This window comes from Dyadobacter crusticola DSM 16708, from assembly GCF_000701505.1.
In the GTDB taxonomy this organism is placed as follows: domain Bacteria; phylum Bacteroidota; class Bacteroidia; order Cytophagales; family Spirosomataceae; genus Dyadobacter; species Dyadobacter crusticola.
Map to the genome: position 1 here is coordinate 196,316 of NZ_JNJB01000007.1, position 115,343 is coordinate 311,658.

The following is a 115,343-nucleotide window of genomic DNA, read 5'->3' on the forward strand; positions in this document are numbered from 1 at the left end:
GCTGTTTCTGCCACAAGTCACGTATCGTCCCGATTTGTACTTCGTCCAGTCCGCCGGTAGCCTCTTTCCGATACCTGGCAATAAAAGGCAAAGTAGCGCCTTCTTCAAAGAGCTGAATGGTACTTTTAACCTGTTTTTCGGCAATGCTGGCCTGCTGGGCAATGAGTGTATAATTCATTTGGTAAAAAGACTTTGGTAACGACAAATAAAACGGGTTTTTGTAGCTTTAAAAACAAATACGCGCTAAACCAATCATTTCAATGCATATTCGTGCGACAGTTACATGGCTTCTTCAAAGTCTCTTTCTGCTTTTGTTCATCGCGAGCTCAGCTACGTTGGCACAGAAGCAAAAACCCTTCAAGACGATTGCCTTTTTCACCGGAAAAAATGACCAGGCACATATCAGTTTCGCGAGGGAAGCACATCAATTCTTTCCGGAGGCTGGCAGAAAAATGGGATTCACTCATGATTCAACAAGTAATTGGGATAATATGAATGAAGCTTTTCTGGCCAATTATGACGTAGTAATATTTCTGGATACGCGGCCGGAAAAGCCGGAACAGCGTGCGGCATTTGAAAAATATGTGAGGAATGGCGGCGGCTGGCTGGGGTTTCACTTTTCAGCATTTGCATTAACTCCCTCTGCTTACCCGCAAAACTGGGATTGGTACCACAACGAGTTTCTGGGATCGGGCCAGTATAAAAGCAATACGTGGAGGCCAACAGCAGCATTCTTGAAAGTCGAGAATACTAAAAATCCGCTCACCACAACACTGCCTGCTGTATTTAAATCGGCTCCGAATGAATGGTACAGGTGGGAAAATGAGCTGAAAAACAATCCTGATATCGAGATACTGCTCTCAATCGACCCGAGCAGCTTTCCGCTGGGAACGGGGCCGAAGCAGCACGAGATCTGGCACAGCGGGTATTATCCCGTAGCGTGGACAAACAAGAAGTACAAGATGGTTTACATGAATATGGGCCACAATGACATTGATTACGAAAACAAGACAAATAAAGATCTGTCTCTCACATTTGAGAACAAAACCCAAAGTAAATTCGTAATCAATGCATTGATGTGGCTTGGGACTAGGAAGAAATAGTGATACTAGCCTTACGGATTCTGCGATTCGGTCTCCCCAACATCTTCTTCGTCAATGTCTTGCGCAGGAATATCATCGTCCATTCTCGAACCTGTGCTAACTTCCGGGGCGTCGGCGCCGGGTGCATCAGGTGAGGGATTCAATGGACCTGGCTGCCCCGGCTCCGGGCGATCTGGCCAGGGCGGTTGTTTGTCTGGCAGTTCACTTGTAATATCCGGGGACGCATATTTTGTTAGAAAATCCATGGTCATTTTGTTTGATGATTGTGAGGAACAAGCAAAAAACCATGCCCATTAATCAGCTCTTTCGCTGCAGGAGCGCCATATAAAACCCGTCAAAGCCGTCGCGGGCAGGCGATGTTCTGCGTTCGGATATAAATTCCCATTCTTTTCCCTGCTCTTTGATAAACCTTTTCACCTGGTTTTCAGACTCAGAAGGCAGCAAACTGCAGGTAGCGTACACCATTTTTCCGCCTTTCTTAACCATCCGGCTATAAGTGCTCAGAATGTTCCATTGCACTTTTATGATGTTTTCCAGAAAATCAGGCTTCAACTTCCATTTAGAATCAGGGTTCCTTTTTAACACACCCAAACCTGAACACGGTACATCCAGCAAAAGCCGGTCAGTGGTTTCAGAAAGCTTTAATATATCCTCATCTGACTGGATCAGCATCGTTTGCAGGATACTTACGCCATTCCTGTCCGCACGTCTTTTCAGTTCGGTAAGTTTGGGCTGAAAAATGTCCATCGACAAAATGGACCCCTGGTTCTGCATCAATGCGGCCAGGTGCAAACTCTTCCCGCCAGCGCCAGCGCATGCATCTATGACCGACAAACCGGGTTTGATATCGAGATAAGGGGCGATCAGCTGCGAACCCGCGTCCTGAACTTCAACCCATCCATTCTTGAAAGCCTCGCTGCCCATAATGTTCTGGCGTTTGTTGACCAGAACAGCGTCGGGCGCTTCTGCTACACGCGTTGTATTCTCAGCCCCAAATAACGCCATTACGGCATCGGCAGTGGTTTTCAAGGTGTTTGCACGTAAAAACAAAGGTGCCGGCTGGTTCAATGCAGTCAGCTCGGATTCCCATTGTTTGCCCAGCTCTTTCATGCCGCGTTCATCGATCCAATCTGGGATAGACTGCGCTGTCTTCCTGATCTTCAATGCTTCGGTATATCTTTCAAGGATTTGTGAGGACGTGAAATACTGAAACTCCGGCCAGTCAGGAAGTTCAGCAATGTTTTCCGAATGCAAATGCACCGGCTTGATCATCAGCCAGACACCGGCAATTTTCCAGAACTCGGGAGTTTCCGTCACTTTTTCAATGTCAGCTGCATACTTAATCAACCGCCACCAGCGGACAATTTCATAGATATGCTCAGCTATAAAGGACCTGTCGCGCGCGCCCCACTTTTTATTCGATTTCAAAAGCTGTTCTACAACCTGATCAGCCTGCCTGTTTCTGAGAAAGATCTGCTGCAAGCCCTCGACAACAGCTGTAACCAGTCCACGGTGTATTTTCAATGTAAATTTCTTTAGGTAACAAAAAAATTGCGCTGCCTCCGAACTCTTGGAAGCAGCGCAATTTCGTTAAATACATTTTACGCACAGTAATCAATGCACCAATTCTTTGGTCAGGCGCCTTCAACCATTCTCAAAACCGGCGCTCAATATAGCTTTTGAGGCAGATCAACTATGAAAGAAGTGCCTTTTCCAAGCTCCGATTTGATATTCAACTCGCCTTCGAGGGAAGATACCAGGTGTTTTACGAGCGCCAATCCAAATCCATAACCCTGCTCGCCGTTGGTACCATCGGTGGAAGAAGCTTCGCCCGACAAAATAGCTTCGATATTATCCTCACTCATTCCCACGCCTTCGTCACTTACGATTACCTGTAAAGTAGGTCGGTCCAAATGTAGCAGCAAACTCAGGTCGACAGTTACTTTCCCGCCCGCCGGAGTGAATTTAATGGCATTGGAAATCAGGTTTCCTGTGATTTGCAGCAGCTTATTCTTTGAAAATGAAATGTTGGCTGTTGAATGAGAGATGTTTACGGCAAAATTGATCTGCTTATGTCGGGCCTGCGGACTGTATAGCTTTTCAAGCTTGTCTTTAAATACAGTAAGGTCAAACCTGCTGCTATCGACCACGCTATTCGCAGCTGGTACACGTTTCTCCCGATGCGTTTCCAGTATTTCGGAAGCCAAGTCCAGTATTGAATTCCCGCTTCTGTGGATCAGGTTGATAAATTCCAGCACCTCGTCCATTTGATTGCTTTCGCCCTGGTCACGGATGATCTGCGCCAGCCCGACAATCCCGCCGAGCGGCCCGCGGATATCGTGCGCAACCTTTTTCTGGGCTTGTTTCGCTTCGGTGAGCTTTGCTCTTAAACTTTCCATCAGCCGGGCAGTTCTCAATCTGCTTACGATTTCGTCAGCAATGATCTTTAAAAGCTCTATCTTCTCAGGATCCAGTGTTACCTGCTGCTGATCCATCACGCACAATGCGCCAATATTAATGCCGGCCCGCGTTTTGAGTGGCACACCGTAATAATAGCGAATGTTGGGGTCGCCAGTCACGTAGGCCCTGTCTTTGAAACGCTCGTCAACCGAAAGGTCAGGCACTTCAAAGAACTCGTCTTCCATAATGGTAAACTGGCATACCGACTCTTCCCGGAGCAATTGCTCAATATCTAACCCGTGATTAGATATCGTCCATTGCGTAAGTGAATCTATCAGGTTAACCAGCGAGATCGTGGTACCTGTTACTTTCGCCGCCAGCTTGGCAAGATCTTTGAATGTATTTTGTTGGTCACTGTAATCTATGTCCAGATCCGAGAGGCCCAGCAATCGTTCCATTTCATTTTCAGGAATGGGTGCGGGATGAGAAGTCACGATAAGAATATATTGATATTGGAGAATGTAATTGTGTTATATCAACAAATTTAGAAGTAATTCTATATAGCGCAATATATGCTTTCAACTTTCTGAAAGTACTATCTGGTGACTTAATGTACCATCTTAGAAAAATGATGTATTGTGTGATTGCGAAAGAGTTGTATATTCGATCACGATTTCAATCAGAATTGGTACTAATCAATGAAGGATGGATAACATGAAAATCACCTAACACCGTTAAATAGTAAGTTGAACGACGTTAGAATCAAAACCACTGATAGATTTTTTCCGTTTTAGTGATTTTAGGCTCTTTTTACTTGTTTACATAAATTTAATGCGCAACATACCAGAGAACTCACTTTTGAATATTTTAAAGACAATGCTTGCGATTTCAGCTATGATCATAATTGCTTTTTAAATGTCCAGGATCATTTTTACAATATTTCTTGTCTGTATTTCCCTGCTGTCAAATGCACAGATAAGCAGTGCTGATAAGATCCTCGGAGAATGGATCAGTGAAGAGAAAGACAACCGCATTGAGATCTACAAAGATGGACAGACGTACTCCGGCAAGCTTATCTGGGCGGTAGATCTTTTTGATACAGATGGGAAAACGGTTAAAAAAGATGTACAGAACAGGGATACCAGTCTGCGCAATCGTGACCTGCAAAATATAGATCTGCTGCAGGACTTCGTGTATACGGATGGTATGTGGGACGATGGTAAGATGTACGATCCTCAAAGCGGCAAAACTTACAACTGCATTCTACGCCTGAAAAAGGATTTGCTCGAAATCCGCAGCTACATCGGATTTCCATTGCTTGGCCGCTCCACCTACTGGAAGCGCAGCCCGAAAGAAGCACTATAACTCCCCTACTTTCCCGAAGTATAGTCCATTTTTCATTCAACAATGAATAGAAAGCACATTTATGCTGTTCTGACATAAACAGAACTATATAATGGGCAACATAAAACTGGGTATACTGGATCAATCGGTTGTGAGGGCCGGCTCCACGGTGCAGCAGGCGATTCAGGAAACCATTGACACGGCAAAAGTAGCCGAAGAACTGGGTTACAGTCGATTCTGGGTATCAGAACACCATAATTCCACTTTCATCGCCGGATCAACGCCTGAGGTTTTGATGGTAAAGCTGGCCGACGCAACCAGGCATATCCGGATCGGTTCAGGTGGAATCATGCTTCCCAACCACAGCGCATTGAAGGTAGCGGAGAACTTCCGTATGCTCGAAACACTCTTTCCCGGACGGATCGACCTCGGAATGGGGCGCGCACCCGGTACAGACCGGCTTACTTCTTCCATCCTGAATCCTTCCAACGATTTCAGCGAAAGCAGCTACCTCCGGCAATTGGAGCATTTACAGCATTTTTTCAGAGATACGGCCGGAACGGAGCGCGGGTTTATATACGCAACACCGCAGTCGGAAACAATACCGATGCAATGGATCCTGAGTTCAAGCGGAGGCAGCAGCAATATCGCTGCGAGGTTTGGCCTCGGGCTCGCTGTCGCGAAGTTTATCAATGGATTTGTAAGGCCGGATGTAGTGGAAACTTACAGGCGCAATTTCCGTCCGTCGGATCAATATCCCGAGCCGCACGCTTTGCTGTCCGTTTTCGTGCTTTGCGGAGAAACGGAGGAGAAAGCGGCTGAAATGCGCAAGATGATGGATTATGTGCTGGTAGAATTTGAAAAGGGTAAGTTCGGCCCGTTTCCTGATCCCGAAGTTGTGAAGAATTATCGCTTTACTGCCGGCGAAATGGAGCGCATCAGATACAACAGCGGCCGGCTTATCTCAGGTACCAAAGAAGATGTGAAAGAGCAGCTGACAAAGCTTGCAAACGAGTTTGAGGTAGACGAAATCATCATTTCAACAATGGCAGACAGCGCCGAAAACAGGTTGCGGTCATTCGAGCTGATTTCGGAGGCATTTAATTTGAGAGAAGCGGTAGTTTGATCATCTTTGCGTCTGATCTCTTCTGACCTACGCAAATGAACCGCTTTGACCGCATTACTGCCATTTTGATCCAACTTCAATCCCGCAAGATCGTCAAAGCGCAGGATCTGGCAGAACGCTTTGAGATCAGTCTGCGAACAGTTTACCGGGATATCAACTCGCTTGCGGAAGCAGGCGTACCCATTATAGGAGAGGCGGGTGTTGGCTATTCCATTATGGACGGCTATCGCCTGCCTCCTGTTATGTTCACCAAAGAAGAGGCGCGGACCTTCATCACTGCCGAAAAACTGATGGAGAAGTTCACCGATTTCTCTACCCAGTCGCAGTACCAGTCGGCGATGTTTAAGGTGAAAGCTGTGCTTCGGAGCAGTGAGAAGTCGATGGTGGAGAACCTGGAAAATCACATCGAGGTTCGCAAAAATCACCACGCCTTTCACAAAGCCGACAGCAACACTCTCGACGTGCTCCTGAAAAGCATTTCGGAAAAGAAGATCGCGAAGATCAACTACAATGCGATCAACAGTGACGATCCGCTGGAAAGGGTTGTGGAGCCGGTGGGTGTCTATCATGAAAACAGCTACTGGTACACGATCGCCTACTGCCACCTCCGGAGCGATTACCGCAATTTCCGCTCCGATCGCATTCTCAACTGCGAACTGACAGACCGCCCATTCGAACACAAACACGCACCCTTGAAGGAGTTCCTGGAAGATACCTACAATCACGCGGACCTGAGGCTGGTGCGGATCAGACTGAATAGAAGAACAGCAAGGTATATCCGCGAACAACGCGAGTATTATGGGTTCGTGTCAGAAACGATCAAGGATGATCAGGTGGAAATGACTTTCCTCACTCCTACTCTCGAAGGATTCGCCAGATGGTACCTGATGTTAGCCCCAAATGCAGAAATCTTGGAGCCGGTTTCGCTAAAAAACATGATCAGGGTCCTGGCAACGCAGATTTTAGAAAAACTGAATTAACCAAAAAAGCTGCTGACATACTGTTGTCATTTGTCCGGGTTTATTTTGTATTGAACCAAAACAACAGCGAAAATGTCACAACTCACTGCAACTCCCGCGATCGAATCCAGCCTGGCTTATCTGATGCAGAACTACGCGGATTATAACCACTGGGCTAATTGTACATTGATCAACTGGCTGAAAAGAAAACCCAGGGAACTCGTTGATAAAGAAGTACTATCAAGTTTCTCAACCATCAGGGAAACACTTATTCATATCGTGGAAACACAGCGATACTGGCTATCCGTGATCAATCCTGACGGAGATTACAGCGACCAAGAATTTGATGGAGACCTGGACGAAACTTTTTCCTTCGTTATGGCGCAATCTCAGGAGCTTGCGGAGTATGTAGAAACCCTATCAGCCGGCGGTTTGGTAGAAGAAACCCTGGTAGTCAGCCCGTGGTTTGAATGCAACTTTCCGAAATTCGAATACATACTGCATTGCATGAACCACAGCACTTACCACCGGGGACAAATTGTGACAATGGGAAGAAATCTCGGTTTCACAGATGCACCTATGACAGACTACAACTTTTACAATGTTGTGGCGAAGTAATGGATTCTGACTGGTTGATTCGTAGCCCCACATCCGTTAAATTGTGGGCATGGAACATATTAGCATTCTCGGAATTTCAGGAAGCCTTAGTACCGATTCAACAAACACCATTATCCTAAATACCTGCAAAACGTTGCTGCCTGAAAACGTGACACTCACCGTCTTTCACGGTCTGGACCAAATCCCGCATTTTAGTCCGGGGCTGAAAGACAATGAGGCCGTTACGTGGTTTAAGTCAGCTGTCGCGCAAGCTGATGCTGTCATTTTCTCCACTCCTGAATATGCATTCGGTGTGCCGGGAACATTGAAGAATGCATTAGACTGGACGGTGGCGACGGGTGAATTCAATGCCAAACCCGTTGCTGCGATCAGTGCCTCTCCATTAAATACGGGCGGTGAAAAAGCGCTCTCTTCCCTCCTGCTTACCCTCACGGCGCTTGGCACTTTGCGCAACGAGCACTCTGCCGCCGCCATACCCAATATCAAGAGTAAAATAGAACAGGGCTACGTCACTGAGCTTCAAACCTTGCAGATCCTTCGTGCTCAGATTGACAACCTGTTAAACTTGCTGAACCTGCCTGCGGTAAATTGAAGCGGAAATATCCAATTTATTATTCCGCAAACAAAAGACTACCAACTCAGTATACTTATACCGTTATTTTAATACATTTGGGTTTGATCCACATTAAACGTATTAGAATATGAAATTCGAAACCTTGCAGCTCCATGCCGGCCAGGAAGCAGATCCAGTAACCAACTCGCGTGCGGTACCTCTTTACCAAACCACATCCTACGTATTCAACAATGCAGAACATGCGGCAAACCTGTTTGCATTGAAGGAGTTTGGCAACATCTACACCCGGATCATGAATCCGACGAACGATGTTTTTGAGAAAAGAATTGCTGCATTGGAAGGCGGTGTGGCTGCATTGGCTACTGCATCGGGGCATTCAGCGCAGTTTCTCGCGATTAATAACATTACAACCGTTGGCGACAATTTCGTTACGACCTCGTTCCTGTACGGCGGTTCCTATAACCAGTTCAAGAATTCCTTCAAAAACATCGGTGTCGAAGCTAGGTTTGCCGACGGTGACGACGTGAGCAGCTTCGAAAAGCTTATCGACGACAAAACCAAGTTCATCTACCTCGAAACGATCGGTAACCCAAGTTACAGCGTTCCCGATTTCGAGGCATTCGCAGCATTGGCCAAAAAGTATGATCTTCCATTGATCGTTGATAATACTTTCGGTGCCGCAGGCGCCATTTTTCAGCCTATCAGGCATGGTGCGCACGTAGTAGTACAGTCTGCCACCAAATGGATCGGCGGACACGGGACTTCCATCGGCGGTGTGATCGTTGACGCAGGTACCTACAACTGGGGCAATGGAAAGTATCCGCAATTCACAGAACCGTCGCCCAGCTACCACGGATTGGTGCTGAACGATGTATTTGGAATCGGCGGTCCATTCGGTAACATTCAGTTCATCATCCGCGCCCGCGTAGAAGGATTGCGCGACTGGGGCCCGTCGCTTTCTCCATTCAACTCATTCCTGTTCTTGCAAGGTTTAGAAACGTTGTCACTCCGGGTAGAGCGCATTGGTGAAAATGCATTGAAGCTCGCGCAGTGGCTGGAACAGCATCCGGCTGTCGATAGCGTCAACTACATAGGATTGGAAAGCAGCAAGTACAATACGCTTGCGAAAAAGTACCTGACAAGAGGTTTTGGCGGTGTGCTGTCGTTCTCTCTGAAGGGAGAAAAGAGCCAGGCAGAAAAGTTTGTAGATAATCTCAAACTGATCAGCAACGTGGCTAACGTAGGTGATGCAAAAACGCTCATCATTCACCCGGCATCGACCACGCATTCACAGCTTTCACCCGAAGAGCAGATCTCAGCAGGTGTACACCCCACCCAGCTTCGTATCTCAGTTGGTATCGAACATATCGACGACATTATCGCGGACATAGAACAGGCAATCGGAGCCTTATAAGCACTAACCAAAAATGCCGTCAGGCATGCAACATCGGTAGATACGTAATAAGGCGGGCGTATAATGCAATACCCATGCAAATGCCGTCAGGCATGTAACAATCGTAGGCAATAACAAAATGTTACATCCCTACGGGATTTAATATCTGGGCAAAACCGGGAGAGTTTTTACCGAGATTTTGCGCGTTGATCTAGAAAAGCCAGGCTACCTCACAGGCGCCTGGCTTTTTCCATATTGGTTGAAAATTGATCTCAATTGCCGACAGCCGACAGCCAACAGCCGAAAACTCCCCACCTACTTCTCAATCCCCTCCAGCGCAAACATAAATGCGTACTGCAATGCGATTTCTTTGAGATAATCGAAGCGGCCTGATGCGCCTCCGTGACCTGCTTCCATGTTGGTTTTCAGCATCAGTACATTGTTATTCGTCTTATGCGTCCGCAGGCGCGCTACCCATTTGGCTGGTTCGAAATACTGGACCTGGCTGTCATGCAGCCCGGTCATCACGAGCATGTTGGGATAAGCTCTCTTCTTGACATTGTCATAAGGCGAGTAGGATTTCATGTAATTGTACGACTCCTTGTTCTTAGGATTTCCCCATTCATCAAACTCGTTCGTAGTCAACGGTATACTCTCATCCAGCATGGTCGTAACCACATCTACAAACGGCACAACAGCGATGATACCATTCCAGAGATCCGGCCGCATATTGGTAACAGCTCCCATCAATAATCCCCCTGCGCTGCCGCCCATTGCGTACAGGTGTGCGGTTGAGGTATAGTTTTGGGCGATCAGGTGATCCGCACAGTCGATGAAATCATTGAATGTATTCTTCTTCTTGAACATCTTCCCGTCTTCATACCACTTACGCCCCATTTCCTGGCCGCCGCGGATGTGTGCAATCGCAAAAACAAAGCCTCTGTCGAGCAGACTGAGCCTTGTACTGCTGAAACTTGCATCCGTACTGTACCCGTAAGAACCGTACGCATACAGTAATAACGGAGTTTGCGGACTTCTGCCCGTTTTCTTTTTGTAAACAAGTGATATAGGAATGCGCACGCCGTCGCGGGAGCTTGCATAAAGTCTTTCTGTCACATATTCCTCCGGATTATACCCTCCCACAACTTCCTGGCGCTTCTTCAACTCCTTTTTCCTCGACTCCATATCATAATCATAAACAGAGCCTGGCGTCGTGAGCGAAGTGTAAGTGTAGCGCAGGTTTTTAGTATCATACTCTGGATTTCCGGAAGGATGCGCGGTATAAGCTGCCTCGCCGAAATCAACGTAATGTTCAGAATTGCTTCTTAGATCACGTACGCGGATCTGCAGCAAACCATTCTTCCGCTCGCTGAACACCAGAAAATGCCTGAAAACCTCGATGCTTTCCAGCAGCACATCGTTTCTGTGAGAGATCACTTCCTTCCAGTTTTCGATACCCGTGTTTGACACCGGCGTTTCCATTAGCCGGAAATTCAGCGCATCCTTGTTGGTGACAATGAGGAATTTGTCTTCATGGTGATCAATCTCGTACAGCACATCCTTTATTCGCGGCTGAAAAACCTGGAATTCACCCTCGGGCTGGTCCGCATCGAGAATGCGGTATTCCGACGACATCGTAGCCGAAGAACCGATCACAATATATTTTTCAGACTTGGTTTTGCCGACACCTATGTAGTTACTCTTATCTTTTTCTGCATAAACCACGACATCGCTTTTCGCGTCAGTGCCCAGCGTGTGGCGCTTGATTTTTTCACTAAGAAGCGTTTTGGAGTTCTTTGAGGTATAGAAAAGCGTTTTATTGTCATTCCCCCATTCATATCCCGGATCCGTACGCGGAATAGCGTCGGCAAAATTCTTTCCTGTTTCCAGATTTTTAACAAACATGGTGTACTCCCGGCGCGACACGGTGTCTACGCCATAAGCAAGCATTTTGTTATCAGGACTTACACTGAAACCATCCGCAGAATAGTAGGTATGTCCCTCGGCGAGCTGGTCTACATCCAGAAGGATTTCCTCTGTTGCTTCGAGCGAACCCTTCTTCCGGCAATACTTAAAATATTGTTTCCCCTCTTCACTCCTGGTGTAGTACCAGTACCCATTTGTGAAAACGGGAACGGACTCGTCCTTCTCTTTGATCCTCCCTTTCATCTCCGCGAAAAGATCTTCCTGGAATTTCTTTGTTCCCGCCATCAGCGTATCCGCGTAAGCATTCTCTGCTTCCAGGTACTCCACTACCTTCTTGCTGTCCGGACCGTTGTTGAAATAATCAGCCATCCAGTAGTATTCATCATTTCGCTTGTCGCCATGCATTCCGGTTTCATGGTCTTTCTTCTCTGCTACGGGCGCCTTTGCGTCCGGCCATTGATATGCTTTTCGGTCCAATTTCTTGTTTTGATTACATGAAAAAACGATAACAGCTAACAGGAGTAAAATAATTCTCATTACGGGGTGTAATATTAAATGGTTGGTATTTTCTAAATGCACTATACTTTTCAAATGATATATTCCTTTCATACTAATTATACAATCATCTATTTCGATAAGTATTCACCTTATAATTAGCTAAGTACTTGCAGATCTGATCAATTAAGCTAGCCTTTTTATTAGTTTAATAAAACCAAATTTATTTCACATTCTATACTTTTAATACATTAAGTAAGGTTCAAAAATACATATAGTTTTCACCTTTTAAAAAGATGATCTGCGTAGCAGCTTCTTAATCAGCAAGCTACAAAAATACCTCTGTTATCCCTTTCGGTCGTTCGACTTACATTATATTTGAGTTTTGTAACAAGACTTACTTCATGGATAAACCCGTTCATAAACTCTTTCTGCTCGACGCGATGGCGTTGATATATCGTGCACACTTTGCATTCATCAAAGCGCCGAGGATTACATCGAAAGGTTTAAACACCAGTGCTGTGTTTGGATTTACCAATACATTGCTGGAAGTGCTGCAAAAAGAAAAGCCCACCCACATCGGTGTCGCGTTTGATACCGCCGCCCCTACATTCCGCCACGTCCAGTTTGAAGCCTATAAAGCCCAGCGGCAGGAACAGCCCGAAGATATCACTGTGGCGATCCCGCTGGTGAAGCGACTGCTCAAAGCCATGTGCATTCCCATTCTGGAACTGGACGGTTATGAGGCCGACGATATCATCGGCACCATCGCGAAGGAAGCTTCCAATGCAGGCTTCGAGGTATTCATGATGACACCGGATAAAGACTACGGTCAGCTGGTGGAAGAACACGTTCACATTTACAAACCCGCCTTTCTCGGTAAAAGTGCGGAGGTACTCGGAGTCAACGAAATCCTGGAACGCTGGCAGATCCAGCGCATCGACCAGGTGATCGACATTCTCGGATTAATGGGCGACGCTGTCGACAACATCCCCGGAGTGCCGGGCGTAGGTGAAAAAACCGCGCAGAAACTGATTTCGGAGTACGATACCATTGAAAACCTGATCACGCACGCAGACGAGATCAAAGGAAAGCTTGGAGAAAAAATCCGCGAGAATTTTGATAAAGCAGTACTGAGCAAGCAGCTCGCCACAATCGATATCAAAGTGCCCGTCCCATTTGACGCCGAAGACCTCACCATTTGCCCGGCCAATGCAGACCAGATTGTGGAGCTCTTCGACGAATTGGAATTTAAAACGCTTAAACAGCGCGTGCTCGGCATCGGCCACCCGATACAAACCACACAGGTAACCCGGCCCGCTGCAAAAAGCCAGAAAGGTCAGCTCGATCTGTTTGGAAACCCGACGCAGGAATTGGGCAAGCAGCCCGCTATACTGAGCGAAGGTATCGCCGACGACGACGCGCCGGAACAAGCCTACGAAGACCTCAGGATACCAACAACCAGGCGCACGATCGACAACACTTTTCACAGGTACCATACGGTGGACACGCCCGAGCTCCTGAAAAGTCTGGCGTACTACCTGAACCTGCAGGACGCTTTTTGTTTTGACACAGAAACCACGTCGCTTGAAACCATCCACGCAGAGCTGGTCGGCTTGTCGTTTTCCTACCTCGCCGGGGAAGCATTTTATGTTCCCGTACCAGCGGACCGCACGGAGGCGCAAGAGATTGTCGAGTATTTCAGAGAGGTTTTTGAAAATGAAAACATTGAGAAGATCGGGCAGAATGTCAAATACGATTTGCTGATCCTGAAAAACTACGGCATTGAGGTGAAAGGGAAGCTAAGCGACACCATGCTGGCGCACTACATTCTGGAACCTGACAAGCGCCACGGAATGGATATTCTGGCAGCATCTTACCTCAACTACGATCCCGTTTCCATTACTTCGCTGATCGGCAAAAAGGGTGTAAAACAAGGAACAATGCGCGACGTGGCGATTCCGGAGATCACACAATATGCAGGCGAAGATGCAGATATTACTTTGCAGCTAAATGAGATCTTCTCGCGTGAGCTGCCGAAAGTCAATGCTTCGAAGCTGTATTATGAGGTCGAAATGCCGCTGACGAAAGTGCTTGCTTCCATGGAAAGTACGGGCGTCCGGCTTGATATCAATGCATTGCGGGAAATGTCGGCCGTGCTCGAATCGGACCTGCGGATGACGGAGTCCGAGATCTATGAAGCAGCCGGCCAATCTTTCAATATCAGCTCTCCAAAGCAGCTGGGTGAAGTTTTGTTTGAAAAAATGAAACTGATCGATAAGCCTAAGAAGACCAAGACGGGACAGTACGCAACAGGCGAGGATATCTTGTCAGACCTGGAAAATAACCACGTCATCGCGCGTAAAATACTCGATTACCGCGAGCTTCAAAAATTGAAATCGACTTACGTAGACGCACTTCCGCTGCTGGTAAGCAAGAAAAGCGGCCGCATTCACACCTCGTACAATCAGGCTGTGGCAGCAACCGGGCGTTTGAGCTCGACAAATCCCAATCTGCAGAACATTCCCATCAGAACGCCGCGCGGGCGTGAGATACGCAAGGCATTTGTGCCCGACAACGAGGAGTTCCAGATTCTTTCAGCGGATTATTCCCAGATCGAGCTGCGCATTATGGCCGCGTTCAGTCAGGACAGCAGTATGACGGAAGCTTTCAACCAGGGCCGCGATATTCACGCAACTACGGCAAGTAAAGTGTTCAAGGTCGATTTGGAAGATGTTACTTCGGATATGCGGCGCAAGTCGAAAATGGTGAACTTCGGGATTATCTATGGTATTTCTGCATTCGGACTCGCCCAGCGGCTGGGTATTGCACGTGGCGAAGCAAGCGAGATTATTCGCGCCTATTTCGAAGAATTCCCGGCTGTGAAGGGTTATATGGACCGGGTGGTAAATGAAGCGCGTGAGAAGAAATACGTGGAAACCATTCTCGGCCGGAGAAGATACCTGCCGGATATTACCTCAGGCAACCAGACCAACCGCGGCTATGCAGAGCGGAACGCGATCAATGCGCCTATTCAAGGTTCTGCGGCAGATATGATCAAGGTTGCCATGATTAATATCCACGACTGGATGCAAAAAGAGCGACTGAAATCCCGGATGATTCTGCAAGTGCATGACGAACTTGTCTTCGACGCCCACAGGGATGAAATTTCATTGTTGAAAGAAAAAGTAGACGATCTGATGCGAAATGCAATACCAATGAGCGTGAGAATGGAAACCGGCATCGGAGTCGGAGCCAACTGGCTGGAAGCGCATTGATTTGTTGATAATAACAATAAAAAACGGGCTGCCTCAGATAAGTTGAGACAGCCCGTTTTGATTCAAGCTAAGTAACCCAGATGCTTATTTCGACAACCAGACCGGCTGGTTGATATCATCTTTCCCGCCAAACTGTCTTTGAATAGAGGCGTTGTAGTTTTCCTCGTTCGTAGTACGTTCCGACAATGGATACTGCCAGCGAACCGCGATACGGCCGGAGTTACCAGTGCCCACGCCCGTCATAAACTTCGGAAAACCTGTGCGGCGGTAGTTGAAGTAAGCTTCCATACCCGAGTTCATGAAGAATGCAAGGTACTTCTGCGTTACGATCTGTTCCAGCCCTGTTACATTGTTGCCTGCATACTTCACAAGCGACTGCGCGTAGTATTCGTCAAAATTGAAGTTGATCGTATAATTCGCAAAATCAGTAGCAGCGCGACCGCCCGTTTTGGAGTAAGTCATCGTGAGAGCGCCGGTTTTTACACCATAAAACTCCTGCGAAGCCCTAATCCCTTTTTTATACCAATCCTCGGCACTTCCCGTTGCCCAGCCGCGGTTAATACCTTCCGCGATATTGAAGCACATTTCAGGATAACCGATGATGAATGCATTCTCGCCCGTGTAGTTGGAATAGTAGCGCGAGCGGCTCTGAAACGAATATTCTCCCGGAGCAAAGCCTGGCCCATTGTCTTTTCCTGCCTTGTTGGACATATCTGAAAGGTCTTCCCCTGAACTGGCGGCGATGAATGCAGAGAAGTCCGAAGGCTGCTTACCGGCTTTCAACTGAGCGCCTGCGGGCTCGGTGGTAACCATCACGCGCGGATCTTTGCGGGCTGTCAGCAAGCCGACGTAGGTTTGCGCCATATTCTGGCGGGTAGCATCGAAACCGAAGTTATCTGGGTTTGAAGGATACTTGTTGAAGATATTGAACTTGAATTCCAGGTTATCTCCCATTCCTTCCATTAAAGGATACTTGGTGGGATTGGAGATAATGTCAGCAAACTGTGATTTCACGTTCATCCCCGCCTCGTTTTCTTTTTTACTCAAACGGATCAGCATGCGCAGGCGGAAGCTGTTTACTACTTTCTGCCACTTTTTAAGATCCTCGTTCAGGTAGAAATCCCCTGTCACTTTGGTGTCACCGGCAGCGATCAAAGTGGTCATTTCTGCATTCGACTGGTCAAGCCACGTAAGGATCTGCATGTAAACCTCTTTTTGTGAATCGTATTTAGGTGTTAGTTTACCCAGGCCGAGCAATGCCTCGCTCATCGGAAGATCTCCCGCTCTCACAGACATTTGATCAAAGAAAAATGCCCTGAAAAACTTGCCCAGCGCTGAATAAACATTCACATCAGCAGCCCCGGCACGCTTGGCCTCTTCTTCCATTTTAACCACATTTTTCAATGTAGGATAGTGATCTTTGAATGTCGACCACTGGTATTCGTTATTTCCGTAATAGTTGTAATTGATCGCGTAAAACTGGTTCCAGCGCATTTCGTCGCTAAAAGGCGTCCCGATTTCGCTGTACATATCCATTTCAATTCCCTTCAAAACGAGTGAAGCGGGAGCAGTAACAGGCCGGTTAGGATCTTTTTCCAAGTCCTCGAAGCTCCTTTCGCACGACGAGAGCGTGAATGCGAAGACGGCGCTTAATCCCAGAAGTTTTATATTAAATCTCATTGTTCTGAATATTTCAAATGACAGATTAAACAGTCGGTTTGTTAAAAAGTAAGGCTCACGTTAACCCCGTAGCGGCGTACAGAAGGCGTTTGCAGGTCGGAGCTGCCGCCTGATACAAACTGGTTGAGGTCAAGGTCCTTTTTCTCAGCGAAATACAGCAGGTTCCGTCCTACGAGTGACACCGATGCATTGCGGATGAATTTGCTTCTTGTCAGCCAGGTTTGCGGCACGGTATAGCCGATCACCACTTCACGCAGCATTCCGAAAGAGCGGCTCATCAGGTTACCCTCGTCGCTGTTGTAGTAGCGGCTAACCCAGTCCTGCACGTTTTGAGCAGTTGCATTTGGTTTAAAACGCAGTTCGGAAAGGTTCGTGATCTTACCGTCAGCGTCGAAGTTCAATGCAGTTCCACCCTCAACCTGAACACCCTGACCTACATATGTCTTGTTCTCGGTGTTGTTTTTGAAAGCCTGGTAATCCGTTTCTCTGGAAGCGCCCAGCTGGCCTTGTACAAGCTCAATGTGGCGGCCGCCGCGGAAGGTTTGTTTCTGAATGTAATTAGAAATCACACCGCCAAAACGTCCGTCAAACTGGAAGCTGAAATTGACATTCTTATAGTTGAATTTGTTATTGATACCCAAAACAAACTTCGGATTTACATAGCCCAAGAATTGGTTTACAGGAGAGTAGATCGGCCGGCCTGAATCATCGTTGATAATCTGACCGTCAGCAGTTTTTGCAAAGGCACGACCATAGTACTTGTCCATTCTGTCACCCACGCGGAAGAATGTATTCAATGCATCCTGGCCAGGATAAATCTCGGTGAGCACCTCTTTGAAAGTAGAATAATTCGCTACTACGTCCCAGTTAAAGCCATTGTCAGTCCTCACAGGCGATCCCGTTACAGACGCTTCCCAGCCGGTCTTTTTCGTTTTGACACCATTCACAAGCGCCTTGCTGTAACCGGTAGTCGTTGAAATCGGCAGTTCAAAAATCCGGGGACCTTCATTGGAGGTAAAGTAAGTCACGTCAAAGCCCAGGCGGTTGTTCATGATACGCAAATCAAGTCCCACTTCGGTTTGAGATGAGGTATTCGGAACAAGTCCGGGGTTGTTCAGCTGGTCTGTAAAATAAGCACCCGGTGTATTGTTGTAGGCAAATGGAGTAGAATAAACCGCTGCATTCTTGTAGGAAGGCCCGTCGTAAGGTGATTTGTACTGATCGCCATATTCCTGCGGGTTAATGTTGTTTGCAGTAGTACCGATCGTAGACATCGTTAATCCGTCCTTTACATTCGCATAAGATCCACGCAACTTCAAAAATGAGATCACCTCAGGCAGCTGCACGTAGTCCGATATGACGGTAGATGCGGCAACGGACGGATAAAAGAAAGTATTATTTCCCGAAGGCAGCGTAGATAGTTTATCCATTCTACCCGTCGTTGAAATCGTAAAGAAATCTTTAAAAGTAAAATCGGCGGAGTAGTAAGCCGAGGCAACCCGCATAGCCGAGTTGAAGTTCTCGATCCGCACAGGATTAGCAGAGTTGCTGAAATTGTACAAACCCGGAACGTTCAGGTAATTAGTCGAACCGTAAGCTGAGTTATACTCGAAGCTACGGATGTTACCACCAAGCCAAACCTTTGCATTCAGGCCAGGAACTACATCTTTATCAAACTTCACGAGAATGTCCGTGTTGTTTTCGAAAAGGTTACGACGGTCTTCCCGATAGTCCCCGCGGCGCTCATCGCGTCCGTAAGCACCTGCCGAAAACGGCATCTTTTCTGTGCGCAGCAAACCCCAGGTAGTGATCTGCGACCGCAAAGTTGCTTCAAGGAAATCTGTAAACTGGTAAGTCATAGCAGCCTGTCCGATGATATCCGACTTCTGGTGACCTCTCAGCCACTCGTAACTCATGAAATAAGGGTTATTATAACGCTGATATTCCGCGTAAATCTGCTGGATACCCTCCTTGCCTGGCTGCCAGTAGTTGCGCATTTGATCCACATCCCAGTCAGCTCCTGCCCACAGTACGATGTTATAGATAATCGAGTTCGGACCGTAGTTTACGTCGGGAATATTCGGCGTATACTGACGGTTGTACTGCAAAGAAGAGTTGAATTTCAGCTTTTTAGAGAAATTATAGTCCGCCACCATATTAAAGTTGGTGATGTTCAGCTTGGTATTGGGCACGATACCTTTCTGGTGCGTGTGCGAAGTTGAAAAACGGAGATTGTACTTTTCACCGGAAGCAGATACCGAGATGTTATTGGTCGAAAGCAGACCCGGTTGCAGGAAACGTTTCAAATTGTCTTTTCCACGTGCTACCCAGGGAGTACCCTCGCGCTTGCCGGTAACCGGATCCACCGGGCTGTCGTACTGCGGGATCAGCTGACCTTCAAACTTAGGTCCCCATCCGCCATCATAGTCACCGTCGTTCAAACCACCGCCTTTTCCGTCGCCGAATGCATACCGGCCGTGATCACCAGGTCCGTATACGTCCTGCACCTTAGGTATGGCATAAAACCCGTTGTCGATCATAGTCGACGAATTGAAATCAACAGAAAAACCGCGTTTGTCTTTCGAGCCACGTTTTGTAGTGATCAGGATCGCGCCATTCTTTCCGCGAAAACCGTATAATGCAGAGGCAGAAGCACCCTTTAACACCGAATAAGTATCGATATCGTCCGGGCTCACGTTCCATGTATCGGAGTTAACAGGTACCCCGTCTACAACGAAAAGCACGTCAGAATTACCACGGAGCATGATATTCGGTTTACGCAGCAGCTCCGACTGGATACCTACGGTCAAGCCAGCTACTTTACCCGCCAGTGCATTGATCGCATTCGGCTCACGCGCTTTTACAACCGAACTTCCGTCCACGGTTTGAATAGCGACGCCAATGCGCCTTACATCTTTTTTGATACCCAATGCAGTAACCACCACCTCACTCAATTGTCTGAGGTCGGTACCCAGGGTCACATCCAGGTTAGTCCGCCCGTTCAGGTTAACTTCCTGAGTAGCAAATCCCAGGAACGAAAAAGTGAGAACGGACGCATTGTCGCGCACTTCGATCTTGTACTTTCCTTCTGAATCTGTGATCGTTCCATTGGTAGTACCTTTTACGATAATGCTTACACCCGGAATGGGTGCATTGTCTTCCTGGGCAGTCACTACACCTGTCACAACTGTTTGTGCGAGCGCAATGTGCGAGAACAATACGCAGGCGAGCAGGAACCCGGCTTGCCTACTTCGTCTGAGAAAATTCAGCCGCAAGTGGAAGTAAAAGTGTTTAATCATCTGACAAACGATTTGGTTGTTGTGGTTAGAGAAAATCTGTTGTATTGATACAGTTATTTCAAAGTGCAAAAGTCCGCGATAACGGAAGACTTCCTGTTAAGTATTTATTAACTTACCATAAACAAATCTGCCATCGCCAGCCAGGTCGAACTGAGAATTAAGGATGAAATCAGGAAAATCGGTTTTTGAATAATAGACAGTCAGAAGAGTAACCGCATTGCTACATTTCTCCGGTGATCGGCGCAGGACTGAGCGCAGGAAATGCGCTGACCTGGGGAGTTCTTCACAGAGATCAAATGCTCGCCGGCACTTGCATGTGATTAGCTGCAAGCACTTTAAGCTATTTTACAGCTATATTGCTATTTTATATAAAAAGAAGTAAAGTAAATAGCCGCAAGGTCAGCGGGCAGAGCGAAACGAAGTGGTATATATATGTTAATTTTCTGTTAAGCTTCACAGACAAACCACAGAACAGGCCGGGGATCGGGCGGCACATCGCTAACAGCTGAATTTAAACCTGATTAAACTTTTGTAAACGATCTGCGGGATCTATTTACGACAGTATTCGAGGGCAATTCCTCTACATGGCGCTTATAAAGAGAAAGTTAGAGTGACAAAGTAAAATGTCCAGAGTAGATAGCAGAGAAGCAATGGCACAACGGCTTTGCAAAACAACTGGAACGACCAAAGGCGCAGAAAAACGAGGCGCTTATACTTCAAAAAAGGTCGCCCAAAAGCGACCTTTTTGCCTCTCAAGAATATACTATTTAACTAAAAAATAATTACAATTATCCGGCTATATTAGGAAAAAAATTTGCGAACTTCGCTTTTTAATTGTAAACAATACACTTAATTAAGCCGATGCTTCATTTTTTCCGGAAAGTCTCTCTCCTTTTATTCGCTTGCCCGGCGGTTGTCGTGGGCCAGGGTACAAAAGGAAATTACACTCCCCTGCCTCTCAAAGATCTCAGTGCATTTGAATCCGGCAGCCCCAACTGGACAGTACAGGGCAACATTGCCATTCATCCTGCCGGATCAGCCAAGATCAAAACCCAGCCTGGCGATGGAATTCTGGTCGGTAGTCCAGGCAAGCCGATCGTAACCAAACTGAAAGCAAACGATCTCCGCTTTTATGCCGAATTCAACCTATCTCCTGGCGCCGAGGGAAACCTGATCTTGCCAGGCGGACAGAAAGTCCGCTTGTCTGACAGCAGCAAGCTGAAAGGACAGGGAACGCAGACTTCTGGGTATGTGGGCCAGTTCCCAACGCAGAATGCGGCAAAAGCGCCGGGTCTCTGGCAGACCATCGAGCTGGCTTACGACGCCTCTGTTCCGAACCTAGCTGGTTCAGCCCGCCTGAATTCACTCGCGCTGAATGGAGTGACCGTATTGGAGACGATCTACCTTCCAAGTTCGAAATCGCCGGCGGAGGGACAATCGATTGCGATGGAAGTAACAAAAGGTACTATCGCATTCAGGAATGTCGGGTACCAGCTGCTCGCAAGCCGCAAGCCATTAACATTAACCGGACTGAACTACAAAGTATACTCAGATAAATGGGACAGCAAAGAATACAGCAAGCTGGACCACGAGGGAACATCTGGTGTGCTTACCCAGGAAGTGACGAATGGAATGCGTGAATTTCACCTTGTTTATGAAGGTGATATGGAAGTAAATGAAGCTGGCGACTATATTTTCACCACCATTTACTCCGGCCCAATGCTCGACATTGAAATCGACGGCAAAAGCGTGCTCTCCGCCGGCGAAGCTACTTCGCAGGAAACGCACCAGGGTACCGTTAACCTGACCCAGGGAAAACACAAGTTTAAGCTCCATTACTCACGCTTTCCTTGGAGACAGCCTGCACTTGGGCTGAGAGTGGAGAAAGCAGGTATCAGGCCTTACGACCTGCATACACTCTCTTCGCTTCCGGAACCTGAGCCGAAACCTTACATCAGCGTTACGCCTGATATGCGGCCGGAAATGGTACGTTCATTCATTCAGGTGGACGGTGAAAAAATGAAACGCACGCATTGTATCTCAGTTGGCAGCCCCGATGGCTGGAACTACACAGTTGATCTCAATCGCGGTGCGTTGATTCAGGCGTGGCGGGGACAGTTCGCGGACGTAACCGAAATGTGGTACGAGCGCGGGGAGCCGCAATTACTATTCCCTGCGGGACTTAAAGTGCATGTTTCAGGCCGCAGCAGCTTGGCTACTCTGGAAAATAACAATGCGGCCTGGCCTGATTCTTCCAATATCAACTACCTGGGTTATAATATCAATGCGCAGGGTTATCCTGTGTTCAGGTATGCGCTGGGCGCTGCCACTGTATCTGACCAGCTTGTATCCGGCGGCAATTCGCTCTCCCGCACTTTTCAGGTTCAGGGCAATGCAGCCGCTCCGCTGTTCGCGCTGGTAGCTTCGGGTAAGCAGATCGTTGAAATCGAAAAAGGGTTATACCAAATCGATGACCGCTTTTATGTTCAGCTTGATAAGAAATACAAACCGACGATCAGACCAGCGGGAGAAGTCCAGGAGCTGATCCTACCTGTTTCGGGCACGACCAGCTATTCCATGTTTTGGTAAAATCTTTTGAACTGCATTCTTTTTAAATGAAAAATATACTCTTAACAACACTGATCTCCTTCGGCTGCCTCACCGGCTATTCTCAATCCAAACAGAATAAGGAGGACGATTTTTACCGGATTATCACAATCCCCATTCCCGAAAATATCCAAATGGAAGTGGGCGGAATGGCGGTACTGCCCGACGGTCGACTCGCTACGTCAACCCGCCGCGGCGAAGTGTGGCTCATTGGTAACCCCTATCTGAAAGGCGACGGCAAACCATCATTCAACAGATTTGCTTCCGGCCTGCACGAGCCGCTTGGACTATTATACCGCGGCAAAGATTTCCTGATCTCGCAGCGCGGCGAGGTAACCAGACTGGCCGATACCAACAATGACGGTGTGGCCGATGTTTACGACTCATTCGCAAAATGGCCGCTTTCTGGTAACTATCACCAGTATTCGTACGGACCGGTGGCAATGCCGAACGGCGAGCTGCTCGTGACTCTTAACCTTGACTGGGTAGGTCGAGGCGCAAGTCAGTCCAAATGGCGCGGCTGGATGCTCAAACTGGGCGAAGATGGTAAACTTACCCCCTTCGCAACCGGCCTTCGTTCTCCCTCGGGCTTCGGCTCTTACAAGGGTGACATTTTCTACACCGAAAACCAGGGCGACTGGGTAGGTTCCGGCAGAATGACGCATCTGGAAAAAGGTGACTTCGCAGGTAACCCAGCAGGATTGAAATGGAGCAAGGAAGAAGGATCGCCGGTAAAGCTGGGTGCAAGCGATATCCCGAATACAGGCGAGCCGCTTTATGATGTGGCCAAGAAGGTGCCAGGTATTAAACCGCCGGCAGTCTGGTTTCCGCATACGATCCTGGGTATCTCCACTTCCGACTTCAAAGAAGATGTGACCAATGGCAGCTTCGGTCCATTCACGGGACAAATGTTCGTGGGCGACCAGGGGCACAGTATCATCACCCGCGTTGATCTTGAAAAAGTCAATGGCGTTTGGCAGGGTACCGTTTTCCCATTCCGTGAAGGGTTCATGTCAGGCATCCTGCGCCTGGAATGGGGCTTGGACGGTTCTTTGTTTGTGGGACAAACGAGCCGCGGCTGGTCTGCAACAGGTAAGTCTAACTTCGGTATCCAGCGACTGGTGTGGACAGGTAAAATGCCATTTGAAATGAAAACAGTGCGCTCAACGCCCGACGGTTTCGAAATCACTTTTACCAGCCCGATTGACAAAGCAGCGGCCGCCAGTCAGGATGCCTACAAGCTGAGCAGCTTCACTTACAAATACCACTCTACTTACGGCAGCCCGATCGTCAATACGCAGGATGTTCCATTGAAGGGAATTGTGGTAGCAGAAGACGGCTTGCGTGTGCGGCTGGTAGTTGATCCTGCCGTACTCAGAAAAGGTTACGTTCACGAGATCAAAGCAGAAGGGATTAAGTCTGCGGAGGGCAACTCACTGCTGCATGCCACAGGTTACTACACGCTCAACGAGATCGCATCAGGAAACCCAGTGGCGGCAAGCCAGTTTACAACTACTGTAAAAGCCGTTGCGGTTGACCACAGCGCGCATACCGGAGCTACTACTTCTGAAACGACCGCCAACACAGCTGCTTCGGCGAAAAGGGTAACCGAGATGCCGTCAAGCTGGACAACTGGTCCTGACCAGACGATCACGATCGGGACTGTTCCCGGGTTGAAGTTTGACATATCAGAAATCCAGGTGAAAGCCGGTTCAAAAATCAGGATCGTTTTCAACAACAATGACGATATGCTGCACAACCTGGTGATCACCAAGCCCGGTACTGCGAATGCAGTCGGCGAAGCAGGTTTGAACCTGGGCTTGAAAGGCTCTGAAATGAGCTACGTACCAAGAACGAACGACGTACTTTTCCATAGTAACATCGTAGAGCCGGAGAAATCCGAATCCATTTATTTCGTTGCTCCAAAACAAACCGGCACTTACCAGTATGTTTGCACCTTCCCAGGGCATTACACGCTCATGCAAGGCAAACTGAAAGTAGTCAGGTAATTCAATATCAATATCTTCTCCGCAGGACCAACTCTCACCCCGGTCCTGCGGATTTTTTTTCAAAAATTTTTAACCTGCATAATAGATCCTTGGCAAAAGGAGATTTATAACTCCGCCTGCTTTAAGTAGCATAATTCTTTGAATAAATTAAACAAACCTCCGTCTGTAATTTGCGCAAAGAAGCTACTTCATACGATCCAATCGACCTTGACGTGCGACTCTGGAAGCGGTTTAAAGCCGGCGACCCGGAGGCAATGGGCCTACTCGCCCAGATCCATTACCGCGCACTCTACAATTATGCCAACAAATTCTCCTGCGATCCCGATTTTATACGCGACGCAATCCAGGAACTTTACCTTGATCTTTGGGAGCGGCGAACTTTCCTCAGCGAAACTGCTTTTGTAAAATCCTACCTGCTCAAAGCATTGAGGCACCGGCTGATCAAGGAGAGTATGCGCCTGAAAAAATTTCAGGAGCCTGAATCTGCATTCTTCGATGAAGAACACTCGGACCCTTCCATTGAAACAGATATTATCGCCAACGAAAACCTGCGGCACCAGCAGGGCCGACTGAAACAGATCATTTCCCTCCTTTCAAAAAGACAGCAGGAGATTATTTACCTGCGGTTTTACCAGAATCTGGACAACGAAGAAATCGCCAATATCATGGGCCTGGGGCGGCAAAGTGTCGCGAACCTGCTTTCTCGGACGCTTAAAGAGATCAAGCAGATCTGGGTTCCCGCAGAATTCTTCTGGCTACTGCTCATGAGCCTCACCGCCATTTAAGACTAGCGAGGTGCGCTTTGCTGCAAGCAATCAAATGGTAAATACCCCGCTGCAAACCCGGTATTCAGCAGTTTTATAATTATATCAAAAATTTTTTGATTTTTTTGGTTATAACCTTCCTCTAAACTGACATAGTGTTTAAAGAGCAAGAAGTCTGTCTGGCTATTTCTCAAATCTTACGCTATGATCAATTATCGGACCTACACGGTTGAAGAACTGGCAAGTGACGAAATGTTCCGCCGCTGGGTCAATGATCCAACGCCCGAGCTGAATTGCTTCTGGTCGCAATGGATCCACGAAAATCCGGACAAATCGCACACCGTCAGTCTCGCGAGAGAATTGGTGATTGCTGTGCATGAGTTGTACAGGGAGGAGCTCACTGAAGAGATGCTGCTCCAGGAAATCGATGAGATTGTCAGGATTGCATCGGATCGCAAACACACCAATCCCTGGCGTATATACCTCCCCGCAATTTGGAGGGCAGCGGCCGCATTCGTGCTGATATCCGGACTTAGTCTCGCCTACTACAACGCCCGGCTCGTACCTAAAATCCAGGAAGCAGCACAAACGGGAAAACCGCTCTTTCACGGAATTGCCATGCTGGTTAAATCGAATGATAGCCAGGAAGAAATGACAGTGCTGCTCAGCGACAATACGGTGGTCACATTGGCAAAAGGAAGCTCAATTACTTACCCGAAAGCATTCACAGGCAGCGAGCGGCGCGTTTACCTGCGTGGCGAGGCATTTTTCGATGTGAGCCGGAATGAACAGCAGCCGTTCCTGGTATACACAGGCGAAACGGTCACCAAGGTTCTTGGAACAAGTTTCCGGATCAAAGCATTTGACGGCGACAATACCGAGCTCATCGCCGTAAAAACCGGAAAAGTCACTGTTTTTGCCAAAAAACAATATGAAACCGCAAAACGGAAGCGCGAGAAAGCAGTACCCGGAGTTATCCTCACACCCAACCAGCAGGTTGTATATCTCAGGAAAGAAGGCCGGCTCGAAAGGGGCGCAGTAAGCCAGCCTGGAATGCTCGTGGAATCAAATGTGGCCAGGACGCAGCTTTTCGACGATAAGCCTGTTCCGGAGGTATTGGATGCGCTTCAAAAATTGTACGGAATAGAGATCCGGTTTGATAAAGATCTGCTGGCTAACTGCCGCATCTATGCACAGTTCGACGATGAGAATCTGAAACAAAGAATGAATGCCATCTGCCAGGCTATTGGCGCCACTTACGAAATGGTGGACGGGCGGCTTGTTATTACCTCAAAAGGCTGTATCTGAGTACAGCGACATATCTTTTCAATTACATAACAAACTATTAACAGATGAAAAAACATCGACGCACATCCTGGCAGGTTTGCCGGCTTTTAAGAATATCATTATATCAACTTTTTCTTGCTTTAATCTGCGTTTGTGTTGCAAATGCAGAGGGACAGGACATTTTGAACCAGCGCATTACGCTCCAAGTAAATAACCAGGAGATCAAGACGGTGCTGACCAGGTTGAACAAACTTACTCAGGTAAAGTTCACCTACAATTCGGCCCTGATCAAACCACAGCAGAGAGTTTCTGTGAACGCGGTGGAAAAGCCGCTTTCGGACGTGCTCGATGAGCTTTTGAAACCATTGAATGTGAGTTACAAAATTGAGGGGAAACAAATCATCCTGCTGAAAAACAATCCTGAGCCCACAGGGAGCGGGGTAATGCGGCCAATTCAGCCAGGTATCGACCGGAATGTCAGCGGGAAAGTTTCAGACGAGAAAGGCCAGCCACTGCCGGGTGTAAGTATCGTGCTCAAAGGTTCGAAAGCGGGCACCGCTACAAATACGGAAGGCACCTACCAGCTGAGTGTGCCCGATGCAGGCGGCGTTCTGATCTTTTCATACGTGGGCTATACCCCACAGGAGGTCACATTGGGAAGCCAGTCTGTGTACGACGTGAGCTTGCAGCCCGATGTGCGTAACCTGGAAATGGTAGTAGTTACCGCGCTCGGGATCAAGAGAGACGCGAAGAAGCTTGGATATTCTACCGCCACCATTGACACAGAAGAACTTACTACCAATCGTACAACCAACCTGGGGAATAGTCTGCAGGGAAAAGTGGCAGGATTGAATGTAACCCCGCCGGCGAGCGGCCCGGGCGGCTCGACCAAGATCCGTATCCGCGGGCAATCCTCATTTGGCGGCAATAACTCGCCTCTGATCATTGTTAACGGCGTTCCGATCAATAACAGCAGCGTTTCTGCCGGCGGCTCCAGCGGAAATGGAACAGGTAACCCCACCGGCGGATCTTCCGATGCCGGAGACGGTCTGCAAAGCATTAACCAGGACGATATCGAGTCGATGACGGTGCTGAAAGGTGCAGCAGCGGCGGCATTGTACGGTTTTCGCGCGAAGGATGGCGCCATTATCATCACTACCAAAAGCGGCAGTAAAACGACGGGCATAGGCGTTGAGATCAACTCCAACTTTCAGGCCCAGGAAGCATTGGACTACACTGATTTCCAGTACGAATACGGACAAGGTGAATTTGGTAAACGTCCGACAAGCGTCGCTGAGGCGCAGAGCTCGGGCGTGTTTGCATTTGGCGAGCGTTTTGACGGCGCGCCCACTCCGCAGTTTGACGGAAGCACCCAACCCTATTCCCCACACAAAGACCGCATTAAGAAGTTTTATCGCACGGGGACCAGCTTCACGAATTCCATTGCGCTTTCCGGTGGGAATGAGAAGGGTAACTTCCGCCTTTCATTCGCCAACACGGACGCAAATGCGATCATGCCCAATTCAGATTACCACAAGCGCATATTCAATCTTGGTCTGAATTATAAATTTGCAAAAAAGCTGTCTGCGCAGGTTAATGCTAACTATTCAAACGAATACAATAAGAACCCGCCGCAGATCGGGATCCAGGATATGAACGCGAATACGACGATCTATACACTTGCAACCAGCATTGACACGGATTGGCTGAAAAACAGGAAGGATGCAAATGGAAACGAAATGCCGCTTTCCCGGTTTACAAACCGCAACAACCCTTACTGGGTGGCTTACGACCGCTTTGAGAATGTGCGGCGCGACCGGATTTTTGGAAATACATCATTAAGATACGATTTCACCGACTGGCTCTTCATCCAGGGCCGCATTGGTCAGGATTATTTCACACGTCCCTACAACTACAACCGGCCAACCGGCACAAGGTCGATCGGGGCAGTAGCTACCGGCTTCAATGGATATTACTACCAGGACGTAGCTACATTCCGAGAGCGCAATGCAGATTTCCTGATCGGCGCTAACCGCACTTTTGGGGATTTCGGCATTGACATCACATTAGGCGGCAACTCGATGCTGCAGATCAATGATAATATCTCCACGGCGGTGACGAATTTTTATGTACGGGATTTGTATACAATAGCCAACGGGCAGATCAAAAATCCCAATTACAATTACAGCAAGAAGAAAGTAAACTCACTCTACGGAGCAGCCGAGTTTTCGTATAAAGGATTTTTGTTTGTGAATGTAACTGGCCGAAATGACTGGTTTTCGACTTTAAACCCGCAATCCAACAGTTACCTCTACCCTTCCGTGAGCGGAAGCTTTGTATTCAGTCAGGCATTTAACAATGCGCCTGCGTGGCTGAGTTATGGTAAACTAAGAGCAGCCTATGCCGAAGTGGGCGGGGATACCGATCCGTATTCCAATAATCTTTACTACGGGATCAATGCCAATCCTTTCAATGGAACTGCATTGGGAAACCTGCCTTCGACCGTCAGTCCGAATGCCAACCTGCGTCCCCTTAAAGTGAAGGAGACCGAAGTAGGACTTGAAATGAAAACGTTCGACAGCCGCTTCAACATAGACCTTTCATTCTACCGCAAGAATACGGTCGACGAAATCCTGAACGTCGATATTTCAAATACCTCGGGTTTCAGTCAGACCAAGGTAAACGTCGGCAAGCTGCGCAACCAGGGAGTCGAATTCCTTGTAACGCTGGTTCCCGTAAGAACCGACGGATTTACCTGGGAAACGAGCTTCAACGGCAGCTACAACATCAGCAAAGTACTGGAACTGGCGCAGGGACAACCTCGGTTTGACGTCGGCCAGGGAGAATTCTTCGGCATTGTTTCTCATGAAAAAGGCCAGCCACTGGCTTCGCTGCGCGGGTTCGACTACAAACGGGATGAGCAGGGCCGCATAGTTACTTCGGGCGGGTTGCCGCAGCAGGGTCAGCTGGTCACATTCGGCAGTGCGATCCCGAAATGGGTTGGCGCATGGGTGAACACGATCAATGTAAAAGGGATCAGGATCGGGACACAGATCGACTTTAAAGCCGGCCACAAGATCCTCTCCAACTCCAACCTGAACTTCCTGCGGGAGGGACTTTCGAAGCCATCGCTGGTAGGCCGGGAAGGCGGCGTATTGTTCGAGGGAGTTACAGCTGAGGGCCTGCCTAATGCACAAAGAGTTGAAGCTGAACAGTTTTACACAGCTTACCGCAGTACCAACCTCGCAACCCCATTTGTTTACAACGGGGCGTTTGTGCGATGGAGAACACTTTCCATTGGTTACGACCTTTCCCGCTTTGTACGCGACAGAACCTTCGTCAAAGGACTGAGCATCTCGGCCATGTGCAACAACGTGCTTTTAATCAAAAAATACATAGACAATCTCGACCCGGAAGCACAAGTATCAGCCTCAGATAACCTCCAAGGCATAGAAACCCACACCCTGCCAACAACAAGAAGTTACGGGGTTAATTTGAATTTAAAGTTTTAGGGAAAGGGAGGAACGGGAGGATGGAGGAAAGGGAGGAAGAAGGAAGGCTCACTCATCGCCCAACGACCCGGTCAGTCATTCACTCATCGCCCGGCGACCCGGTCACTCATTCACTAATTCACTCATCGCCCGGCGACCCGGTCACTAATTCGCTCATTCAGTCATTCAACCATTCAATCATTCACTCATTCACTCATTCAATCATTCATCATTAAAAATGAAACACATATTCACATATCTCACAATTCTGGGCATTGTTGTGGCTTCGAGCGCTTGTGATAAGGGCTTTGAAGACATTAACAAAAACCCCGTCCTCGCGACCAGCCTGGACCCGATCTACCTGTTTTCCAATGCAGAATTTACTTCCGCGATTGCGACGCAGAACTACCAGATGCAGATCGTGCAGCAGATCAATACGCCTTATACCGGAGTTTTGGAGGGGGGAAACCACAATGCGGTTTCGGATCCGAATTCCAATGCGAATTTCAATTCACTGTATCTGCAAAATGGTCCTGTTAACCTGCTGACAACCATTATCGCGCAAACCAAAGACAATCCGGCCCGATCGAACCTGTACAATATGGCGCGGATCTGGAAAGCTTATGTATTTATGGTTTTGGTGGATACCTACGGTGACGTACCTTATTCTGAGGCTGGAAAAGGCTTTTTAGAAGCGATCAACCTGCCGAAGTATGATGATCAGAAGTTTATTTACGACGATATATTAAAAGAACTGACCGAAGCTACAAAAGCCCTGGACGCGGCCAAAGCAATTGAGACCAGCGACTTGTTCTTCAAAGGAAATATCGCGCAATGGAAAAAGGTCGGTAATTCCTTGCTGCTGCGGGCCGCAATGCGGTTTACCAAAGTGGACCAGGCCAAAGCCAAACAATATGTCGCAATTGCAGTAGACCCGGCGAATGGCGGTTTGCAGAGCTCCAATGCTGACAATGCTTTTATCGCATTCAACAGCACATTCAACCACCCGCTTGCCAACTATTTTCAGGGTACCGAGCGAGGAAATGTGTACCTGGGCGCAGCATTCGTCAACTATCTCAAAACTACTGCTGATCCGCGCCTGCGCGTGATCGCTGTTAAATATGAAACGCCCGGCAACCCCATTGCCACCGCCGGAGCGGAAGATACCAATCCTGCAAACCAGGAAGGAATGCCCTACGGCTACAATGAATCTACCATCGCCAACGCGCCGGGTTTCCCGGGCAAGATCGGCTCTGCATTCAAGTACTCTCAGATCAACCGCAAAACCTTGGGCAAGATCGACGCACCTGAATTTTTTATTACCTACTCCCAAACCTCCCTCCTGCTTGCGGAAGCAGTACAAAGGGGCTGGGCTACCGGTGATGTGAAAGCACTTTATGAAGCAGGCGTAAAAGCCCACATGGATCAAATGGCCACGTACGACATTGCTGCCGCCATTCCCGCTGCTTCTCAAACTGCCTACCTGGCCGCAAATCCATTCAATCCGGCAAAGGCATTGGAACAGATCAATAACCAGTACTGGATATCCTCTTTCCTGAATGGTTCGGAAGCCTGGGCCAATTTCCGCAGGAGCGGCTTTCCCGCGCTGCCGGTCAACAACTACCCCGGAAAAGATCCTTCGGTGAAGGATTTCATCAGACGACTTGTATATCCGGTGCGGGAACGGTCTGTAAATGAGCAGAATTACAAAGAAGCAGTAGCACGAATGGGACCTGACGAACTGGGTACCCCCGTGTTTTGGGACAAATAGAATCAACTACCTTAACTAACCTTTTATGCTTAAATCAACGTTGCTGGCGGGAATGCTGGCTTGCTGGGGCCTGGCGTCCCAGGCACAATCAATCTCTCCTACTCCCGATCAGATCAAAGCTTACACCTCCGCCTGGAAAGGTGAGCGCATGCCCGACGGCCGCCCGAAAGTACCCGACGCGATCCTCGCCCGCCTTAAGAACATCTCCATGGAAGAAGCCTGGGGTGTGCTGCGGAACAAAGGATATCACAACCAGTTTGAGGGCGACTGGCAGCTGATCCATAACGACAGCACAATGACCGGCCGCGTCGTGACTGCGCAGTACATTCCTTCGCGACCTGATTTACAGGATCTGGTCAAAGAAGTTGGGAAAAAAGAAGGACGCGTACAAACGGGCGGCACCAATTCCTGGCCCATTGATGTGCTCAAAGAAGGTGATGTATACGTGGCCGACGGTTATGGCAAAATAGTGGACGGTACCCTGATTGGAGACAACCTGGGCAACTCGATTTATGCCAAATCGAAGCGCGGCGTCATATTCTACGGCTCCGTCCGGGATGTGGAAGGATTGAGTGAGATCAAGGGATTTAATGCGTGGATGAAAGGACAGGATCCTTCCTATATCCAGCAGATGATGCTTTCCAATATCAACACGCCCATTCGCATTGGCCGCGCGACTGTGCTGCCGGGCGACGTGGTACTTGCCAAAAAGTACGGAACGATCTTCATCCCCGCGCACCTCGTGGAAGAGCTCGTGATTACCTCCGAAGTAACCGCACTCCGCGACGAATTCGGGCACCTGCGCCTCCGTGAAGGCAAGTACACCCCCGGCGAGGTCGACACAAAATGGTCAGAAGCGATCCAGAAGGATTTTCTGAACTGGGTCAACAACTATCCGGGCAAGCTGCCGATGACCAAGAAAGAACTGGATGATTATCTGAAGGAAAGAAATTATTGATAGCCGTCGGCTATCGGCTATCGGCTCTTGCTTAAAAAAAGCCGAAGTACGACAGCTGATAGCCGTCGACATTTTGTCACCCTGAGCGCACCGGGCCGCCGGGCGGTCGCAGGGCGCTACCATGAAGCTTGGTGGCATTTTGCTTCGACTGCGCTCAGCATGACAAAAGTGACTAGCTCAAATTAACACAACGATACTTCAATTTTACACTACTCCAAAATCAATAAAATGAAAGACATTCTCAAACAAATAGTAGCCCAAAACAAACAACAGGAAGAAGCTGAAAAGGCAGCTCAGGTTGCAGAGATCAACAATCCGGCTACCAAGCCGAGCAGGAGAAACTTTCTGCGGAACTCGGCATTAGGTGGTATTGCGTTGGGCGGGTTTATGTCCATGTCGGCCGAAGACACCATTGCGCAGGCTACATCCAAAGTGAACCGCGCTTCCAAACCTTCTGAGCTGAAAATCACTGATTTGAGATACTGCATTGTACAAAATGTGGGCCGGACGCCCCTCATTCGCATTGATACCAACCAGGGCATATACGGACTGGGTGAAGTGCGTGACGGGGCTGATGAGCGCTTTGCATTATTCCTGAAAGCGCATATACTCGGCCAAAATCCGTGTAACGTGGAGATGATCTTCAAAATTATCAAGCAGTTTGGTCATCACGGCCGGCAGGCGGGCGGCGTGTGCGCTGTTGAAATGGCGCTCTGGGATCTTTGCGGGAAGGCTTACGGCGTACCTTGCTGGCAGCTCCTGGGCGGCCGGTACCGCGACAAAGTGCGTTTGTATGCAGATACACCGGAATCAAACGACTTGAATGAATTTAAACAGATGATCAAATACCGCACGGTGGATCAGGGTTATACCTGGCTGAAAATGGATGTGTCGATCGGTATGCTGCGGAACAGCGAGAATGCGGTCGTCAATAACAAATTCTGGGGAGGCGGCTTTTCGCAGTGGGCAGGCGATTTCCATTCATACGCAAACACCAAACACCCTTTCACAGCGATTCAGATCACAGAAAAAGGTCTGGCCGAAATGGCCCAGGTTGTAGAAGACGTAAGAAGTGTGGTGGGCTATGAAATCCCGCTCTCGACCGATCACTACGGTCACTTTGATATGAACAACGGGATCCGCCTGGGCCGCGCACTCGACAAGTACCGCCTCGCGTGGCTGGAAGATATCGTGCCCTGGGAGTATGTAGACCAATGGAGAACCATCTCCGATGCGCTGGAAACGCCGACTTTGACCGGTGAAGACATTTACCTCAGAGAAGGCTTTAAATCGCTGATCGACAAGCGGGCAGTTGACATCGTGCACCCGGATCTTGCTTCATCCGGCGGCTTGCTGGAAACGAAGCGCATCGGCGATTACGCCGAAGAAAATGGAATTGCAATGGCCATGCACTTCGCAGGAACGCCGGTGAGCTTCATGGCAAATGTCCATTGCGCCGCTGCAACCCAGAATTTCCTCGCGCTCGAACACCATTCCGTGGATGTTACCTGGTGGGAAAGTCTGGTAAAAACGACCGACGGCCGCAAGCTGATCGACAAAGGCTACGCGCCGGTACCGCTGGAAGCACCAGGTCTGGGGATCGAGCTGGTGGACGAAGAGGTGAAAAAGCACCTGAACCCGAAAGATAAGAGCTACTTCGCCCCCACCCCCGACTGGAACGAAAAACGCTCTCACGACAGGCTTTGGAGTTAACTGATGGCCGTGGTAAGTCCGCAAGACTGACTTACCACGGTATAACCCCAACATTTACTTGCCGGACACGCACAGAAGTAACTGTGAAAGATTTTTTTGGTATTTTGCATATTGTCACTCCCATATGTAACCATGAAGAACTTACGCAGTGCACTCTTTTATACACTGACGATCGGGGTATTTTCGGTCTTGCTCTACTTTTTTATCCAGCAGGGTACTTTCCTCGAAACGGCCGCCACTAAGTTAAAAAGTCACGTCAATAGCGGCGGATCTTCCTGGGAGCAGTTTACTGATACATTCTCACACAACTTAACGCACCCGCTTGCCACGCTGCTACTTCAGATCATCACGATCATTGTTGCTGCGCGGGTGTTTGGCTGGATCTGCAAAATGATCGGGCAGCCGACGGTGATCGGCGAGATTGCCGCCGGGATATTCTTGGGGCCTTCGCTCCTGGGCATGTTTTATCCCGAATTTTCTGACTTTCTTTTTCCAAAACAATCCCTAAGCAACCTCCAATTCCTGAGCCAGATCGGACTGATACTCTTCATGTTCATTATTGGAATGGAGCTGGATCTCAAAGTACTGAAAACGAAAGCGCAGGAGGCGGTGGTAATCAGTCACGCCAGCATTATGCTGCCGTTTGCACTGGGTGTGGGGCTGGCTTTGTACATGTACCAGCAATTTGCGCCGGAAGGGATTAGCTTCCTATCATTTGCATTGTTTATCGGCATTGCAATGAGTATCACCGCATTTCCGGTGCTCGCACGCATTGTACAGGAACGGGGCCTGTCCCGGACGAAGCTGGGGATGATGGTAATTACCTGCGCAGCCACAGACGATATTACCGCCTGGTGTATCCTCGCTGCCGTGATCGCGATTGTGAAAGCTGGCACATTCGTAAGTTCCATTTACACGATCATCCTGGCAGCGGCTTACGTGCTGTTCATGCTGAAAATACTCAAACCCATTCTCAAAAGAGTTGGCGACCATTATTCGTACAAAGAAGGACTGACCAAACCAGTGGTCGCAATGTTCTTTGTTGTGCTGCTGATCTCCTCTTACACGACCGAAGTGATCGGCATTCACGCATTGTTCGGCGCATTTATGGCGGGCGTGATCATGCCTGCGAACCTGAGCTTCCGCAGTATATTTATTGAAAAAGTAGAAGATGTTTCAATGGTACTGTTGCTGCCGCTCTTCTTTGTTTTTACAGGTTTGAGAACGCAGATCGGCTTGCTCAACGACCCTTATCTTTGGCAGGTTACGGGTTTGATTATCCTGGCGGGCGTTGCAGGGAAATTCCTAGGAAGTACAATTGCCGCGCGTTTTGTAAAGCAATCCTGGCGCGACAGTCTGATCATCGGCTCATTGATGAACACACGCGGATTAATGGAGCTGGTCGTGCTCAACATTGGCTACGATATCGGTGTACTTTCTCCCGAAATATTCGCGATGATGGTGATTATGGCGCTGGCTACCACCTGCATGACCGGACCAGCACTCGACCTGATCGATAAGTTTTTCCCGCAGAAGAAGTGGGAAGCGATGCGCGACAAGCTCGAACCTTCCCGTTTTTCGGTGCTGATTGCATTTGCCAGTCCGCAGGGAGGACGCAAAATGCTGCGCCTGGCGGATAAGATGATCTGGAAAGAGGCCGACGAACAGCAGATCACAGCCTTGCACCTTTCACCCAGCAGCTACCTGAATCAGGTCAACACGGAGGAATATCAGTTCGAAACTTTCCGCCCGCTGAATGAAGAAGCGCAGCAGCGCCATGTTACATTCACTTCCCTTTTTAAGCCTTCACAGGATATTGAGCACGATATCATCGATACTGCCAACAGCGGTGACTATGATATGCTGATGATCGGGATCGGCCGGTCGATATTTGAAGGCACATTCCTGGGCAAAATCCTTGGATTTACTTCCAGGATCATCAGCAGAGAACGACTTTTTGATACGATTACCGGGAAGGAAAGGCTGTTCCATGCAGATGTTTTCGACGAGCGCACCACGCAGATCATCAAGTCGGTGAAAATACCGGTGGCGATCCTGATTGAAAAGAATCTGAAAGAAGTGAACGAGATCTTCATCCCCATCTTCTCTCCACAGGACCAGTTCCTGCTCGAATATGCGCAGAAGCTTGTGTCAGCAGGCGACCTCAACGTGACGATTATGGATCCTACCGAAATGGTGAGCGAGTATGCCGACGTGCAGGATTCACTCACTGCAATCCAGGATTATGCGCCCGAGAAGGTCAGCATGCACTTCGACAATGCATTGGAAAAGGAGTTTTTGGAACGAAAAGATTTGATGGTCATCAGTTTTGACAGCTGGAAGAAAGCGGTTGAATCTCACAGTGTGTGGCTTGCAAACTCGCCTTCTGTCCTGATCATTCGCGGGTAGATTGCTGTTTTTAATAGAAATAATAGTGTTTACTTTACGTAAGCGAATCAGCTTTCCGACTTATGATCTCTTTTTTAAAGAACAGATATACTACTTCCTTCAATCCGCAGACAATCCTCTTTTTTTTCCATAATTTCTTTATCAATGTAGGTACCACGCTGGTTTATGTTTCCGCCAACGTGCTTTTGCTCGAAAATCATCCTGAATACTCTTTACCGATCGCATACATTGCTGCCGCGCTGGCGGTGATGACGGCGGGGAAAATCTACGAGTACTTCGAGCACCACCTGATCCTGAAAAGGTTGAGCCTGGGAACGATGTTCTCGTCGCTGTTCATGGTGGCAGTTGTCATGGTGCTGCTCTGGTTTGGTCACGGCATTGCGACGGCGATTTCTGTCATGGTGGGTTACCGGATCATATATCTACTTATTAATCTGGAATTCTGGGGATTATCTGCATTGGTTTTTGATGTACGTCAAAGTAAAAGGCTGTTTAGCGTGATCGGATCGGGGGATATGCCGGCCAAAGCGCTGGGCGCGGTGCTGGCTGTACTGATCCACTCCCCTTCCGTGCTGATGATCCTGCTGGTGATCTCGCTGATCTTCTTCGCACTGGCGTTTTACACGCAGATACTCACATTCAGATACACCGCAATTCCCAATCCGCACCACGCAAGACCGCGCCAGGTTTCGGCATCCGACTCGAAGATCATTCAAAAGTACTTCGGCGGCAACAAGCTGCTTACCTCACTTTGTCTCGGAATGGTCGCCATTGCCGCAACTGCGACGTGGATCGAGTACCACTTTTTTGTGAATGTAAAGTACAAATTCCACAGCCAGCACGATGTGATCACGTTCGTAGGTACGCTGCTTGCCGCTACTTACGGGATTTCAACGATCGTAAAGTTGCTGTTTTCGGGCAAAACGGTAGAGCGTTTCGGCGTAAAGCTTACCTTGTATCTCCTGCCGCTGACTACGATTTTCATCTCATTGGGCCTGCTGATTTCCTCTTATTTCAGAAAAGACGAGCCCTCGCTCCTCTTCTACTACTGCGCAGCATACCTGCTTTTTGAACTGGTAAGAAGAACGATTTTTGATCCGGTATTCCTCGTATTGTTCCAGCCGCTTTCCACCAAAACCCGGCTAAAAGGCCACACGCTGGCGAAGGGACTTTTTGAACCAATGGGAATGCTGATCGCCGGCGCATTGCTCTGGATCGTGTATTCGCGAAACCTGAGCAACATCAGCCTTACCTTCGATCTTTCGCTGCTTTTCGCCATTGCAGCCCTTGTAATTTTCCGGAAAGCTTACGGCCATTATACCCAGGAACTGAAATCTGCAATCGGCAAAAGGTTTATTAAAAGCGGTGAAATGGCGTCACCGGCTGAGGCACTGCCTATTATCACCGAAAACCTGAAAAGTGAGCGGAAGGAAGAAGTGCTGAATGCGATTGAGTGGCTGGCCAAAAATAAGACCTCACTTTTTCGCAAGAATGTTGACCTACTTATTCAGAATCCACATGTACAAGTCCGCCTGAAAACACTTCAGACGCTCTCGTCAATGGAAAAGCCTGAGTTATCAGAGTCATTTTTAAGGTATATCGAAGCAGAACCCGACACAGCCTGCCAGACGCTCGCGGTGCGCATTGCCTGTGCGGCATCCCGGCTGTCGGACGAGCAGCTGGCCCGGTTCCTCGCACATCCCGACCTGGATATTGTCAGAGGATCTGTGGTAGGGAGCTGGGAAGCCGGCAAATCGCTGCCGCTCGTGCATGGTACCATTCGCAAGCTATTCGCCTCCACGCAGGAAGATCAGCAGCTGACTGCGTTGGAATGCATCAAAACCATTGGCATCCATTCCTATGAAGACCAGCTTAAAAACTGCACCCAGAATGGTACTGAAAAGGTCAGGAATACTGCATTGGAAGTGGCAGCAGGCTCCGGCTCGACGCAGCTGCTGCGTGAGTTGAAGCCGCTTTTGAGCGGCACGCTGTCGAGATACACGGTGATTGCATTGATCAAATCAGGCGACGCTGGTATCCGGATTGTAGAAGAGTGGCTCCGAAACGACCAGTCCGGCGATCGCATTCGTCTTTTCATTAAAGTAGCAGAGAAACAGAAACACGAATTTATACTTCAAATACTTTTCGACCTAATTAAAAGTGTATACCTAAATAACCATTCTATTAGTGATAAACATTTAAGGGGAATTAATAAGATTGATACATTTACATTGCTGGATGCATTGAAGGCCTTGACAAACTACCTGCTTGTGGCTGACTACAAAGCCATTATATCGGAGTTTGTCGAAAAAGAACTGGTTCACGCGTCTCAGCTACTGTCAGAAATGGAAGACCATCCAGCTGATCAGACCTGGAACGACACGCTCGAATACGAGCTCGAACTGACCGGGCAGCGTCTTTTCTACCTTTTCATGATGCAGTATGATAAAGATGCGGTGTCCAATGCGTGGCGCGGGATCCGTCACGCGAGCAAGGAAAAACGCGCGAATTCACTGGAAATGATCGAGAGCCTTTTGCCGCGGACACTCTATCCCGCATTGCATGCATTGTTTGAAAATATCCCTGTTCAGAAAAAGCGTGAGGCGCTCCGGCAATACGTCGGTAACCAGGATAGCGGTCTGGCATTGTTACCCTACATCCTCACGCACCACGACCGCTCATTCACGACGTGGACAGTCGCTGTGGCGATTAAAAAATTCAACCCCGCGGCTGACGAACTTCCGCACCTCAAAAATCTGATCCATCACCCGGTGCGTCTTATCAGGGAAGCAGCTGCGGAGAAATACAAGACACTTGCATTGAACCCCGAACTCAGATTCAGCCTTAACATTCCTATGCAACATACAGAAACCGCACAGACCATTTCCGAAATGGAGCGCGTGATTGTTTTGAAGAACACGCAGCTTTTCTCTCAGACTCCTGAAAACGTACTGAGCTCGATCGCGCCGATCATGAAAGAAGTGACTTACAGTGAAGGTCAGCAGATCTTCGCCAAAGGCGACCTTGGCGATTCCATGTACATTATTTATACTGGTTCAGTAGGGATTTATGACGGGACAAAACAACTCGCATTGTTCGATAAGGGAGAGATCTTCGGCGAGCTTGCATTGCTGGATACAGAACCAAGGTCAGCCTCCACGGTAGCAGAAACAGACGTGCTCGTCTTCCGCATTGACCAGGAAGATTTCTTTGAACTAATGGAGGAGCGGGATGAAATATTGAAAAACGTGCTTCGGATTCTCTGCCAGCGCATTCGCGTTCAGAACGAGAAAATGCGGATGCAGGGCTGAGCCAAACTCAATGCGCGGCGTTTTTAAGCTTTGCCAAATGCATTGCTTTTGTGGGGTTGCGACGTTCCTGCTGTGATTTGGTCCAGTAAAAATGCGTTTCCAGAAAAGTTACCTGCGTTTGATTCCATTGCGTCGGATCTGATACCAGCTCGCGCGCTTTCAATTCGTCATAGAGTGTCGCAGAAATGGTTTCAAAATCCTGCCTGCCGAGATAATCCAGGTCTGCGTCTGCCAGGATCATTTCCAGCTTATTCTGCGGCATTTGAGGGATTTTGGTTGCCATGATCATTCCGCAGATGGTCTCTGCCTGGGCATCAGAATAGTCGTAGTCCGGCAGGATTTCCCTGACAATGCGGCACCCTTCCTCCTCGTGACCTTTGTACACATTCATAAATCCCGAATCGTGGTACAAAGCAGCTGTTTCCAGCAGTTCAAGCGCTTCTTTATCAACGATCCCCTCCAATGCAGCCAGCTCCATAGCGGCGGAAACTACATCTCTGGTATGATGTAAACCGTGGTAAAAAAGGTTGCTGTCCAATCGGGTACGCAGCTCTTCAAAAATGTACGCTCTGGCGGCCTCAATATTCATAATTATTCCAAGACTTCGTAAATCATCAGCGGGTTCTCCTTATTCTTCAAATTCACCTGACCCACCAGGTTGCATTGAAAAGCCTCTTTAATGCGCTGGTATGCAGATTCAGGCACTACTACCTGGCCGGGCTTTGCAACGGACTGCAGCCGCTGGGCTACATTCACCACGTCGCCGATCACCGTATAATCCAGCCTCCGCAATGCAGCTGAGCCGATGTTACCGGAGACCATTTCGCCGGAATTGATCCCGATCGAAACCTTCGGACAGTAGGCAGAATTGTCAGACAGGTCTTCCCTGAACTTATCAATGTGATTGCGTACTGCAAGCGAAGATTCCACAGCTCTGTCGAGGTGGTAATCACCCCGGAAAACGGCCATAACCGCGTCGCCCATAAACTTATCAACCAACCCTCCCTGTGCGATAATTTCCTTGACCATGACATCAAAATACTTGTTGATCATCGTCACCACACGGTCGGCCGGCTCCTTTTCGGAAATGGATGTAAATCCGCAAAGGTCCATAAACACAACGGTACCTTCAATATTCTCGCTTGTCATCAGCGACTTTTCAAAAGTATCCTGCGTCATGAATTGCAGCACGGAAGAATCGACGTACATCCTCAAAATGTCATTCTCACGTACTGCTTTCAAGGTATCTTTAAGCTGGGCGACGTACTGGAGTGTTTTCTCCATCGTCACTTCCAGGTCTTTGAAATCAATGGGTTTGGTCAGGAAATCGAATGCGCCGCGGTTCATGGCAGTGCGAATATTGTCCATATCCCCGTAAGCCGACACGATCACCGCTTTCAGTAGCGGACTCACTTCTCCAATGCGGACAAGCAGGGTCAGCCCGTCCATTTCGGGCATATTAATATCGCTCAAAACCATGTCGATATCCGGGTGCTCGGCAATTACTTCCAATGCCTTCACGCCATTTTCGGCGAAAAGAAATTCGTATTCCTGCTCACGGATCTGCCTCCTGAACTTTTGCTTGATCAGCAGCTGCAAATCAGCCTCATCGTCCACAACCAATATCCTGGCTTTCATAGTATACTTAGCAGTTTCTCTTTCAATTCAACAAAATTGACCGGTTTGGTCAGGAAATCATCGGCTCCGAGCTGCATAGCCTGATCGTGATTGGCGCTGTCGCCGTATGCGGTGATCATCATTACCTGCGGAGGCGCAGACGGGTGGTCTTTCCGGATCGTTTTCAAAAGTTCGATCCCGCTCATTCCCGGCATATTGATGTCGGACAGGATCATCACCACTTCGGAAGGATGCGCTGCCAGGTACGTCAGCGCCTCTTCTCCTGAAAAAGAAAAGGAAAACTGGAACTGACCGCTTCTTATTTCCTTTCTGAACTTCTGTTCAAACAGGGATTTCACATCTTCTTCGTCGTCTACAACAAGTATTTTCATGAAAGTGCTTTTCGAAATATGTCAGACAGACTGGCTCGCAGGCGCGCTGACAGGTATTGTGATCTTGAATTCAGTTCTTTCGCCGGGCACTGAGTCTACGTCCAGTACGCCGCCGTGTCCATTGGTGATGATATCGTAGCTCATCGAAAGCCCCAGTCCGGTTCCCTGGCCCGTCGGTTTAGTGGTAAAAAACGGCTGAAATATTTTCGCTTTTACGTGCTCGGGCATGCCGGTACCATTGTCGGTGACGCGGATATACAATTTATTGGCAAATTTCTTGGTACTGATCTTCACCTCGGGCTTATAGTCGCTACCCAAACCTTCTGCCGCCAGTTTGCGCTTTTTCTCCGCCACCGCGTAAAAAGCATTGGTAAAAAGGTTAAGAAAAACCCTGCCCAAATCCTGCGGAAGCACATTCACCTTACCTATTGTATCATCAAAATCGGTGACGAGCGCAGCATTGAATTCCTTATCCTTGGCGCGCAGACCGTGATAAGCGAGGCGCATATATTCGTCTGCAAGTGCATTGATCTCGACGGGCTCTTTTTCTCCCGAGGAAAGTCGTGAATGCTGCAGCATTCCCTTCACAATGGAATCAGCGCGTTTTCCGTGGTGGGTAATCTTCTGCTGGTTCTGGCTCAGGTCGGCGATGATCTGCTTGATATAATCTTTGTCATTATCCGGCAGCTCCGACCGCTCGATTTCTTCTTCCAACTCGGTACAAAGTTCCGCGGAGACCTCCGAGAAGTTGTTTACGAAGTTGAGCGGGTTCTGGATTTCGTGTGCAATACCTGCGGTCAGCTCACCGAGCGAAGCCATTTTCTCACTTTGTATCAGTTGGTTTTGGGTGGATTTCAGTTCCTCGATGGTCTTTTGCAGCTCTTCTTTTTGCAATGTAAGTTCCTGGGTACGCTCATTGACGAGGTATTCCAGCGATTCCTTCTGAGCGCGGCTCGCCTGCTCTTCTCTTAGCCTGTCCTCCCGCTCCTTCTGGAGCACCTTCATTTGCTTCCTGGCATAAAACCAGACGAAAAAGCAGAGTACAAAGGTGAATGTGACCGCTACCTGGAAAATGGTATCATTATTTTCATAAAACTTTGGAAAAACGCCTTTAACAAAGTCCCGGATAATGGAAACCCCGACGAAAGGCACGATGGTCTGCGCGGTAGACCGGAGCGAATAGAAGATCTCATTGCGATAGATCATCAGGATTAATCCGACCAGGAATATATCCCATACCCAGTTGGCCCAGAGTGCTTCATCGGCCACGTAGAAGGCTACTATCCAGGCAATACTGAAATACCGCGCCGCAACCAGCCTTTTTTCCCATTCAGGATAGTTAACAGCTGTTTGTAAAGAAGTTCGGATGTACTGGATCAGGAAAAAGGAAACTAAAAAATAATCCATGCAAGGCAGGGTTGCTGTTTCTTCTTTTGAATAAAAAGGATTGTGTAAGCAAAGTAAATATTTTCCTTCAAATAACCGATTCAGCAGCTCCCCAGCCATAATGAAACCTGTTGCCGGGCGACCGGCGCATTGACATCGCTACCGATACCATCCTTGTATTCACGGCAGGTGCGGTTAGACTTTTGAGTAAATCTCGTTCTTGATCAATTTTACATTGTTGAGCTGTGGAATTGCCAGTACCTTATTCCTAGGTACAACACCCCGTGAAATCCAATTTTGTACCCGGCTTACTTTCAGGTTATGAATTCGCGAGTACTCAGAAATGGTAATCCATTCGTGCAAATCATACTCGGCCCCTTCCACAACAAGGCGTACGTCCTGCAACTGCTGCAATTCGGCAAGCGCATCTTTGATTTCAGCTATGGTTTGCCTTGCCCGATCCTTGATCGTCTTCCAAAATGGTCTGATCTCGTCACGTTCACTCTCCGACAGTGCGTAGTACCAGTCGGCAAATTCTTTGCGGATTAATGGAATATCTTCTTTGTTAGCCGCTTTCATACGGGCTGTATACTCGTCGATGTAAATTTGGAATTCCTCTCTCATAGCTCATCAAAATCCATTAAAAAACTCAGCGTCTCCCTTAGCTTTATAGCTTCCCGCACAATAGCTTCGAAATCTTTGTCCGTATCGTTATCAGGCGGCAGCAATAATTCAATTTCCAATTCGGTAGGACGCGCAGTAATCTTGGAAATCAGGTCCTCTTTGCGGGACTTCTTTGTCATAGATCAGTGTGTGTTATTTTTCTAAACTTAAATAATGTAAAGTAAATTCACAAACAACTGTGTGTAGCTACTTTACAACTTGATGTCAAACCCTATTTCCGTACGAACTCTGTCCGAATTTGAACGTGTTTAACACTACTGACAAACGTAAATCATTGCCTTACAATATACTGCATTTCTGGTATGATGTTTATACATAGAACTATGCAATGCACTGTACTATCTATTAGCCATAAGAATATTTTCCCCGACTTCAACGATTTAACCTATGATCCGGAACTACTTCAAGATCGCCTGGCGGAACCTGATGCGAAACCGCGCATTCTCTGCCATTAATATTGCAGGGCTGGCTATCGGCCTGGCTTCCTGCATGCTGATCAGCCTGTACGTGATCGACGAGCTGAGCTATGACCGGTTTCACGAAAAAGCCGACCGCATTGTCCGGGTTGTCTTCAAAGGGACCATGCAAGGCGGCAAGTTCAATGAGGCCCACGTAATGCCCCCGACCGCAGCCGCATTAAAAGCGGACTACCCCGAAGTGATGGAAGCAACTCGTCTGCGACAAGGCGGCAACCCGATCATTTCAATGGACGCAAAGCTTTTTACGGATAATAAAATGGCATTTGTCGACCCGAACTTCTTCCAGGTATTTACGCTGCCTTTTGTAAATGGAAACGCCAGCACTGCATTAACCGACCCGAATGCGATCGTGATCAGCGAGTCGCTTGCAAAGAAATTTTACGGGAATAAAAATCCGGTCGGACAGCTGCTCACATTCAAAGGAGCGCGCGAGCAAGCCAGGATCGCGGGCGTTTTTAAAGATATTCCAAGAAACTCCCATTTCCGGTTTGACATTTTTGCTTCCCTGATCAACTCAGGCGAGGCGAAGTCTACTTCGTGGATGCAGTCCGAATTTTATACTTACCTCGTTCTCCCGGAAGATTATGACTACAAAAAGCTCGAAGCCAAGCTGCCCGCGACCGTCCGCAAATACATGGGACCGCAGGTTGAAAATGCATTCGGAATGCGCTTCGACGAGTTTGAGAAAAAAGGAAATCTGATCGGACTCAAATTGCAGCGGCTCACAGACATTCATTTGCATTCAGACTTTCAGTACGACCTGGGCGATAACGGGGATATGCGGTATGTATACATATTTGGTGCCGTAGCGGCGATCATGCTGATTATCGCGTGCATCAATTTCATGAACCTCTCGACCGCAAGCTCATCGAAGCGCGCCAAGGAAATTGGGGTAAGAAAAGTAATGGGATCTGAAAAACGAGAGCTGATCTGGCAATTTCTCACGGAGTCGACTTTGGTAACTTTCCTCGCAATGGTGATTGCCTTGCTGATCGGGATACTTGCATTGCCGCTCTTCAACCAGCTTGCAGATAAAAACCTGACGATCGACGTAAAAACAATTCCGGCATTGTGCCTGTACTCCGTCTTGTTCGGACTGTTCGTCGGGCTGTTTGCGGGAAGTTATCCAGCCTTTTTCCTGTCTTCTTTCAAACCCATTGCCGTTTTAAAGGGAAATATTGCCTCTGGCTTGTCCAGAAGTTCGGCTGGCTTTGGAATGCGCAGCGGGCTGGTAGTGTTCCAGTTCTGCGTTTCCATCGTGCTGATCATCGGCACGATGGTTGTTTACAATCAGCTCAGATTTATCCAGAATAAAAAGCTGGGTTACGATAAAAGCCAGGTGCTGGTGCTGCCGGATACCTGGGCATTGGGTAAAAATCAGGAGGCTTTTAAAGAAGAAATGCTGGCCGACAGCCGCATTGCGCAGGTAAGCTCCTCAGGCTACTTACCAGCCGGGCCTTCGTACAACAACAATTATTCGATATACCCGGAAGCGAGATCAACTGAGCTGGTCAAAACGCTCCGCTATGATATTGACTACGATTACATCCCGACATTGGGAATGCGTATCCTGGAAGGGCGCAATTTTTCCCGCCAATTCGGAACAGATTCATCCGCCATTATCATCAATCAAACCGCTGCCCGCATGCTGGGCTGGAAAGAAGGTGCATTGAACCACACGATCAGCAACAGCAACAACGATGGGAAACGCTCCACCTATGTGGTGATCGGTGTAGTAGAAGATTTCCATTTCCGCTCCTTCCACGAGCCGATCACGCCATTGGTCATGGTTTTGGGCAAAGGCTCGGGCACTACGATCGCGAAGATCAAAACCAACGATATACCTGCATTGATCTCGTCGCTTGAAAAGAAATGGAATGCATTCAAACCTGACCTTCCTTTCAACTATTCTTTCCTTGACGACCGTTTTAACGAAACCTATAAAGCTGAGCAAAAAACGGGGCAGATACTTGGTCTGTTTGCCGGCTTAACCATTTTTGTTGCCTGTCTGGGCCTGTTCGGACTAGCTACCTTCACAGCTGAGCAGCGGACGAAGGAAATTGGCGTTCGCAAGGTGCTTGGCGCATCGGTACCCGGCATTGTGGCGCTGCTTTCCAAAGATTTCCTGAAACTGGTAGGTATTGCGCTGCTGCTGGCTGGTCCGCTCGCGTGGTGGCTCATGGACAAATGGTTGCAGGATTTCGCCTACCGGGCCGATATTTCGTGGTGGATGTTTGCACTGGCCGGGGTACTTTCCGTGGTGATCGCATTGGCCACAGTTTCCTTCCAGTCTGTAAAAGCGGCGCTGATGAACCCCGTACAATCGTTAAAATCTGAATAACCTTGGAACAACAACCTGCAACTTCCCAACCTGACCAGTTCCCCACCCTTACTTACAGCAGTGAGGGACGGGGCGGGTATGTTTACTATCTGGAAGAGAACCTGAAAATTGCGTTCGAATGGGAGATGGCGGGCGGAGATGCCGTCGCCATTATTTACATTCCTGTCGCGCAGTATTGGGAGGTTCGTACAAACACACCGCTTTCGCGCAGGCAGGAAATCATCGACTTCGTAGCTGCCCGTGCGCTTGTACAGCAGGCAAAGGGAGGAAGGTTTGAGATCGATGAAGATAGTATCACACTTTTCAGAAGCTGAGCAGCATCGAAATGCAATTGGAATAATTATTTAAATAAAATCGCCATCACTAAATCAACAACAGCGATGGCGCAAAATGAAGAGATTATCGAGGCTCTCAACGACCTGATCGTAATCAATAATGACCGGATCGCGGGATATGAAAAGGCTTACAGCGAGACCAAGGAGATAGAAACAGACTTGCGGGCTATGTTCAATAACCTGGCAGACCAAAGCCGGGCCAACGTGGCAGACCTGACCAATTTTGTTAGAAATCTCGGCGGCGAGCCCGAAACCGGTACTATGACTTCGGGCAAGCTGTACCGCGTCTGGATGGATATCCGGTCGCTTTTCAGCTGGGATAACAGAAGAGCAGTGCTGGAAAATGCCGAGGGTGGCGAAGATGCTGCCAAGAAGGCTTATGATGCAGCTGTGGATTCCGTCGCCTATCCGGATGAAATCAAAGAAGTGCTTCTCAGGCAGCAGTCGGCGATCCACAATGCGCATGATACGCTTAAAAAAGAGCGGGACCGGCAGAGAGACTTGCCGCAATATCCTCTTACCACCTAGTAGAAGCCGGTTAACAGCCGGCTTTTTCATTGCCTGACGGTTAAATCTCTTCACCGCAAAACTTTTTACAAAAAACTTTCAATTTCCTGTAACCTTTTCTGCTTCGCACAGTTTCCACGTCAGAATCACCACAAAAAGAGGCAGCCGCTTGAACACGCTCACAGACAATTCATTGATGCTAAGGGTAAAAGCCGGCGATCTGGATAAGATGGGCTTGCTCTTTGAGCGGTACAACCGGCCTCTTTTCGCGTTTTTCTACCACATGACCCACAAGCCCGACCGGAGTGAAGACCTGGTACAGAATGTGTTTTACCGGATGCTCAAATACAAGCATACTTTCACCGGTGAGGGTGAGTTCAGGTCATGGATGTACCACCTGGCCAGGAATGTGCTGAACGATTCAGTTCGCCAGAACAAAGGCCGGAACGCTGTCGATGTGAGTGAAATGGCAGATCTGCTGGACGGGGGAATGACAGCCGACGAGCATTTTGAGAAACAGCAGGACAGTGAATTTCTGCATCAGGCTATGGCCGGGCTCAGCACAGAGCACCGCGAAATCCTGATCATGAGCCGCTTCCAGGAGCTGAAATACGAAGAGATAGCCAAAGTGCTGAACATTAATGAGGGAACTGTGAAAGTGCGCGTTCACCGTGCTTTGGGGGAATTAAAGAAAAAGTTTTTTAGCAATGAAAGAAGATAAACAAATACGCTGCGAACAAACCAGAGAACACCTGGCCGACTGGCTGCACAACCGACTCAGCAAAGCGGGACAGATCGACATAAACAGGCATTTGGCAGAGTGCCTGGAATGCCAGGAAGAATTTGCGGCAGATAAACGGCTTTGGGAAAGTATGGGCAAAATGTCCGTCCCGGAGCCCAGCGCGGCCATGCGTGTGAACTTTTATAATATGCTCGACGAGTTCAAAGACGCCGAGCAAAAAGCACCCGGATTTTCGTGGCAGGAGCTTTTGCAGAGGATCAAGGTAATGGTAGTGCCGCAATGGACTATTCAGCTCGGTTTTAGCCTGCTTTTGGTGGCATTAGGGGCAGCAATCGGGTACAAAGTAAATCAGCGGAACAACCAGGCTGCGGCTTACCAGCAGCAAATAGAAACCCTGGCAGCCCAAGTACAGGACATGAAAAGCACGATGATGCTTTCCCTGATCGAAAATCCTTCTGCGACAGAGCGGCTGCGGGCGGTAAGTTATACCAGCGACATTGCGAATGCCGACGAGCGCGTGATCGATGCACTTTTTACCACACTTAACAACGATGATAATGTGAATGTGAGGCTTGTGACACTGGAAGCGCTGACACAGTATGCCGACAATCCGCTTGTTCGCAGCGGGCTCGTCAAATCACTCTCGAAGCAGGAATCGCCGATGGTACAGGCTGCATTGGCTGACGTGATGGTGAAGCTGCAGGAAAAACGATCGATCAAAGCATTGAAATCATTGCTGCAGAAAGAAGGACTGGACAATCTGGTCAAAAACAAGATCGAACAGTCGATCAGGGATTTATCTTAAATATCCATAATCCATTTACTAGCCATGAAACTTTTTGCAATCCCCCTGCTGGCGGGAGCGGTACTTTGCTGTACCCAGGCCCCGGCGCAAAAGCTCGAATTCAAGGAACACATCCGGAAAGAGTTCCCGGTAACGCAAGCCGCAGGTAACAGCACGCTCGCCATTTACAACATCAATGGGTTTATCAAAGTGGAAGGATATGCCGGCGACAAAGTGATTCTGGAAGTGGATGAAAAAATTACTGCGAAAACCAGTGAGGTACTTGAACAAGGCAAGAGCGAATTCAAGCTAAGCTATGACCAAAAAGCCGATAGTATTATTGTCTACATCGCTGAACCCTTCGACTCGCGCCCAAACCGGGGACGCAGGAACTGGGACGGGCCCAAGATCGAGTACAACTTCGCGCTGGATTTTACGGTGAAAGTCCCCTACTCGATGAGCCTGCATATTTCAACTGTAAATGGCGGCGACGTGACCGTAGATAATGTAACGGGCCGGCTCAGTATTAACAACGTGAACGGTGCGATCCGCGTGGCCAATGCAAAAGGTACCGCCCGAATGCAAACTGTAAACGGAAATGTGGAAGCCAATTTCCTGACGCTGCCCGCCGGTCAGTCCGATTTCAAGACTTTGAACGGAGATATCAGGGTTACCTACCCCGCGGCTCTTTCGGCCGACTGCCAGTTCAAAAGCTTCAATGGTGAATTCTTCACAGATTTCCCGAACGCGGAACAGCTACCGGCCCGGGTGATGAAGAATCAGGTAAACGATAGGAACAAGACGGTGTACAAACTGAATACCGAAACGTATATCCGCGTCGGTCAGGGTGGCCCGACTTATAAGTTTGAAACATTCAATGGAAATATTTATCTCAAAAAGCAATCGTAAGCAACAATGAAAACCAACCGATTTATAGCCCTCGCACTAAGCATTTCACTGACTATCTCCGGCAGCTCGGCTGCGCTTGGCCAGGCGAAAGAAACCCTCACGGTCCCCCTTTCAGATCCGGCTAAGCCGGGAAGCTTGAAAGTAAATCTCCTGAACGGAAGCATTCGCATCAGCGGTTACGCGGGCAAGGAAGTGGTGATTGAAGCAACCGGAAAAGCAGCCGAACAAAACGACAGGCCCAAGGACGAGAATGCAGCCGGAATGCGCCGGATTGTTCCTTCCAGCGGACTGGAGTTAACTGCCACGGAGGAGCAAAATTCGATCAAGGTAAGTTCCAGGTTTGTGAACAAGGCGATGAACCTGCACATCAAGGTACCTCAAAAATTTACGGTAAAAGCTACGACCGTGAACGATGGAGATATCATCGTAGAGAACGTCGACGGTGAGTTGGAGATCGCAAATGTGAACGGTGATATTACGCTTTCCAGCGTGTCGGGTTCCGCAGTTGCCAACACGATTAACGGGACGCTGAAAGCTACTTTCAAAACAGTAGATGCGAAGTCGCCGATGGCATTCTCGACCCTGAACGGAAACGTGGATGTGACACTTCCGGCTACCGCAAAATTCGATGTAAAACTGAAATCGGACCGCGGAGAAATTTACAGCGACTTTGACGTGGACGTAGACAAAAGCCAGCCGCAGGCGACGCGCACTTCGAAGGAAGGTATGTTCAAAGTATCCCTTGAAGACTGGGTAAAAGGCCAGGTAAATGGCGGCGGAAGCGAGATCATGATGAAGAATATGAACGGGAATATTTACGTAAGAAAGGCCAAGTAACCCCGCCGAGATTTTGACGTACGGAAAAGAAATTCTTTTCCGTACGATTACTCAATCGTAGCGCCCAGCTCGACGAGCATTTTTGACAGCTCTTCGAGCTTTTTTGTTTTCACACTGGCCAGTATCTGCTCCGACATTGCCTCCGCAGAAACGGCCGCCTCGGTCAGCACTTTCTTTCCTGCATTGGCCAGCTTCACATAGCTCACCCGGGCGTCACGGCTGTTGGCTTCGCGGCGCACCATTCCCAGCTTCTCCAGAGGAGATAACATCCGCGTAATTCCGGACGCCGTGAGACCGATTTTCTCGGCCAGGTCCGTGCGCCGGAGCTTCTCATCCGGGGCTTCGCCGAGGTGATAAAGGATCATAAATTCATTGAGACTTAACCCGTGCGAACTCAGTTTTGAGTCGAACTTCTTGAAGATCAGGGACTGTACAGTTGTGAGGTTCAGAAAGAACTTTAAAGATTGCGAAATAGCTGTCATATACTTGATTTGAGCTTGAATACAACTTGAAATGTATTTGATATATACTTGAATATTCAAATATATATCAAATACATTAAACTTGTATCTGATTATTTAACAACGTTTTAGAATTTTAATTTTTCAAGAAAATGTTTCACGTGGCACTTCTAGCCTGAATGTGCACGCAGCAGCTGACGGTAGCTGTTAAGGATTGCAGATTTGGAAATAAAGCCCACAAACTCGCCGCTGATCTTCACAACAGGCAGGTTCCAGGCGCCCGATTCGTCGAACTTTTTAACCACACTGACGACACTGTCAAAGTCGCTGATCACGACCTGGGGCTTCTTCATAAGCTGCTTCACTTGGAGCAGATCATAGGCATCGGGATTGAAGAAAAGCGGGCGGACGTCGTCTAGTGAAATGATACCTTCCAGCTTGTTTTCGGAGTCGGTTACGGCGATGATATTCCGGTGTCCGGTACGCACCATATCGGCCAGTTCTTCCCTGCTTGCCTCGCAATGGATCACCTGAATATCCTTGTCGATGAGGTCGAGAACGTGGAGCAAAGAGAGTAAATTCCGGTCGTGTTCGCGGGTAAAAATCTTGCCCTGCTGCGCGAATTTTGCCAGGTCTGGCGACACAGATGAAAACCATTTAGCCATCGAAAATGAGATCACGGAAACGATCATCAAAGGGATAAAAAGGTCGTAGCCGGAGGTCGATTCTGCGATCAGGAATATCGCTGTCAGCGGCGCATAAAGTACCCCGCTCATGACGCCTGCCATACCCACGATCACCAGGTTATTGACGGGCACGTCGCTGATGCCCGCCTGCATGCAGAGCAACGCAAGCACATACCCGAGCGAGCCTCCCGCGAAGAGCGACGGAGCAAAATTTCCTCCATTGCCGCCACTGAAAATCGTGATGGAAGCGGAGAATGCTTTGAGCAGACAGATCACCGCCACGAATACAATTACCACCCAGTCGCGGTACCCGATGAACCTGAAAAAACTGTTCTGCATAATGCCCTGCATCTGCCCGTTCGTAATTGCTTTGATGGTATCATAGCCTTCTCCAAACAGCGGCGGGTACAGCACGCAAAGTATCGAAAGAATGCCCCCGCCGACCATCGCTTTTTGAATGCGGGTCAACTTCAGGTTGTGAAAAAACTGCTCGATCGTTTTGGCAATTAATACAAAATACCGCGAGTAAAGTCCGCAGAGAATACCCAGTACCAGGTAGTACGGAATGTTGTGGTAATCGAATGGGACCCTCGTTTTGAATTGGAATAACACCTCTTCCTGCAACAGGATCTTGGACACCAGACTTCCGCAAACAGCCGCTACTACCAGTGGGATAAAATCAGAGAAAACAACGCCGGTCAGCAGGATTTCAAATGCGAACATCATCCCCGCGATAGGCGCATTGAATGCAGACGCGATACCGGCCGTCGCTCCCGCAGCAAGCAGCAATGTGCGCTCGCGGTAGTCGAGCTTGTAAGTACGCGCAAAGTTGGAACCAATGGCCGCCCCCGTCACAGCGATCGGACTTTCGAGTCCGGCCGAGCCGCCAAGGCCGACGGTGATCGCGCTCTGCACGATCTGCGAATACATTTTGACAGAGGAAACAATACTGGAATTTTGTGCGATCTCGTAAAGAATGGCGGCGATCCCCTTTCGGTCCTGACCTTTGAAAAGGAATATCACCACCAGCGTAGTGGTCACAATCCCCAGAAACGGAAACAGTATGTAGAAAAACACCTGCCGCTCGAAATGGACCTTGTAGGTGATCACATAATGGATGTAATGCACCAGTTCTTTAAGTAAAACGCCCGCCAGACCACAAGTAACCCCGACCAGAACACCCGAGAGGATCAGGAACTGTGTACGGTTGAGCACGCTTTTCAGCCAGAACAGCAGGATTTCATAGCTCTTTGCTTTCCTGAGACTGTACCGGGCAAAATCCCGCCTGTACTTTAAAAAATGATAGAACTTCTTAATGTTGACTTTATTCACTGTCTGATGTTAGGTCTGCGCCCGTGGACCTGCGGACAATTTGAAGGTGGCTTTCACCGAAGCAAATTCATGTGTTCTTATGCTAGCAAAATATGTTCCCGAACACGCTATATTTCCGGTTTGCCGGTATTAAAATGCCACAGCCGAATGCTGGGCCGGTAAATTGTTGCGACAGCTCTCAGCCGCAATTTCGCATTCGGGGATAAAAATAAAAAACCCGTCGGGCAACCAACGGGCTTCTGCACTCGATAAAGGCTGGTCTAATTAGCTCTTGCCAGCTGCACTTCAAGCCGGATATCTACATTCCTTTCGTTGTTATTATAACGAGAGTTGCCTGTTCCAATCCCTACTCCCATTCCACCCCCCATTCCAATGCCGCCACCCAGACCGATACCGATCCGCGGACTGAAACCGGAATTGGAAGATTGACCCTCTACTTTGATATTGACACCCAGCATGGAAGTTTCCTTCGCATTCACAGCCATTAAGCTGAATGGAATAACGATCTGCTCCGTGAGCTCGCCATTTCTATCCATTGAAATGTGCGACTTGATACTACCGTCCGGAACTACGAGGTTGATGAAGTGCTGCCCGTTTCTGTCTTTCCAGACCGCTTCCTTGTTGTATGAATCCAGGAGCAGATCAAGTCCGAGGCTGTTGGGCAGATCCGTATCGATCCGCTTCAATGCTTTCCGGTCTTCTTTCATTACCACCGGGAACAGCAGGGAATATGCTTCTTTTTTCTGTCCCTGGGGACTAAACGCTATTTTCAAGCCGCTGCTCAGTATGTTCTGAATCGTGGAAGGATCTTTGGTTTTGAGGGTAATGTAAACGAACTGATCGTCGTTGATGATCCCATATCTCAACCGCGATTTCTGATCCTGCTGATCGGGTTTTACTTCATCTACATACGTAAAAGGCGCATTCCATTTTGACTCATAGGTCATTGTTTTTGAAGAACTACATCCGAAAAGGGCGGCAAGCAATACTATACTCCAACTATTTTTGATATTTCTCATTTGTTTGGCTTGATCACAATTTAACTACATTGGATTAACGAAATCCTGCATTTAAACATTACGAGAAGGCACAACAAATCGTTGCAGATGCGCATTTTACAATGTTTTTGTGATCAGCCTGCCAATCTTCTGGTGTAATCTCTCGGGTTCAAAGGGTTTGGAAAGCGTATCGTTCATTCCGGATTCCAGTGCCTGCTGGATTTCCTCGGGCAACACGGTCGCGGAAAGTGAGAGGATAGGCGTGGTAACTTTCAGTTCGCTTCTTACAAGTCGTGCTGCTTCAAATCCATCCATTTCGGGCATTCTGGTATCCATGATCACGAGGTCAAAAATGCGTTGCCGGAGTGTCTCCACGGCCTGTTTTCCATTGACAACCAATGTCGTTTCCAGCTGCCAGGCTTTAAGATATTTTTTAAGTAAAAGCGCGTTAATCGGGTTGTCTTCTGCCACGAGCACTGTTTTGCCAAGGAATGGAGGCAGGTTTTGAAACGAAACTGCCGGCTTTGTCTCGGCTGCCTTTTCGTTCGCATCCGGCAGTATCAATGTAAAAAAGAACTGGCTCCCTTCACCAGGGCGACTGTTTACTTCAAGCTCGCTCGCCATCAGCCGCGCGAGTTTCTGCGAAATCGTCAGTCCAAGCCCGGTACCTCCGTACTGGTGGGAAATGTTTTCCGAAGCCTGTCCGTATTCAGAAAATATATTCGACAGCTGTTCGCCCGACATGCCAATACCGCTATCCTCCACACTAAACCTGATCTTGTGCCCGGAACTAGCCTGCGCCAGGTGATCGATTTTCAACTTAACTCCTCCTGTGTCGGTAAATTTCAATGCATTTCCGACCAGGTTAAGAAGTATCTGATTAAGCCGCATTCCGTCAACCAACATGCAGTCGGGCACTGCATCGTCCACTTCCAGGTCGAGTGTGAGGCCTTTTTCATCGGCTTTAAACTTCATCAGATCAATGATACCCCTAGCCAATACACGCAAATCAGTAGAGGTTGGAATGATGGAGAATTTGCCTTCTTCGATTTTGGAAATATCCAGAATGTCGTTCAGAATATTAAGCAGCGAACCCGAGGATTGTCGCAGCATATCGATCAATTCCTGCTGGCCGGGCGTCATTTCGGTTGCGGAAAGCAGGTTACCTAATCCGATGATCCCATTCAGCGGCGTGCGTATCTCGTGGCTCATATTGGCAAGAAATGCTTCTTTACCCTTTCGTGCCCTGTCGGCCGCCTGCTGCGCATCGATCAATGCGCGTTCGTGGGCTTTGCGTTTTTCAATGTCGTGCAGGTTGATGAATAGCAGCCTGTTTTTAAACATAATGCGCAGTTCCAGCCACACAGGCTGACGCAATCGCCCGTAGAATCGGTCCTCGATCACGATCGTGTGCCCGCCCAGATAGCTTTTTTCAACCAATACTTCCCGCAAAGCCGAAGTATTCGGCTCTACCAGCAGATCCAGAATGGACATTCCGACCAATCCATTGGGTGCAATGCCCAGAATGGTTTCAACAGACGGATTGATAGAGAAGATCTTACCTGTTTCAGCTTCTACCGTCGCGATGATATCGGGTGAATTGAGGACGATCGTCGCGTAGTTTTCCAGCAGCTTGTTCTTGTCCCGGATCTCTTTCTGGCTTGTCGCCAGGCGGATCAGCGAATCAACTTTCGCATTGGTAATGAACGGATCAAGCGGTTTATAGAGGTAATCGATCGCGCCTGTTTTCAATCCGCGCACCGCATAAGTTGTCTCTTTTGAGATTGCGGTTACAAAAACGATGAGGATCTCCTTTGTCTTTGGATTGCTGAGAAGTGTTTCGGCAAACTCAAAACCGTCCATTCCCGGCATTTGAACGTCTACCAGCGCCACTGCGATATCATTTTCCCATACAATCCGTAACGCTTCGTTCGGGGAGGTGGTTGCAAATATCTCAATGTCGTTCCTGCTCAGGATTGCGCGCAGCGAAATCAGGTTTTCTTCACGGTCGTCGAGCAGTAATATCTTGGTATTTTCCATGGCTATGTTGAGCGGGTATAGAGTAGTTCTTCAATCGTATTCGAAAAATTATGGCGCGAAATCACCTTATGGCCGCTATGCTGCTGCAAAGCCGCTTGTGGCATGCGAGCTGACTCTGCCTCTGCAGGATCAAGAACGAAAGTCGCATTGCCCCTTTCAGCGAGCACTTTCAAACCGAAGGCTCCGTCGGCGCTTGAACCGGAAAAGAGCATTGCGGCTTTAACAGGAATTCCTGAAAATGCCGCGGAAAGAAATGTAGCATCGATGGAAGGTCTTGAAAAAAAATCCTTTTCAGAAGCATCGTAGTAAAACCGCTTGTCGGGACCGATCAGCAGGTGGTAGTCGGGTATGGCAAAATAAATGCTGTCGGGCTCGACCGGGTCCAGATGTTGCGGTTCACTCATAAATACATTCGTTTTATTTCTAAAAATCGCGGGTAACATAGCCGTACTGGCTTTTCCCCTATGCAAAACAAAAACAGCCGCAAATGCCAGCGGGCCTTTGAGGATCTGTAAAATCTCTTCAAAAAGCACCATACTTCCAGCGGATCCTCCGAAGAGTACCAGGCTTAGCGGGTCTGTTTTGCCATAACTCATTTAATTTTTTGGTAAATATTCAGTGAACTATCCACAATTCTAAAATACTCCTCAAGTCCCGAATGCCGGAGTGTTTCTCTTTTACCAAGACAAAGAAAGCCCAGAACGCTCAAACTTTCATAAAGCAGCCGGAATACCCGCTGCCTCAGTTCCAATGTAAAATAGATCATTACATTACGACAGCTGATAAACTGAAATTCATTGAACACCCCGTCACCTGTCAGATCGTGCAGTGAAAACACGATATTTTTCCTGATTTCAGGTGAAATCACCGCTTTGTTGTAAGATACATGGTAGTAGTCCGACAACGAATGCTGGCCGGCTGCCTGCATGTAATTTTCAGAGAATGTTCGTACGCTGCCGAGTGTAAAAACACCTTCTCTCGCCGCGGTAAGCACTTTGTTGTTCAAATCCGTAGCGTAGATCAGGGACCGGTCCAGGTACCCTGCCTCTTTCAGCAGGATCGCCATTGAAAATGCCTCTTCGCCCGAGGCACAGCCTGCTACCCACAATCTCAACGCCGGATAGGATTCAAGATAGGTAAAAACCTCGCTTCTGACCTTCATAAAATAGTCCGGGTCACGGAACATCTCTGAATAGTTGACCGTCATTTCCTGGATCAGATCGTAAACAATCCCGCCGCCCGGCGCAATATGCGCCAGCAGCTCATCAAGGTCCATTCGCTTGCTGGTCAGGTACCTGCTTGCTCTTCTCAGAAGCGACGGCCGGGCATAGCCGGAGAAATCGAATCCCGATATTTTCCTGATTTCCGCAATCAGTACTTCAAGTTCTGAATATTCCATTAATACCATATTCACGCAGCTTGCAGCCAGACTTTGATCAGCGACAACAACTTGTCGATATCCACCGGCTTGGAGATATAATCGTTGGCACCTGCGGCAAGACATTGTTCGCGGTCTCCCTGCATTGCCTTCGCCGTGACGGCGATAATGGGCAATGTGGCCCAGCGGCTGTTTTGACGGATAATCCGCGTCGCCTCGATCCCGTCCATTTCGGGCATCATTACGTCCATCAGCACGAGCTCAATGTCAGACAGTTCTTCCAGCTTCCGGATTGCTTCTTTTCCATTCGCCGCAATCTCGATTTTGAAACCAGCATCTTCCAGGACAGCACTTAATGCAAAAATATTGCGCATATCATCATCGGCCAGCAGGATCTTCCGGCCCATAAATGCCTGCTCGGAATAAACCACGCTGCTTTTGAAATTGTCCTGCCTTGGTGTGGCCGGCGTTGCGTTTGCCGGCTGTATCTTTTTGAGAAACAGCTTCACCTCATCAAGCAGGCGGTCGTTAGATTTCTTCGTTTTGATCACAACCGGGTGGGAATACCTCATTACCCGGCTAAGATCAGCCTGCGAAAGATCCTCTGCGGTATTGACAACCACCGGCAGTGATGTCAGCGCGGGGTTCTTTTTAATCTCGTCGAGCAGGTCGAGGCCATTCATATCGGCAAGCCTGATATCGAGGATAATGCCATCTACATGTTCCCGTTGTAAAATCGCGAGTGCCTCCCCGGCCGAGTAGGCGTAAAGTACAAATATGTTGTTCTCGGCCAGGAACTCACCTAGGTATTGGCTTTGGTATGCATCATCTTCGATCAGCAGTATCCTGTGTTTTTCAAGATCCTTGCCTTCGAGTTTCAGCAGGTTGAAAATGTTCAGGGCTGATTTCTGGTCTACCGGCTTTTGCATAAACCCGATCGCACCTTCTTTCAGCACATCGGAGTCGAAATAATCACCGGAAGAAATTGTATGTACCGGAATGAGCTTCGTCTTCGCGTCTGATTTAAGTTCTTTCAAAACCTCGTCGCCAGACATATCGGGCAGGTTCATATCCAGGATAATGGCCGTCGGATTGAATGTTTTTACAAGTTCAAGCGCCGTTTTTCCGTCGGCAGCGAGCTGTACCTCAAACCCGCTATCCCGCGCTTTGGCCGACATATCGGCAGCAAAAACCGCATCGTCTTCGATCAGCAGCAGCCTGTTCTCCTTCAATTCCACAACTGCGGGCACAGCTGGCTTGATCTCCTTTGCAGGCTCAACCGGCTGCTTCACCGCGGCTACGTTCTCCGCAGCTGGGATTTTCAATGTGAATACTGAACCTTTCCCCTGCTCGCTCTTCAACGAAATGGAGCCTTTGAATAAATTGGCAAGTTCGCGGCTGATGGAAAGTCCAAGTCCGGTACCGCCATATTTCCGGCTGGTGGAACCATCAGCCTGCTGGAATGCTTCGAAAATTGCCTTTTGCTTTTCTTCCGGTATCCCGATACCGGAATCAGCCACCTCAAAATGGATATAACCCTCCTCCTGTCTGATTTTCAGCGATACAGTTCCGGGTGCAGAAGTGAACTTAATTGCATTGGAAAGCAGGTTCCGGATAATCTGAAGTAGTCGCACGTAATCGACCAGGAGCACATCAGGGCAGGATTCCTCTTTTTCCAAATGTAAATTCAAACCCTTGTTCTCAGCCACCTTCTGGAATGTATTGCCAACTTCCGACAAGATCAGCCCGGTACTTACCTCTTCATTGATCAGCTCGATCTTACCCGATTCTACCTTTGCGAGATCAAGGATATCATTGATCAGTGTCAGCAGGTCATTCCCGGAATTGTAGATGACCGATGCATACCGCTGCTCCTCCTCATTGAGCCTTTCCCCTTTATTTTCACCCAAAATCCTGGACAGAATGAGGATACTGTTCAATGGCGTGCGAAGCTCGTGGCTCATGTTGGCCAGGAACTCGCTCTTGAACCGGCCGCTTTTTTCGAGCTCGTCTGCTTTTAGCTGTATCTGGTCGCGGGCTGCTTCCAGGGTACCTTTTTGCTCTTCCAGCAAAAATGCCTTCTCTTCCAGTTCCGTGTTGATCTGTCTGAGTTCTTCCTGCTGTACCCGCAGTTCTTCTTCCGACACCTGCAGCAGCGAGGTTTGCCTGGTGAGCTCCTCGTTGGTTACCCGCAGTTCCTCCTGCTGGCTTTCCAGCTCCTCGGCCTGCAGCTGTGTTTTTTCCAGAAGTTCGTTAGCCAGCTCACGTGCCCGCGAGGCCATAATAGCCACCGCGACATTGTCAGAGATCATTTCAAGTACCTTAACTACTTTGTCGCCAGGATCTTTGAGGTAACCTATTTCAAGCACAGCTTTGATCTGCCCGCCGAATGCGAGCGTCTTCAATAACACCGCAGCCGCGTCCGTTTGGCCGCTTGCCGTTCTCAATGCGAGATAAGCGGGTGCCACTTCCAGTTTCTTGAAGCTGATTTTCTCCTCTACAATATGACCCAGCGTTCCGTCCCCGACGCGAAATGATTGTGGCGCCGGATTTGCTTCGCTGGTACCGTAGCTGGCCGCAAGCTCCATGGTATTCCCGGCACGGGTAACTATATACATGACAGCCACATGCGCTTCTGTCAGTTCCACGAGCTTGGTGATCAGCTTGCGCGACAGTTCGGTCAATGTAGGCTCGCCTCGCACTGTTTCTGTCGCTTTTACAGCCGCATCCAATATCCAATTCTTTTCCTGATCTACTAGCGAAAGCAGTTCAAGCTGCCGGTTTGCTTCAAGCGTCAGCTTTTCCGATGCGACCTGCGCATTGTAAGTCCGTCTTATAAAATAGTACAGCAGCAGGATCACGAACAAAAATGCCGATGAACCCATTAAAATGTACTGCTTTGCTTTGGAAGAACTTACGGTCGCATTCTGCTCACGTTCAACAAGTAAACCTTCTTCCAAATTTTCTATCCGGCGAAAGCTGAATTCAAGCTGTGACGAAACGCTCTTGCCGGCAAGTACCAGTTTCCGGATCGTATCCTGGTCGTATGTTCCGGCCTGAAGAAAATCGTACTGGCGGTCCATCAAATCAAGCCGGGTTTGTAAGAGCATCGATAGGGAGTCGACGCGGGTAGCCTGCACATTGTTATCACGCACCAATTTCCGCAGTGCATCAAGTTCTTCCCAAACTTTGTCAATGGACTGCAGATAGCCCGTCTCAAAGGAGCTATGCCTGGTAATTGCATACCCGCGCACGTTGGATTCTGCGGTAAGAAGCTGGTTTTTGAGTGAGGTGGTAGCCCGCATTACCTCTCTCGTGTGGTACACCCAACCTGTATTTTCAAGTTGTATCCTGATTGCATTGTAGGAGGTAAACCCTACAACAAGAACGAGTATGATGGAGAAAGCGATCCCGAGGAAAACCTGTCGTTGGAAGGTTAGGCGCATGGATGAAATATGTTATGAGGAAATCCGCAACGGATAATTTTTGTGAATATCCACAAAAATTATCCATTTACAGCCTCCAACACAGACATTATGTAGCCAGACATAAAGTTTTGTCTACAACAAATTACGGAACTAGTTGGAATCAGCACTAAGAAATATGCTTCGGGTCCGGGAAGTAACGTTTTCGTTATAATGGATCGATCCATTCCGCCGCCTGCTGTTGAAGGTCTACTACCACCCCGCGTGAATGCTTTCCGGTAGACTCATACGCTTTGATCACTTTTCGCAAATGTCTCGCTGGCTCGGTCATATCCTGGCCGCCAGCAAATAACATGAATGCAATAGAGCTATCCGGCATTTGCACCGCGCGGTCTATGTGCAGCAGCTTTCCGCCTGGCATCAGCAGGTCCCGGTTCATTTGAACTTTATTCTGATCACTGTACAAGGTACTTAATGCAGGATGTTCCAGCAGCTTGCCGGCTGCTACCTTGATTTCGACGCTTTCCTTTCTTGTGAAAATACCCTCGGTAACAAGCCTTTCCAAAACTGCCGGCAATTCAGAAACCGACTTTAATCTCGTGAAAAGGTACTTCAACTTCTGGATGTAGTCGTTTTTTGACTCAAATGTATCCACATCGAAAATCCGGTCAGCCATTCTTCTCAGCCGCATTGAATCGGTCCTGTCGTTACTCAAAACTGCCTCCATCACAAATGGAGTTGCTTCCGAACGTACGTGCGCGTGCTTTGGCGTGGAATTCGCCTCGGCGAGGGTATAAACGGAAATGTTCTCGTCCCACTCCGGCTTGAAACCCTGCTGTGAAAAATAGTCTTTCAGCCAATTGTTGATCTGGCTCCCTACATTCCAGTTCCGTTCCCTTTTGGCCAGAATATACAGGCGCTGCACGGGCCGGGTGAATGCAACGTAGAGTAAATTAAGGTTTTCGACCAAAACTCGCGTTTTCTCATTCTGGTACTGCGTTGCAGCTTTTGTATTTTCAAGCTCTTTAATCACCGAAACCATAGACGTTTTCAGGCTTTTCGGATCATAATCAGGGGATTGCGACAGATGCAGCTCTTCATAGTCCATTCCTTCCAGATCGAGCCAGAGCCGGTCAAGCCGCGCATTCGGGGTAACTTTCCAGTTGGCATAAGGGATGATGACCACGGGATATTCCAGTCCTTTCGACTTGTGTATCGTGGTGATCCTCACGGCGTCGGTACCCTCGGGAATGGTGATCGACAGTTTATTCCGTGCACTGTCCCAATAGGTTAGGAAATCGCCGAGGTGGTTGCTCTTGCGGTTACCAAATTCAAGCACCACATCAAGAAAACGGAACAGGTATTCGGTCTCAAAACCATTTTCGAGCAGACCGAAGCGTTTCATTAGTTGCTCGCTTAGTTCAAATACTGAAAGCTGCCGCAGCCTGAATGAAGTCAGCTGAATGTCCCAGCGCCTGAAATAGGCCAGAAATGAATCGAGCCCTTTTTCCTCTACCAACATCCGGATCTGCTCATAATCCGAAGGCGCAGGCGCCTCTCTCCGGATAATGTGGTGGAACAGATAAGCAGCCTCGTACCGCGCCAGCCTGTGATCGGAGCTGTGCAGGACTTTCATAAATGAAATGATGAAATGGACGGAGCGGGAATAGCTGAGCGAAAGTGCGTCGTCAGAAATCAGCGGGTAACCTGCCTCTTTCATGAAGTTGGCCAGCGCAGTCGCTTCTTTTTTCCTTCGACATAAAATGGCCATATCCCGCCAGTTGTAGCCTTCTGATCTGAGTTTCGCGACAATTTCGAGCGTGCGCCTGATCATGCCGTCCACAGCACCTTCTGTGTCGATATTATCTTCTGTATGCTCGCCCAGATCCATAAACTCTACTTCTACATGCCCGCCCACAGGCGCTTCATCAGGAATCTCCTGCTGGAAGTTCTGGTCGTAAACCTCTTTGATCAATGGATATTCGTCACCCAGCAAGTCCGCTACAAACCCGAAAAACGCATTGTTAAATGCAGTTATCTCGCGGTAACTGCGTCTGTTTACTTTCAGGTGGTTTACATTGAGGTAGTTATTCAGACTGACCAATCGTTCCGCATGGTAAGTATTGTCGCCGAAAACCGAGGCGAGCTGCATTACCTGGCTCTGCGCCAGGTTCAGGATCAGGTCCATATCCCCGCCACGGAACCGGTAAATGGACTGTTTTGCGTCGCCGACCACCAGGCTGAAATACCCGCCTGACAAGGCATTCTCAATCAATGGCAGCAAATTGGCAAACTGCAGCTTGGAAGTATCCTGGAATTCATCCACCAGAATGTGGTTGTACTTTTCACCCAGCCTTTCAAAAATGAATGGAACAGGCTCTCTGGCCACGATCTCGACAATTTTACGGTTGAAATCAGAAATGTGTACCTGATTGTTTTGTCTCAGCAGGATGTCAAACTCTTTTCTGATTTCTCCTAATAACGAAAGCTGGTAAATGTGCTTTTCGAGCTGATTATACAGGATTATCTTACCAGATTCGGAAGTACGCATGTTTTCAATCTGGTGGAAATAGTTTTCCAGATCTGTCCTTACGCGCTCAATTTCATCTTTAATCAAAATAGCGGTTTTAGCGCCGTACCAGACACCCTCGCCTATTGTTTTGTAAACATAGGAATTCGGCTCCGCCCAAAGCTTTTTGTTTTCGGACCTGTCACGGAAGTACCCATAAATGCCCCGACCGCTCTGGTGAAAGTCTTTCTCGGTCAGAAATGTGGATTGGATCAATTCAAATGCATTCTTTGCGAGTCGCAAAATGGTAGCCTCCCGCTCGCGGACATAGCCGCGCATCTGGTTCCTGATTGCGATCCAGTCTTCCATTTTGAGGTTCTCCACCCGCTTCATTTGCAGGTAGCTCTGCTCGTTAAGCAATGTGCCCGACGTTTCGCGGATCTGCATCGGCAGCGTGCCCCAGCTTTTACCCTCTTCCGCATTCTCCCGATAGTATTTCTCAACGATATCCGTCAGTACTTCCTCACCCTCCTGCCCGATTCGCGACAATAGCCTGTCGACGGCATCATCAAGCAGATCACTATCCAATTGGGTCTCGAAAATGAATGGGATCCCCAACTCGTCGGTAAAGCTGCTGATCAGTCTTTGCGTAAACTTATCAATGGTCATTACCGAAAAATCGGAGTACCGGTGCAGAATTTGACCAAAAACCGCATTGGCACGCTGACTGAGCAATTTGGAAGCTTCGTGCAGCAACTCCGGATCCCGCTCTGTATCGGGGTAAAGTTCGCTGATCACATCCTGCATCATCGGGTGCAGCTTGCCGCCTTTCCCCTGCCACTCCGCAAAAGTGCGCAGCATCAGCAGAATGCGGTCTTTCATTTCGTTGGCAGCCGCATTGGTGAATGTAACTGCGAGAATGTTCTTGAAATAGGTATCTGCACTGTTGCTTAATGCCAGTTTCAGATATTCTTTGGTCAGCGTGTAAGTCTTGCCCGACCCGGCCGATGAACTATATACTTTAAACACTCGAGAAAACTTTTGGAGAAACAGTCAGGAACTACCGGGCAATTTAAATAAAAAAAGCAGGCGTAAACCTGCTTTAGTGACTTCGGGAAACCATGGCTGGCAGCTATAAATTAAAGCGGATACCTGCCGAAAGATTAGGGCTCAGATAGAATGGGCGTGGTACTAATTCCAGATAGGTACCACCTTCCAGGAAAACGGAAATGCGGTTATCAGGTATGTAATACTCGAACCCACCCAATACAGAGCCGCCGAGCGAAATGTCTTTTTCATAATTGCCGCTCAATCTTTTGGGGTAAGCGCGACGGCTGTTCAGCTGCCCGCCCAGCCCGTAATAAACGTGCACGGTTTCGGAGTTGAAAACCGGAGTATGCCACAGGTAATGCACCTGAACTGACACGCCGGTATTCTTGTAGATACCTTCGTCACCGCGATATTTACGATCTTTTGACAGTACGCCGCCGTAAGTGCCGACTGTCACATCGAGTGCGTGAATGTTGTTGAAATACTTGCGGATGTTGATACCGGTAGGTTCGCCTAATTTGAAACCAACTGCCCAGTTGTCATATTGGGCTTGGGCCATTCCGAAACAAAGCGTACAGATAAACGTCAAGGCTAATTTCTTCATAATTGTTTGATCGGGGAAATAGATATGCTGAGTATGCTATGCAATAACGTTTTTCTGTTTGAAATTCTTTAAAGATTCAATCAAAACTTCATTTTCTTTCTGTGTTCCGACTGTAATACGCAGGCAACCTTCACAAAGATGTACGCGTGACCGGTCGCGCACAATGATCGCCTCGCTGATCAGATAGTCCATCACCGCTTTTGCGTCTTCAAACTGGACAAGCAGAAAGTTGGCGTCCGTGGGGTGTATTTTGACTACTGTCGGCAAATTCAGCAGCATATTCTGCAAAGCTGTTCTTTGCGCAAGGATATCCGCCACCATCTCGTCTTTGAATGCAGGGTTTTGTAATCCTTGTAAAAGTGCATTTTGAGCAGGCAAGCTGATATTGTATGGTGGCTTGATCTTGTTCAGAATGCGTATCAGCTCAGCTGAGGCAAAACACATACCAATCCGCAGTCCCGCAAGTCCCCAGGCTTTTGAAAATGTTTGCAGAACAACCAGGTTTGCGTATTCATCGAGCCGCTGAACCCACGAAAGTTTGTCGGTAAAATCAATGTAAGCTTCGTCCACAACCACCAGACCATTGAAGTTTTTCAGAATCGTTTCAATGGCTTCATCCTGCATATTGTTGCCCGTCGGATTGTTAGGAGAACATATCCAGATAATCTTTGTGTGTTCGCCCACTGCACTCAAAACTGCTTCTACGTCAATCTGATAATCGCGTGTGAGCGGGGCTTTATCAATGCGGACATCGTGAATGGAGGCACTTACTTCATACATGCCGTAAGTTGGCGGCATAATGATCACGTGATCCTGGCCCGGCGTACAAGCCGCGCGCGTGAGCAGATCGATCGGCTCGTCGCTTCCATTTCCGAGGAAAATGCGGTTGGGTTCTACCTGTTTTATATTCGATATCAACTTCTTGATCTCAGCCTGATACGGATCGGGATAACGGTTGTAGTTCTCAGTAGTTACTGAACCGTACGGATTTTCATTTGCGTCGAGAAAAACACCTTCATGTCCGGTATATTCATCTCTTGCAGAAGAATAAGGAGCCAGTGTGCGGATGTGTGGCCGCAGTATTGTTTTTAGGTCAAAAGTGTTGTTCATTCTATTTTGTACGGCGATATACCGTTTTTATTTCTTTACCCGAGATGTAAATAATCTCAAATCAAACTCAAAAGGCTCCTTTCCTACCACCTTGATTTCACTTGCATGCTCGTGTGCAGGATTGATCAGGAAATTGTATTCCGATTTAACTACAATGGAAGGTACCCTGCATAAAAGCGTTTTTTTGTCTTTCACCCATTGATCTCCGGTATCCTTCGTCCAGTACTCCTCTTCCTTCCAGTCCTGTATCATGTAAGGCACAGTTGGCGTCGCCATTGCATCCGGCACATAAAGTACCACGATTACATACTCAGGCGGCGGCACTGATTTGTTCAGATGCACCAGCACTTCGAGCATGGCAAGAGAACGATGTGAGGCGGTATACAGCATATGATGACCGGGTGAGTTCCACCTGCCGCCATGCCGGAATGCACCAATACCAGTCAGATCATCCTGGTACTCGACCCGTGAAATCCGGAACAGCTCCATCAGGCAAAAATACCGTGCTCAATACGCCCCAGCTCTGTTTTGATCAGCTCGATACCTGCGTGCGTTTTGAGAAAATGGATCGGACATTCGTTGCCGAGAGAGGGGACCGGGCTGGTAAGCCAGCTTTTGAAATAATCTTTGGACAAGACAGTAACCCCGACAGAGAAAAGATCTGCTAATGCAATCAGATGATCGGAAACTACATTGCTGAGTAAGTCCTCTTCTTCATAGCGTTGCAGGTTCCTTGCAGTAACCGGCAAAAGGTCGATTATTTCTTTGGGATCCATGCCAATCGAGCTTGCCAAATGCTGAATAGAAGCCTTGGGTACGCCATTCGTGGCGAGATAAGCCAGGTCAAAATCATTGTTGACGCGATGTTTGAGAACTCCGTAGCCGCCCAAACGCTCATTTACCATTCGTACTGTCATAAGCTCATCAGGAAAAATGTCTCTAAATATACGACATTTTTCCTGACTTTCAAATTCATTCAAAGCTTTTCAGCCTCAGACTAACCGCCTTCCGGTGCGCTTCGAGCGATTCTGCTTCGGCCATTATTTCGACGGTCGGGCCGATATTCCGGATACCTTCTTCTGTAATGTGCTGTACTGTAATCTTTTTAACAAAACTATCTACCGAAACGCCGCTGTAAGCTCTTGCATATCCGTTTGTAGGCAATGTGTGGTTGGTACCGGATGCATAGTCGCCGCAGGACTCGGGCGTGTAATTACCCAGGAATATAGAACCCGCGTTGACAATCTTTTCAGCAACTTGCTCCGCATTGGCCACACTTAAAATCAGGTGCTCTGCGGCGTACTGGTTTAACAAATCAATTGCATCAGTTTCATTATCAAGCAAAATGGCTTTGCTGTGCGCAATTGCCTGTCCCGCGAAATCGCGGCGTGGTAATTTTTCCAGCTGGGAAACCAAGGCCAAGTTTACTGCCGACAACAGATTTTTACTGGTAGAAACAAGCAATACCTGGCTGTCTGGGCCGTGCTCTGCCTGTGACAAGAGATCCGAAGCCACAAATGCGGGCACGGCAGTATCGTCTGCATAAACAGCCACTTCGGACGGTCCGGCTGGCATATCAATGGAAACACCCTGGCTGTTCACCAGCATTTTAGCTGCTGTGACATACTGGTTTCCAGGTCCGAATATCTTGTAAACCTTCGGAATACTCTCGGTTCCGTAAGCCATTGCGGCAATCGCCTGCGCGCCGCCTACCCTGAAAGCTTTGGTTACGCCTACCAGGCTGGCCGCGTACAAAATTGCAGGATTGTCGGAGGGTGTACACAAGATAATCTCCTTACAGCCAGCTATTTTGGCGGGTATACCCAGCATTAATACCGTACTGAATAAGGGCGCAGAGCCGCCGGGAATGTAGATGCCGACTTTTTCAATACCTACACTTTTCCGCCAGCAAAAAACGCCGGGCATGGTTTCGATCTTCTGCGGGGCTTGCAGCTGTACTTCGTGGAATTTATAGATATTGGCATAAGCCTGCGCAATCGCAGCTTTTAGTAGTTCGTCAAGCTGACTGCCCGCATTCGCAATTGCTTCATCTGAGAATGCGATTTCTTCCAGCGTTACTTTGTCAAATTGCAGGGTAAGATCCCTGATCGCCTGGTCGCCTTCGCTCCTTACTTTTTCAAGTATCGGCAAAACCTTGGCTTCGATATCCTTTGTTTCCTGAACCGGGCGGGTCAGCAAAGAAGCCCATTGGTCCCGGTCCGGAAATGGAATGATGTTCATAATCAAATAGAAAGTGTAACCGTTTGGCCGGTCATTACTGAATCATTTTCTCAATGGGGATAACCAGAATACCCTCGGCTCCTGCCTGACGGATCTTCTCAATGTTTTCCCAGAATTCATTTTCATTGATCACCGAATGCAGGGAGCACCAGCCTTCCGTCGCCAATGGTAAAACCGTCGGCGAACGCATTCCCGGCAGGAACTTGGATATGGTTTCAACCGCCTCAGTCGGACAGTTAAGCAGAATATATTTGTTGTTTTTAGCTGCCTGAACCGATTTGATCCGGAATAAAAGCTGATCCAGCAAATTCTGCTGTGTAGCCGAAAGTTGCTTGCTGGCAATCATCACCGCCTCAGAGCGGAATATAGTCTCCACTTCTTTCAATCCATTGCTCAGCAAAGTACTTCCCGAGCTGACAATGTCGCAAACTGCATCGGCCAAACCGATACTAGGTGCAATTTCAACAGAGCCGCTGATCTCGTGGATCTGCGCTGTGACGCCATTTGAGCTCAGGTATTTTTCAAGAAGACGCGGATAAGTGGTCGCGATGCTCTTTCCTTCCAAATCCTGCACACCTTTATACTGGTGCTCACGCAGCACACCGATCGACAATCTGCATTTAGAAAAACCCAGTTTGTGGACTGTGTCAACGTTTTTGTCCGATTCTTCCGAAACGTTTTCGCCAACTATACCCAGATGCGCCACGCCGTCTTCCACGTAACCCGGAATATCATCGTCGCGCAGGAACAATATCTCGGCGGGAAAGTTGGTTGCGTCTGTTTTCAGCTTGCCGGCGCCGTTGTCAAAGCGGATTCCACATTCTTTGATCAGCTTCAATGAATCCTCGCTGAGCCTTCCTGATTTCTGTATTGCAATTCTTAGAATTTCGTCGTTCATTTTAAATGCAGCTGCCGGGCAGCCAGTGAAAAGTGCCTAATTAGGGTTTTATATTAACTGGGTAATTGAAGCTATGATATCTTCCAAAGATAATTTTTGCTGCTCGCCGCTCTTCATGTTTTTAAGGGTAAGCAAGCCCGACTGCATTTCGTCCGATCCCACGAGGATCACGAACGGAATGCTTTTGCGGTCGGCATAATCAAGCTGCTTTTTTAACTTGACAGAATCCGGATAGATTTCTGCATTGATTCCGGCGTTCCTGAGTTTGGGTAAAATCGTCAAACCGTACTTGAATGCTTCCTCGTCGAAGTTGGAGATCATCACTTTGGTACTCGTTTGCTGACTCTCCGGAAAGAGGCCCAACTCTTCCATTACGTCGTAAATGCGATCTACACCCAGCGAGATACCTACCCCGGAAATGCCGGGCAAGCCGAAAGTACCAGTGAGGTTATCGTAGCGGCCGCCTCCCGATATGCTGCCTATCTGTACATTTTTGGCTTTAACCTCGAAAATGGCGCCTGTATAGTAGGAAAGACCACGCGCCAAAGTAACGTCGAATTCAATCTGCGGGTTTTCGAGACCGAGCAATTTTACCATTGCCCATACTTCCTCCAATTCCTGAATACCTTTTAATCCGATCTCCGAATCAGCAAGCCAGTTTCTCAATTCAGCAAAAGGCTCTTTCTCATTCGAAAGCGCGAAAATCGGCTCCAATGCAGTCACGCTCTGTTCCGAAAAGCCTCTTTCGAGCAGCTCTTCCACTACTTTTTCCTGACCGATCTTATCCAGCTTATCAATAGCAACACACAGCGGGCCTTCCATTCCGTGCGCCCCTACTTTGTCTGCAATGCCGGTCAGGATCTTTCTGTTATTTATTTTAACCACAAAATCCTTGATACCTAATGCAGGCAGGATATCATGTAAAAGCGTCACGATTTCGGCTTCACAAAGCAGCGAATCGGTTCCTACTACATCGGCATCGCATTGGTAAAACTCACGGTACCTTCCTTTTTGAGGACGGTCGGCGCGCCAAACCGGCTGGATCTGGTACCTTTTAAAAGGCATAGCCAGCGTACCCCGGTTCATCACCACGTACCGTGCAAAAGGAACGGTAAGGTCGTAACGCAAACCCTTTTCAGAAATTTTGGTGGTCAGCGGCTTGTAGCCCGCACTCCAATCTGCATCAGAAAGCTTGCCGCTGAAATCGCCTGAGTTCAATATTTTGAATAACAGCTGGTCACCCTCCTCGCCGTATTTACCCATTAAAACAGACAGGTTTTCGAATGCGGGTGTTTCCAGGGGCAGGAACCCGTAACGTTGGAAGGAGCGGCGGATCGTATCGAAAATAAAAGTCCGCTTCACCATTTGTTCTGGACCGAAGTCACGGGTTCCGCGGGCAAGGGATGGTTTACTCATTATAATATTGGATCAAAAAAATGCCCACCTTATTAGCTGAGCTGCACATTTAGTATGCAGCGCGGACCAGTGCCCGGCGAGGCGATTTGATATGGGTTTGGCGGCTGGCTGGGTGGCAAAGTTAGCCAGCTTATGCAATATTTGTGATGATAGCCTGCATTATTTAATAGAAAATGATTAATTTCGCGGCTCTTTCACAAAACAATATTTTACAATGGGAGTTACGGAATTGAAACGTAAAGGACGCAGAAACAAGGCGGTAGCTAATAACCGTACTGCTAAGATCAAAGATCTTTTACGTAAACCAGAGGTTCGCAATGTCGATGTGGAGGCAATTAAGGCGCAGTTTGAAGCTAACAAAAAATAAAATTGGCCTCTCCTAAATTATTCAACTAGTCCTGTCAATCTGCTTTGATAGGGCTTTTTGCTTTTTTGGCCGATTTAGATTTCCCTGATGGTTTGGTGTTGACCTTGCGTGTAAGCTGACGCATGCTCCGGCGGGTCTCGCGGCGGACGTGCAGCAAAATTCGGAAACGAAGCGCCTCGCCGAACATAATCAGCCCGCCATTGATCAAAGCCAGACTGTACAAACCAAGAACAACCCACACCTGAGTAGGCTCACCAATGCGCCGCTCGTGGGCAGCCTGGCTGAGCACGGTAAGACCGAAGCTGAAAAGAATCAATCCGCATGGAGCTAGAATCATCCATTTGGTGCGTGTTGACATTTTCTTTATCAGTCTCTTACCCGGTGGTTTTGGATCAATCGATGGGATCATTCAGTATTTTTAAAACTTATGATCCTAAAATTATTAATTTTTAGTTAATTGACTTAATGAAATCCATCATTAGTTTAGTATTAAGGTACATTCCCCGACCCTATCTTCAATTGGTCGGACATTGGGCAGCACGTTTTCTGAGTATCTTCTATATAGGCGACAAGGTTCAGTGCCCTGTTTGTGACAATCATTACCGCAAATTTCTTCCTTACGGCCGGAATACATCGAGCCGTGAAAATGCATTGTGCCCGGGCTGTCTTTCCCTGGAACGTCACCGTTTAATGGGCTTGTACCTTAAACAAAAGACTAACTTTTTCACAGCCAACCTGAAAGTCCTCCACGTTGCCCCGGAGTATTGCTTTATCGACAGGTTTGAGAAAATGAAAAACCTGGATTACATCACCGCAGATATTGAGTCTCCACTGGCGAAAGTGAAGATGGACATCCATCAGATTCCCTTTCCTGATAATACATTCGATGTTGCATTTTGTAACCACGTAATGGAGCACGTTGATGACTATGTTCTTGCAATGAGCGAGTTACATCGTGTTTTAAAGCCAGGCGGCTGGGCATTGATCCAATCCCCGCAGGATATGAAGTATGCCACAACTTACGAGGACCCCACGATCACAGACCCGAAAGAGCGCGAAAAGCATTTTCTTCAAAACGATCACCTTCGCCTCTTTGGACGTAATTATAACCATGAACTCGAAAAAGGCGGATTTAAGGTGAAAGAAGACCGCTTTGTAATGGAAGAACTTTCGAAGGCTGAGGTAAAGAAATATGCTTTACCGGAGGAGGAAATTGTTTATTTCTGTCAGAAATAGGCAGATCTGGACTGATCAGGAAGGATACTCGATTGCGGCGCCGGTTTCCCGGTGAGATTTCTTCTCCCAAATGCGTTTCCAGCCTTCCTGTAAAAACCCGGTGCCGTAGCCAAAAAGCTGCACGAATGCCGCGCCAATCGCGAGAAATGCCACATTCAGCTGTTTCGTTTTAATCAAAGCATCTGTAAAGAGCAGCAGCACGTAGAAAAGCAGGAATGCCGCTCCCAGGTAGAAAAAAGGTTTGAACACAAAAAACCAAACCGGAATGCTGCACACGGCGAGTGTAAAAATCAGCGGAAATGCGTGTACCAGCTTCAATTCATCGGGATAGAACCGGGCTATGTTGATGCGGGCGCGACCGAAAAATTTCAGCTGCCGAAAAAACGGGATAAACTTCGTTCTGCGTTTGTGGTAAATAAAAGCTTCGGGAATCAGCGTGGAGCGAAAGCCTAACCGGATCGCCGCAATGGCGAAAAGGATATCCTCCCCCATTCTGCTCGTCAGAAAGCCGCCCGTGCGCTCCCAAACTTGCCTGGAAAGCCCCATATTGAAGCTGCGCGGGTGAAATGTGCCACCCATATTCGACTTCTTCCCACGAATTCCGCCTGTTGTAAACAGCGAAGTCATCGAATAGCTGATTGCCTTCTGAATGGGTGTAAACGAAGGGTGATCTGTGTCCGGCCCGCCGTAAAGATCTACGTAGCTGGTATTTAAATGGGTATCTACTATTTGCAAGTAATCCGGTTCGATCAGCGCATCAGAGTCCAAAAGAATGAAGTAATCGCCCGAAGCACGTTCGAAACCGTGATTCCGGGCGAAACCCTGTCCGCCATTTTCTTTAAAAAAATACTTAATATCAAGCCTCTCGCGAAATGCGGCAACCACCGCATCAGCCCTGAGCTTTGAACCATCTTCAACCACAATTACTTCGAAATGCTTGATCGTTTGCTTCACCAGACATTCCAGCAGTTCCTGCAACTCGTCCGGACGATTGTAAACAGGGATAATGAAGGAATAAAAACGCATTTCGAAGCCGGTATTTAGATTGACAGTATTTCTTTCAACGATTCTTCGTTCGCCTGAATGATCAGATCCAAATGTCGGTCGGTCAACGCGGTTGACAAGAACATACTTTCAAATTGCGACGGCCCCAGGTAAATTCCTTTGTTGAGCATCGCGTGGAAGTACCTTCCGAATAACACCAGGTCAGATGTTTTCGCAGACGGGAAATCAGTTACCTGCTGATTGGTGAAAAACAACGTGTACATGGAGCCAATCTGGTTCAATGTGTAATCCAATCCCAGCTTTCGCATGGAATTTTTGAATCCGTCAGCCAGCTTCTCTCCTGAATCTTCCAGCTGCGCATATACTTCCGGGTGTTCATTAAGATAGTCAAGCATTGTGAGGCCCGCAGCCATTGCAATTGGATTACCAGACAACGTACCAGCTTGATACACAGGCCCTGCCGGTGACACCCAGTTCATAATTTCAGCCCTGCCGCCGTATGCTCCTACCGGCATTCCTCCACCTATTATTTTTCCTAACGTCGTTAGATCCGGCGTAATTCCGAATCTTTCCTGCGCGCCGCCCTTTGCTAGACGGAATCCTGTCATTACTTCGTCGAGAATCAATACGATCCCTTCTTCATCACAAATCCGGCGCAGACCCTGAAGGAAACCTTCTGCAGGTAGTACGCAGCCCATATTGCCTACTACTGGCTCCAATATCAATGCAGCGATTTTGTTTTTATTCGCATCCACCAATAGCTGAACCGCATCGAGGTTATTGAACGGTGCAGTCAACGTGTCGTTTGCTACCCCGCTCGTCACACCCGGACTGTCAGGCGTACCAAAAGTGGCGGCGCCGCTTCCGGCTGCAATGAGGAAACTGTCTCCGTGGCCGTGATAGCAGCCTTCAAACTTAATGATCTTATCCCGACCGGTGAATCCACGCGCCACGCGAATGGCGGACATAGTAGCTTCTGTGCCTGAATTTACCATTCTGACCTTTTCAATGGAAGGTACCATGCCTACAATGCGTTCTGCAACCTCAACTTCCCGGCGCGTGGGCGCTCCAAAGGAAAATGAATGCTGAATGGCATCCGAAACAGCTTTTTGTATAAGTTCATTAGCGTGGCCAAGGATCATCGGCCCCCACGAATTGATCAGCTCGATGTATTCATTTCCGTCTTCATCATAGACATACGGACCTTTGGCTGATTTTATGAAAATAGGCGAGCCGCCTACTGCACGAAACGCTCTTACCGGCGAGTTAACCCCGCCCGGAATGTATTTCTGCGCATTCTCAAATAAGCTCTGACTTGTTGAAGTGTTCATTCTGGAATCGTTGAATTATCTGTCTACTGGGACCCACTTCGAGCCATTGAACCTCAAAATGGGTGTAATCTGGTTTTCGTTCGATTTGGTATAGTCAAAGCCGGTCAGCAGGTATTCGCTGTCGCCGTACCTTCTTGCTTGAAGCCCGTCGCCGATCTTGTCTTTATACTTATGTACCATTCTTGCAAAAAACGTGAGCTGATCAAAACCCTGGTAAGAATAGACCGATGCGAACGTATTTGTTTTGTTCCAGTAACTTTTTTGGAACTGGCGAATGCTCTCTTTTTCCCGGTCTACATAATCCGGCTCAATCAGTGTAAGTCTTGAACCAAAACGGGAAATGCGCGACTGCTGCTGATTGAAGCTGGTAGATGTTGCGATAACCGGCGTCGTGATCAGCTTTCGGCCATTCAGAACCTCGATCAGATTGGGACCGGAAGTTCCGTCGGACGAGAACAATGTAACGTGCGAAGGTTTGCTGGTTTCAAAAGATGGAATATTGTTTTCCAGCCACTCACGGTCTGACTGGATCTTAGTCATTGCCACAACCCTGCCGCCTTTGCTTTTCCATTCCGTAGCGTAGGAAGCCGCCATAGCTGAATCCTTGCTCGTGCTTCCATAATAGATCACAGCTGACAGCCCGGGTGCCTGTGATTTCATGTATTGTGCAGCACGTTGCGTCTGGTATGTGATAGACGGATGCCCCAGGTAGATATTGGGGGAAGATTTCAGTAAACCCGCGTCAGTTGAGAGCGGATTGACCATTACTGCATTGCTTGCTGCTATGAACTGCGCTGTAATATCGAAAGTGTTGGCATAAAGCGGCCCGATCACGATGTCCGACTGCTGAAAATTCTTGTTGCTGACGATGTTTTCCATTGGTTTGGCATCGTTGCCCACATCATAAGCCCAGAGATTGACCTGGATTCCCTCGGTAGCGAGCTGATCTTTGGCCATAACCAGTCCCAGGTAGTAATCGTAGGCAAACTGGTTGGAGCGCCGCTTCGAGGTACTGAATTCATCCAGGCGGAAGGGTAACAACACTGCCACGTCCAGGTAACCTTTTGTCCATTGCCCCTCCTGTTTCGGAATGCTTCTTCGTGGCGTTTCCTCCGCGGCAGCTACTTTTTCTTTGTTACTGAATTTAAACTGCTTTTGAAGCTGGGCTGCATATTGCTGGTCAACTGTGGTCGATTTAGGAGATTTCTCAATAAACTGAATCAGGATCAATGCAAGATCGCGGTCAGTAGGATACTGCTTTTGCAGGCTGACCAATGTAGGCAGATCGCCCACCGTTGCCAGATAATGCTGTTTCAAACCTTGTACATCTTTCGCCATGGAAGTGTCCTTGATTTTCAGGAGCTGCTCCAGTCCTTCATTGATCTGGCCGGATTCCAGGCCGATAGCGCCCAGCAGGTAATACACATCATTGATCCGGTTCCAGCTGGGATACCTGCTTTGCAACTGAACAAGCATCTGGCGACTCTCGCGGTAACGTTTCAGCTGATAAGCCGACAGTGCATAATAATAATGCGCATATGGTGCGTAGGATGTTTTGACGCTTGCATTCGTCAATGGCGCGAGCTTTTCGATTGCTGCTGCATATTTCCCCTGCTTGTAATCATTAACAGCAGCCCGGTAACGTGTTTCCGACGGAGGCGGCGCCTGTGCAGAGGCGGGGCGCGGTGTAAGAGCGAAAACCGCCAAAATCACTAGAATGAAAACTCTCATCAGATTTGTGGGTCAGTAATTGGATCAAACAAAATAAGGAAACTTGTTTGAAGAGAAAAAAACGGGCAACATTCCCGTTCGGAAATATTGCCCATATATTACGATTCTAAAAACCTTTTATTTCTTTTTCGAGCGTTTCTCGAGTTCAGCCTGCTTCTTTTTTGCCTCTTCTGCTGCCTGAAGTGACTTCTCCAGATACTTCTGGAACTTCGTCTGCTTCTTCTCTCCATTCGCGTTTTTGCGTCTGTTTTCATCCAGAATAGCCCTGATTTTGTCCTCGTTTACAAAGCGTTTGATCAGCAGCTGCTGCGCGATTGTAACGATGTTAGAAACAAAATAGTAGAAGGTAAGACCAGCCGGGAACGAGTTCAGTACAAACATGAACATCAGCGGCATAATGTAACCCAGCACTTTCATGTTGACCGGTCCAGGCTGGGTCGGGGTTATCTGATTGTTGTAGTAGGCATATCCGATACTCGACGCGGTCATCATAACCGTAAACAAACTGATGTGGTTTCCTACCCCGAAAGGTATTGTAAACGGCAGCTTGACTATCGAGTCATAGGTAGATAAGTCACTCGCCCAGAGGAAAGATTGTTGTCTCAGCTCAATGAGGTTCGGGAAAAGGAAGAACAGCGAAAAAAGGATCGGCATCGTGGCCAGTACCGGGATACAGCCGCTCAATGGACTTACACCTACCTGCTGATAAAGCTTCATCTGGTCCTGCTGCTGCTTTGCCAGATCATCCGGGTTTTGCGAACGGATCTCTTCAAGTTCAGGAGCGAGCAACTTCATTTTCGCCATGCTGATATACGATTTGTAAGTCAGCGGCGTCAAAAGCGTTTTTACAAACAACACCAGCAAAATGATCAGCAAACCATAATTGCTTACGAACTTTTCAAGGAAGTTGAAAAGTGGAACAAGGAAGAATTTGTTAATAGGTTTTAAAAATGCGTATCCCAAATAAACGTTCTCGTCGAAATTCTCAGCCTGAACTTTGTCTACCAGGTGGTAATCATTTGGCCCTAAAAAGAACTGAAAGTTAGCCTCGCCTTTTTGTATCGATGCCATTGGAATACCCGCTGAAACCCGCATTGTTTTCACAATTGTCGAATCATTCGGGTTCACATTCGCATTTAATGCAACATTATTGAATGGATGCTTACCAGCAATCAGACCAGCCAGAAAGTACTTGTGCTTGATGGTAAACCATTTTACCGGATCAGCCGTTTTCTCCTCCTCGTTTGCAGTGGGGCTGGTTGGCAGGCTCAGCAGCTCGTCCGTGTAGTAGTTGATTGTCACTACTTCACGGTTTTTCTTCATATCATTTTCAAGTTGCAGAAGATCGTTTTGCCAGTCGAATTTCACCGACTTATCGCCCAGGCCAACTCCATTCGACTTGATACCATAGTCGATCACATATCCGGACCCATGCACTACGTAGGTCTGCTCTACAAACTGGTTGTTTTTGAGATTAACCCGGTAAGTAACAACCGCTGAATCCTTTCCAGCCAGCTGCTGATCTTTCGCGTCTGTTGAAAAGAAAACATCGGTAAGTGTCACATCGCCCGTTTGCGTCGGGAAATCGATTTTGAATTGGTTATGCGCTTCCGAGATCAGATAGAGAGGTTTCTTGTCGTAGGTCTTGTATTTTTTCAACATTACCTCTTTCAAAACCCCGCCTTTATTAGTGAAAACAATGCGGGTATCCTCTGTTTCAATTACCAGATCCTTTGCTTCGACTTTGGCAACCGAGTCAAGGATCGCAGCGGAGGTATTGGCGGAATCGGAAGCTGATATCGGAGTAGCTGCTGCTCTTCTTATTGTATCTGATTTTGTTTGCTCCACAGGCGTTGGTTCCACCGGTTTCGGAACCAGGATCTGGTAGCCAATCAGCATTAGCATAATAAGTACTAAGCCGATAATAAAATTTTTATCCATTATTTACTTAAATTGTTAAAAGAGAAGTCCCCAAGGGACGGCAAAGGTAATAAGTTTTTGCTTTATCAGTTTTTGCCGTCTAGCTCATAGAGGGATTTAGCGATTCCACTGCTTTCTTTTGCAGAGAATAATCCAGCGCCGCTTTCACGAAGTTTACAAAAAGCGGGTGCGGGTTCATGACCGTGCTTTTTAATTCCGGGTGAAACTGGACGCCGATGTAGAACGGGTGGCTCGGCAGCTCGACCATTTCAACAAGGTCGTTAATCGGGTTGATACCTGTTGCAAGCAATCCTTTTGCTTCAAAATCTTTAAGATACTTGCTATTGAACTCGTACCGGTGACGGTGGCGCTCGCTGATATTTGCCTTACCATAAATGCGGTAGGCAAGTGTATCTTTCTTGATTTTACAAGCATAAGCCCCCAAACGCATGGTACCTCCTTTATTTGAGATATCCTTCTGATCCTGCATCAGGTGAATAACCGGGTGATCAGTTGCTGCATCCATTTCTACGGAATGCGCATTTTCCCAGCCCAGAACATTGCGGGCATATTCGATTACCGCCATTTGCATTCCCAAACAAATCCCGAAAAACGGAATGTTGTGCTCACGCACAAACTGAATTGCAGCGATCTTACCTTCTATACCTCTTTCTCCAAAACCGGGCGCTACAAGTACTCCATCCAGATTTTCAAGTTTCTCAACTACATTGTCAGCAGTCAGACTTTCTGAATGGATCCACTCGATATTCACCTTGCATTCGTTGGCCGCACCTGCGTGTATAAACGATTCGACAATGGATTTGTAAGCATCGTGCAGTTCCACATACTTTCCTACCAGACCAATGCGAACTGAGTCCACCGGATTTTTCAATCTTGACAAGAATGTTTTCCAGGAATCCAGGTCCACGTCTTTATCATTATAAATATCCAGCATATACAGCGCACGTTGATCCAGACGCTCTTTCAGCATCAGCAGCGGCACAGCATAAATCGTATCCGCATCCATTGCTTCGATCACCGAATTGACCTGAACGTTACAGAACAAGGCAATTTTCTTACGGATATCATAAGGAAGAGGATGTTCACTGCGGCAAACGAGGATATCCGGCTGTATACCCGACTCCTGCAACATACGCACAGAGTGCTGCGTTGGCTTGGTTTTAAGCTCGCCGGCAGAATTCAGGTAGGGAATCAGCGTGAGGTGGATCACCAGCACATCGTGCTCATTCATTTCGAACTTCACCTGCCGCACTGCTTCTAGGAACGGAAGTGACTCGATATCACCTACGCAGCCGCCGATTTCAGTGATTACGATATCGTAATCGCCAGTCTGGCCGAGTAAAAGCATGTTTCGTTTCAGCTCGTCGGTAATGTGCGGGATAACCTGCACCGTTTTTCCAAGGAAGTCTCCCCGGCGCTCGGCTGTAATAACATTGTGGTAAATACGTCCGGTAGTGACGTTGTTGGCCTGTGAAGTACGCACGTTCAAAAAACGCTCGTAATGGCCGAGGTCCAGGTCAGTTTCGGCACCATCGTCGGTAACATAGCATTCGCCATGTTCGTACGGATTCATGGTACCTGGATCAATATTTAGATAAGGATCGAACTTCTGAATCGTGACTGAAAGCCCTCTGGCTTGCAGCAATTTTGCTAATGAAGAGGCAATTATTCCTTTGCCCAAAGAAGATGTAACACCGCCCGTAACGAAAATGTACTTCGCGGTCTTTTGTGCTTTAGCAGCCATAAGACGTTGCTGTTTTTCTATGATTACGGGATACAAAGATACACGATTATTGAAAGAATCTTAGCCGCACCATTTTAAATGTTGGTTCATACAGACTAATCATTTGTCTGTCTGAGGAGTTATGAAATATAAATATTTTACGACAGCCGCTACAATGAAGCAATTGAAACGCATTCATGTATGATTTTTTGGTAAATGCATTTAAAATGCATCTTTATAAAGTAAATTGAAAAATATCCGGAGAGCTATTTCTACAAGTGAACCCCGATCTTTTTCCCAAAATCTTAAACCCATTTTCTGCTATGCGAAAAGAACTACTGCTTGCTGCATTGCTCTTCACAGGAGCTCTTGCCTCCGCTCAGAATGCGGCTGATTCGAAAGCGCCGTTGAATATTATTGTATTCGGCGCTCATCCAGATGATTGTGATCTCGGGGCAGGAGGCATTGCTTCCATTTATTCTTCCATGGGACACAAAGTCAAGTTTGTCTCCCTAACAAATGGAGATGCAGGTCACCAGGATATTGGCGGCGGTGAACTGGCACGGCGCAGGCTTGCGGAGACCAAAGAAGTTGCAAAGCGGCTGGGTATCTCTTATGATGTCCTCGACAACCACGATGGCGAGTTGTTCCCCACCTTGGAAAACAGGCTAGCGGTAATCCGGAAGATACGAGAATGGAATGCAGACTTGGTAATTGCGCCCCGCACCAACGATTATCACCCCGATCACCGCAATACCGGAGTAGTCGTACAGGATGCAGCTTACCTCGTCATTGTACCTAACATTCTTAGCAGTGTGCCTCCATTGACCAAAAATCCTGTTTTTCTCTATTTCCGCGATCGCTTCCAGAAACCCAACCCATTCCGGCCGGACATTGCTGTCGACATCACGAACATTCTTGCTAAAAAAGTGGACGGACTCGACGCGCATACCTCCCAATTTTACGAGTGGCTGCCCTGGACAAACGGAGATCTTGCTAATGTTCCCAAAGATCCTGCCGAGCGCAAAAAATGGTTGACATCCGCCATGGAAAAACGCTCCTCAGTAACCCCGGAAATCAGAACCTCACTCGAAAAATGGTACGGTCCGGAAAAGGCAAAAGAAATCAAATTTGTAGAAGTATTCGAGATATGCGAGTACGGCAAACAACCCACGCCGGAAGAAATCAAGCGACTGTTTCCGATGCTGGGGAAGTGAAATTTTGAATGACTGAATGAGTGAATGACTGAATGGATTTAAATGAGTGAATTTTGAATGAGTGAATGAGTGAATAGATCTTGATATACTGTATTCACTGTCTAAACTGTTCATTCACTCATTCACTAACTCACTCATTCACTCACTCACTAACTCACTCATTCTCTACCTCACTCATTCACTCATTAGAATTTTTCCAAGAACCCTTTGACCCAAACGCTCCATCCACCAACCAAAACCTTCCTGCTTCCTACGATAACCTGTCCTTAAAACTTTCGTATCCGAAGCTTCGGATTAACTTAAATTCTTGACCTGGGCTCCATATACCAATGGAAGGTAAGTTAACGCCGTTAAATGTTGTTGTTTTTACCATAGTATAGTGGATCATGTCCTGAAATATGATTTTATCGCCAATGTTCAGGGGGTGGTCGAAGGAATAGTCGCCCATGAAATCGCCGGCGAGGCAAGTCATACCTCCCATTCTGTAAGTGGGCTTGCCCGCTACTGGTTCCTGGTGTGCGCCGGTGATTACTGGCTTGTAAGGCATTTCGAGTGTGTCGGGCATGTGGGCTGCAAAGGAGGTGTCGAGAATCGCGACCTGTATTCCCTGGCTGTCCATTACATCCAGAACTGTGGTTACCAGTTCACCGGTCCGCCACGCAATCGCAGAGCCGGGTTCGAGTATGACGTCCAGGTTATATTTTTCCCGGATTGTCCTAACTAATCGGATTAGCTTTTCGATGTCGTAACCTTCGCGCGTCATCAAATGTCCTCCGCCCATATTCAGCCATTTGGCCTGATGCAACAAATCGCCGAATTTTTCCTCCAATGCTGCCAATGTACGCTCCAAAGTATCTGATCCATTCTCGCAAAGTGTATGAAAATGAATCCCGTCGATACCTTCCGGCAGGATATCAGGCAATTTATCGCGTGTTACGCCAAGCCGCGAACCTGGTACACAAGGATTGTACATCTCGGTTGCCACTTCTGAATACTGCGGATTAACCCTGATCCCACATGAAAGTGCATGCTGCGGGTTTACAGATCTAAACTCCTCTACCCTACTCTGGAAACGCTCCCATTGACTGAGTGAATTGAATGTAATGTGGCTGCTGCGTTCCAAAATTTCGGAGAATTCGCTATCCAGATACGCAGGCATATAAGTATGTGCTTGTACACCAAGAAAATCATTGATCAGTTTCACCTCGTTCAGCGAACTAGCAGTAGCGCCACTCAGGTATTCCTTTACAATTGGAAACGCGCTGTACATTGAAAATCCTTTCAATGCGAGAATGATTTTGCAGCCGGCCGCTTTTTGAACAGAATCGATCAGTTGCAGGTTTTTCCGGAGCAGTTCCTCTTCCAGCACGAAACAGGGCGAGGGTATTTGGTTATAGTCTATCGGCATTTTATAAATGAGTGAGTATCGAATCGTAAAAATGTAATGTTTACCTAGTTTTGTACGCAAAATTAGAGTTTTGAGTTTCCCCGGCTACCATCAATTTGATTTTCCTATAACATTATATATATGTCCTTTCTCGTCCTTGATATAGAAATGACCGGCCCGGAGCCAGGCTGGAATGAGATTATCCAGATCGGTGCCGAGTTTTTTGACGACAGCTGGACTTCCAGAGGCACTTATCTGCAGAATGTTTATCCTGAGAATGAAGAAGCTTTTTCGGTTAAATCGGAGGAAGTACACGGACTTTCGATGACCGACCTGGAAGACGCTCCGATGATTTACGACGTATTGCCTGAATTTGAAAAATGGATCAAAAAAATGAACGCGGGTAAGCCCGGGCTCTCCAATGTGATCATCTGCGGTCAGAGCGTGATTAACGACATCAATTTCCTTCGGTTTGCTTACAGGAATGAAAAGATGAAGTGGTCGTTTTCAAACAAAATGCTTGACCTGCACACTGTATCTTACCTCTTTTTCCAGATCATGGAGAAAAATGGGAAAACAGTTCCGCGCTCGCTCAGCCTCGGGTCTGTGGCAGGATACTTTGGTTTCGAACGCGAGGAGGAAACGCACAATGCACTGGAAGATGCGCGTTTAACGGCCAAATGCTTTAAGGAATTTTTTAAAATGATTGATCGGGTGAAGTTTATATGATCGACTACAATCCTAAAGAGTGGTTTCGCTATATTTTCTATTTCCAGAAAGCAGATACAGTTCGCAAGCTGACGCCACTTATCCTGACCATCGGCGTGTATTCGGCAGCAGTGGCTTACCTCGTGCTGATTTATTTTGATCTGGGCGCCAACAACGACCTGAAAAACATCTCCCTCATGCACTCGCTGCTAGGCTTTGTGATTTCTATGCTGCTCGTTTTCAGAACCAATACGGCTTATGACCGCTGGTGGGAAGGTCGGAAACAATGGGGCTCACTGATGAACAACAGCAGAAATCTCGCACTAAAACTCGCCGGCCTGCTTCCGGAAGAATACACAGACGAGCGGCTTTTCTTTCAGAAAATGATCCCTAATTATGCATTTGCACTGAAAAACCACCTCCGCAACCAATTCCGCCCCGAGGATTTTCAGGACACGCCTTTTCTGACCCGAGCTGCATTGCAAAGCGGCGGACACGTGCCCAACCAAATTGCGGCGGCTATGTTCAGCAAGGTGATCGAGCTACAAAGAAAGGGCGCGCTTCTGCCGGAGCACACGCTTCTACTAAACAACCAGCTGGAATCCTTTACTGACATCTGCGGCGCCTGCGAACGAATCAAGAACACGCCTATCCCATTGTCATACAGCTCCTTTATTAAAAAATTCATTTTCACTTACTGTCTGACGCTACCGATTGGGTATGCATTCAGTCTGCATTTCCTGGTAATTCCATTCGTGATGTTCGTGTTTTACATTCTTGCAAGCCTTGAAGTAATCGCCGAGGAGATCGAGGACCCGTTTGGTGTGGACAGCAACGATCTGCCTGTCGACCGAATCTGTAGTGGAATTCAGTCCTCATCTCAGGCACTGTTGACCTAGTCTGCCCTCAGGTTCGTCGCTATGGTATTAGAAATTGGTTAGAAACTCATTAAAATTTGAGTTGCATAAAAATTTTATTGCGGGCTTCAAACAAACCTGTTTTTTCGAGTTAGTAGTTTTTCTTCACAACTTGTGGGTTAGAGAAAACCAATTTTTCAAAATCTCGCAATTTTTCGCCTTAATCAGGTCAAAAATCAACCAAAAATCAGTCAAAAAGCCCTTTTAACTGAATATTAATCAAATTTACATTCATTATTAAAGGTATTATATTAGAGCAAACCCCATAAAAAGGGTTGATTCGAGTACTCTTAAATGAATGTAATATGAAAAATATCAAATTTCTCGCAACTGCATTTGCTGCGGTAGCTATACTAACTTTCCAGGCAAAAGCGCAGTCCATAGTAGATCCCGGCATTTCGGTTCACAACTATAAGCATCCGAACAAGGCTGCCGAGGCGAAAGCTAAAAAGACAAATACAGTGCAGGTAGCAAACCTGAAAACTGTTGAACGCACCGGCAAATACCAGCGCAGTAAATACATGAGCAGTACGCCAAAGTACGCACCAAGACCCGCTACTTTGGTGGTAATGCGTGATTATAAGGTAGAAGGCGTGCAGCTTAATCCATTGACTTCGCCACGTAATTACAAAACGCAGAACTTCCTGGCGCCTGTGCGTGACACAACAGTCCAAATGGCAGACTACTTCAACAGCACAGACAGATCAGTGTACCCGACCACGGACTAGCCGCAAAAATCCGTTTAGGATAAGCCGGCCTTCCGGTCCGGCTGTTTAGTTTGACTACTGTTTCTAAATCCGGAAATGCAAAGAGCCACGCGCTACGCGTTGGCTCTTTGCATTTAATAATGTTACAAGATTGTTGATACTAAGAAGTATGATAGGAAATCTGCAAGGATAGCGCAGTGAAGAGGTGATCAGCGAGGGAGGTAACCTTAAAGTCGCTTTTCGTTCAAAACAATCCTCAATTTAAAGCCGGCCAGATCGGTGTTAACTTCCTGGCAGAGCCCATTTTTGTACAAATAAATACCCTGCTTTCCGTCAGGAAGTACTACGCCGTATTTTCCCTCAGAAAGCTTTTTTACGCTGCACATCTTACCATATCGTTCCGAATATACCTCGCTTACATTGACCGGTTCTTTGTAATACAGACTTGTTATCGTGCTTTTTATCGGCGCATTGAGTTCAATTCTTGGCTTATCTTCACCATCTTCTCCCGAGAACAGCACTTCGTACAGTGACTTGGTGCTGCTTTTTGTCTGCGTTTTCTCCTTCAGATCGCCATTTACATGATGCGAACAAGTAGCAGATACCAGCTTTCCCTGGACGTAGTTTGTCTGAGTAGCATACTTGCCTTTATAAAACATGATCTTGAAGTCGGACTCAATGCGGTGGGTCTCGTTATTCGTATTTCCTTTATCATCAAAGACCCGCAGCGAGCCGATAGTTCTACCAGCTACAATCACGTCGTACAGGGTTTGTGCGTGGCAGATCGAGCTTGCCAGCATTAAAAGACTAAAAAACAGCGGACCCAAAACTTTCATTCTTGTATTGTTTAGAACTAAATAGCATTCAATTAATATATAACAGTACAAAATTTGTTCCTATTGCCCTGAGCTTGAAATAATAGCTGGCGAAGCTTTAAGTAAGCGTACTTGCAAAACTAAGAAGGAAGCTATGAGCAGTCGACATTGGACCACTTACTTAGCATTTGGCTAGAAGATACCGAACTTCAATGTCAGGTTGTAAGATATGTTGCTAAGATCCTTGTCACTCAGGCCGTTGCCCTTCGCATTGAAAGTCTGCCTATAAGATACGCCCGGACTAAAACGCATCCACTTTAACAAGTTAAACTCCACCTGCACACCGGGCTCCATGACGAAGAAGAACCGTGCATCTCCATCGCTGTCGTAATCATTCCAATCATCGTCCCAAAAGTCGTCATCATCGAAGCGATCGTACTGCAATGTAAATCCCGAGCCGGTAAGCAGGTTTACATTCACATGCACTTTCCTGGTGGACGCAACCACGTATTCCGTCATTAAACCAAATTGGCCGTACAAACACGACATTCTGTTGGCTGAAAAATTCTGATCGACCCGCGGAACCGGGATGTGGTTGGTAGTAGCAGCGCCGCCTACGCCGAGCATGAGCTTCCTGTTTATAAACCAGCCTCCGTAAAGTTCCGACATGCTGGCAAAGCTGCCGTTTATTCTTGTAAACTTGTTGGATAATGCAACATACCCGCCCGATCTGTGAATACCTGAGTTCTTAAAAATTGTCTGATTGTCTTGCGCCGCAGCCTGGTGCGATGCAGCAGCGTACAAAATAATAGCGAGTAGTAAGATTCCCTTTTTCATAAGATTTCGTTGTTTCTTACCAGACAATCCAGAAACCACGCTCCCCTATTCCCGCAAAGTTTTTATCAGAAAATTTATTTGGTTAAAGAGAAATCAAGCTGCTGTATTAATGCGGGATTTTCGGGTGATAAGGTGAAAAATACGCGAACATCACCGTTTTCGCATTTAAGCAAAAAACTGCCTCTCAGGTTATTATCTGCGATCATTTCGGTTGACCCATTTATTCTCCCAGCTCTTTCCAGCAGCTGATCCAGTTCTTTTTTGCGGTGCCCAAGCGACCGGTCCGGAAAGAAGTTTTCGGCAAATATTCCACTCTGTTCCGCATTTTTCCAGCTCGGCAGCATTGACGTGAGCTGCTGCTTTCTTTGCTTTAATATCTCTGATACAGGTAATGGAAGCGGTTTGAGCCCAGCCAAAGTGATGATAGTATCCAACACAGCGGTATTTATGTTCGCCATTCCGGCGTAAGTCCTGTTTGCATACGCAATGATTCCGATCCCATAATCCGGTAAGATTTGCCACTGACTGCCAAAGCCAGGCAAGCCACCGGTATGCCCTATTCCTGTTCTGCCCGTACAATCCTTGCTCCACCGTAAACCGTAGCCGTAGCCGCTGGTCATAGCGCAGGCACGGCCATTGGGGTACTTATAAGATGCATTCAACCCACTGAAATTCCATGGCATCTGCATTTCGCGCACATCGCTGCGGCTTACCGGGCCGGTTTCAGGAGCCGAGCTCGGCGGCCACACAGACAAATGGAATGCAACATATTTACTGAAGTCTTCGATAGAGGTGATCAGTCCGCCCATTGCCCCGTAAGCGCCGTCGTGCAAAAGCTCCTCTTCTTTCCATTGATCGTCTTCGTACCGGTAACCGTGGGCGAGCAGGTTTTGCGGCGCCTTGGTATATTCCCAAATGGTATTTTGCATTCCAAGCGGCTTGAAAATTTTCTCATCTATATACTGCTGATAAGGTTTACCGGAAACCACACTGATGATCCTCCCGAGCAATGCAAATCCGAGGTTGCTGTATTCATAGGTAACACCCGGCACATTGGAAAAGGAAATGCCGCTCTTGATCAATGCGATCAGGTCTTCATCTTTATCATTCAGCTGGCGGTCGCCCCAGGGATTGTCTTCGGGAAAACCTGCCGCGTGCGTCATCAAATGTCTGACGGTAATAGGCGGCGCGTCGGTGGTAGTTGCCCGCATTGTTTTAAGCTCGGGAATGTACAGATAAGCCGGATCATCCAGCTTCAATTTCCCTTCTTTACGCAGCGCCAGGATCCCCATTGCCGTTGCGTTTTTCGACATCGAAGCAATGCGGAAGAGCGTCTGAGAAGTCGCCTTTGTTGAAGTGGCTACCTCCGAAAAGCCCTTTCCGCCCGAGAGCAGCAGCTTTCCATCTACCACCAATCCGAAAGCCAGTCCAGGAAAATGGTTTTTCTCCGCATAGTCTTTATAAAGCTGCTCAATCACCGGCAGTGTAGCCCGGATGCTGTTAAGTCGCTCGCCTTGGGTAGACTGCGCATTGGTGAGAAGGGGAAAAAGAAGGGGGAAAAGACTGAAGGCGACTTTTTTCATGTGCAGCAGGAGTTTTGTATAAAGGACAATTTAGCAAATCCTCCTGCTAAGGCACAATCCAATATCAATAAATTACACGTTCTTTCTTTTGTCCAACACTTACCTATTTATATCATTTAAAAAGTACAAGAATTCTGAAACTTAATCTGCTGATATACGTTAATTTTGCAGTGTAGATGGAATATTTTAGAATCGCAGTCCAATTTTCCCACTTACCTCACTTTCGGAATTTACTTAAAAAAATTATATAAAAAGGCTATTACGAAACACCACTGGGCTTGTCCCGAATGAAAAAAGAAAGTCATGAATTATTCAATTTTTGCACCCTCAGATTCCAGAAAGTATTTGCGCCTTGCGGTAGCGGCTTTCTTCTTTGTTCAGGGGCTGAGCTTCGCCGCCTGGGCGAGCCGGATCCCGGATATTAAAAACATGCTCCATTTAACAGAAGGCGGCTTAGGAACCGTATTGCTTGCATTGCCGATCGGGTTAATGGCGAGCCTGCCGATTTCTGGCTGGATGGTAACACATTATGGAAGTCGTAAAATGGTGCTGATTGGCGCTATTTTGTACGCAACTACATTGGTTTTCATCGGTTTTGTGACACGCACAGAGCAGTTGGTGATTGCGCTTTTCGCCTTTGGATTGTGGGGTAACCTGACCAATATCGCGATCAACACGCAGGCAGTCGCTGTGGAGCAGTTATATGGAAAGTCGATCATGGCTTCATTCCACGGGTTGTGGAGCCTCGCCGGCTTTGTCAGCGCAATGATCGGTTCCCTTTTTATATCGATCAGCGTTCCTCCACATCTGCACTTTACATTTATCGCATTAGCTGCATTCCTAATCATTTTTACAGCCTACAAACACACGATGCCCGAAGGCGAAAAGAACTCGGGAGAAGCACAGCCGCTTTTCGTGAAGCCTGACCGCGACCTGCTCACATTGGGATTGATCGGCTTTTGTGCGATGGTTTGTGAAGGCGCTATGTTCGATTGGAGCGGCGTTTATTTCCAGGAAGCAGTACACGTTCCTGCATCGATGACCACATTGGGTTATGTTGCTTTTATGGGTACAATGACGGGCGGCCGTTTTGCCGGTGACTGGCTTGCCAACAAGCTCGGAAGAAAGAAAATGTTGCAGATCAGCGGCTCATTAATGGGAACCGGATTGGCAGTCGCAGTGCTTTTCCCCTACCTAATACCAGCTACATTCGGTTTTCTGATGGTTGGTTTCGGTGTATCTTCGGTTGTTCCGCTGGTATATAGCGCAGCTGGCAAGTCCACCACAATGTCTGCCGGAATGGCGCTGGCTGCGGTTTCTTCCATCAGCTTCATTGGCTTTCTGATCGGTCCTCCATTGATTGGTATCGTAGCCCAATTTGCAGACCTCCGCTGGTCTTTCGCGATCGTTGGTGTGCTGGCTTCGCTGACTGCCTATCTGGCGACGAAAGCAAAATTGATCAGCTAGTCTGCTGGTATAAAAATTTGACCTGGGGTATCGGATAACGGTATCCCTTTTTTTATGTTAAAAATGAGAACTTCTGGACTGATCCTGGTTATATTATTCGCGATCACAGGTGGCACTGTGAACGCTCAGAAAGACACAATACGCAATCTGGATATCAACCTGGAAAACTACGAATATCCTTTTCCTGTGTCTTACATCGAATTTGAATCACAGACCGAGAAGCTCAGAATGGCATACATGGTAGTGAAGCCAGCCCATGGTAATGGACGGAGCATTATGCTGCTGCACGGCAAGAATTTCAATGGTGCTTACTGGGAACAAACGGCAAAAGCGCTTTCCGACAAAGGATTTCAGGTCATTATTCCGGACCAGATTGGTTTTGGTAAATCAACAAAGCCGCTTCATTTCCAATATTCTTTTCACGAGCTGGCAGCAGGCACAAAGCGTATTCTCGACAAACTGAATATTACAAGAATTATCGTCCTTGGTCACTCCATGGGCGGAATGGTTGCAACGAGGTTTACATTGATGTATCCCGAAATTGTCGAAAAACTGATCCTTGAAAACCCGATTGGATTGGAAGATTACAAAGTGAAGGTACCCTACCAATCAGTTGACAAATGGTATATGAGCGAGTTAAAGGCTGATTTTAATTCAATCAAAAACTACCAGCTAAACAGCTATTATGATGGCAAATGGAAGGATAGCTACACGAAATGGGTAAACCTGCAAGCAGGCTGGACATTGAATAGAGACTATCCCCGCGTCGCATGGAACTCCGCTTTAACCTATGATATGATCTACTCGCAGCCGGTTTGTTATGAGTTTGGGCAAATTAAAGCGCCTACATTGCTGATCATCGGTCAGCGAGACCGCAGTGCCGTGGGCAAGAACCTGGCGCCGGAGCATGTACGCAAAACGCTGGGCAACTACCCGGAACTGGGCCGGAAAACAAAAGCCGCAATCCCCAACAGCGAGCTGGCGGAACTCGGTGACATCGGCCACCTGCCGCATGTTGAGGATTTTGAAAGGTTTATTGGACCACTCATGAAATTCATCGAAAAGCCCTGACCATTGCTGGTTGATCAGGCGAAGAACTGCTTTACATAGTTGCGACTTGTCAGGATTGCACTTTGTACATCTTTGATACTCCCTTCGTAAGCTTTGTCTTCCACTTCGATCACCACTGGTCCGCGGTAACGCACATCTGTCAATGCAGCAAAGAATGCACGCCAGTTCACATCGCCTAAGCCCGGTAATTTTGGAGAATGGTATTCCAAAGGATTCGCCAATATCCCAACACGATCTAATTTACTTTTATAAACTTTTGCATCTTTCAAATGGACATGATGTAAACGAGATTTATAATTGTAAATCGGATAAGTTTCATCCATCATTTGCCAGATCATATGCGAAGGATCGTAGTTCAAGCCGAATATAGGGCTTGGAATGATTTCGAACATCCTGTCCCACACAGCCGGACTGATCGCCAGGTTTTTTCCACCAGGCCACTCATCGTCGGTGAAGAACATGGGACAATTCTCAATCGCTAATTTGATGTTGTTCTCCTCGGCTACCTTCACGACTGCCGGCCACACATCAGCAAAGCGCGCGAGATTGTCTTTGATACTCTTGGAAGGGTCTCTCCCTATGAATGTAGTAACAACCGGAATATCCAGCTTCGCCGCCCCCCTGATCACTTCCTTGATATGTTCAAGATAGTATTCAGACTTGCTCGGGTCGGGATCCAGCGGATTAGGATAGTAGCCCAGCGCCGACACGAATACGCCGGCTTCTTTCAATGTGTGTTTGATTTCCGAGATCCGCGCCGGAGTCAGGTTAAGTACGTCGATATGGGTAACACCTGCGTACCGTCTGCTATCTGCATTATCTGCTGGCCAGCACATCATTTCGACACATGAAAAACCGTGATTGGCAGCAAACTGCACCACATGCTCAAAGCCGAAATCGGCCAGGATTGCGCTATTAAAACCTAATTGAAGCATATTAGAGATGTTTTTTGGGTAAACTTCAGTAAAAAAGCGCCGTAGTTCAACAATTCACCCGGATTCCATCCAAATTTTGAGCGCCTTCATCAATTCAGGATGCCACTGGTAATTATCTCCGCACCTGATATCCTTCAAATTTTAGTAATATTGACCCGGTGAAACCAATGAATTTTAACACGTTATACAACTATGGCAGACTCTGAACAGGGTATCGGAAAGAAAATACTCAGCTTTTTCATTAAGGAGAGTGAAGAACCAGCCAAAGCTGTTCCAGTGACTAAACCGGCGGCTGAACAGCCCCGACAGACCGTCGCCCCCACAGTCCCCAACGTGGCGGGTACTATGAACATCGACCGCAAATTTGTTGAACATTTTGTAAGTCTGTTGGAAAAAGCCAACCTGCCCGGGCCCGACTATTTTGAATACAAACAGGCCTTGCAGAACATGGAGGGACTTGGGCTCGGCGAAGAAAAGCAGTTCCAGGCAGCCTGGGCTAGTTTCAAGGCAATGGGCGGAGCAAAGGATACGTCCATTCTGCAATCCTCCGCAAACCAGTACCTGGCCATTCTGGATAAAGATCGCAGCTCATTTTTGAAAGATGTTGAAAAAGCGATCAAAGATCGGGTCGGCGCATTGCAGGATGAGCAAAAACGGCTAGAGGAGTCAAATGTCTCATTGGTCCAGCAGCTAGCTGAAATTCAGAGGAAAATAGATGAAAATAAAAACCGACTCGGACAAATTTCGGGCGAAGTAGCGGAACAAAGTGCGAAGATCAATGCGAACAAAGACAGTTTCGAGATTACATATCTCAGCTTTGTTGAACAAATTAAATCCGATTTGAATAAAATAAATCAATATCTCAAATAACCTGACTTCTCGACAAAAATGGCAACACCAGATTTTTCACAAATAGGCGGATCGCAGGACGATGTTTCCAAGCGGTCTTACTGGAGTAAACCCGAGGGAATTACCTCCCTACTTTTTATGGGTGGTCTCGGCGCGGCCGCGCTATATTACTGGAACAAGATTGCAGCCTTCCTGATAGAGGTGACGCAAAATACCTTGTACCTCGGCTTTCTGATGGCCGTACTTGCGCTGGTGATCTTCCTGTTTACAAGCAAGGACGTACGCACCGCTGTTTTTTTCCTGTTCAAAACATTGATGCGAAAAATCACCGGACTGGTTATCAAGCTGGATCCGATCGCGATCATGAAAATTTACATTGATGATCTGAAAGAAAAGCGTGAGAAAATGCAAGGGCAAATCAATACGCTTGCCGGTCAACTTGTGAAATTGAACAAAAACATCAATGAAAACAATGAGCGCATTAAGCAGAAATTCGCGGAAGCCAATAAGGCAGGTACTATGCTCGACCGCCCGGGAATGAAGGAAACTGCTTCGCTGGCGACGATTGAAGGCGCAGGCTTGCAGGAAATGAATGAAAAGCTTTTCCCACTTCAAAGGAACATGAAGACGGTCCTGGAATTTATGGAAAAGGTTAATAAAAGTGCCGACTACATTATCAAGGAAACCGAAATTAAGGTAAAGCTCAAAGAGGCAGAGTACCGGATCGTGAAGGAAAGTTCCAATGCATTGCGCACTGCAATCAGCATTTTCAAAGGCAATCCGGATAAGAAATTCTATTTCGACGAGTCAATGGAGTATATCCAGGATGATATGAGCCAGAAACTGGGCGAGATGAAGCGCGCAATGGACTTGTCGCTTGACTTTATAAACGGAGTGGACGTGCAAAACGGTCTCCTTTCTGATAAGGGACAGGCAATGCTTGAAGCTTATAATTCTGGCCAGTTCAAACTAATCCAGCTCGACAGCCCGCAGGCACCTTCCAGTCGACCAACTGAGGTACCCAAAGATTCGAGTTACCGCGGCCTTCTTGACTAATACATTTTGTTCAAATATTTAACATCGTTAATCTCTAACACAAACCCATGAAAAGACTCACAGTTGCCGGTCGCCTGATCATTACGGCGCTTATTTTAGGAGCAATATTTGTCGGATATAAGTACCTGGGCGGCCAACAGGCGCTCAACCAGATGGCGGAAGACCGGGCCCAAAGCCCGGAAAGTCAGGCTACAAATGCCAGCGAAGACGAAAGTACCCCGAGCGAAACTGCAAGCGGAGATTCAGAAGCAGTTAGCTCTGACGCATCTGCATTCAACTACACCGCACCTGCACCGGTTGATGGAAAGCTGAAAGGTGTTGTCGAGCTTGGCGCAAGCGGTTTCAATTCTTTCATTATCAAAGTAGATAACCAAAAGCGCTGGTCACTTGAAAAGTCTGAGTTCGGAAATAGTCTGGTCACTGAGAATATGGCAACCGACGAGGACATTCGCATTGGTCTTAAGAAGTACATAGGCGGTATGCTGGATTTCGGGGTGGGCAGCAAGGACATTCATTTCGTCGTAAGCTCCGGTGCTGCAAAAGCTGAGGTAACCCAGAAGATCACGCGCGTTCTGAAGTCAATCGGATATGTAGTAAACCAGGTGACTGCTGAGCAGGAAGGGCAGCTAGCGCTTAAATCGGTACTACCTGCGGAATACGCCGATAAAGCTTTCGTAGTCGATATTGGCTCAGGTAACACGAAGATTTCCTGGATGGAAGGCAGCAAGGTTTCAGCACTGGAATCTTACGGTGCAAAGTACTATCAGGATGGAGCAGATGATGCGAAGGTTTACGAAGAGGTATCTTCCAAATCAAAACAAATTCCTGCTGACAAACGCAAAACCTGCTTTATCATCGGAGGCGTACCTTTTGAAATGGCAAAAGAAGTACGCAAAGGCAAGGAGCGGTACACCACCCTGAGCGAGCCCCTCGCCTACTCCAAACTGACTAATGCAAAATCGAAAGCAGGCGTCAACATTTACAAAGCCGTAAAAGACGCAACCGGCTGCGACCAATTCGTATTCGACTGGGACGCTAATTTTACGATAGGTTTTTTGTTGGGCTTGTAGGAAGAGTTGGGGGGGAGGATGGAGGAAAGGGAGGATGGAGGAAGTTACAGATGTTAATTACATTTATAATTTACACAAGTAAATAACATCTAACATCTTCTCCAATCCTTAATCTTCTTTTCTTCTTTTCCTCCCCTTCACCCCTTTCCTCCCTTTCCTCCCTTTCCACCCCTACCGCCCCAATCCAGAATAACAAGAAAAAATGACGCTATCACAACTATTTCAATATATCTCTTCAAATCCGTGGCCGGCTGTGGCCTTTTTTGCTTTAATGCCGGTACTAGCCTGGGCCATTGGTGAGTTGGCGAATGGGAGCCGTGATGTTCGGTTCTGGAGTTATGTGTATGCGGTGCTGGTTTATGCGGTTAGTATCCCCGGCATTTTTGCATTTACGCTGAACATCTACCTTTTTCTTTTCGAGAGACAGAGTATCTGGCAAGCCAATATCATTCTCCAATTTTTTCCGATCATTTCGCTTGCATTGACGCTCATGCTGATCAAGCGGAAGATACCTTTCGCATTGATCCCCGGTTTTGGCAAAATTTCCGGATTTCTTACGCTCATTGCCGCCCTCATTGGATTGATGTGGTTCTTCGACCGATTGCACTTAGTAGCATGGACTTACATTCCATTTTCTGTGATCTTGATCGGTTTTGTGCTCACTTTGCTAGCGATTAGATTTGCATGGAGCAAACTGTTCTGAAATCCGGTACATACATTCAAATCTCCGTTAAGGCTGAACAGAAGCTTGCGGCCCGCAAGCTGGTGGAGCATTCGCTGGCGCACCATCGTGTTGCTAATATCTGGGACAAAGCCCAGGTGTTACCCGCCAGTACCCGAATGCTCCGGTTCACGGGCACGCTCGGCGAGATCGTTTTCGCAGATTCCTTTCACTTACCCCGCCCTACCCGATCTTTCGGCGCAGATGATGGCCAGGACTGGGGCCAAGATTTCTTGATCACGTCGGAATTGCAGGATTTTTCGGTGGATGTGAAATCAATGAAGCGGCGGACGGGAAGCCTTGCTGGCGAGTATGTACTTAATATTCCCGCTTCTCAGCTGAACAAGCCAAAATCGAAAACCACGCATTACTTCTGCATTTCATTTCACCAATCTGAAACAGATGGCACGATTGCCTCTCTGCTGGGATTTATCGACAAATCTGCATTGCAGAATGGTGAAGTCGGCAAGTTCTACGCAGCGGGAACCAAGCGGGTCAGGGCCGACGGTACTTCATTTACATTCAACGAGAATACTTACGAGATCCTGTTCAAAGAAATTTCGCCGGTAACACCCACCGCCTATATCAGATCACTGACGGGCTTTCGGGTTTGCGCTTTGAAATAAGTAGTTTTAGAGGTGTTCTCTCCCGAAAACGATCGATTCGGGAAACTTACCAGGATTTTTGTTTTCATAAATGGCATCACAGTCACGCACTTACCAGAAGAAAAAGCTCCTCGGGCAAGTTTACACACCGTCGCATATAGTTGAAAAGATCCTTGGATTATGCGGGTTCTATCAGGCAGATTTGGCAGCAGTCCAAATTCTGGACCCTGCTTGCGGAGACGGCCGCTTTCTGGTGCCGATCGCTTCCTATATCATTCAAAATACACCGCGTGAGCTCCTTCCTGAAAAGCTCAGCCAGATCCACGGCTGGGATATTGATCCGCTTGCCATTACTGCGTGTCTAACTAATCTGAATGCACTCGTGGAGCCGCTTGGAATTTCCGTCGCCTGGAACCTTTCGGTTTGTAATGCATTGACGCAAAAGGACATCCAGCAAAAGTTTGATTTTATTGTTGGCAACCCGCCTTATATAAGGATCCAGCACCTGGAAGAACAGCAACGGACTTTTATTAAAAACCATTACGCATTTTGCCGCTCAGGATCCACAGACGCTTATGTGGCATTTTTCGAACTTGCCACCACACTGTTGTCAGAAAATGGGGTATGCGGATTTATAACACCCAATTCTTTCTTCATTTCGGAAACAGGCAGGCCGCTTCGATCCTATTTTCAAGAGGAGCAGAACCTTATTCACGTTACCAATTTTGCCGAGATAAGTGTTTTCGAGAATGCTTCCACTTACTCTGCAATTACCGTTTTTGGAAAGAAAAAGGCTCCTGATTTTACCTTTGAGAAATGTACTTCTGCCAATCTCACTTATGAATCCAGACGCATTGCATTCACCGACCTGAGTGATCCCTGGCAGCTGTCGGTATCCTCCGTGTCCGTTCAGGAAGGCAGCAAGTTAGGCGATATTTGCAAGATCTCAGTTGGACTTACAACCCTCGCAGACGCATATTATCTCTTCTCGATTATCGAAGAAAACGACGATATCGTATATGCCAAGAACAAAAACGGCGATTTCGTATATCTTGAAAAGGAGCTGTTAAAGCCGATTATCAAAGGGTCAAAACTAAAATCCGCAACAGATCCAGTCACTGAGTACATTCTTTTCCCATATCAGAAAAATGAATCTGGCAAACAGCAGATTATCAATGAAGAAACCCTTAAAACGCAGTTTCCGAAAACTTTTTCGTATTTGCTTAAAGTAAAACCCGCGCTCGATCGTCGTGATAATGGGAAGCCTAATCCAGTTGCGTGGTATGCATTCGGCCGGTCTCAGGGCTTAGACAGTTCATTTGGCAAAAAGATCATTTTTTCACCCATGAACAAGAAGCCCAATTTTGTGCTGTACGAGAACCCGGATGTGACTGTGTATTCCGGCTATTTTATTAAGTACGAAGGTGACCATGAGCCATTATTAGCGCAGCTGAATTCGCAGCGAATGGCCGACTTTATTGCTGTGGCTGGCAGAGATTTTCAGGGAGGCTACAAAGGTTACAACAAAAAAGCAATTGAGAATTTTATAGTTACCAGTCTGGTACCAGCTTGATTTTCAGTAGAACAAACGTAAAACATCACACTTAAAACCTATAAATAAACGAACGTTCATTTATATTTGCCGCATGATAATATTGATAAGAATTTGAGAACAAGAGACGTCAACAAAGAGGCATTGATTCGACAGAAAGCGGTCGAAATGATCGTAAATCATGGGTTTGACGGTTTGAGCATGCACAAACTTGCTAGGGCGGCAGGCGTTTCCGTGGCGACGATCTACATTTATTTCCACGACCGGGAAGATCTGATCCAGCAGCTTTACACCGACGAGACCAACAAGATGTTTGATGCGACATTAAAGAATTTCGACCCGGAATCGCATTTCGATGAAGGATTGCGGATACAGTGGCTCAACCGGATGCATTACTGCCTGGAAAACCCTTTCAGCCACACGTTTATAGAACAGCTGCGCCACTCTCCGCTGGTGAGCCGCTCCAATGTAGATGCGCGGTTTACCGAAGCAATGGGCAGGTTTGTACATAAAGCGATTGAGCGCCACGAAATAGTGCCGCTTCCTGTTGAGATTTACTGGTCAGTTGCATTTGCGCCATTGTATCAGCTCGTCAAGTTTCATATTGCAAAGTCCAGTATGCCCGGCCGGCCGCCTTTTATTTTTGATGAAGAAAAAGTAAATCAGACACTCGGTTTGGTACTGAAAGCTTTGAAGCCGCAACCTTGAAATGCATTCAGTATCGTACCGAACAACTACTTAGCTATGAGCGAACACGTTTACCACGAAGAATACGTCCTCGTTTTCAGGACGAATGTCAAAAATAAGCGCCACGTTAAGTCTATATCGCCGCTGCTGGACGGACATACCAGTATCATCAGGTGGAATATAGACCTCAGCGATATCGACTACGTGCTCCGAATTGAAGCCACGCAGCCGGAATGCGCGCCAGTTATCGCGCTTTTGCAACAAGCTGGCTACGCGTGCGAAGAATTAACAGACTAATCGACTTCCTACATGACGGAACAAAAAAAGCCGACTTTCACCGGCTATGAGAAATTTATTATTGCATTGCTGGCCTTCCTGCAGTTTACGGTCGTGCTGGATTTCATGGTCCTCTCCCCACTCGGGTACATTCTTTTGGAAAAACTTTCGATTACAACCAGCCAGTTTGGGCTGGTTGTTTCGGCCTATGCATTCAGCGCGGGAGCAGCGGGCCTCATTACCGCGGGCTTTGCCGATAAGTTTGACCGGAAGAAGCTGCTCCTTTTCTTTTACACGGGATTTGTAATCGGCACTTTCCTTTGCGGAATCGCGCCTACTTACCACTTTCTGTTGGCCGCCAGAATTTTCACCGGACTTTTTGGCGGTGTGATCGGCTCCATCGGCTTTGCGATTATTACGGACCTTTTCCCGATCCAGGTTCGCGGCCGTGTCATGGGGTTTGTTCAAATGGCGTTTGCAAGCAGCCAGGTTTTGGGGATACCAATCGGATTGTATCTCGCAAAAGAGTACAGCTGGCACGCGCCGTTTCTGATGATCGTCGGTTTAAGCATTATTGTTGGGGTGCTGGTTGTGTTTTTTATGAAGCCGATCAATGCACATTTGAAACTCCAAACCAAGACGAACGCGTTTCAGCATTTGGGTAAAACTCTGGCAAGACGGTCATACCTCCAAGCCTTCGCCGCCACTACCCTGCTCGCGACCGGCGGTTTTATGCTGATGCCCTTTGGTACTGCTTATGGTGTCAACAATCTCGGCATTCAGGAGTCGCAGCTTCCTACATTATATATGGTAACCGGCTTGTGCATGCTTGCATTCAGTCCGCTGATCGGGAAGCTGAGCGACAAGATTGGCAAGTACAAAGTGTTCCTCTGGGGCTCCTCCATTGCATGCATTATGACACTTATTTATTGCAATCTGAGCGTGACGCCACTTTGGATTATTATCATATTGAACATTCTGCTTTTCGTCGGTATTACCGGCCGGATGATCTCTGCTTCGGCTTTGATGAGTGCTGTTCCTGAGCCGCAGGATCGGGGTGCATTCATGGGGATCAACTCGTCGGTCCAGCAGATTTCAGGTGGGATTGCTTCTCTAATTGCCGGCTTCATCGTGTACGAAACAAGTACCGGCTTCCTTGAAAACTATCCATTACTCGGGAACGTCGTTGTGTTTGCGATTGTGGTAACTGCGTTTTTAATGTATCGTATTCACAAGTACGTTACCCATAAAACTCAGTCGGCGCCAGCTTCCGGGGCAGCTATTTAGGAGTTTGTAATCAGCCACCAGCTTGGCAACATTGCTCTTTCATATTTTCGAAGGAACAATCACCGGGCTGGTGGTTTTTTTATGTTTGAATCAACGTAAACTAATATCCCTTATACCAGCACCTTATAGAATAAAGTCAAAAATTCTTGAAATAAATTCTTTTTATACTTTTTGATCTTTTAAAAAGATTTATACATTTACAAAGACAAAAACTTTTGAGGCTTTTTATTCATTCAGATTAGTAGTAAAATTATTTTACGTTTATTTACGTATCCGACGTGAAATAAACGACAAACATTTTATACTAATAATACTTTTAAATGAAAATCATCAGTATTGTCAACAACAAGGGTGGTGTGGGAAAAACTACGTCTGCTCAGAGCATTGCTGCCGGTCTCAGCAAATTTGCGAATGCAAGGGTGCTGGTTATTGACCTGGATGCACAAGCCAGTCTTACGAAAAGCTTCGGCATTCAGCACGCCGGCTTGAAAAAAGACAGTGGTTCGTTCATCACCGGTGAATATGAATTTGACGAGATTGTTAAGCGTGTTGGCGACATCGATGTATTGCCCGGATCGGCAGAAATGATCCATCGTGAAGACACGATCAGGTCGGCCCCTGTTTTTCCATTCAACCTGAAAATTGCTTTGGAAAAAGTAAAAGAGTTGTACGATTTCGTGATCATCGACTGCCCTCCTGCCCTGTATGGTAACACGAGACTGGCGCTGGTTTCATGCCACCAGTATTATGTTCCGCTGCAGGCTGAGTTCTTGAGTTATGAGGGTTTGAGAAACTTCCTGGTTTACTCTGCCGAGATCAAAAAAATAAGTCCGAGTACAAACCTCGGCGGCGTTTTCGCCACTAGGTATAACCCGAAAATCCGCAAGAAGATCAGCCACGAACTGATCAATGCGACAAGGGAGCAACTTGGTGAAGTATTTATGGATTCGTACATTCGCGATAACATAGCCTTGTCTGAGGCCCAGGCAAACGGCACAACGATATTCGATTACGCGCCCGATAGCAATGGCGCAGAAGATTATTACAAGCTAACTAAAGAAATACTCGAACGAATTAATAACTGACACTTATGGCAAAAGAGAGGAAATTTGATTTTGCGCCACTTCCGCTGGTAGCTGATGTCCAGGAAGAGCCAAACAAACCCACCGAGGTGATTGAGGGAGCGCCAACCAAAGTAACATTCGATTGTGACTACATTCTAATGGAAAACATGAAGGATTATGGATACTGGGAGGGGCTTACACAGAAAGACATCATCCTTGAATCTTTAAAGCTGTATTTTCAGGATAAAGAGATCCGTCCGCGCCCGGACAAAATCCGAAACCGCACCAAGGTCGGACGAAAGCCTAAATCACTTACAGATTAACATACACAAAAAAGTCTCCGTGAGGAGACTTTTTTGTTTTCACTGCACGGCAATCTTTCCCGAAAACTCCCGGTCTCCATTCGTGACCTTGTACAGATACAAACCTGCCTGAACCGGCAGCTTCAATTCTGTTTCGCGCGTGAAACTCTTGCTTCGGATAATCTTTCCCGAAAGATCAAGTAGCGTCAAGGTTGATTTGCCCCCGACATTCGTAGTAACCTTAATGAAGTCACTTGCCGGGTTCGGTGATATGCGCACCCACTCTTCTGTCACATTACCTGCTGACAACAGCCGCTCTACACTTACTTCCGTTTCTGCTCCGGCTGAGCAACCATACATATCAGTTCCCTGAACTGTGTACTTTCCTGAATGTTCCTGAATTGCAAATGGAATGGTGATCTCTGCTCCTGTTGCGGTAAAATTACGCGGGCCTTTCCAAACGTAACTGCTCGCCCCTGTTGCATTGAGGACGATGGTCCCACCTTCCAGATACGGTCCTGTATTTGTAACCTCAATCACTGGAAGTGGCAAAACGGTAATCGTCGCAGTCGCCTTCTGATCAGTGTCGACGCAGGATGCGGTGTAAGTCGCTGTTTTTTCAGGCTGGATCCGGATCGCATTGCCAGTCTCGTCCGTCGACCAGCTTACTTCACCCGGGCAGCCGGATGCAGTAAGCGTAACAAACTCTCCCACGCACAGGCTATCGTCACTGGCTTTGATCTTTAATATAGCCGGTGAGTTGGATTTGATGTTCCATTCAATGGTTCTTACGCGTTGCTGTGCCAGTTCTTCCGACCTGCTCATGTAGGTCGAATCGAAAACGGTGGCAGTCAATTTCCCAAAAGCCGGCAAATCGGAAGGTGCAAGTGTGATTTCATCTACGCCGCCGGCAACTGTTTCTCCGTCGAGCTTCCATTCAACCTGCAAGGAATTGGGCGCCGGCTTCAACAACCCCAGCCGGAATTTAGTTGGCGCAGTAACAAGGTACTCCGATGCATTGCTCGGCTCTATCTTTTCAACTGGGTTCACCAGCGACAGGATCGTTTCGGTTGTAGCCTCGCGGCACACGACACAGAACTGCTGGTTCAGGTATTCCATTAAACAGGTTGCATTCGCAGGCTTGTGCCAGGTTGCAGCGGGGCCGTCTTCTCCGTGCTTGTAAATGCCGATCCCAGGTATGTCAAGCCATTTCTTCCATTTCACGCGGGAACGATCGGTTACTGCGGTCATATTTGCCGCTTCTCTTCCGTACTGCGGGCCGGCCCAGTATTCATCGTTTAATGCTGCAAACGTGTGCCCGATCTCGTGCGCGCCGATCGCATTGGCACTCTCATCCAATGTATGTACCGCAATGGACCCGCCCGAGCCTCCGTAAAACTCGGTATTTACCAGCATAACAGTCAGGTCGTAAGTAGGAAAATTGGCGGCGAGTATATTAAATACGACTCCATAATTGACAGTTACCAGCCTGTGTATGGAAGATCCGAATGTTCCTCCGTAAAAGGTTTTTTTCTGTGTAACCGGCTGATCCGGGTAAGCGTCGGGCGCGGTCCCCGGGTTGGTCACGCCGCTTTCTTCTGAGGGAGTTGGAATGGAGAAAAAATTGAAATAATTCCTGTACTTACTATAAGGTGCATAATCGAGAAAGAATTCGGCAAATTTCCGCGCCTCCTCGTTGAACTTTGGAAGTTCCTCTTTCGTAAAGCCGTCCCCAAGAATGACGACGTTGATGCGATTATCAACCGGACCGGATTTGTACAGCGTATCTACAGGGAAAGTTTGCCCGAAGACCTGCGATAGCAGCAGGGTATAAAATAGCGTGGTAAAAGTTCTCTTCATCGTTTCAGATTAAGGGTATAAATCTTAGTGGGTTCCTGGCCTGGTTTCAGGCTATAAAAATCAAGTTTCTCAATGTTAGGATCGGCCTGCATACGCATGGTGAAGGTACCTTCGGTGGCAAACTGCTCTTTTCGGGTGATCGTTCCGGAAGGATCAGGTACCTCAACTTCCCGGAACAGCGGATGCTCAAAAACCATCGGCACTTCCAATGCGCTTGTCCTGTACCTGGGAACAACCTGTATCTGATAAGGATATTCCACCGACCGACGCAGGTTCTTCAATTTCCCCGTTCCTGAAACCGAGCTCACCAGACTGATCTGTTCCGGGCTCCCCTGTTCCGGTTGACTTACACGGAATTCCAGAAAAAGGATCTGATCTCCCGCCGCGGGATTGAACATTCTGACATCATTTAGATCCAAAACTCCCATTTGTTTGCTGCACCCGGAAAAAAGCTGCCCTATTATTAATATGTATATAAAAATGAATCGATTATGCATGCACACCGGTTTTGGGTCTGGCCTTGGTAAATTTACATCTTTCCCCAGCAAATTCACAGGAGAACAAATGGCGTTTATCAAACGTAAGACTCCGCTGTTGATCTAACGGTTGTATAGGCCTGCAACATCATTGCAATGACCTGATTTTCAGCACCTGAAACCCTGTTGCACGCCTTTGAAACGTATCTTTGAAAATCATAAATCGAGTGACCAATGGAATTGCAGAATAAAAATAAAGTACAAGCTCACGCAGAAGATTGCTGCTCAGGCACTAACGTACATCAACACAAAAAAGCCCACGAACACAACCACGATCACGACGGACACGATCACGGACATAGCGGCAATGCCGGATCGCTGCAAAGTCGCTGGATGCTATGGCTCAGTCTGGCGATACTGCTCGGGACGCTGACTGCCACATTCATTTTCAAGCTTGAAGTTAGTCGGCCCGTTGAAATCGCATTGATGCTTACTGCCTATCTGCTGGCGGGTAACAAAACCATACTTACAGCCGGCAGAAGAATCACGCGAGGTGATTTTTTCAATGAATTTACATTGATGACCATCGCTACGCTCGGCGCTTTTTACATTGGCGAGTTCAGCGAGGGTGTGGCGGTAATGATCTTTTACGAGATTGGAGAGCTCTTTCAGGATATCGCTGTAAGCAGGTCCAAAAATTCGATCAAAGCGCTGCTCGACATCAGGCCGGACTCAGTTACGGTCATCAGAAATCTGGAAAATATCAGGATTGCCCCAGGCCAGGTGCGCGTTGGCGAGTCGATACTGGTGAAGCCAGGAGAAAAAATCGCATTGGATGGCCGGCTTATCACCAAGTCTGGAATCTTTAACACGGCAGCATTGACCGGAGAACCGAGACCGGATGTAATCGCAGCAGGAAAGCCGGTGCTTGCCGGGATGATCAATACCGAAAAGGCTGTTGAAATAGAAGTTACTGCGCTTTTCAAGGATTCAAAACTCTCTCGGATACTGGAAATGGTGCAGGATGCGACGGCCAGAAAAGCACCAACCCAGTTGTTGATCAGCAAATTAGCCAGGATTTATACGCCGATCGTTTTTCTGCTCGCAGTACTGATCATCTTTCTGCCTTATCTTTTTACCCCTGATTATAACTTCGATCAATGGCTGTACCGGGGAATGGTGTTTCTCGTAATCGCCTGTCCTTGTGCATTGACGGTCTCCATTCCGCTGGGTTACTTTGGCGGAATTGGTCTTGCCTCACGAAATGGGATTCTGGTGAAAGGAGCCAATTTTCTGGACGTTATGACCAGGATCGACACGGTGGTTTCGGACAAAACGGGTACCCTCACGAAAGGCGTATTTGAAGTCCAGCAGGTGCAAACAACAATGGACAAGGCCGAATTTGTTCGACTCGCCGCCTCGCTCGAAAGTTACTCCACGCACCCGGTCGCGAAAGCAGTAGTTGCATTTGCAGCCGAACAGCGGCTGGACAAACCGGAACAAGTAGAAGAACTTTCGGGACTTGGATTAAAGGGCATTATTAATCAAAAGCAGCTTCTGGCCGGCAATCTGAAATTGCTAGAAAAGTTCTCAGTAGACTATCCTTCGTCTCTTACGGATATCCCAGAGACCATCGTGGCTGTCGCAATCAATGGTACCTACGCCGGACATTTCATAATTGCTGACGAGATTAAAGAAGATGCCGCCACGACAGTGAGCGAGCTTGCTAAAATGGGCATTGAAACCATTATGCTGTCGGGTGACAAACAGGCGGTGGTTACCAGCACAGCCAGCCGGTTGAACATCCGCACGAGCTACGGCGGACTACTTCCCGAGGATAAAGTGCGGGTAGTTGAACAGCTGAAAGCAGAGGGCCGGCGCATCGGATTTGTCGGCGACGGTGTTAATGATGCTCCCGTGATTGCATTGGCGGATGCGGGTATCGCAATGGGCGCGCTGGGTTCTGATGCTGCGATCGAAACCGCAGACATTGTGATCCAAAATGATCAGCCTTCCCGGATCGTATCCGCGATCAGAGCTGGGAAAGTGACGCGCAACATTGTGTACCAGAATATTTCACTGGCAATGGGCGTCAAGCTCGCCGTGATGATCATGGGCGCAGGCGGGATCGCCACGCTTTGGGAAGCTGTGTTCGCCGACGTGGGCGTGGCACTGCTCGCAATCCTCAATGCATTCCGGATCCAGGGCAAGAAAATTTAATTCAGCTGCCGGAGCACTGATCGCTCCGGCAGCTGCAAAACGCCTGTAAAGCAGAATCAGACGATCGGAACAGGCCGGATACCAGCAGCTTTTTCAAGCGCTATTGTAACACGCTCAATGCGGTCCACATTGCCCCGACTGCTGTCGGATACCGCCTGTGCGACAGACGTCAGATAGTCGCCGCCCAGCTTCGTGTTGAAGAACGGATCACGCGCCGCCAGCACGCCACGCCAGTTCTTTCCTACAATGTTCCTGGATCTTACAAACCTAATCAGAAGACGTTCTTTGATGGACAATCCACCATACTCGGAAACTCGTGTTTGCAGTTCGCTCATTTGATGTGAAGTTGTGTGTGTTAATTTTGTAATTTTCGCATTACGGAAAACGGAATATACAAATGTATATATTTCTTATTACAAAGTCAAGCATTCATATACTTTAAGTTGAAAAAATGTCAATAATTGGGCAAAGAATTAAAAAATACCGGAAATTGATGGGATGGAGCCAGGATGAGCTGGCAGAGAAAATCGACAGGCGCGATAAGCAAACTATCTCACACTGGGAAACCGGCAAGAGCGACCCTTCTCTGAAAGAGGTGATCAAACTGGCAGAAGTCCTGAAAGCCACAGTAGCCCAGCTTGTCGGCGAAGCGCCTATGTTTGAAGAGCCGAGGGAAAATTATGTGATGCTCAAAAAAGACGATCTGATCGAGTTGCAGCGGAAAGCGCTTGAACTGGAAGACGAGCGGATCAAACAACTTAAAGATCAGATTAAAGCATTGAAACCCTCGGACGCGGAAGACTCCACGTCAGCTGAACCTGACAGCTCTTTGGAATAATGCCTTGAAACCCAGCGCGCAGGTAGCACTTACCAATATAAGCGCGAGCCAAAGAACCTGGTAGCCCCATTTTGCAGCGACAAGGCCGCCGAGCGCGGGACCTATAATTTGCGCAACGGCCTGTGCAACAGAGTAAGCGGCGGAATATTTTCCCCTGCTCATTTCGCTTGCGCGGTTCATTACAAAAGTGCTGATATAAGGAATAGCAAGCATTTCCCCGATTGTAAAAAGAAGCACCGCTGTTCCTGCTAAGATCACCGGCAGCACAAAAGGCACAACCAGCGCAAGGAAAGACAATGCGCTGAAAACCACGCCGGCTACGATATAAGCAGAGTCGGACCAACGGTCTCTCAGCTTTTGAATCAGGATCATTTCGAACAATGCGATAATTAAACCATTCATTCCCAGCAACATTCCGATCGTAGACTCTCCGATATGCATTTGCTCCTTCCAATAAACCGGCACAAGTCTGAACAAGAGGGAGAAACAAACCATATATAGGGTGACCATGATCAGAAAACGCAGGAAAAAACCGTCGGTCCAGGGAGATTTCCCGAATACTGCACCAGCATCATTTGTCACCAACTCCCGGTTGATCTTTGCTTTTGGCAGTAATATAATAATCAACACACCGGCAAGCATATATACGATACCGTCAACCCAGAACAAAAGATGGTAGTTGATGGCAGCTAGAATGCCGCCCATTGAAGTCCCGAAACCAAAGCCAATGTTGGTTGCCAGGCGGTTCAATGCATACGACCGGGTGAGATTGGCTGTGGTCGAGTAAGCTGCAATCGCCGTGCTATTAGCTGGTTTGAAGGCTTCTACAAAAAAAGCAAGCACTATCACCAGGACACAAATCCAGAAAAAACTTGTGACCAGACTGAATACCACGAAGAAAATTCCGCTGAAGATAAGACTGAAAATCTGTACCGGTCGGAAACCCCATTTATCTGTGAGATAGCCACCAGCCATCGCGCCCAAGACCGAACCCACTCCGAATAGCGTGATGACGAGCCCGGCTTCTGCGATGCTCCGGTGCAGGCTCTGCGTGATGTACATGCTCATAAACGGAACAGCCATATAGCCGCAGCGATTGACGAGTATGACGATACTTAGCAGCCAGGTTTCCCGGCTGAGCCCGCTGAATGCGGTTCGGTAACTTGCGGTAATTTGACGGTACATAAACTCACAGCATTGATCCTGCAAATCTCACAACAAATCCCTGATAATTGCGACACTTTCTTCTAATTCGTTCAAGTCCGACGAAGCGAAACCCAGCCTGACCATATTTGCAAGTTCTTTTGACTGACCAAAACCCGATGAGAAGTACAAGTCCTTCTGCAATGCTTTTGACGCAAGAGCGGGTAAGTCGATGTCGGAATTGAATTTTGTCCAAACCGCCATACCGCCATCAGGACCCTCAAATTGAAGATAATTGCCCAGCTCGGATTTCAATAACTCGCAGAAATGGTCGCGGCGCTGCCGATATAACCTCACAGACTTTCGCAAGTGCCTTTGTATAACACCCGTTTGCATCAGCTCCGCGATCGCATTTTCCAGCATCTGGTCGCCCTGCCGGTCTACAATGCGCCTCAGCAATGCCAGCTCCGAGATAATATCTTCCGATCCCACCAGAAAACCTACCCTGAATGCAGGCGAGATCGTTTTGGTGAAAGAACCGCAATAGAGTACCATCCCCTGCTGATCCGCCCCTGCAAGCGGCAGCAAAGGTTTACTCAGGTAATGAAAATCGTAATCATAATCATCTTCGAAAATAGCAAATCCATACTTCGCTGAGAGCTGCAACAATGCGATCCGGCGGTCGGCGCGCAGTGCGACGGTGGTGGGATAATGGTGGTGAGAAGTCACATATACCATTCGGACCGGCTTTTGCGAACAAAGTTTTTCAAGCGCCTTCACGTCCAAACCATGCTTATCGACCAGAATTTGCACAACTGTCGCGCCCGCCTGAACAAAATTCATGTTAGCCCCAAACCAACCCGGGGCATCAACCGCCACGCAATCCCCCGGCTGCAGCAACGCGGTACTCACCAGGTGAATGCCCATGATCACACCGCGGGTAATAAGAATATTATCGGCGCTCGTGTTCAGCCCGCGCGTTTCGTTGAGGTGCGCTGAAAGTTCCTGTCTTAACCAGGCTGAGCCTTTTGTGTCACCATAGCCAAGTCTCACATAAGGATTGCCGCGAAGCAACTGGCTCCGGTACGCCCGTGAAAGATCTTCTACAGGAGCCAGCCTCGCGTCAGGAAAACCATCGTCCAGATGCAGCCGGCTACCGGATTTCAGCACGCCGCGGTTCAGGTGCGTAAGCTTGCGGAATGTAAAACCTGCATTTCTGGAGGGATTTGTTTTTTTGGGAACAAGTCCTGAAACAGGCTCAGGGGCGGCTTCCGGTAAGCTGCTGGCGACGAATGTTCCATTTCCCGTTTGGCTTTCAAGCCAACCTTGTGCCAGCAGTTCATCATAAGCTTGCACGATCGTTCTGCGATGCACATTCAAAAGCAAGGCCAACTTCCTGGAACTTAACAATCTATGCCCCGGCTGTAAAGTCCCGCTTCGGATTAATGCAGTGAGCTGACTGGCAATCTGCAGATATAGCGGGCTTTTACCCGTTCTATCGAGAATGATGAGTGAAGATAGAGCTTGCATGAAATTGGACTACTTAGATTCTATGTATTGGATCTTTCCCGACGTCCAATTAAAGTGGAATTTTGAACAAAAACAAAAGCATGAACAACATACCTCCTCACTTGATACCCAGCCGGCAAGCCAAAAAAGCCAGCTATGACCGTGACACGATTAATCCAATTCTGGATGAAGCGCTCTATTGTACGATTAGTTTTGTAAGCGACAACAAGCCGTTCGCGATCCCCACTGCATTCGTCCGCTACGAAGACAAGATTTACATTCACGGCTCTGTCGGGAGTCATTTTATCAGGGAAATTGAGAAAGGCATTCCGGTATGCATTTCCATTATGCTGACTGACGCGCTGGTAGTTGCCAAATCTGCATTCAGCCATTCTGTGAATTATCGTTCTGTTATCATCTTTTCAAAAGCCGAGAAAATCGACGATATGGAAACAAAACTAGCTGCTTTTGAATGGCTTACGAACAAAATTGTCCCGAATTCGTGGGAGTACCTGCGCCCAATGAAAGATTCGGAAGTACGCAAAACAACTGCGCTGGCATTCTCGATCGATGAAGCTTCGGCTAAGATGCGGACAGGAATGCCAAACGACGAAGCGGAAGATCTGGACTTGCCGATATGGTCGGGAATAATTCCCACTCCTACCGTTCGACTAAGTCCCATTCCTGACGAAAGCAGCGGAATGATAGAACTTCCTGAACATTTGAGATAGCCGTGCAACCTTGGGAGTACATCCGGCATCTTTCGGCAAAAGAAGCCGGATGTAACCAATGCAAACCATGACAGGAAAGGAACTATTCGACCGATACCAACTGGCTGCACTCACGAAAGGACTTGGTTCTCAGGAATTTCACTACGGGAATATATTGTATCAGGCACTACAAATAGAAGGCGAAGAGAAGGTTTTCAAGTTACTTGAAGTGGCTGAGGAAAGCGGAAAGCGCATTGTCCTGAGCTATTCTGCTGCGGATCAAACGAATTACACCGATCCCGATATCGCGATAATCGGCTGAATTGAATGTTAAGCCGCTGCCGCAAGGCAGATCGCTTTTGATCAATGCAATAAAAATCTTTCCATTTTCGAAAAGGCATGCTTCTTTTGACCCGATTTCTCAAATAGACTGCCTAACTCCACGAAAATGGAATTTCTTATTGTAATCGCCTTTTTTGGCTACATATTTTACCTCAGAAACTACGCTGATCTGCGTTCCAACGCAGAGAAAGAGGAGGATTATCTTTCAGAGGGTATTAACCTCTACCGGGACGGCGAGATTGAGGAAGCTGTTCAATACTTTGAGCGCAGGTTGGCTGAAAAGCCGAAGTCCGCAGTAGCCTATCTTTATCGCGGCCTGTGCAGAAAATCTTTGGGTGATAGCACTCAGGCACTTTCTGATCTGGAAACCGCGACAAGTCTGGATGATACTTTTTACGACATTCAACTGGAACTAGGCAGGTATTATCTTGAAAATAGGCGCTTTGAAGAAGCCAGGCTTGCATTTTCAAAAGCGATCGCAATCTGTGGCGGCGATATTGCAGAACCTTTTGTTCTTCGGGCTGACTGCTATTCCAATTTAGGTCAATCGGAGTTGGCTCAATCTGATATTCAAAAGGCGCAAGAATTAGAATACCGACCTGCTACAAAGCACGCAACGAGTAAAACGAAGCGGCCGCTGGTGGACAAGCGTCTTCTTGCGAGCACTTTGCTCGTTTTCGCAACCAGTTCCATTATTGTGGCCGTGATTGAAAATGCGGAGGGAATACACCTCCCCTACCTGGTAGCTGTGTTTTCCGCGATATCCATTGGTTTTGCCGAACCGTACCGTGGCTGGATGCTGGCGATCCTGCAATGTGTGCTGATTTACTTAGGCTATCAGTTCTTCGCTACGCCGCCGGAGGGAAATGCATTGAAAGAACTTCACTATTTCAGTCTTTACGGATCGATGATCCTGACGTTTGCGGGCAGTTTCCTAGGCGCTTTTATGAAACGGGCATTAAGTATGAAGTAGATACCAGGCTTTGTAAATCAGCCTGGTATCCGTTTTTGTTCATCTTGAAATCAGAATGCTGTGCGAACTATGGCTTCCATCCGCTTTCCCAACCAGCACAATGTACTTTCCCGGAGCGAGCTTACTCACATCCACATCACGCTGTGATCCACTTTGCAAAACAAGCTTCCCATCGGACGTAAGCACCCTGACCTGCGTGATAGTGCCGCTATCTTTCAGGTCAATGCTAATTGCATCAGAAGCCGGATTAGGATACACCAGCACAGACCCACTTGCCGCGACTTTCCGCCTGATCGTCTCCGCCATTGGACTGACTTCCTCCTCAGGCACTGGCGAAACGCCTCCTCCACCAAGATGAGAAGACAGGTAACGCCAAGGCCCATACGTCTGCCCGGTAAGTGCCAGCGCGGGATCATACTTTACCCGCACCCGCACCTTTGTCGCATTCCCTTGTTTGGTGATTACATTTTTGAGCTCTGTGCCCAGCAGTCCAAGACTCGCGTACACATTCTGCGAACCAGAGGACTGTGTGCTGTTGGTGATCACATTGTTAGCACCCTTGGAAAATCCCTGCCCCGCAGCCTTCGTCTCCCAAACCAGCTTGCCCCTATTCCCGCCCAAAAATGACTTGGAATACAACCCTGCGCCAAAATTATTCTGAGCAAATTGAGTTTGGTTGATTGGTGTTGTGAGATCGGTGTTGTAGAGGCGGAGGTTGTTCCGCTCACAATATCCGCTATTACCATAGCACACGAATGCTGCGCCGCTTCCAAAATAAGGATCACCAGCAATAATGTCACTGTAACCGTCGGCATTTACGTCACCTGCACCAGACACTGACGTACCAAATGCGGAGTTCTGAACGCCATTATTTGCAAGCAATTTTATGCTTGTCGCTAATCCACCTTTTGAACCAAAATACACGTGAGCTGCACCTGTCCAGGCTTGACCGCTAAAGTAAGACGGGTTTCCAATGATGATGTCCGCATATCCATCAGCATTTATATCGCCCGCGCCGGCGACTGTCAACCCAAATTCTGATTGAGGTTGATTTTGTTCAAGCAGAGTGCCCTGCGCATTAAGGCCCTGTGTCGATCCATTATACAGAAAAACCACGCCTTCATAATTCTGTCCGTTACTGTAATATGGCGCACCAACTGCAACATCATTAAACCCATCCCCATTAACATCGCCTACGCAACTTACGGAATGCCCGAAACTTGCGTTCGCCTGATTCACCTCAAACTTTATAAAGTTGCTTTGTAAACCAGTGGAAGAGCCGTATGAAACAAAGAAAGCACCTTCATCAATTTGCCCGTTAAAATATTTGGGCGCACCACATAGTACATCAGAATATCCGTCTCCATTGACGTCGCCAGAAGATAGTGAGAAGCCAAAGAATGAATTTATTTTGTTGCTCTCGAACACTTTCTTTGAATTCTTCAACACTCCATTGGAAGAGCCTAAATAAAGAATAACAGCCCCCTCATTACTCTCTACGTTAGAAAACGTCGGAGCACCGATAATAACATCGCCAAATCCATCATTGTTAACATCACCAGCGCTGGATACTGCTACTCCCATCCATGCGTTAGGTACATCACATTCCAAAATAGTACTAGTGGGATTCAATCCTTGCGCAGAACCGTAATACACAAATGCCGCTCCCTCATTATTTTGTCCAGAGTCATATAGTTCTGCTCCGACAATTATATCGTCAAAACCATCTCCATTAACATCACCAGCCGAACTAACTGAAATACCAAAATCCGCAAACGCTTGATCACACTCTAGCTTAACATCAGGCATGTTCCCTATTCCAGTGGGCGATCCATAACAAACGAAAACGGCCCCTTCATCAGTTTGCCCACCATCATATTCGGTGGCCCCGACCAAAATATCAGAGTATCCATCTCCGTTCAAATCACCCGCCCCAGCCACGGAATATGCCATTCTCGAATTTTCTTGCGCAATACCTATTGATGAACTTGTTACCATGCTAATCTCACCAACCCCTCCCAGCCACACAAACACCGCCCCTTCATCATCATGCCCGTTATCGTAAGCTATCGCGCCGACGATCACGTCACTGTAACCATCCCCGTTGATATCCCCGGCGCTGGCTGCCCCGCTGCCGAATTGTGCATTGGTCTTATTGCTTTCAAGCGTGGATACCGGATTAGCACCCAGCCCTGTGTTGCTCCCATGATATACGAAAGCCGCACCTTCGTTTGAATGGCCTTTATCATAGTAGTTTGCCCCGACAATCACATCTGCGTACCCGTCGCCATTCACATCACCTGCACTGGCTGCCGAGCTGCCAAACTGCGCTTCGGCCTGGTTTGATTCCAGGGTAAGGCTTGCCGCCGGATTAATCCCCTGGGCTGAGCCGTGGTGTACAAACACCGCTCCTTCATTGGTCTGCCCCTTGTCGTACATGTTAGCGCCGACAACGATGTCGCTGTAACCATCGCCATTCACATCACCGGCAGTCGCTATGGCATTGCCAAACCCGGAGCTCACCTGGTTACTTTCAAGTGTAACAGCTGGTGCATTGGCATTGATACCCAATGCGGAGCCGTGATAGATGAAAACGGCGCCTTCATCTACCTGGCCCTTGTCAAAAAGCCTGGCACCTATCATGATGTCACTGTAACCATCGCCATTCACATCCCCTGCTCCGGTTGCTGTAAAGCCAAACATGGATTCGGCCTGGTTACCTTCTATTTTGACAGGATTATTGGCAGTCAACCCCTGGGCCGAACCGTGGTACACAAATGCTACACCTTCATTTAACTGCCCGCTATCGTAAGCCCGCGCGCCGATTACAACATCGCTGTACCCATCCCCATTTACGTCACCGGCAAGGCCCATTGCGTTACCAAAATTAGCCTCGGCCTGGTTACCTTCCAGTACCAGCGTAGCAGTCGTGCTGATCCCAGCCGCAGAACCATGGTACACAAACACAGCGCCTTCATTGGTCTGCCCTTTGTCGTACATGTGCGAGCCTACCATAATGTCACTATAACCATCCTTGTTAATATCGCCGGCAGTAGACACAAAACACCCGAACCGCGCCCCAGCCTGGTCGCCTTGCAGCATCACCGGATTACCCAGGTTCAGTCCGCCGGCGCTTCCGTAGTACACCC

Annotated in this window: 94 protein-coding genes (2 of these 94 running past the window's edge); 49 read left to right on the plus strand and 45 right to left on the minus strand. The window is 47.8% G+C overall.

Features of this window, described 5'->3' with window-relative positions; all coding sequences use genetic code 11:
• A protein-coding gene (locus Q369_RS0111345) for a Tex family protein (RefSeq protein ID WP_031527923.1) crosses the window boundary here: on the minus strand, positions 1-178 show its beginning. The gene continues 1,940 nt to the left of window position 1, outside the view; the window shows 178 of its 2,118 coding nt (coding positions 1-178); it begins with the start codon at positions 176-178; the stop codon falls past the left edge of the window.
• A gap of 82 nt (positions 179-260) precedes the next feature.
• Here Q369_RS0111345 and Q369_RS0111350 point away from each other — a divergent pair, with 82 nt between their 5' ends.
• The gene (locus tag Q369_RS0111350; protein WP_031527924.1) at positions 261-1,103 is read left to right on the plus strand and encodes a ThuA domain-containing protein; all 843 of its coding nucleotides are present in this window, start codon (positions 261-263) and stop codon (positions 1,101-1,103) included.
• 11 nt (positions 1,104-1,114) lie between these two features.
• Here Q369_RS0111350 and Q369_RS0111355 read toward each other — a convergent pair whose 3' ends face one another.
• The 3 genes from Q369_RS0111355 to Q369_RS0111365 form a co-directional block, all read right to left on the minus strand.
• Positions 1,115-1,348 (minus strand): hypothetical protein, encoded by a 234-nt coding sequence (locus tag Q369_RS0111355; RefSeq protein WP_157488155.1) that lies wholly within the window; start codon positions 1,346-1,348, stop codon positions 1,115-1,117.
• 52 nt (positions 1,349-1,400) lie between these two features.
• Positions 1,401-2,627, minus strand: coding sequence for an RsmB/NOP family class I SAM-dependent RNA methyltransferase (locus tag Q369_RS0111360; RefSeq protein ID WP_031527926.1), 1,227 nt, complete (start codon positions 2,625-2,627; stop codon positions 1,401-1,403).
• Between the two features lie 143 nt (positions 2,628-2,770).
• Positions 2,771-3,997, minus strand: a complete 1,227-nt coding sequence (locus tag Q369_RS0111365; RefSeq protein WP_031527927.1) for a GAF domain-containing sensor histidine kinase — start codon at positions 3,995-3,997, stop codon at positions 2,771-2,773.
• Positions 3,998-4,418: 421 nt separating this feature from the next.
• Here Q369_RS0111365 and Q369_RS0111370 point away from each other — a divergent pair, with 421 nt between their 5' ends.
• The 6 genes from Q369_RS0111370 to Q369_RS0111395 all read left to right on the plus strand — a co-directional run bounded on the left by Q369_RS0111370 (position 4,419) and on the right by Q369_RS0111395 (position 9,538).
• Positions 4,419-4,868 carry a DUF2147 domain-containing protein gene (locus Q369_RS0111370; RefSeq protein WP_031527928.1) on the plus strand — a complete coding sequence of 150 codons (450 nt, stop codon included), beginning with the start codon at positions 4,419-4,421 and terminating at the stop codon, positions 4,866-4,868.
• Positions 4,869-4,959: 91 nt separating this feature from the next.
• A complete protein-coding gene (locus tag Q369_RS0111375) occupies positions 4,960-5,973 on the plus strand; it encodes an LLM class flavin-dependent oxidoreductase (RefSeq protein WP_031527929.1) in 1,014 nt (337 codons plus the stop codon).
• Between the two features lie 35 nt (positions 5,974-6,008).
• The gene (locus Q369_RS0111380; RefSeq protein WP_031527930.1) at positions 6,009-6,953 is read left to right on the plus strand and encodes a helix-turn-helix transcriptional regulator; all 945 of its coding nucleotides are present in this window, start codon (positions 6,009-6,011) and stop codon (positions 6,951-6,953) included.
• Between the two features lie 72 nt (positions 6,954-7,025).
• Positions 7,026-7,550, plus strand: a complete 525-nt coding sequence (locus Q369_RS0111385) for a DinB family protein (RefSeq protein ID WP_031527931.1) — start codon at positions 7,026-7,028, stop codon at positions 7,548-7,550.
• A 49-nt stretch (positions 7,551-7,599) separates the two neighbouring features.
• The gene (locus Q369_RS0111390) at positions 7,600-8,142 is read left to right on the plus strand and encodes an NADPH-dependent FMN reductase (protein ID WP_035333331.1); all 543 of its coding nucleotides are present in this window, start codon (positions 7,600-7,602) and stop codon (positions 8,140-8,142) included.
• 109 nt (positions 8,143-8,251) lie between these two features.
• Complete coding sequence (locus Q369_RS0111395) at positions 8,252-9,538, plus strand: O-acetylhomoserine aminocarboxypropyltransferase/cysteine synthase family protein (RefSeq protein WP_031527933.1); 1,287 nt, start codon at positions 8,252-8,254, stop codon at positions 9,536-9,538.
• 294 nt (positions 9,539-9,832) lie between these two features.
• On the opposite strand, the gene Q369_RS0111400 is transcribed toward Q369_RS0111395, so the two are convergent.
• Entirely contained in the window at positions 9,833-11,980 is a 2,148-nt protein-coding gene (locus Q369_RS0111400; protein ID WP_031527934.1) for a S9 family peptidase, read from the minus strand.
• Between the two features lie 362 nt (positions 11,981-12,342).
• On the opposite strand from Q369_RS0111400, the gene polA reads away from it, so the two are divergent.
• Complete coding sequence (gene polA, locus Q369_RS0111405; RefSeq protein ID WP_031527935.1) at positions 12,343-15,216, plus strand: DNA polymerase I; 2,874 nt, start codon at positions 12,343-12,345, stop codon at positions 15,214-15,216.
• Between the two features lie 84 nt (positions 15,217-15,300).
• Here polA and Q369_RS0111410 read toward each other — a convergent pair whose 3' ends face one another.
• Both Q369_RS0111410 and Q369_RS0111415 read right to left on the minus strand, forming a co-directional pair.
• Positions 15,301-16,896 carry a SusD/RagB family nutrient-binding outer membrane lipoprotein gene (locus Q369_RS0111410; RefSeq protein WP_031527936.1) on the minus strand — a complete coding sequence of 532 codons (1,596 nt, stop codon included), beginning with the start codon at positions 16,894-16,896 and terminating at the stop codon, positions 15,301-15,303.
• Positions 16,897-16,937: 41 nt separating this feature from the next.
• Positions 16,938-20,195 (minus strand): SusC/RagA family TonB-linked outer membrane protein, encoded by a 3,258-nt coding sequence (locus Q369_RS0111415; RefSeq protein ID WP_084165724.1) that lies wholly within the window; start codon positions 20,193-20,195, stop codon positions 16,938-16,940.
• A gap of 861 nt (positions 20,196-21,056) precedes the next feature.
• Between Q369_RS0111415 and Q369_RS0111420 the strand changes: the two genes are divergently transcribed.
• The 10 genes from Q369_RS0111420 (at position 21,057) to Q369_RS28330 (ending at position 40,515) form a co-directional block, all read left to right on the plus strand.
• On the plus strand, positions 21,057-22,784 hold the full coding sequence (locus Q369_RS0111420; protein ID WP_031527938.1) for a 3-keto-alpha-glucoside-1,2-lyase-like domain-containing protein: 1,728 nt from the start codon (positions 21,057-21,059) through the stop codon (positions 22,782-22,784).
• Between the two features lie 26 nt (positions 22,785-22,810).
• A complete protein-coding gene (locus tag Q369_RS0111425) occupies positions 22,811-24,811 on the plus strand; it encodes a plastocyanin/azurin family copper-binding protein (RefSeq protein ID WP_031527939.1) in 2,001 nt (666 codons plus the stop codon).
• A gap of 170 nt (positions 24,812-24,981) precedes the next feature.
• Positions 24,982-25,596 (plus strand): RNA polymerase sigma factor, encoded by a 615-nt coding sequence (locus tag Q369_RS0111430; protein ID WP_051664030.1) that lies wholly within the window; start codon positions 24,982-24,984, stop codon positions 25,594-25,596.
• Between the two features lie 183 nt (positions 25,597-25,779).
• The gene (locus Q369_RS0111435) at positions 25,780-26,883 is read left to right on the plus strand and encodes a FecR family protein (RefSeq protein WP_031527941.1); all 1,104 of its coding nucleotides are present in this window, start codon (positions 25,780-25,782) and stop codon (positions 26,881-26,883) included.
• A 44-nt stretch (positions 26,884-26,927) separates the two neighbouring features.
• Positions 26,928-30,374, plus strand: coding sequence for a SusC/RagA family TonB-linked outer membrane protein (locus tag Q369_RS0111440; RefSeq protein ID WP_031527942.1), 3,447 nt, complete (start codon positions 26,928-26,930; stop codon positions 30,372-30,374).
• A gap of 217 nt (positions 30,375-30,591) precedes the next feature.
• Positions 30,592-32,124: a SusD/RagB family nutrient-binding outer membrane lipoprotein gene (locus Q369_RS0111445; RefSeq protein ID WP_031527943.1), complete on the plus strand. Its 1,533-nt coding sequence runs from the start codon at positions 30,592-30,594 to the stop codon at positions 32,122-32,124.
• 25 nt (positions 32,125-32,149) lie between these two features.
• Complete coding sequence (locus Q369_RS0111450) at positions 32,150-33,082, plus strand: RraA family protein (RefSeq protein ID WP_031527944.1); 933 nt, start codon at positions 32,150-32,152, stop codon at positions 33,080-33,082.
• A 228-nt stretch (positions 33,083-33,310) separates the two neighbouring features.
• The gene (locus tag Q369_RS0111455; protein ID WP_031527945.1) at positions 33,311-34,795 is read left to right on the plus strand and encodes a mandelate racemase/muconate lactonizing enzyme family protein; all 1,485 of its coding nucleotides are present in this window, start codon (positions 33,311-33,313) and stop codon (positions 34,793-34,795) included.
• Positions 34,796-34,927: 132 nt separating this feature from the next.
• On the plus strand, positions 34,928-37,204 hold the full coding sequence (locus Q369_RS0111460) for a cation:proton antiporter (protein WP_031527946.1): 2,277 nt from the start codon (positions 34,928-34,930) through the stop codon (positions 37,202-37,204).
• 62 nt (positions 37,205-37,266) lie between these two features.
• Positions 37,267-40,515, plus strand: a complete 3,249-nt coding sequence (locus Q369_RS28330) for a cyclic nucleotide-binding domain-containing protein (RefSeq protein ID WP_051664031.1) — start codon at positions 37,267-37,269, stop codon at positions 40,513-40,515.
• 7 nt (positions 40,516-40,522) lie between these two features.
• Here the strand turns inward: Q369_RS28330 and Q369_RS0111470 are convergent, their stop codons facing one another.
• The 6 genes from Q369_RS0111470 to Q369_RS0111495 form a co-directional block, all read right to left on the minus strand.
• Positions 40,523-41,104, minus strand: a complete 582-nt coding sequence (locus tag Q369_RS0111470) for an HD domain-containing protein (RefSeq protein ID WP_031527948.1) — start codon at positions 41,102-41,104, stop codon at positions 40,523-40,525.
• A 2-nt stretch (positions 41,105-41,106) separates the two neighbouring features.
• A complete protein-coding gene (locus Q369_RS0111475; protein WP_031527949.1) occupies positions 41,107-42,153 on the minus strand; it encodes an adenylate/guanylate cyclase domain-containing protein in 1,047 nt (348 codons plus the stop codon).
• Positions 42,150-42,524: a response regulator gene (locus Q369_RS0111480; RefSeq protein ID WP_031527950.1), complete on the minus strand. Its 375-nt coding sequence runs from the start codon at positions 42,522-42,524 to the stop codon at positions 42,150-42,152. The genes Q369_RS0111475 and Q369_RS0111480 overlap by 4 nt, the downstream gene beginning before the upstream one ends.
• A gap of 21 nt (positions 42,525-42,545) precedes the next feature.
• Positions 42,546-43,931, minus strand: coding sequence for a sensor histidine kinase (locus Q369_RS0111485; RefSeq protein WP_031527951.1), 1,386 nt, complete (start codon positions 43,929-43,931; stop codon positions 42,546-42,548).
• A gap of 174 nt (positions 43,932-44,105) precedes the next feature.
• On the minus strand, positions 44,106-44,534 hold the full coding sequence (locus Q369_RS0111490; protein WP_031527952.1) for a hypothetical protein: 429 nt from the start codon (positions 44,532-44,534) through the stop codon (positions 44,106-44,108).
• Positions 44,531-44,713, minus strand: coding sequence for a hypothetical protein (locus tag Q369_RS0111495; protein ID WP_031527953.1), 183 nt, complete (start codon positions 44,711-44,713; stop codon positions 44,531-44,533). The genes Q369_RS0111490 and Q369_RS0111495 overlap by 4 nt, the downstream gene beginning before the upstream one ends.
• A gap of 268 nt (positions 44,714-44,981) precedes the next feature.
• Here Q369_RS0111495 and Q369_RS0111500 point away from each other — a divergent pair, with 268 nt between their 5' ends.
• The 7 genes from Q369_RS0111500 (at position 44,982) to Q369_RS0111530 (ending at position 51,528) form a co-directional block, all read left to right on the plus strand.
• Complete coding sequence (locus Q369_RS0111500; protein ID WP_031527954.1) at positions 44,982-47,414, plus strand: ABC transporter permease; 2,433 nt, start codon at positions 44,982-44,984, stop codon at positions 47,412-47,414.
• 2 nt (positions 47,415-47,416) lie between these two features.
• Positions 47,417-47,728 (plus strand): hypothetical protein, encoded by a 312-nt coding sequence (locus Q369_RS0111505; RefSeq protein ID WP_031527955.1) that lies wholly within the window; start codon positions 47,417-47,419, stop codon positions 47,726-47,728.
• Positions 47,729-47,794: 66 nt separating this feature from the next.
• Positions 47,795-48,277: a ferritin-like domain-containing protein gene (locus Q369_RS0111510; RefSeq protein ID WP_035333332.1), complete on the plus strand. Its 483-nt coding sequence runs from the start codon at positions 47,795-47,797 to the stop codon at positions 48,275-48,277.
• A 175-nt stretch (positions 48,278-48,452) separates the two neighbouring features.
• Positions 48,453-48,977: an RNA polymerase sigma factor gene (locus Q369_RS0111515; protein WP_031527957.1), complete on the plus strand. Its 525-nt coding sequence runs from the start codon at positions 48,453-48,455 to the stop codon at positions 48,975-48,977.
• Positions 48,964-49,803: a HEAT repeat domain-containing protein gene (locus Q369_RS0111520; protein WP_031527958.1), complete on the plus strand. Its 840-nt coding sequence runs from the start codon at positions 48,964-48,966 to the stop codon at positions 49,801-49,803. The genes Q369_RS0111515 and Q369_RS0111520 overlap by 14 nt, the downstream gene beginning before the upstream one ends.
• A 24-nt stretch (positions 49,804-49,827) precedes the next feature.
• Positions 49,828-50,691 carry a DUF4097 family beta strand repeat-containing protein gene (locus Q369_RS0111525; protein WP_031527959.1) on the plus strand — a complete coding sequence of 288 codons (864 nt, stop codon included), beginning with the start codon at positions 49,828-49,830 and terminating at the stop codon, positions 50,689-50,691.
• A 6-nt stretch (positions 50,692-50,697) separates the two neighbouring features.
• Positions 50,698-51,528 carry a DUF4097 family beta strand repeat-containing protein gene (locus Q369_RS0111530; protein WP_031527960.1) on the plus strand — a complete coding sequence of 277 codons (831 nt, stop codon included), beginning with the start codon at positions 50,698-50,700 and terminating at the stop codon, positions 51,526-51,528.
• Positions 51,529-51,575: 47 nt separating this feature from the next.
• Here the strand turns inward: Q369_RS0111530 and Q369_RS0111535 are convergent, their stop codons facing one another.
• From Q369_RS0111535 to hisS, 15 genes are all read right to left on the minus strand, one after another.
• Positions 51,576-52,010 (minus strand): MarR family winged helix-turn-helix transcriptional regulator, encoded by a 435-nt coding sequence (locus tag Q369_RS0111535; protein WP_031527961.1) that lies wholly within the window; start codon positions 52,008-52,010, stop codon positions 51,576-51,578.
• Between the two features lie 149 nt (positions 52,011-52,159).
• Complete coding sequence (locus Q369_RS0111540) at positions 52,160-54,007, minus strand: chloride channel protein (RefSeq protein WP_031527962.1); 1,848 nt, start codon at positions 54,005-54,007, stop codon at positions 52,160-52,162.
• Positions 54,008-54,267: 260 nt separating this feature from the next.
• Complete coding sequence (locus Q369_RS0111545) at positions 54,268-54,954, minus strand: hypothetical protein (protein ID WP_229206811.1); 687 nt, start codon at positions 54,952-54,954, stop codon at positions 54,268-54,270.
• A gap of 168 nt (positions 54,955-55,122) precedes the next feature.
• Complete coding sequence (locus Q369_RS0111550; RefSeq protein ID WP_031527964.1) at positions 55,123-57,045, minus strand: response regulator; 1,923 nt, start codon at positions 57,043-57,045, stop codon at positions 55,123-55,125.
• Between the two features lie 2 nt (positions 57,046-57,047).
• Positions 57,048-57,641: a chemotaxis protein CheB gene (locus Q369_RS0111555; RefSeq protein ID WP_031527965.1), complete on the minus strand. Its 594-nt coding sequence runs from the start codon at positions 57,639-57,641 to the stop codon at positions 57,048-57,050.
• Positions 57,638-58,444: a CheR family methyltransferase gene (locus Q369_RS0111560; RefSeq protein WP_229206812.1), complete on the minus strand. Its 807-nt coding sequence runs from the start codon at positions 58,442-58,444 to the stop codon at positions 57,638-57,640. Before Q369_RS0111560 ends, Q369_RS0111555 begins: the two co-directional genes overlap by 4 nt.
• 11 nt (positions 58,445-58,455) lie before the next feature.
• Positions 58,456-61,869 carry a response regulator gene (locus Q369_RS0111565; protein WP_031527967.1) on the minus strand — a complete coding sequence of 1,138 codons (3,414 nt, stop codon included), beginning with the start codon at positions 61,867-61,869 and terminating at the stop codon, positions 58,456-58,458.
• A gap of 187 nt (positions 61,870-62,056) precedes the next feature.
• Entirely contained in the window at positions 62,057-65,386 is a 3,330-nt protein-coding gene (locus tag Q369_RS0111570; protein ID WP_031527968.1) for a UvrD-helicase domain-containing protein, read from the minus strand.
• A 103-nt stretch (positions 65,387-65,489) separates the two neighbouring features.
• Complete coding sequence (locus tag Q369_RS0111575) at positions 65,490-66,011, minus strand: hypothetical protein (RefSeq protein WP_031527969.1); 522 nt, start codon at positions 66,009-66,011, stop codon at positions 65,490-65,492.
• Positions 66,012-66,047: 36 nt separating this feature from the next.
• Positions 66,048-67,121 (minus strand): histidinol-phosphate transaminase, encoded by a 1,074-nt coding sequence (gene hisC / locus Q369_RS0111580; protein WP_031527970.1) that lies wholly within the window; start codon positions 67,119-67,121, stop codon positions 66,048-66,050.
• A gap of 27 nt (positions 67,122-67,148) precedes the next feature.
• Positions 67,149-67,610, minus strand: coding sequence for an RES family NAD+ phosphorylase (locus Q369_RS0111585; RefSeq protein ID WP_031527971.1), 462 nt, complete (start codon positions 67,608-67,610; stop codon positions 67,149-67,151).
• Positions 67,610-68,038: an Xre family toxin-antitoxin system antitoxin gene (locus Q369_RS0111590; RefSeq protein WP_031527972.1), complete on the minus strand. Its 429-nt coding sequence runs from the start codon at positions 68,036-68,038 to the stop codon at positions 67,610-67,612. The genes Q369_RS0111585 and Q369_RS0111590 overlap by 1 nt, the downstream gene beginning before the upstream one ends.
• Before the next feature lie 55 nt (positions 68,039-68,093).
• The gene (gene hisD, locus Q369_RS0111595) at positions 68,094-69,362 is read right to left on the minus strand and encodes a histidinol dehydrogenase (protein WP_031527973.1); all 1,269 of its coding nucleotides are present in this window, start codon (positions 69,360-69,362) and stop codon (positions 68,094-68,096) included.
• A 34-nt stretch (positions 69,363-69,396) separates the two neighbouring features.
• Complete coding sequence (gene hisG, locus Q369_RS0111600) at positions 69,397-70,260, minus strand: ATP phosphoribosyltransferase (protein ID WP_031527974.1); 864 nt, start codon at positions 70,258-70,260, stop codon at positions 69,397-69,399.
• 48 nt (positions 70,261-70,308) lie between these two features.
• A complete protein-coding gene (hisS, locus tag Q369_RS0111605; protein ID WP_031527975.1) occupies positions 70,309-71,676 on the minus strand; it encodes a histidine--tRNA ligase in 1,368 nt (455 codons plus the stop codon).
• A 214-nt stretch (positions 71,677-71,890) separates the two neighbouring features.
• On the opposite strand from hisS, the gene Q369_RS29260 reads away from it, so the two are divergent.
• Complete coding sequence (locus Q369_RS29260; RefSeq protein ID WP_166444435.1) at positions 71,891-72,043, plus strand: hypothetical protein; 153 nt, start codon at positions 71,891-71,893, stop codon at positions 72,041-72,043.
• 34 nt (positions 72,044-72,077) lie between these two features.
• Here the strand turns inward: Q369_RS29260 and Q369_RS0111615 are convergent, their stop codons facing one another.
• A complete protein-coding gene (locus Q369_RS0111615; protein ID WP_031527976.1) occupies positions 72,078-72,452 on the minus strand; it encodes a hypothetical protein in 375 nt (124 codons plus the stop codon).
• A gap of 56 nt (positions 72,453-72,508) precedes the next feature.
• Here Q369_RS0111615 and Q369_RS0111620 point away from each other — a divergent pair, with 56 nt between their 5' ends.
• Positions 72,509-73,279: a class I SAM-dependent methyltransferase gene (locus tag Q369_RS0111620; protein WP_031527977.1), complete on the plus strand. Its 771-nt coding sequence runs from the start codon at positions 72,509-72,511 to the stop codon at positions 73,277-73,279.
• A gap of 15 nt (positions 73,280-73,294) precedes the next feature.
• Here the strand turns inward: Q369_RS0111620 and Q369_RS0111625 are convergent, their stop codons facing one another.
• The 5 genes from Q369_RS0111625 to pyrG form a co-directional block, all read right to left on the minus strand.
• Positions 73,295-74,305, minus strand: coding sequence for a glycosyltransferase family 2 protein (locus tag Q369_RS0111625; protein WP_031527978.1), 1,011 nt, complete (start codon positions 74,303-74,305; stop codon positions 73,295-73,297).
• A gap of 14 nt (positions 74,306-74,319) precedes the next feature.
• Complete coding sequence (gene hemL, locus Q369_RS0111630; RefSeq protein WP_031527979.1) at positions 74,320-75,615, minus strand: glutamate-1-semialdehyde 2,1-aminomutase; 1,296 nt, start codon at positions 75,613-75,615, stop codon at positions 74,320-74,322.
• Positions 75,616-75,630: 15 nt separating this feature from the next.
• Positions 75,631-77,346 carry an ABC transporter substrate-binding protein gene (locus tag Q369_RS0111635; protein WP_031527980.1) on the minus strand — a complete coding sequence of 572 codons (1,716 nt, stop codon included), beginning with the start codon at positions 77,344-77,346 and terminating at the stop codon, positions 75,631-75,633.
• 117 nt (positions 77,347-77,463) lie between these two features.
• The gene (gene yidC / locus Q369_RS0111640; protein ID WP_031527981.1) at positions 77,464-79,287 is read right to left on the minus strand and encodes a membrane protein insertase YidC; all 1,824 of its coding nucleotides are present in this window, start codon (positions 79,285-79,287) and stop codon (positions 77,464-77,466) included.
• A gap of 79 nt (positions 79,288-79,366) precedes the next feature.
• A complete protein-coding gene (gene pyrG, locus Q369_RS0111645; RefSeq protein ID WP_031527982.1) occupies positions 79,367-81,031 on the minus strand; it encodes a CTP synthase in 1,665 nt (554 codons plus the stop codon).
• 302 nt (positions 81,032-81,333) lie between these two features.
• On the opposite strand from pyrG, the gene Q369_RS0111650 reads away from it, so the two are divergent.
• Positions 81,334-82,227 carry a PIG-L deacetylase family protein gene (locus Q369_RS0111650; RefSeq protein ID WP_031527983.1) on the plus strand — a complete coding sequence of 298 codons (894 nt, stop codon included), beginning with the start codon at positions 81,334-81,336 and terminating at the stop codon, positions 82,225-82,227.
• Positions 82,228-82,477: 250 nt separating this feature from the next.
• Here Q369_RS0111650 and nspC read toward each other — a convergent pair whose 3' ends face one another.
• Entirely contained in the window at positions 82,478-83,635 is a 1,158-nt protein-coding gene (nspC, locus tag Q369_RS0111655; protein WP_031527984.1) for a carboxynorspermidine decarboxylase, read from the minus strand.
• 120 nt (positions 83,636-83,755) lie between these two features.
• On the opposite strand from nspC, the gene Q369_RS0111660 reads away from it, so the two are divergent.
• The 3 genes from Q369_RS0111660 to Q369_RS0111670 all read left to right on the plus strand — a co-directional run bounded on the left by Q369_RS0111660 (position 83,756) and on the right by Q369_RS0111670 (position 85,967).
• Positions 83,756-84,343, plus strand: a complete 588-nt coding sequence (locus tag Q369_RS0111660) for a 3'-5' exonuclease (protein WP_031527985.1) — start codon at positions 83,756-83,758, stop codon at positions 84,341-84,343.
• Complete coding sequence (locus Q369_RS0111665; protein WP_031527986.1) at positions 84,340-85,221, plus strand: bestrophin family protein; 882 nt, start codon at positions 84,340-84,342, stop codon at positions 85,219-85,221. The genes Q369_RS0111660 and Q369_RS0111665 overlap by 4 nt, the downstream gene beginning before the upstream one ends.
• Positions 85,222-85,544: 323 nt before the next feature.
• Positions 85,545-85,967, plus strand: a complete 423-nt coding sequence (locus Q369_RS0111670) for a hypothetical protein (protein ID WP_031527987.1) — start codon at positions 85,545-85,547, stop codon at positions 85,965-85,967.
• A gap of 206 nt (positions 85,968-86,173) precedes the next feature.
• Here the strand turns inward: Q369_RS0111670 and Q369_RS0111675 are convergent, their stop codons facing one another.
• The 3 genes from Q369_RS0111675 to Q369_RS0111685 form a co-directional block, all read right to left on the minus strand.
• Positions 86,174-86,782 carry a DUF6134 family protein gene (locus Q369_RS0111675; RefSeq protein ID WP_031527988.1) on the minus strand — a complete coding sequence of 203 codons (609 nt, stop codon included), beginning with the start codon at positions 86,780-86,782 and terminating at the stop codon, positions 86,174-86,176.
• 171 nt (positions 86,783-86,953) lie between these two features.
• Positions 86,954-87,598, minus strand: a complete 645-nt coding sequence (locus tag Q369_RS0111680; protein WP_031527989.1) for a hypothetical protein — start codon at positions 87,596-87,598, stop codon at positions 86,954-86,956.
• 74 nt (positions 87,599-87,672) lie between these two features.
• A complete protein-coding gene (locus tag Q369_RS0111685; protein WP_031527990.1) occupies positions 87,673-89,181 on the minus strand; it encodes a serine hydrolase domain-containing protein in 1,509 nt (502 codons plus the stop codon).
• A gap of 303 nt (positions 89,182-89,484) precedes the next feature.
• Between Q369_RS0111685 and Q369_RS0111690 the strand changes: the two genes are divergently transcribed.
• Positions 89,485-90,648 (plus strand): MFS transporter, encoded by a 1,164-nt coding sequence (locus Q369_RS0111690; RefSeq protein ID WP_031527991.1) that lies wholly within the window; start codon positions 89,485-89,487, stop codon positions 90,646-90,648.
• Positions 90,649-90,711: 63 nt separating this feature from the next.
• Positions 90,712-91,719: an alpha/beta fold hydrolase gene (locus tag Q369_RS0111695; RefSeq protein WP_031527992.1), complete on the plus strand. Its 1,008-nt coding sequence runs from the start codon at positions 90,712-90,714 to the stop codon at positions 91,717-91,719.
• Between the two features lie 14 nt (positions 91,720-91,733).
• On the opposite strand, the gene Q369_RS0111700 is transcribed toward Q369_RS0111695, so the two are convergent.
• On the minus strand, positions 91,734-92,654 hold the full coding sequence (locus Q369_RS0111700) for a sugar phosphate isomerase/epimerase family protein (RefSeq protein WP_031527993.1): 921 nt from the start codon (positions 92,652-92,654) through the stop codon (positions 91,734-91,736).
• A 192-nt stretch (positions 92,655-92,846) separates the two neighbouring features.
• Here Q369_RS0111700 and Q369_RS0111705 point away from each other — a divergent pair, with 192 nt between their 5' ends.
• From Q369_RS0111705 to Q369_RS0111755, 11 genes are all read left to right on the plus strand, one after another.
• Positions 92,847-93,524 carry a hypothetical protein gene (locus tag Q369_RS0111705; RefSeq protein ID WP_031527994.1) on the plus strand — a complete coding sequence of 226 codons (678 nt, stop codon included), beginning with the start codon at positions 92,847-92,849 and terminating at the stop codon, positions 93,522-93,524.
• An 18-nt stretch (positions 93,525-93,542) separates the two neighbouring features.
• Complete coding sequence (locus Q369_RS0111710) at positions 93,543-94,559, plus strand: hypothetical protein (protein ID WP_031527995.1); 1,017 nt, start codon at positions 93,543-93,545, stop codon at positions 94,557-94,559.
• Between the two features lie 47 nt (positions 94,560-94,606).
• Positions 94,607-95,629, plus strand: coding sequence for an acetate and sugar kinases/Hsc70/actin family protein (locus tag Q369_RS0111715; RefSeq protein ID WP_031527996.1), 1,023 nt, complete (start codon positions 94,607-94,609; stop codon positions 95,627-95,629).
• A gap of 202 nt (positions 95,630-95,831) precedes the next feature.
• On the plus strand, positions 95,832-96,332 hold the full coding sequence (locus tag Q369_RS0111720) for a hypothetical protein (protein ID WP_031527997.1): 501 nt from the start codon (positions 95,832-95,834) through the stop codon (positions 96,330-96,332).
• Positions 96,314-96,976, plus strand: coding sequence for a hypothetical protein (locus tag Q369_RS0111725; protein WP_031527998.1), 663 nt, complete (start codon positions 96,314-96,316; stop codon positions 96,974-96,976). Before Q369_RS0111720 ends, Q369_RS0111725 begins: the two co-directional genes overlap by 19 nt.
• Positions 96,977-97,046: 70 nt before the next feature.
• Positions 97,047-98,528: an HsdM family class I SAM-dependent methyltransferase gene (locus tag Q369_RS0111730; protein WP_031527999.1), complete on the plus strand. Its 1,482-nt coding sequence runs from the start codon at positions 97,047-97,049 to the stop codon at positions 98,526-98,528.
• Positions 98,529-98,621: 93 nt separating this feature from the next.
• Entirely contained in the window at positions 98,622-99,215 is a 594-nt protein-coding gene (locus tag Q369_RS0111735) for a TetR/AcrR family transcriptional regulator (RefSeq protein WP_031528000.1), read from the plus strand.
• A gap of 36 nt (positions 99,216-99,251) precedes the next feature.
• Positions 99,252-99,491: a hypothetical protein gene (locus Q369_RS0111740; protein WP_031528001.1), complete on the plus strand. Its 240-nt coding sequence runs from the start codon at positions 99,252-99,254 to the stop codon at positions 99,489-99,491.
• A gap of 12 nt (positions 99,492-99,503) precedes the next feature.
• Positions 99,504-100,757 (plus strand): MFS transporter, encoded by a 1,254-nt coding sequence (locus Q369_RS0111745; protein ID WP_035333339.1) that lies wholly within the window; start codon positions 99,504-99,506, stop codon positions 100,755-100,757.
• A gap of 320 nt (positions 100,758-101,077) precedes the next feature.
• Positions 101,078-101,842: a ParA family protein gene (locus Q369_RS0111750; RefSeq protein ID WP_031528003.1), complete on the plus strand. Its 765-nt coding sequence runs from the start codon at positions 101,078-101,080 to the stop codon at positions 101,840-101,842.
• Between the two features lie 5 nt (positions 101,843-101,847).
• A complete protein-coding gene (locus tag Q369_RS0111755) occupies positions 101,848-102,144 on the plus strand; it encodes a hypothetical protein (protein ID WP_031528004.1) in 297 nt (98 codons plus the stop codon).
• A gap of 39 nt (positions 102,145-102,183) precedes the next feature.
• Here the strand turns inward: Q369_RS0111755 and Q369_RS0111760 are convergent, their stop codons facing one another.
• Complete coding sequence (locus Q369_RS0111760) at positions 102,184-103,983, minus strand: M64 family metallopeptidase (RefSeq protein WP_031528005.1); 1,800 nt, start codon at positions 103,981-103,983, stop codon at positions 102,184-102,186.
• Positions 103,980-104,381 (minus strand): hypothetical protein, encoded by a 402-nt coding sequence (locus tag Q369_RS0111765; protein ID WP_157488156.1) that lies wholly within the window; start codon positions 104,379-104,381, stop codon positions 103,980-103,982. Before Q369_RS0111765 ends, Q369_RS0111760 begins: the two co-directional genes overlap by 4 nt.
• A 312-nt stretch (positions 104,382-104,693) precedes the next feature.
• On the opposite strand from Q369_RS0111765, the gene Q369_RS0111770 reads away from it, so the two are divergent.
• Entirely contained in the window at positions 104,694-106,679 is a 1,986-nt protein-coding gene (locus Q369_RS0111770; RefSeq protein ID WP_051664033.1) for a heavy metal translocating P-type ATPase, read from the plus strand.
• 56 nt (positions 106,680-106,735) lie between these two features.
• On the opposite strand, the gene Q369_RS0111775 is transcribed toward Q369_RS0111770, so the two are convergent.
• Complete coding sequence (locus Q369_RS0111775; protein WP_031528008.1) at positions 106,736-107,014, minus strand: hypothetical protein; 279 nt, start codon at positions 107,012-107,014, stop codon at positions 106,736-106,738.
• Between the two features lie 116 nt (positions 107,015-107,130).
• On the opposite strand from Q369_RS0111775, the gene Q369_RS0111780 reads away from it, so the two are divergent.
• Positions 107,131-107,517, plus strand: coding sequence for a helix-turn-helix transcriptional regulator (locus tag Q369_RS0111780; RefSeq protein ID WP_031528009.1), 387 nt, complete (start codon positions 107,131-107,133; stop codon positions 107,515-107,517).
• On the opposite strand, the gene Q369_RS0111785 is transcribed toward Q369_RS0111780, so the two are convergent.
• Both Q369_RS0111785 and pdxR read right to left on the minus strand, forming a co-directional pair.
• On the minus strand, positions 107,488-108,702 hold the full coding sequence (locus Q369_RS0111785; protein ID WP_031528010.1) for an MFS transporter: 1,215 nt from the start codon (positions 108,700-108,702) through the stop codon (positions 107,488-107,490). The genes Q369_RS0111780 and Q369_RS0111785 overlap by 30 nt on opposite strands.
• Before the next feature lie 27 nt (positions 108,703-108,729).
• A complete protein-coding gene (pdxR, locus tag Q369_RS0111790; RefSeq protein ID WP_031528011.1) occupies positions 108,730-110,190 on the minus strand; it encodes a MocR-like pyridoxine biosynthesis transcription factor PdxR in 1,461 nt (486 codons plus the stop codon).
• A gap of 80 nt (positions 110,191-110,270) precedes the next feature.
• Here pdxR and Q369_RS0111795 point away from each other — a divergent pair, with 80 nt between their 5' ends.
• From Q369_RS0111795 to Q369_RS0111805, 3 genes are all read left to right on the plus strand, one after another.
• On the plus strand, positions 110,271-110,900 hold the full coding sequence (locus Q369_RS0111795) for a pyridoxamine 5'-phosphate oxidase family protein (protein ID WP_031528012.1): 630 nt from the start codon (positions 110,271-110,273) through the stop codon (positions 110,898-110,900).
• A 67-nt stretch (positions 110,901-110,967) separates the two neighbouring features.
• Positions 110,968-111,201, plus strand: a complete 234-nt coding sequence (locus tag Q369_RS0111800) for a hypothetical protein (protein WP_229206814.1) — start codon at positions 110,968-110,970, stop codon at positions 111,199-111,201.
• Positions 111,202-111,327: 126 nt separating this feature from the next.
• Entirely contained in the window at positions 111,328-112,194 is an 867-nt protein-coding gene (locus tag Q369_RS0111805) for a tetratricopeptide repeat protein (protein ID WP_031528014.1), read from the plus strand.
• A gap of 39 nt (positions 112,195-112,233) precedes the next feature.
• Here the strand turns inward: Q369_RS0111805 and Q369_RS0111810 are convergent, their stop codons facing one another.
• Positions 112,234-115,343 carry the 3' portion of an FG-GAP-like repeat-containing protein gene (locus tag Q369_RS0111810; RefSeq protein ID WP_035333341.1) on the minus strand. The gene runs 910 nt beyond the window's last position, so only the last 3,110 of its 4,020 coding nucleotides appear in the window; the start codon falls outside the window, past its right edge; it ends in the stop codon at positions 112,234-112,236.

Excerpts from the sequence above, each read along its gene's own strand:
- Q369_RS0111350 (WP_031527924.1), top strand. The coding sequence starts at position 261 with ATGCATATTCGTGCGACAGTTACATGGCTTCTTCAAAGTCTCTTTCTG.
- Q369_RS0111355 (WP_157488155.1), bottom strand. The coding sequence starts at position 1,348 with ATGGATTTTCTAACAAAATATGCGTCCCCGGATATTACAAGTGAACTG.
- Q369_RS0111370 (WP_031527928.1), top strand. The coding sequence starts at position 4,419 with ATGTCCAGGATCATTTTTACAATATTTCTTGTCTGTATTTCCCTGCTG.
- Q369_RS0111375 (WP_031527929.1), top strand. The coding sequence starts at position 4,960 with ATGGGCAACATAAAACTGGGTATACTGGATCAATCGGTTGTGAGGGCC.
- Q369_RS0111380 (WP_031527930.1), top strand. The coding sequence starts at position 6,009 with ATGAACCGCTTTGACCGCATTACTGCCATTTTGATCCAACTTCAATCC.
- Q369_RS0111385 (WP_031527931.1), top strand. The coding sequence starts at position 7,026 with ATGTCACAACTCACTGCAACTCCCGCGATCGAATCCAGCCTGGCTTAT.
- Q369_RS0111390 (WP_035333331.1), top strand. The coding sequence starts at position 7,600 with ATGGAACATATTAGCATTCTCGGAATTTCAGGAAGCCTTAGTACCGAT.
- Q369_RS0111395 (WP_031527933.1), top strand. The coding sequence starts at position 8,252 with ATGAAATTCGAAACCTTGCAGCTCCATGCCGGCCAGGAAGCAGATCCA.
- Q369_RS0111400 (WP_031527934.1), bottom strand. The coding sequence starts at position 11,980 with ATGAGAATTATTTTACTCCTGTTAGCTGTTATCGTTTTTTCATGTAAT.
- polA (WP_031527935.1), top strand. The coding sequence starts at position 12,343 with ATGGATAAACCCGTTCATAAACTCTTTCTGCTCGACGCGATGGCGTTG.
- Q369_RS0111410 (WP_031527936.1), bottom strand. The coding sequence starts at position 16,896 with ATGAGATTTAATATAAAACTTCTGGGATTAAGCGCCGTCTTCGCATTC.
- Q369_RS0111415 (WP_084165724.1), bottom strand. The coding sequence starts at position 20,195 with ATGATTAAACACTTTTACTTCCACTTGCGGCTGAATTTTCTCAGACGA.
- Q369_RS0111420 (WP_031527938.1), top strand. The coding sequence starts at position 21,057 with ATGCTTCATTTTTTCCGGAAAGTCTCTCTCCTTTTATTCGCTTGCCCG.
- Q369_RS0111425 (WP_031527939.1), top strand. The coding sequence starts at position 22,811 with ATGAAAAATATACTCTTAACAACACTGATCTCCTTCGGCTGCCTCACC.
- Q369_RS0111435 (WP_031527941.1), top strand. The coding sequence starts at position 25,780 with ATGATCAATTATCGGACCTACACGGTTGAAGAACTGGCAAGTGACGAA.
- Q369_RS0111440 (WP_031527942.1), top strand. The coding sequence starts at position 26,928 with ATGAAAAAACATCGACGCACATCCTGGCAGGTTTGCCGGCTTTTAAGA.
- Q369_RS0111445 (WP_031527943.1), top strand. The coding sequence starts at position 30,592 with ATGAAACACATATTCACATATCTCACAATTCTGGGCATTGTTGTGGCT.
- Q369_RS0111450 (WP_031527944.1), top strand. The coding sequence starts at position 32,150 with ATGCTTAAATCAACGTTGCTGGCGGGAATGCTGGCTTGCTGGGGCCTG.
- Q369_RS0111455 (WP_031527945.1), top strand. The coding sequence starts at position 33,311 with ATGAAAGACATTCTCAAACAAATAGTAGCCCAAAACAAACAACAGGAA.
- Q369_RS0111460 (WP_031527946.1), top strand. The coding sequence starts at position 34,928 with ATGAAGAACTTACGCAGTGCACTCTTTTATACACTGACGATCGGGGTA.
- Q369_RS28330 (WP_051664031.1), top strand. The coding sequence starts at position 37,267 with ATGATCTCTTTTTTAAAGAACAGATATACTACTTCCTTCAATCCGCAG.
- Q369_RS0111470 (WP_031527948.1), bottom strand. The coding sequence starts at position 41,104 with ATGAATATTGAGGCCGCCAGAGCGTACATTTTTGAAGAGCTGCGTACC.
- Q369_RS0111475 (WP_031527949.1), bottom strand. The coding sequence starts at position 42,153 with ATGAAAGCCAGGATATTGGTTGTGGACGATGAGGCTGATTTGCAGCTG.
- Q369_RS0111480 (WP_031527950.1), bottom strand. The coding sequence starts at position 42,524 with ATGAAAATACTTGTTGTAGACGACGAAGAAGATGTGAAATCCCTGTTT.
- Q369_RS0111485 (WP_031527951.1), bottom strand. The coding sequence starts at position 43,931 with ATGGATTATTTTTTAGTTTCCTTTTTCCTGATCCAGTACATCCGAACT.
- Q369_RS0111490 (WP_031527952.1), bottom strand. The coding sequence starts at position 44,534 with ATGAGAGAGGAATTCCAAATTTACATCGACGAGTATACAGCCCGTATG.
- Q369_RS0111495 (WP_031527953.1), bottom strand. The coding sequence starts at position 44,713 with ATGACAAAGAAGTCCCGCAAAGAGGACCTGATTTCCAAGATTACTGCG.
- Q369_RS0111500 (WP_031527954.1), top strand. The coding sequence starts at position 44,982 with ATGATCCGGAACTACTTCAAGATCGCCTGGCGGAACCTGATGCGAAAC.
- Q369_RS0111510 (WP_035333332.1), top strand. The coding sequence starts at position 47,795 with ATGGCGCAAAATGAAGAGATTATCGAGGCTCTCAACGACCTGATCGTA.
- Q369_RS0111515 (WP_031527957.1), top strand. The coding sequence starts at position 48,453 with ATGCTAAGGGTAAAAGCCGGCGATCTGGATAAGATGGGCTTGCTCTTT.
- Q369_RS0111520 (WP_031527958.1), top strand. The coding sequence starts at position 48,964 with ATGAAAGAAGATAAACAAATACGCTGCGAACAAACCAGAGAACACCTG.
- Q369_RS0111525 (WP_031527959.1), top strand. The coding sequence starts at position 49,828 with ATGAAACTTTTTGCAATCCCCCTGCTGGCGGGAGCGGTACTTTGCTGT.
- Q369_RS0111530 (WP_031527960.1), top strand. The coding sequence starts at position 50,698 with ATGAAAACCAACCGATTTATAGCCCTCGCACTAAGCATTTCACTGACT.
- Q369_RS0111535 (WP_031527961.1), bottom strand. The coding sequence starts at position 52,010 with ATGACAGCTATTTCGCAATCTTTAAAGTTCTTTCTGAACCTCACAACT.
- Q369_RS0111545 (WP_229206811.1), bottom strand. The coding sequence starts at position 54,954 with ATGACCTATGAGTCAAAATGGAATGCGCCTTTTACGTATGTAGATGAA.
- Q369_RS0111550 (WP_031527964.1), bottom strand. The coding sequence starts at position 57,045 with ATGGAAAATACCAAGATATTACTGCTCGACGACCGTGAAGAAAACCTG.
- Q369_RS0111555 (WP_031527965.1), bottom strand. The coding sequence starts at position 57,641 with ATGAGTTATGGCAAAACAGACCCGCTAAGCCTGGTACTCTTCGGAGGA.
- Q369_RS0111560 (WP_229206812.1), bottom strand. The coding sequence starts at position 58,444 with ATGGAATATTCAGAACTTGAAGTACTGATTGCGGAAATCAGGAAAATA.
- Q369_RS0111565 (WP_031527967.1), bottom strand. The coding sequence starts at position 61,869 with ATGCGCCTAACCTTCCAACGACAGGTTTTCCTCGGGATCGCTTTCTCC.
- Q369_RS0111575 (WP_031527969.1), bottom strand. The coding sequence starts at position 66,011 with ATGAAGAAATTAGCCTTGACGTTTATCTGTACGCTTTGTTTCGGAATG.
- hisC (WP_031527970.1), bottom strand. The coding sequence starts at position 67,121 with ATGAACAACACTTTTGACCTAAAAACAATACTGCGGCCACACATCCGC.
- Q369_RS0111585 (WP_031527971.1), bottom strand. The coding sequence starts at position 67,610 with ATGGAGCTGTTCCGGATTTCACGGGTCGAGTACCAGGATGATCTGACT.
- Q369_RS0111590 (WP_031527972.1), bottom strand. The coding sequence starts at position 68,038 with ATGACAGTACGAATGGTAAATGAGCGTTTGGGCGGCTACGGAGTTCTC.
- hisD (WP_031527973.1), bottom strand. The coding sequence starts at position 69,362 with ATGAACATCATTCCATTTCCGGACCGGGACCAATGGGCTTCTTTGCTG.
- hisG (WP_031527974.1), bottom strand. The coding sequence starts at position 70,260 with ATGAACGACGAAATTCTAAGAATTGCAATACAGAAATCAGGAAGGCTC.
- hisS (WP_031527975.1), bottom strand. The coding sequence starts at position 71,676 with ATGAGTAAACCATCCCTTGCCCGCGGAACCCGTGACTTCGGTCCAGAA.
- Q369_RS29260 (WP_166444435.1), top strand. The coding sequence starts at position 71,891 with ATGGGAGTTACGGAATTGAAACGTAAAGGACGCAGAAACAAGGCGGTA.
- Q369_RS0111615 (WP_031527976.1), bottom strand. The coding sequence starts at position 72,452 with ATGATCCCATCGATTGATCCAAAACCACCGGGTAAGAGACTGATAAAG.
- Q369_RS0111620 (WP_031527977.1), top strand. The coding sequence starts at position 72,509 with ATGAAATCCATCATTAGTTTAGTATTAAGGTACATTCCCCGACCCTAT.
- Q369_RS0111625 (WP_031527978.1), bottom strand. The coding sequence starts at position 74,305 with ATGCGTTTTTATTCCTTCATTATCCCTGTTTACAATCGTCCGGACGAG.
- hemL (WP_031527979.1), bottom strand. The coding sequence starts at position 75,615 with ATGAACACTTCAACAAGTCAGAGCTTATTTGAGAATGCGCAGAAATAC.
- Q369_RS0111635 (WP_031527980.1), bottom strand. The coding sequence starts at position 77,346 with ATGAGAGTTTTCATTCTAGTGATTTTGGCGGTTTTCGCTCTTACACCG.
- yidC (WP_031527981.1), bottom strand. The coding sequence starts at position 79,287 with ATGGATAAAAATTTTATTATCGGCTTAGTACTTATTATGCTAATGCTG.
- pyrG (WP_031527982.1), bottom strand. The coding sequence starts at position 81,031 with ATGGCTGCTAAAGCACAAAAGACCGCGAAGTACATTTTCGTTACGGGC.
- Q369_RS0111650 (WP_031527983.1), top strand. The coding sequence starts at position 81,334 with ATGCGAAAAGAACTACTGCTTGCTGCATTGCTCTTCACAGGAGCTCTT.
- nspC (WP_031527984.1), bottom strand. The coding sequence starts at position 83,635 with ATGCCGATAGACTATAACCAAATACCCTCGCCCTGTTTCGTGCTGGAA.
- Q369_RS0111660 (WP_031527985.1), top strand. The coding sequence starts at position 83,756 with ATGTCCTTTCTCGTCCTTGATATAGAAATGACCGGCCCGGAGCCAGGC.
- Q369_RS0111665 (WP_031527986.1), top strand. The coding sequence starts at position 84,340 with ATGATCGACTACAATCCTAAAGAGTGGTTTCGCTATATTTTCTATTTC.
- Q369_RS0111670 (WP_031527987.1), top strand. The coding sequence starts at position 85,545 with ATGAAAAATATCAAATTTCTCGCAACTGCATTTGCTGCGGTAGCTATA.
- Q369_RS0111675 (WP_031527988.1), bottom strand. The coding sequence starts at position 86,782 with ATGAAAGTTTTGGGTCCGCTGTTTTTTAGTCTTTTAATGCTGGCAAGC.
- Q369_RS0111680 (WP_031527989.1), bottom strand. The coding sequence starts at position 87,598 with ATGAAAAAGGGAATCTTACTACTCGCTATTATTTTGTACGCTGCTGCA.
- Q369_RS0111685 (WP_031527990.1), bottom strand. The coding sequence starts at position 89,181 with ATGAAAAAAGTCGCCTTCAGTCTTTTCCCCCTTCTTTTTCCCCTTCTC.
- Q369_RS0111690 (WP_031527991.1), top strand. The coding sequence starts at position 89,485 with ATGAATTATTCAATTTTTGCACCCTCAGATTCCAGAAAGTATTTGCGC.
- Q369_RS0111695 (WP_031527992.1), top strand. The coding sequence starts at position 90,712 with ATGAGAACTTCTGGACTGATCCTGGTTATATTATTCGCGATCACAGGT.
- Q369_RS0111700 (WP_031527993.1), bottom strand. The coding sequence starts at position 92,654 with ATGCTTCAATTAGGTTTTAATAGCGCAATCCTGGCCGATTTCGGCTTT.
- Q369_RS0111705 (WP_031527994.1), top strand. The coding sequence starts at position 92,847 with ATGGCAGACTCTGAACAGGGTATCGGAAAGAAAATACTCAGCTTTTTC.
- Q369_RS0111710 (WP_031527995.1), top strand. The coding sequence starts at position 93,543 with ATGGCAACACCAGATTTTTCACAAATAGGCGGATCGCAGGACGATGTT.
- Q369_RS0111715 (WP_031527996.1), top strand. The coding sequence starts at position 94,607 with ATGAAAAGACTCACAGTTGCCGGTCGCCTGATCATTACGGCGCTTATT.
- Q369_RS0111720 (WP_031527997.1), top strand. The coding sequence starts at position 95,832 with ATGACGCTATCACAACTATTTCAATATATCTCTTCAAATCCGTGGCCG.
- Q369_RS0111725 (WP_031527998.1), top strand. The coding sequence starts at position 96,314 with ATGGAGCAAACTGTTCTGAAATCCGGTACATACATTCAAATCTCCGTT.
- Q369_RS0111730 (WP_031527999.1), top strand. The coding sequence starts at position 97,047 with ATGGCATCACAGTCACGCACTTACCAGAAGAAAAAGCTCCTCGGGCAA.
- Q369_RS0111740 (WP_031528001.1), top strand. The coding sequence starts at position 99,252 with ATGAGCGAACACGTTTACCACGAAGAATACGTCCTCGTTTTCAGGACG.
- Q369_RS0111745 (WP_035333339.1), top strand. The coding sequence starts at position 99,504 with ATGACGGAACAAAAAAAGCCGACTTTCACCGGCTATGAGAAATTTATT.
- Q369_RS0111750 (WP_031528003.1), top strand. The coding sequence starts at position 101,078 with ATGAAAATCATCAGTATTGTCAACAACAAGGGTGGTGTGGGAAAAACT.
- Q369_RS0111755 (WP_031528004.1), top strand. The coding sequence starts at position 101,848 with ATGGCAAAAGAGAGGAAATTTGATTTTGCGCCACTTCCGCTGGTAGCT.
- Q369_RS0111760 (WP_031528005.1), bottom strand. The coding sequence starts at position 103,983 with ATGAAGAGAACTTTTACCACGCTATTTTATACCCTGCTGCTATCGCAG.
- Q369_RS0111765 (WP_157488156.1), bottom strand. The coding sequence starts at position 104,381 with ATGTTCAATCCCGCGGCGGGAGATCAGATCCTTTTTCTGGAATTCCGT.
- Q369_RS0111770 (WP_051664033.1), top strand. The coding sequence starts at position 104,694 with ATGGAATTGCAGAATAAAAATAAAGTACAAGCTCACGCAGAAGATTGC.
- Q369_RS0111775 (WP_031528008.1), bottom strand. The coding sequence starts at position 107,014 with ATGAGCGAACTGCAAACACGAGTTTCCGAGTATGGTGGATTGTCCATC.
- Q369_RS0111780 (WP_031528009.1), top strand. The coding sequence starts at position 107,131 with ATGTCAATAATTGGGCAAAGAATTAAAAAATACCGGAAATTGATGGGA.
- Q369_RS0111785 (WP_031528010.1), bottom strand. The coding sequence starts at position 108,702 with ATGTACCGTCAAATTACCGCAAGTTACCGAACCGCATTCAGCGGGCTC.
- pdxR (WP_031528011.1), bottom strand. The coding sequence starts at position 110,190 with ATGCAAGCTCTATCTTCACTCATCATTCTCGATAGAACGGGTAAAAGC.
- Q369_RS0111795 (WP_031528012.1), top strand. The coding sequence starts at position 110,271 with ATGAACAACATACCTCCTCACTTGATACCCAGCCGGCAAGCCAAAAAA.
- Q369_RS0111800 (WP_229206814.1), top strand. The coding sequence starts at position 110,968 with ATGACAGGAAAGGAACTATTCGACCGATACCAACTGGCTGCACTCACG.
- Q369_RS0111805 (WP_031528014.1), top strand. The coding sequence starts at position 111,328 with ATGGAATTTCTTATTGTAATCGCCTTTTTTGGCTACATATTTTACCTC.